Genomic DNA, 115,343 nt, shown 5'->3' on the forward strand with positions numbered 1-115,343 from the left:
GCTCATGCCCAACGCCAACAACACATTGACCTTGCCCAGCACTTTGAACTCGCTGGCGAGGTTGGCCTTGTCCATTGCGATGTGCTTTGGCAGCCAGGCCCATTGTGCGATGGCCGCAATCACACCGATCACCGAGACCGCCCAGAACGTCGAGCGCCAGCCGGCGTATTGACCGAGCGCGGTGCCCAACGGCACGCCGAGCACGTTGGCCAGCGTCAGGCCGGTGAACATCATGGCAATCGCCTGCGCCCGCTTGTTCGGGGCGACCAGGCCCGCCGCAACCACTGAACCGATACCGAAGAACGCACCGTGGCACAACGCAGTGACTACTCGCGCGGCCATCAACGTGGCGTAGTTCGGCGCCAGTGCGCACAGCACGTTGCCGAGGATGAACATCAGCGTCATGCCCAGCAGCGTGGCTTTTCGCGGCATGTTGGCGGTGCCGATCGCGAGGATCGGCGCGCCGAATACCACGCCCAGGGCGTAGCCAGTAATCAGCAAGCCTGCGTGAGGAATGCTCACGGCGAGGTCGCGGGCGACATCGGGGAGCAAACCCATGATGACGAATTCAGTGGTGCCGATGCCGAAGGCGGCAACAGCGAGGGCAAGCAAGGCGAGTGGCATGCGCAAGGTCTCTGTCGGTAGTCTTGACGCTCTGATCAGGCATACGCATGCCAATGACCGTTCTCGAGGAGAGCGGGCAGGGGCAGAAGTTATTGGAATTAGTCTGTGCGCAACTGAGTGCGGCGTGGTCGCTTGCAGTATAAACAGCTGCGAGCCTATGGCGAATCAATAATCCGGGCGCGTCTGGCAGGGAACAAAAACAAAATAAGGAGTGTGCCGTGCTTGCGACGGTTTTGGTGTTGGTGGCGGCGCTGTTGCACGCGGCGTGGAATACCCTGATCAAATTCAGTGCCGAACGGCTGCTGGTGGTGGCCTGCATGGACAGCGTGGCGCTGCTGTTTGTCGCTCTGATGCTGCCCTTTGTGGCATGGCCGCCGATTGAAATCTGGCCATGGATTCTGGCGTCGGCATTGTTCGAATTGCTGTATCGCTATCTGCTGATCCAGGCGTACCGGGTCGGCGATCTCGGGTTGGTCTATCCGCTGATGCGCGGGTTGTCGCCGCTGGTGGTGCTGGCACTGACGCTGATCTTCGCTGGCGAAGTACTGACCAACCAGCAGATTTTCGGGATTCTGTTGATCCCGTTCGGCATGCTTTGCCTGTTATGGCAGGGCGGCGGCGGTGCGCGGTTGCCTTGGTCGATGTTGCCGGTGGTGGCGCTGATCGGCCTGTGCATCGGCTGCTACACCTACATCGATGGCCAGGCGCTGCGGCGTTGGTCGCACCCTCTGGATTACCTGGTTTGGGTCACGCTGCTCAGTGCCTGGCCATTCCCGTTGCTTGCGCTGGTGCGCAAGCGCCCGGCGTTCAAGCTGTTCTGGCGTGAACAATGGCGGTTGGGGCTGGCGGTCGGGTTTTGTGTGTTGTTCAGCTACGCTTTGGTGCTATGGGCGATGCAGCTGGGGTCAATTGCCGAAGCGGCGGCACTGCGTGAGATCAGCGTGATACTGGTGGTGCTGTTCGGCATGCGTTACCTGAAAGAACCTTTCGGCCGGCCGCGGCTCTTAGCCTGTGGGCTGGTGCTGATCGGCATGTTGGTCATGAAGTTTTGACGGCCCCTGCATTTTTGAAACTTGAAAAGGACGGCATATGACGGTTGCTCTGTGGTGCATTTTGATCGCGATTTTCCTGCCTTATATCTGCACGGCTATCGCCAAGATCAGTGGCAGGTTCACTTTGAAAGACAACCATGACCCCCGGGACTTTCTCGAGTCGCTCAATGGTTTGGGGCGACGCGCGCATGCGGCGCAACTGAACGGCTTTGAGGTGACTCCCGCCTTTGCGGCAGCAGTGATCGTGGCGCATCTGGCCGGCAATGCCGAGCTGGTGACGATCAATGTGTTGTCGGTGTTGTTCATCACCAGCCGGTTGCTCTACATCATTTGCTACCTGGCGGACTGGGCGATCTTGCGGTCGCTGATGTGGTTTGTGGGGATGGGGTTGATCGCCAGTTTCTTTGTGGTGTCAGTCTGAAAGTATTGAGGTGATTTTGCTGGCCTCATCGCGGGCAAGCCCGCTCCCACAGTTGATCTCTGGTGTTGCATGGATCGATGTGGGAGCGGGCTTGCCCGCGATTGCTATTGACCAGTCACCGCAGAATTCAAAGGCTCGTTTTGACCGCATCGGCAACTTGAGGCACTTGCGGCAACGGCGCACCTTTTGGCCATAGCATCCAGATCTGCCCCTGCTGCTTCATGTCCCCGGCCAGTTGCCCGGCCGCCTCGCCAGTGCCCCAGAACAAATCCGCACGCACTTCGCCGGCAATCGCGCCGCCGGTGTCCTGAGCGGCTACCGGCCTTACCAGTGCGGTGCCATCCGGTTTAGTGGTCGACAACCACAACAGGCTGCCCAGCGGAATCACTTTGCGGTCCACGGCTGCGCTGTAGCCGGCAGTCAGTGGGACGTTCAGCGAGCCCCGTGGGCCTTCGTTGCTGTCCGGGTTGCGGGTGAAAAACACATAGCTCGGGTTACTGCCCAGCAATTGGGGAATGCGCGACGGGTTGGCCTTGGCCCAGGAGCTGATCGCGCCCATGGTCACGTCTTCTTTCTTCAGTTCGCCTTGGTCCACCAGCCAACGGCCGATGGGCCGATACGGATGGCCATTCTGGTCGGCATACGCAATGCGCAGTTGGCGCCCGTCGTCGAGCTGAATGCGGCCCGAACCCTGGATTTGCAGGAATTGCAGGTTCATTGGATCGGTCAACCAAGCCACGACCGGTGCCTTGACCCCTTTGGTTTCAATTGTTGCTGCATCGTCGTAAGGCTTGAGTACGCGACCTTCGAGTCGTCCGCGCAGGCGTTTGCCTTTGAGTTCCGGGTAGATGCTGTCCAGCGAGACGATGATCATGTCGTCAGGTACGCCGTACACTGGAATGTTCGCTGTCTCGGTCTGGGTCAGGCTGCCGGGGTAGACCGGTTCGTAATAGCCGGTGATCAAGCCGTTGGCGTTGTCATTGGCGGCGCGCAGACCGTAGACGTCGAGGTTTTGTTTGAGGAAAGCGCGGATGTCACTGGCGGTTTGCGGCACATTGGCGGACGCCGCGCAGGTCGAACCCCAGACCGGGTCGGCCTTGAGTCGTGTGCAGGCGCTGCGCCACGAGCCGAAGCCGGCGACGAGGTCGTTGTCGGTCACCGCTGGCAGTGCTTCCCAGGTGGCGCTGGAATAGGTGGCCAGCGCGTGGGTCTTGGGCGCGTTGTTGTCGCCGCCGGTGCAGCCCGCGAGCACGGCCACCATCGGAAGGGTCCAGGCCAGAGTGTGACGCCATGCCTTGAAACGGCTATTCATGGAGTATTTCCTTTGCCGGTTGCCTGAGTGCTCCATGCGCTCAAGCAACCCGTATTGATAATAGGGCTATTGGTCTTTGCCGGCGACGCGAGGATACTGGCGGCCGTTTCCCGTGATCTGAAGCCAACATGACTCTTAAAAGACTTTCTGTTGTATTGCTGGCCTGCCTGGCCTTGTCCGCTTGCGGCGGTGTCGACCCGAATTCGCCGCTGGGTCAACGCAAGGCGATCTTCAAGCAGATGCTCAAGACTGGCGAAGACCTGGGCGGCATGTTGCGTGGCCGCATTCCGTTTGACGGTCCGAAGTTCGCCGACGGCGCCGTGAAACTCGATACGTTGTCCCATGAGCCGTGGAAGCATTTCCCGCAGGTGCGTGAAGAAGATCACACCAGCGCCAAGGACAATGTGTGGCAACAGCAGGCACGTTTCCAGGAAATGGCCCGCACCCTTGAAAGCGCCACCGGTGAGTTGGTGGTCGTCAGCAAGGTTCAACCCTACAAGGCCAGTAACCTGGGCCCGGCCGTGCAAAAAGTCGAAGATGCCTGCAGCGCTTGTCATAAAGAGTTTCGGAATCATTGATGCTCGTTTGAAGCTCTGAGTTGATCGTTCCCATGCTCCGCGTGGGAATGCCTCAAGGGACGCTCCGCGTCCAGTGACGCGGAGCGTCACGGGCTGCATTCCCACGCAGGAGCGTGGGAACGATCAATTATCCTGAGACTTACTTATCCAGTTCATCGAGCGCGTCCTGCAATTCCTTGCGGGACTCGGCGAGTTTGTCTTTACGCTTGTTGATCTTGTCGGGATCGCCTTTCTTCATGGCTTTATCGAGGTCGGCCTGACGCTTGCTGACTTCATGCTTGGCGTCGAGCACCTTATTTTCCCGTTCCTTCTTCAGCGAGGCATCGGTGCAATGGGCGGTGACTTCGCTCAGGGCCGTTTCGAGGCCGGCCTGCTGATCGGCGTTTCCGTGGGATTTGGCCAGCTCGATCTGATTGATGATGCCCTGTTTCTTGGCCGCGCAACCGGTCAGCTCCGGGGCTTCTTCGGCGGCCATCAGTGGTGCAACCAACACGCTGCAAAGGGTCAACAAGGCGAGCGGTGAAAGAAATTTCATAAAAGCTCCATGTGCAAAGGCGATCGTGTCGATGTGGCGATGGGCGTTGGAGCCCATTGGCACCTTTGGGTTCCCGGGCTGGCGGGACGACTGTGTTCAGAATCCGTTAATACCGGCCATGTGTAATGTTTCACGCAGTGCCAGAACCTGCGGATCGCGAAAAAAGGCGCTCAATTGCGCCGCGCGTCCCGGGCCGATACCAGGTTCTGCCTGCCATTGTTCGGTATTTCGTTGCGCCAGTTCCTGCCATGAATTGCCAAGCCGTGCCTGACCGGTTGGCGGTAGCCCCAAGGCTTTGAGCCAGCGAGTAAAGGGTCGTTGGCGGGCGCTGCTGAAACTGTCTAAAAGTCGAGCGCTGCTGCGCACACCGAAGCCGTCAATGTTAGCAAGCTCTTGAGCGTCGAGGGTCAACCAATCCAGAAGGCCTTTCAGGTGGCCTGTTTCCAAAAGCTTCTCCCAGGTGCCGCGTCCGACGTGAGGCAATTCCAGCCCCTGCTTGCTGCCGAGCCAGGTCAGGCGCGCGAGGAATTGGCTCTCGCAGCCAGATGTGGGTTGCCAACAACTCAAATGATGAAAGTCTGACGCTGACGGAACATTCAGTTCAGTGCGCTCGGTACTGCGCAGTACAACGCCCTCGAGCCTTGGAATGGTCAGGCCTGCGAGGCTGATGGACACCTGATCGCCGGGGCGAATGTCCATGTCCACCCAGCGTTGCAGAGAACTGACGCTGACACGCTTGATCTGTCGGTCATCGAGCTTGACCGGCGTCAGATCCAGCACCGGCGTAATCCGCCCGGTTCGACCAATGTTGAAGTGGACCTTGCGCACTTCGGCCAGCGCCTGGGCGAATGGATACTTCCAGGCAACACTCCAGAAGGATGGCCGTGCCTGCCAGCGTTCGGCCGGTGGACGCTGGCTTTGACGCAACACGATGCCATCGCTGGCGAACGGCAGCGGCGCGCGATACCAGTGATCGCGCCAACGCTCGGCGTCAGCAAATGCCTTGATCGGCTGGCTGTAGGGCGCCGTACTCGGGAAGCCCAACTCATCCAGGGCCGCCACGCGTGCCGGCAACGTGGCCGGGCCCTGCGGCCAGTCCCAGACAAACAACCCGATCCCCTTGGCCTGTTCGTCGTTCAGACTTTTTCGCGCCATCAACCCGGCCACCGTGGAACGAGCGTTGAAGCTGCCGGCCTGGGCTTGCCTGTGTTCGGTCAGGCGCCAATAGAGTTCACCTTGGACCAGCACGTCCAGCGGTTGGGGCAACGTTTGAGGAATCTGCGCGATTTGTCGCGCCGAGGTGGTCCAGTCCTGTCCGTTTACCCCGTCGCCGCGACTGATCGCTTGATGCAGCACACCGTTGCGATAGATCAGCGTCACCGCCACGCCATCGACCTTGGGTTGGACCCAGATATCGTTTCGATCACGCAGCCAGTGTTCTACCGCCTGAGCATCACGCAACTTGTCCAGCCCGGTGTGGGCAACGGGGTGGGCGATCTTGCCGCCAGCGGTGCGCAACGGTTCCGGCGCCAGTCCCAGGTCAAAACAATCTCGCCATTCGTTCAGTTGCGCGCGGGACTGATCATAGATTTCGTCAGCGACCAATGCGCGCCCGCCCCGGTGATAGTGGTCGTCCCAGAGGTCGATCTGCTTTTGCAGCGCAATGATTTCGTCCAGGGCGCGGGCGGGTGGCCAGTCGGGGCAGGCGGCGTTTGAATTCAGGCAAAGCAAAGTCAGGAAGGAAGCGATAAACAGGCGCAGAAGCATCGTGAGCGTCCTTGCTCAAAGTGGAGTGCTTGAAGGCTAGGACGGAATTCGGGGGGGAGGCGCTTGATCGTTTTTCAGCGTGTGTCGGGTTGTGAAACAGAGGGCAATAAAAAGCCCCGCGCGGCGAACCGTGCAGGGCTTTGGGTACCGCCGGGAAAGTCTTACAGGCCGGCAGCCAGACGCAGGTCGTCGGCGCGGTCGGTTTTTTCCCAGGTGAACGTGGTGAACGTGTCTTCGCCCACAGTCTTGGTCGCCGGGGTGCGACCGAAGTGGCCGTACGCAGCGGTTTCCTGGTACATCGGGTGCAGCAGGTCGAGCATGGTGGTGATCGCGTATGGACGCAGGTCGAACACTTCGCGAACCAGTTTGACGATTTTGTCGTCGCTGATTTTGCCGGTGCCGAAGGTGTTCAACGAGATCGACGTAGGCTGGGCAACACCGATAGCGTAGGAAACCTGAATCTCGCAACGCTCGGCCAGGCCGGCAGCGACGATGTTCTTGGCCACGTAACGACCAGCGTAGGCAGCCGAACGGTCAACCTTCGATGGATCCTTGCCGGAGAACGCGCCGCCACCATGGCGAGCCATGCCGCCGTAGCTGTCGACGATAATCTTGCGACCGGTCAAACCGCAGTCGCCCACCGGGCCGCCGATGATGAACTGGCCGGTCGGGTTGATGTGGAACTGGGTGTCTTTGCTCAGCAGTTCGGCAGGCAACACGTGCTTGACGATCAGCTCCATCACGCCTTCGCGCAGGTCTTTGTACGACACGTCAGGGTTGTGCTGGGTCGACAGGACAACGGCGTCGATACCCACAACTTTGCCGCCTTCGTAACGGCAAGTCACTTGCGACTTGGCGTCCGGGCGCAGCCAAGGCAGCAGGCCGGATTTACGGGCTTCGGCCTGACGCTTGACCAGCTGGTGCGAGAAGGTGATCGGTGCTGGCATCAGCACGTCGGTTTCGTTGCTGGCGTAGCCGAACATCAGGCCCTGGTCGCCGGCGCCCTGATCTTCAGGCTTGGCACGGTCAACGCCCTGATTGATGTCAGGAGATTGCTTGCCGATGATGTTCATCACGCCGCAAGTGGCGCCGTCGAAGCCGACATCGGAGCTGTTGTAGCCGATGTCCAGAATGACGTTGCGCACGATTTCTTCCAGGTCGACCCAGGCCGACGTGGTGACTTCACCTGCGATGATCGCCACGCCGGTCTTGACCAGCGTTTCGCACGCCACACGGGCGAACTTGTCTTCAGCAATGATGGCGTCCAGCACCGCATCGGAAATCTGGTCGGCGATTTTATCCGGATGCCCTTCGGACACGGACTCGGAGGTGAAGAGGGAGTATTCGCTCATCTCGATTTTTTCCTGAATTTACCGATGGTGAGTGTCGCCAGCCGGTCGCTGAAAATGGCGGACCTGGATCTGGAAACCATTACGTAAGCCTACATAGAGGCTTTCCCCGGGAACGAGTCCCGCAGCGGTGGCCCAACGGGCCAAATCGTCCTGTTCAAACCCCAACCAGAGATCACCGCAGGCCTCCCTGGCCCAACTCTGGTTGTGGCTACATAACTCTGTCACGAGCAGGCTACCGCCCGGTTGCAGCAAGTCGGCCATGTGCTTGAGCGCATCGGCCGGCGCGGCGAAATGGTGCAGCACCATGTTCAGTACAACGCAATCGGCCTTGAGACTGACGCCATTCAATGCATCGGCCAGTTGCAGGCTGACGTTAGCCAACATTTCTCGTTCGCAGACCTGGCGCGCCAGTTCGAGCATCGCCGGGCTGTTGTCCAGCGCGGTGACCAGGCTGAAGCGGCGCGCCAGTTCCGGCAGGAATCCACCGTCGCCGGGGCCGACTTCGATGGCCGTGGCGCTTTCGCTGAAACTCAGCTTGTCGAGCAATGCCACCACGCTTTCGCGGTACTGCGGCAGGCCGGCGATCAAATCTTGCTGGGCGCGAAACTTCTCCGCCACCCGGGAGAAAAAGTCCTGACTGGCCGCGGCTCGTTGCCCGTGGACTTGAGCGATCCGCGCCTGCACATCGGCGGGCAGGGTCAGGTTGTCGACTTCTTCCAGCAGGGCTGTGTGCAGCTTGCCGCCCAGCAGATCGGTGTGGGGCAGGGCGCGACGGTAGAAAATCGCGTTGCCTTCACGGCGAGTCGCCACCAGGTTGGCCTGGGCCAGGACCTTGAGGTGGTGACTCATGCCGGACTGGCCGATGCCGAAGATCTGCGCCAGCTCCAGCACGCCGAACGAATCGTTGGCCAGCGCGCGCAATACATTAAGCCGCAGAGGATCACCGCCGGCCTTGCACAGGGCCGCCAGATCATCGCAATCGTCATGTTGAATGGAAGGCGCACGTAAATTCATAAGGCCAGCAGTCTAGTGACGGGCAGAAATCACCGCAAGAGCAATATCAAAAAGTTTTGATATTGCTCGATAGATGGCACTTCTCGGCGTTAGCTTCAGTCAACAAACGGACAGCGGAAAGGTTTCATCAGTCGAAACCGTCGTTATCCTTTGGAAAAACACCTCTGGATGACTATCTGTCATTGCCCCGAGGCGGGTGGGTGAGGGAAAATGCTCGCCTTTTTTCCGTTTCGTTTTATTCACTCTCGATACAGAACCCGCAGGAGAACAGCGATGCCCAGCCGTCGTGAGCGTGCCAACGCCATTCGTGCCCTCAGCATGGATGCCGTGCAAAAAGCCAACAGCGGCCATCCCGGTGCCCCGATGGGTATGGCGGATATCGCCGAAGTACTTTGGCGTGACTACCTGAAGCACAACCCGAGCAATCCATCGTTCGCCGACCGTGATCGCTTCGTGCTGTCCAACGGTCACGGCTCGATGTTGATCTACTCGCTGCTGCACCTGACCGGCTACGACCTGTCGATCGATGACCTGAAAAACTTCCGCCAGCTGCACAGCCGCACCCCGGGTCACCCGGAATTCGGCTACACCCCGGGCGTTGAGACCACCACCGGTCCACTGGGCCAAGGCCTGGCCAACGCCGTGGGTTTCGCCCTGGCTGAAAAAGTCCTGGCGGCGCAGTTCAACCGTCCTGGCCACAACGTTGTCGATCACCACACCTACGTGTTCCTGGGTGATGGCTGCATGATGGAAGGCATTTCCCACGAAGTCGGCTCCCTGGCTGGTACTTTGGGCCTGGGCAAACTGATCGCCTTCTACGATGACAACGGCATCTCCATCGACGGCGAAGTCGAAGGCTGGTTCACCGATGACACCCCTAAGCGCTTCGAAGCCTACAACTGGCAAGTGATCCGCAACGTCGACGGTCACGATCCGGAAGAGATCAAGATCGCGATCGAAACCGCGCGCAAAAGCGATCGGCCAACCCTGATCTGCTGCAAGACCACCATCGGTTTCGGTTCGCCGAACAAGCAAGGCAAAGAAGACTGCCACGGCGCCCCGTTGGGTGACGCGGAAATCGCTCTGACCCGTGCTGCACTGAAATGGAACTACGGCCCGTTCGAAATCCCGGCTGACATCTATGCCGAGTGGGACGCCAAGGAAGCCGGCCGCGCAGCCGAAGCCGAGTGGGATCAGCGTTTCGCTGCCTACTCCGCCGCTTTCCCTGAGCTGGCCAACGAACTGGTCCGTCGCCTGGGTGGCGATCTGCCGGAAGACTTCGCTGAAAAAGCTTCGGCTTACATTGCTGAAGTTGCGGCCAAGGGCGAAACCATCGCCAGCCGTAAAGCCAGCCAGAACGCACTCAATGCCTACGGCCCGCTGTTGCCTGAACTGCTGGGCGGCTCCGCTGACCTGGCCGGTTCCAACCTGACCCTGTGGAAAGGTTGCAAAGGTGTTTCGGCTGAAGACGCCAGCGGCAACTACATGTACTACGGCGTTCGCGAATTCGGCATGAGCGCGATCATGAACGGCGTGGCCTTGCATGGTGGTCTGGTGCCTTACGGCGCGACCTTCCTGATGTTCATGGAATACGCCCGCAACGCTGTGCGCATGGCCTCGCTGATGAAAAAGCGCGTGGTGTTCGTTTACACCCACGACTCCATCGGCCTGGGCGAAGACGGCCCGACTCACCAGCCGATCGAGCAACTGACCAGCCTGCGCAGCACGCCGAACCTCGACACCTGGCGTCCAGCCGATGCCGTTGAATCGGCCGTTTGCTGGAAAGCAGCCATCGAGCGCAAGGACGGCCCTTCGGCGCTGATCTTCTCGCGTCAGAACCTGCAGCATCAGGAACGCAGCGCGCTGCAGATCGCCGACATCGCCCGTGGCGGCTACGTGTTGAAGGACTGCGCAGGCGAGCCTGAGCTGATCCTGATCTCTACCGGTTCGGAAGTGGGCCTGGCGGTTCAGGCTTACGACAAGCTCACCGAGCAAGGCCGCAAGGTTCGCGTCGTTTCGATGCCGTGCACCAGCGTGTTCGATGCCCAGGATGCTGGCTACAAGCAAGCCGTTCTGCCGTTGCAAGTCAGCGCCCGTATCGCCATCGAAGCCGCTCACGCGGACTACTGGTACAAGTACGTGGGCCTGGAAGGCCGCGTGATCGGCATGACCACCTACGGCGAGTCGGCGCCAGCGCCAGCCTTGTTCGAAGAGTTCGGCTTCACCCTGGAAAACATCCTGGGTCAGGCTGAAGAGCTGCTGGAAGACTGATCCAGAAGTTGCGGCGTCTGAACCGCCGCCTTCGCGAGCAGGCTCGCTCCCACAGGGGATTTGTTGTGTGACACAAGCAGTGTTCACAACACAAGCCCAATGTGGGAGCGAGCCTGCTCGCGAAAGCAGTGGCTCAGGCAATGCTGCAATGACAGATTCACCACGGTAATCGAGAACCCCATGCCTCAACCGCGTCCTTATAAAGTTGCACTCAACGGCTACGGCCGGATCGGTCGTTGTGTCTTGCGTGCGTTGTTCGAGCGAGGAGCGAAGGCCGGGTTTGAAATTGTCGCGATCAACGATCTGGCTGACATGGCCAGCATCGAATACCTGACACGCTTCGACTCCACTCACGGGCGTTTTCCCGGTGAAGTGAGGGTTGAGGGCGATTGTCTGCATATTAATGGCGACTGCGTGAAGGTCCTGCGCAGTGCCACCCCCGAAGGTATCGATTGGGCGTCCCTGGGCGTCGATCTGGTGCTGGAGTGCTCCGGCGCCTACCACACGCGGGACGATGGCCAGCGGTTCCTCGATGCCGGTGCGCCACGCGTATTGTTTTCCCAGCCGATGGCCAGCGAAGCGGATGTCGATGCCACCATCGTCTTCGGCGTGAACCAGGATTGCCTGACCGGCGACGAGCTGCTGGTGTCCAACGCATCCTGCACCACCAACTGCGGCGTGCCGCTGTTGCGCCTGCTGGACCAGGCCATTGGTCTGGAATACGTGTCGATCACCACCATTCACTCGGCAATGAACGATCAGCCGGTCATCGACGCCTATCATCACGAAGACCTGCGCCGTACGCGTTCAGCGTTCCAGTCGGTGATTCCGGTGTCCACTGGTCTGGCACGAGGCATTGAACGCCTGCTGCCGGAACTTGCCGGGCGAATTCAGGCCAAAGCCGTGCGGGTGCCAACCGTTAATGTGTCTTGCCTCGACATCACGATGCAGACCGTGAGCGACACCGACGCCACCGAGGTCAACCGGATTTTGCGCGAGGCCGCCACCAGCGGCCCGCTCAAAGGCCTTCTGGCTTATACCGAGTTGCCCCATGCAAGCTGTGATTTCAACCATGACCCACATTCGGCGATCGTCGATGCCAGTCAGACCCGAGTTTCCGGCCCACGGCTGGTGAACATCCTGGCCTGGTTCGACAACGAATGGGGGTTTGCCAACCGAATGCTGGACGTAGCAGAACACTATCTGCAAACAGCCTCTCCACTCCCTGTTTCTCAGAAACTGTAACTCAGGAAATGCGACCCATGACCGTGTTGAAGATGTCCGACCTCGATCTGCAAGGTAAGCGCGTACTGATTCGCGAAGACCTCAACGTCCCAGTCAAGGACGGTGTTGTCACCAGCGATGCGCGAATCCTGGCCTCGCTGCCGACCATCAAGCTGGCCCTGGAAAAAGGCGCGGCCGTGATGGTCTGCTCGCACCTTGGCCGTCCGACCGAAGGCGAGTTCTCGGCCGAGAACAGCCTCAAGCCTGTTGCTGACTACCTGAGCAAGGCCCTGGGCCGCGAAGTGCCGCTGGTGGCTGACTACCTGGGCGGCGTCGACGTCAAGGCCGGCGACATCGTGCTGTTCGAAAACGTGCGCTTCAACAAGGGCGAGAAAAAGAACGCCGACGAACTGGCCCAGCAATACGCCGCCCTATGCGACGTGTTCGTGATGGACGCCTTCGGCACCGCTCACCGCGCCGAGGGTTCGACCCACGGCGTGGCCAAGTTCGCCAAAGTCGCCGCAGCAGGTCCGCTGCTGGCCGCTGAACTGGACGCCTTGGGCAAAGCCCTGGGTTCGCCAGCCCAGCCAATGGCAGCCATCGTTGCCGGTTCCAAGGTGTCGACCAAACTCGACGTGCTGAACAGCCTGAGCCAGATCTGCAACCAGCTGATCGTCGGCGGCGGCATTGCCAACACCTTCCTCGCAGCTGCCGGTCACCCGGTCGGCAAGTCTCTGTACGAACCGGACCTGCTGGACACCGCTCGCGAAATCGCCGCCAAAGTCAGCGTGCCATTGCCGGTGGACGTCGTGGTTGCCAAGGAATTCGCTGAAAGCGCGACCGCCACCGTCAAGCTGATCGCCGACGTGGCTGCCGACGACATGATCCTGGACATCGGCCCACAGACCGCGGCGAATTTCGCCGAGCTGCTGAAGTCGTCCAAGACCATCCTGTGGAACGGCCCGGTGGGCGTGTTCGAATTCGACCAGTTCGGTAACGGCACCAAAGTCCTGGCCGAGGCCATCGCACAAAGCTCGGCGTTCTCCATCGCTGGCGGCGGCGACACCCTGGCGGCCATCGATAAGTATGGCGTTGCTGACCAGATCTCCTACATTTCTACCGGTGGCGGCGCATTCCTCGAATTCGTCGAAGGCAAAGTGTTGCCAGCCGTTGAAGTCCTGGAAAGCCGGGCCAAGGCCTGAGGCCGCCCATTTGACCAGGCAAAGGAGTGTTCACATGGTCAAGACCTTAGCGCTGTTGATCGCTGCGGGTATGCTGGCGGCTTGCGGGAGTAACCCCAAAGCCACGCCGGAACCTGCGCCGCAATCGGTGGAGAAAGGCTGCTACCAGGCTGACTGGCAAGCGGAAACCAACCCGGTGATCAACAAACGCGCGGGGCCTGATGGCCTGGATAAATACGAGACACAGACACCTGCCAAGGAACATGGTTGCCCTTGACGGGTCTGACTCATTACTCAGGGCTGGCGGCGTGCGCCGTCAGTCGAGGAACATGGATGAAAGGTTTTATCGCCGTTACGGCGTTGGCATTGCTGGCAGGTTGTGCAAATTTCAACCTGTTCAAGCCTGCCGAATCGACGGACAACTGGACCACCTGGACCTGTGATAGCCAGGCCAAAGTGCTCTGGCGCTACACCGATGACAGCCGCAAGGAAGTCGACGTGCGACTGGGCGGGGGCGATCAGGTCTACCGCTTGAAGCAAGAGCCGGGCGCGTCCGGTTCGCTGTACAGCAACGACATGCTGGCGTTTCACCAAAAAGGTGAGGAAGGCCTGGTGTACTGGGTCGCCACCAATGATTTGATTGGCCGCGGTTGTAAAGCGCAGTAACTGACACACCATGGACCTAATGTGGGAGCGAGCTTGCTCGCGATAGCGGTCTGACAGTCACCGCACTGTTGGCAGCCAGGCCCTCATCGCGGGCAAGCTCGCTCCCACAGGGTTTTGTGCAGAGCTCAAGATTCAGGCAACACCGAATTCGCAGCCCGGGCCAACCCCCGATCTGCAATAACTTGAATAGCCGCCGCCGCTACGGCAGGCTGGCACGATTAACGACCCAAACCGGGAGAGACATACACAATGGCACTTATCAGCATGCGCCAGATGTTGGACCACGCAGCCGAGTTCGGCTACGGCGTTCCAGCCTTCAACGTCAACAACCTTGAACAGATGCGCGCCATCATGGAAGCCGCTGACAAGACTGACTCCCCGGTGATCGTCCAGGCTTCGGCCGGTGCTCGCAAATACGCCGGCGCTCCGTTCCTGCGTCACCTGATCCTGGCGGCAATCGAAGAATTCCCGCACATCCCGGTGTGCATGCACCAGGACCACGGCACCAGCCCTGACGTCTGCCAGCGCTCCATCCAACTGGGCTTCAGCTCGGTGATGATGGACGGTTCCCTGGGCGAAGACGGCAAGACCCCGACCGACTACGACTACAACATCCGCGTCACCCAACAAACCGTGGCCATGGCTCACGCCTGCGGCGTTTCGGTAGAAGGCGAGCTGGGCTGCCTGGGTTCGCTGGAAACCGGCATGGCCGGTGAAGAAGACGGCATCGGCGCCGAAGGCGTTCTGGATCACAGCCAAATGCTGACCGACCCGGAAGAAGCCGCTGACTTCGTCAAACGCACCCAGGTCGACGCACTGGCCATCGCCATCGGCACCAGCCACGGCGCGTACAAGTTCACCAAGCCGCCTACCGGCGACGTGCTGGCCATCGACCGCATCAAAGAAATCCACAAACGCATCCCGAACACCCACCTGGTGATGCACGGTTCCTCTTCGGTTCCGCAAGACTGGCTGGCAATCATCAACCAGTACGGCGGCGACATCAAAGAAACCTACGGCGTACCGGTTGAAGAAATCGTCGAAGGCATCAAGCACGGCGTGCGTAAGGTCAACATCGACACCGACCTGCGTCTGGCATCCACCGGTGCGATGCGTCGCCTGATGGCCACCAACCCGAGCGAGTTCGATCCGCGTAAGTTCTTTGGCGCGACCGTGACGGCGATGCGTGATGTTTGTATTGCTCGTTATGAAGCGTTTGGTACAGCAGGTAATGCCTCGAAGATCAAACCGATCTCGTTGGAAGGCATGTATCAGCGGTATTTGAAGGGTGAGTTGAACGCTAAGGTTAACTAAGTTTTTTAGCGTTTTAGTCGCATAAAAAACCCGCCGTGAGGCGGGTTTTTAATGGGCGTTTGTTACTAAACTTTATGGTATTCAAATCCATTTCCAATCACTTGGTGAACGGGGCGGTTGTGTTTTAGAATGGTGTTGTCAATTTCAGATATTAATAGTGTATTGAGATAGCTGTATAGTATTCAAGGACAGCTGCCAGTTCTCAAATCTCCATTGCAATTGACGATGGATTTTACAAAGCTAATTGGAAATTGCCTGTTTATCTCCGTGGTGTTGTTTATTTCTCTGGTATTCCAATTGTTTTCTTTCTCTGGATGTGTTCCGCCAGAAAGGCAGGAGACATGAATGACGCAGTCAAAGTCGCTGTGGTGATCGCTAGGAAGGGCGGTCTGTATTGGTTGCGTCAGCAAGGAACAGGATGCGCTCGCTGAACTGGAATTCCAATCATTGTCACACTGCCCTGCCAATGTGACGCTTGCACCGACTGTCGAAAAAAACGTACTAATTAGCAATATCATGATTTTTGTATGCGTACGCATGCTAGATACCTTCAGGAGTTAGAGGAGATCAGCTGAATTTGTTTGTGTGTCCGGCTCTGTTCTCTTGTGTTAGGTAGATCAGATTAGTTTGATGGGTTGATGGAGTCACCTGTAAGATTTGACAGTTTTTAATATCGTTTTGCTATAGTCGGATAAGATTAATCGACTGAAAGTAAGAGCGGATGTATTGGGTTGGCATCGTCTCTGAATTAGAAAAGGTGACAGATCTATTTAATCGCCATTTCAGGACTAAACACCCCCTCGTGGTTTTATTCGAATTGTTTCGCAGGCCTACCTCGCGCTCGATGGGATATTCGCAATCCAGTAATTTTTTCTATTTCATCTGTGAATCGAGGATTACCCGTCAATTGTCAGCGCTTACGGGGGGCGCCTCTGATTAACTGCGTTCGGAGGAAAAAATCGTTTGTTTCATTCAGCGGGCAAGGCGCTAGGTATGGTTATTTTGTTTATCTGGTTATCGCGAAAATGTATTAAAAACTGTCATGTTTTACAGGTGAGTTTTTGAGTTCTACAGCCTATTGTTTATCGCATGGCGGGAAGATATAGAGGATTTGTCGATAAATAGATTTGTTCCTCTTCTTTTTCTTTTTTTCAGTATCGCGTTGTAAGGGTGAGAGGGTTATATATCATGAGTGATGTGATATCTCAACGGATAGAAGAATCAACTATTGGAAAGTTTATATATGTCAAGGCTAACGTTTATGATGCAGATTTAGGTGGGTATGTGCCTCGAGAGTTTAATAGCATACTTAAGTCGGTAGATGCGTCAATGATTACAATCTCTACCGAGGAAAATCCCTATGTGCTGAATATTCTTCGTCGGAATATTTTGAGTCTAAAAGGGACCCGGTCTACGGTGTTTGGCGTGGAGTGTATTCACATCGAACTTCATAGTGGGGAGGTATTTGATGTGTTCGCTGATTCCTCGGACTCCATTGAGAATATAAAGTCGAAGATACAAGATAAAAAGGGATTTTCGCCTGATAAGATTAGATTGATTTATGAGGGCAAACAGCTTGAGGACGGGAGGACATTGTCGGATTACGGTGTTGGAGACCACTCAACCATACACCTTGAAATGAGGCCGGTATAGAAGCAGGTTTCTAGGGTGCTGGCATATTAGAGTCGGTATTGGTTCAAAAAGAAAAGGGGACAGATTCTGAGTGATCCCAAAAAGAAAAGAAAGAAAAGGGGACAGATTTATTTAATTGGATTTATTTAATTGTCCCCTCGCTTTGGTGCCTCTATTCGGTTTGCTTTGTAGGCCTGCCTCGCGCGCGACGTGATATTCGCGTTCCAGTGATACTTTCTATCTCGTCTGTGAATCGAGGGTTGCCCGTCAATTGTCCGCGCTGAAGGGCGCCTCTGATTAACTGCAACTCCGAGCAAGGAATCGTCTGTTCCATAAACGAGGTGTAGCGGGCAAGACGTTCGGTATGGGTTGCGCCGAGTTCGGTGAAGCAAAGATCCTCATCCAGCCAATGATTTTCAGCCGTTTCATTGAGGCGCAGGTGCAGACTCGACCAAGGGTAATCCTGTGCATGCTGAACCATTTGCGCTCGCACCGGGTTCAGTTCGATGTATCGACTACAAGCCAGCAAATAGGTGTCGGTTTGAACCACGCTGGATTTGTACCGACTTTCCCACAAGGTGCCGGAGCGTCCCTCCAGCTTGTTGCGATAGCGTGTCATTCGGCCTGCCAGGCCTTTCATCAATTGTCCGAGGCTCGCTGCGGAATTTCCTGGTGCGAGCAGTAGATGGACATGATTGGTCATCAAGCAGAATGCATAAATTTTAACGTTGTATAGCGCTTTGAGCTCTCGCAGGTCCTCGAGGTAGCGCTGGAAGTCCCCCGGCTCGGCGAACACAACCTGTTTATTGTGGCCTCGTTGCACGACATGATGCGGATAATTAGGTAACACAACACGTCCCATTCTGGGCATATAGCCTCCTACGTCCTTGTAGTGATGGTTGAAGCATAGCAGCAGACAATCGATTAAATAATAAATCTGTCCCCTTTGTTTTTTTACAATCGATTAAATAATAAATCTGTCCCCTTTGTTTTTTTTCTTTTTTTTTTTTTAGTCTTGACTCGAGGCCGGCTAATGGGTGTCCTCTTTGTTTGCCGTTGTTTTTGTTGTTCACTTATTATTTGGTTGGTTTGGCGCCTTGTTTTAGTTAATGATATAGCTAAAGCGTATAAAGAACTGTCAATTTTTACAGGTGTAAAAATCTTAATGTTGTTCTAACTTCTATTGCGCAACAGGTAGGGATGACGCTTTCCCTATTCTCAATACATTTATCGGAGGCTTCATCCGTGAGTGAATCAGAAATGTTGAGTGTTGATGAGAGTCAGAAAGTTTCTACATTAAATGCGATCAAGCGCGGAGAATCTATCTATGTAGAAATGAAAGATGGTAGCGTTTATAGTGGAAAATTCTTGAATCTGGATCTCGTCATTGAAAATAATGGAATTCAAGTCAGCTTAAAATACGGAAATATCAAGACGGCAACTTATCTTATCCCAAGTGAAGTGCGGCTCCCGGACGGTGAGATTAAAATCCCACCGGTTCATACTGACTGAACAAAGAAAAAAGAAAGAAAAAAGGGGGGCGGATTTATTAAATCGTCCTTAATAAAAACCCGCATTGCTGCGGGTTTTTATTGCCTGTGAATCGGCTATTGAGCTTTCGTTACGTCAAAGCCGCGCTGTTCAATCACTTGAAACACATCGCTTACATCCTGGATCAGAATCCGCGCGATATTGGAAACGGTGTTGATATCGTTCTCGGCGTAGTCCGGCAGGCTGGTGCAGGCCATCAGATTCAAGTATTTGAGGACGGCATTGAGGCGTTCGCTGACGCAGTTATGGAGTTCGCGTAGCGGGGCGTCGCTGTCGATGAGAAGGACGGGATAGTCGGTGGCCAGTTGGGACATTGGGGTGAAGCGGCGTGGCGGTTGCTGATTGCTCATAGAAAATCCTTAACTCAAGAAAAGAATTTGCCACCGTTTGCTGCGAAACAAATTGGGTGGCAACTGCGCGCGGGTTCGCAGACCGAGGAGTTAAGACCCGGCAGACCAGATGGTCTCCCACGCACAGCCGCCATAAAAAGAGCACAGGCAAAGTTGCCGCGCCGTATTTTGACGGTTGTGGATCTAACTCGCTAGGGCTGCGAAACCCTATCGCCAACAATGGTCAGCGACGGGCCAACTTTAGGCAGCGATTCGGGCAGCCGCAACCGGGCTGTAGGACCTGTATGCGGTCATTGTGGCGAGGGAGCTTGCTCCCGTTCGGAGGCGCAGGCGCCGTAAATCGGGGGCGTGGCGTGTCTGTGGGAATCAGGTGGCGGGGTTTGGGGCTGCTTCGCCGCTCAGCGGGAGCAAGCTCCCTCGCCACAGTCGGAGACGTCCTACGCGTTTTTCGGACGCTGTAGCAGCCGCTCGGCAGCTGCTACAGGGATTGCGAGCTGCGGGGATTACTTATTGTGATCAATATCCAGTTTGCTGAACGTCACTTTCGCGCCTTCGCTGGTGTACCCGGTGTGGTCTTGCACATAAACCCCAGCCTTGAAATACAGCGGCTTGTCGCGCCAGGTCTTGCTGATGTCGGTGTCCCACTGGTTACCCGCCGCGCTGATGCCCAGCGCACCGCCACGGCTCAAGTGAATGAGGTAGGAGAACTCCTGATCCAGCTTCACGCCGGTAGCAATGGTGATCACTCGGCCTTCGCCATCATCCGGGCGCATGCGCACTTTGGCGACGATGTTGCCGGTCGAAGTGCTGGTCTTGTACTGATACTCAAGCTTGATCAAAGGCTTCTGGCTTTCATAGGCATGGATCTGGCCGATGACGATCTTTCCGGAGCTTGGCACCTGGTTCACCGCCAGGGTGGCGTGCAGTAGGTTGTCGGCGTCCGAGTAGAGCCAGTTGTGCAGGGTGCCGTTGCTGTAGGTTTCGCGAAGTTCGGTACGGGGGTATTTGGCGTTTTCGGTCTTGGAGCCGGTGACCGGGGCCCAGAAAAACAGTGTGCCGGTATCGGAGTGGAAGTATTGATCCTTGAAGCCTTTCACCAGTTTCGGTGTGTCAACGGTGTACGGCGGGTTGCCGACAGGAACACTGAGGTTCCAGGTTGCGAGATCGATCATAGAAAGGCTTCCACAAATTTTACTGCACGCAGGTACCAGAAGCTCTAGCACAAGCATTGGGGGGGGGTCTTTATAATCGTAGAAGTTCAATTTGTTAACAGCGGACTGACGGGTGGCTGACGCCAAAATCCTGTCAAAAAGCCATCTTTCCCGGTTTCAGGGGCTTTTAGAGGTGACCGTTAGTCGGCAAATGAACCTGATGGTTAAATGATGGCGCACTGACAGCTTCTGCTTTTGCAGATCCCGGTCTAGAGTGAAGCCTCAGTATTTGTCCGGTTTTCACGAGAAACCGGCCTGACGCCCCGAACAAGAGAAGCAGCATGGAATGCGCGCACCCCACGCCAGCTGAAGGCAACTCGATCCTTTTAATCGTCGACGATTACCCTGAAAACCTGATCAGCATGCGGGCGTTACTTCAGCGCCAGGATTGGCAGGTCATCACCGCAGCTTCCGGTTTTGAAGCCCTGAGTCTTTTACTCGAACATGACATCGACCTGGTGCTGCTGGATGTGCAGATGCCGGGCATGGACGGTTTCGAAGTCGCGCGCCTGATGCGCGGCAGTCAACGAACCCGACTCACGCCGATTATTTTCCTCACCGCCAACGAACAGTCCCAGGACGCCGTGATCAAGGGCTATGCCAGTGGCGCGGTGGATTACCTGTTCAAACCGTTTGATCCGCAAATTCTCAAGCCCAAAGTCCAGGCATTGCTCGAGCACCAGCGCAACCGCCGTGCGTTGCAGCGCCTGAGCCGCGATCTGGAGGTCGCTCGGGCGTTTAACGCCTCGGTGCTGGACAACGCCGCCGAGGGCATCCTGGTGGTGGGGGAGGACGGTTTGATCCGCTTTGCCAATCCGGCGATGTCGCGGCTGCTCAACGCCACGGTGCAGGATCTGCAAGGCAAGGAATTCCTCGATTTCCTGCAGAAACCACATATCCCGGTGTGGGCCGATTCTGAGCTTTATATCGGTTACAAACGCGGCGAAACCCTGCGCCTGCACGATGCGATGTTGCGCACCGCGCCTGGCCAGCAGGTGCCGGTGGCGCTGTCTTGCGCGCCGTTGCCCCGCGAACAACAGGCGATGGTTGTCACGGTGCTGGACATGTCGGTGGTGCGCCATCTGCATCAGCAACTGGAATTCCAGGCGGTGACCGACCCATTGACCGGGCTGCTCAACCGTCGCGGGTTCTACCAGACCGTCGAAAATCTGCTGTTGCGCGGCGAACGGTCCGACAGCGCCTGGGTGCTGCTGTACCTGGACCTCGACGGCTTCAAGCGCGTCAACGACTCCCTCGGTCACGATGCCGGCGACCGGGTGTTGCGTTGGGTGTCCGAGCAATTGAAGGCGTGTCTGCGGCCCTTCGACATTCTGGCGCGCATGGGCGGCGATGAGTTCACGGCGCTGCTGGACCTGGAATTCCCGGAACAAGCGGCGAAGATTGCCGAGAAACTCATCGAGCGGGTGTCGATCTGTCAGCAGATCGATGGGCTGGATATCGCCTTGGGCGCCAGCATCGGCATCGCCACCTTCCCGGATTGCGGGGCCAATCTCGATGGCTTGCTGCGTGCATCGGACATCGCCATGTATGAGGCCAAGCGCGCTGGCCGCCAGCAGTACCGGTTCTACGATCATGAAATGAACGGGCGGGCGCGCTCGCGATTGATGCTTGAAGAGAGTGTGCGCACGGCCATCGAAAACCGTGATTTCAATCTGGTGTATCAACCGCAAGTGGCCATCGATGGCGGGCAAATTCGCGGGTTCGAAGCCTTGCTGCGCTGGCAGCATCCGAGCGTCGGCGACGTACCGCCGGGCCTGTTTTTGCCGTTGCTGGAAGAGGCGCGGCTGATCAGCCGTCTAGGCAGCTGGATTTATCAACGCGGCGCCGGACAGCGCAAGGCTTGGGAAAGCTTGTTTGCCGAGGATCTGGTGCTGGGCGTCAGTTTGAGCAGCACCCAGTTCGGTATGCCCAACCTGGTCACCGAATTGCGCCAGGTGATTGAACGTCATGGCTTGCAGCCGCGTTGTCTGGAAGTCGAGGTGACGGAAGAAGCGTTGATGCAAAACCCCGAGGAAACTCGCAAAACGTTGCGCCTGCTGCGCAATCTTGGGGTGCGGGTGGCACTGGATGACTTCGGCTCCGGGCCGTGCTCGTTGTCTCATCTGCGCGATCTGGAACTGGATACACTCAAGTTCGACCGACATTTGATTGCCCGTCTGCCGGAATCCGAACGGGACGCGGCGCTGGTGCGCAACGTGATCGACCTGTGCAAGCAGTACGGGATGCTGGTGATTGCCGAAGGGGTTGAAACCGTTGCGCAATATGAATGGCTTCAAGCCAATGGTTGCCAGTATGTGCAGGGTTTTCTGGTGGGGCGGCCGATGATGGCCGAGGATGCCGGCGACTTTGTGCAGCCGTTTGACTGGAGCGCGCTGCCCCGTTGAATTCGCTACACTGGCGATCTTTTCGTGATCGTGTGTTGCCGACCTCAATGACTGCGTTGAAATACCTCCAGGCCTATCCCGCTGCGTTGCAGGATCAGGTGCGCCAGCTGATCGCCGAAGGTCGGCTGGGCGATTACCTGAGCAAGCGCTACCCGGAACAACACGCCGTACAGAGCGACAAGGCGCTGTACACCTATGCGCTGGAGCTCAAGCAGGAATACCTGCGTAACGCGCCGGCCATCGACAAGGTGTTGTTCGACAACCGCCTCGACCTGACCCATCGCGCCCTCGGCCTGCACACCACGATTTCGAGAGTGCAGGGCGGCAAGCTCAAGGCCAAGAAGGAAATCCGGGTGGCCTCGTTGTTCAAGGAAGCGCCCTCTGAATTTCTGAAAATGATCGTGGTGCATGAGCTGGCGCACTTCAAAGAGTCGGATCACAACAAGGCGTTCTACAAACTCTGCGAACACATGTTGCCGGGGTATCACCAGGTGGAGTTTGATCTGCGGGTGTACCTGACGTGGCGGGATATGCAGTAAAAGATCAACAGATCGCAGCCTGGAGTGTTTGAATGGATGTCAGCAAGACCAAGAGCAGCTTCTACCGCCGTTTATACGTGGCGTATCTGATTGACAGCGGGCTGGCGAGCAGCGTCCCGGCATTGACCGAGGTGACCGGCATGCCCCGGCGCACGGCGCAGGACACCATTGCCGCATTGGCGGATCTGGACATCATTTGCGAATTTGAGCAGGAAGAGGGCGCACGCAATCATGCGGGGCGCTATCGGATTCGCGAGTGGGGGGCGATTGATCGCGGGTGGATCGAGCGTAATCTTCGGCAGATCAAAGCGGTGCTGGAATATCCCTGAGATGATCGTTCCCACGCTCTGCGTGGGAATGCCTCAATGGACGCTCTGCGTCCGCTCTTGGGACGCAGAGCGTCCCGGGCTGCATTCCCACGCAGAGCGTGGGAACGATCGTTACGGACGACGCATCCCGATATGCGGAATATCATCCTCAAGAAACTCTTCGCCCGACACCACAAATCCGTACCGCCCGTAATACCCCTGTAAATGCGCCTGGGCCGAGAGATAGATCGGCACGTCAGGCCAATGCTTTTCGGCTTGCTTCAACGCCTGTTCCATCAAAGCATGCCCAAGCCCGGTACCACGTGCTTGAGGTGCAATGATTACGCGGCCGATCACCACGTCGCCGCCCTGGGTTTGCGGATCGAGCAATCTCAGGTACCCCACCAGTTGATCCTCATCCCACGCCATCAAATGGCAGGTGTCACCTTCCAGATCTTGCCCGTCGACATCCTGATAAGCGCATCTCTGTTCGACGACGAACACCTGTGCACGCAACTGCAAAATGGCGTACAGCTGTTCCTTGCCCAGATCGCTGTGGTGTTTGCAGACCCAATCAATTGTCATCTTCACATTCCTTGAACAACGTCGTTCCGATACTAAGCGTCCTGTCGATGGATGTCTTCATGGCGGGTAAATCTGTGACAAAGGCCAAAATGCCATCATTCATTTAGCGCGGCGTTGTCTTCTTTGTGTAATCTGAGATTGAACGCTGTGCAGTGGCTTCAATGAGCTAACGTTGAGTACCTGGCTTGTCGGTACGTGGGTCTTGGAGTTTTGGCTGAAAAATACGCCGGGCAATCCGCCCGCTAAGGATTTTCAAGCATGCCGCGATTGCATCGAGCGTTTGCTTTGATCGGATTGCTGTTGCTGGCACAGAGTGCGGCAGCGGAAAAATTGCGCCTCGTCGCCGATGCCTGGCCACCCTTTACCGACGCCACGCTGGTCAATGGTGGCTTGGCCACGGACATCGTCAGCACCGCGCTGGCCCGGGCCGGTTATGCCAGTGATTTTGAGCAGGTGCCCTGGGCGCGAGCTCTGTTGGGCGTCGGTGAAGGACGTTACGACGTGTTAGTCAACACCTGGTACACCGAGGAACGCACCAAGCTGGGCCAGTTTTCGGGAGAGTACCTGCTCAACCGTGTGCGCTTTCTCAAGCGCAAGGATGCACCGATCGAGTTCAACAACCTGCAGCAACTGCACACCTATCCGATTGCGGTGGTGCGTGGTTATGCCTATTCGCCGGAGTTCGACGAAGACGTGTCGCTGCAGAAAGTCCCGGTGCATAACTTCGCGATGGCCGTGCGCATGGTGGCGGCGGACCGGGTCAAGTTGACCCTGGAAGACGAATACGTCGCCCGTTATTACCTGGCTCGGGAATCAGCCAAGGTGCGCAATGCCGTGGAGTTCCTGCCCAAGCCGTTGAGCGAGAACAGCTTGCACATACTGGTCAGCCTGAAGAATCCGCAGCATGAACAAATTGTCGCCAACTTCGACCGCGAGATTGCCGAGATGAAGGCGGATGGCAGTTATGAGCGGTTGATGAGGCAGCATGGGATGTGAAGTTTCTCTGAAATGTGTGGTGTGGCTGATGGCCCTTCACCACAAATCTCAGGTTTCGCTGGTGTCCTTGATCAGGTGCGCCGCCAGCGTGCGCAAGGGCCCCAGCTGGCGGCAGATCAACGCCAACTGCGTCTGCACCAGTCGCTGGCCTTCGTCGATTTCATCCGGCATCTGTTCCAGTTCATTGGCCAGCGCCTCTTCCGCATCACTCTGAATCGCTATCGGTAGTTTGTTTGTCAGGCCCTGGGCGATCTCGTCGATGCTGGCGGCCAGGCTCACGCCTGCACCGTCGATCAGGTGCTCGCGCACATCCGCCGGCAGTTGGGTTTCTCGGTGCGCACCCAAGCCCGACAAGTAACTGAGCAGCGTGTGCGACAGCACCAGGAAGCGAAACCCGACATCCGCTTCCTTACGAAAATGCCCCGGCTCCATCAACATGTTCGCCAGTGTCGTCGACAGCGCCGCGTCTGCGTTGTGCGCGTTTCGCCGGGCCAGGCGATACGCGAGATCGTCGCTCTTGCCGACAGCGTATTGCTGCATGATCTGGCGCAGGTAAATGCTGTTGCAGGTCAGGGTGTTGGCCAGCACTTTGTTCAGGCGTCGGCCCTGCCAGTCCGGCAGGAACAGGAACACCGCGAGCCCGGCGATCAGGCTGCCAAGCAAGGTGTCGAGCAGTCGCGGCAGGAACAGCCCGTAGCCGTCCCCGACCTGGTTGAAGCAGAACAGCACCATCAGGGTGATCGCGGCCGTGGCCAGGGTGTAGCGGGTAGTGCGGTTGATAAAGAACACCACCCCGGCGGCAATCGCGAAGCACGACTGAATCAAAGGGTTGGGGAACAGATCGAACAGTGCCCAGGCCAAGGTCAGGCCAATCGCCGTGCCAAAGATCCGCTGCCCGAGTTTGCGCCGGGTCGCGCCGTAGTTCGGCTGACAAACAAACAGCGTGGTGAGGATGATCCAGTAACCCTGCGACGGGTGAATCAAATGCACCATGCCGTAGCCGATGCTCAAGGCCAGGGGCAGACGCAGTGCATGGCGAAACAGCAGCGATGTCGGCGTCAGCTGCGTGCGCAAGCGAATCCACACATCCTTGAGGTTGCGCGGCGAACGGTCGAGCAGGCTACTGTCCGTGGCGTCGGCCAAGGCGTCGGGATTGCTGGCATCGCTGAGCAAGCGGTCGAGGGTGCCGAGGTTGGCGGCCAGCGCGCGCAATGAACGCAGCAGACCCCGCCAGGCCGGGTTGCTCTGGATGCGCAGGTGTTCGAGCGAGGCGTGCAGGTCGCTCAGGGCTTCGGCGAAGCTGGCGTCATAGACGAAAGGCTGGCGCATCTGGATCGATTCGGCCAAGGCGCGGCAGGCTTTGCCTTGCTGGCGCAGCAGGCGCTGACAGCGGAACAGCACGTCGCTGTGGAAGAATGCCTCGGCCAGCGCGTTGTAAGGATAGTGCGACGAACTGGCGCGCTCATGGATGTCTTGAGCGAGGAAGTACAGCTTGAGGTAGCGGCTGACCTTGGCCCCCGGCCGACCATTGCCGACCCGATGCAGGATGATTTCCTTGGCTGCGTTGAGCGCCGCCACCACCCGGCCGTTTTGCTGGGCCAGTTCCAGTCGACGCGCCTCCACGTCCAGTTGCCGGATCGGCTCGAACAGTGAAGCTTTGAGCTTCAGGTAATAGCCCAATTCGCGGAACAGTCGCGCCAGGCTTTGCTGCACCGGCTGATTGGAGAACAGCGCCTGCCACAGCACCGACAGCAAACCGTACCAGGCCGCACCGGCCACCAGCAGCACTGGCTCGTGCCAGAAGTCGGTGACCGCGCCGCCGCGTTGGTCCACGCCGATCATGGTGTAGACCGACAGAATCAACGTTGCCGAGGCAATTGCGCCATAGCGTTCGCCGAGGGCGCCGAGCATGGTCAGGCCGAAACTGGCCAGCGCCAGGGCGATGACGAAAACGATCGGGTAGGGGAACAGCAATTCGACGGAGAGGGCAGCAACGCTGAAGCACACCAGCGTCACGGCCAGCGCGTTGAGGCGGCCCTGCCAACTGTCGTCGGTTTCGGCCAGGGCGCTGGCGATGATCCCCAGGAACAATGGGATCAGCAGCCCCATTTCATCCTGATACCAACAGACAGCCATGGTGCCGGTCAGGGCGATGAACACCCGCACGCTGTAGCTGAATTTATCCAGCGCCCAGAGGCGGCGCAGAGACTGACTAAAAGGGGTCGATGACATGAAGTGCGAGGGCCTTCCGAGGCGATGACGCTAAATTGAGCCAGTAATGACGTCGACGCAATGGCGCCGATCACATCTGACAGCAAAATCTGTTCCTTTGAATACGAGGATCTGTTGCCAATCACCCATTTGGTGATTGGCAGAGAAACCTGTGGGCGCGAGCTTGCTCGCGATAGGATTGGCACATTCAACATTGATGCTGACTGCCAGACTGCTATCGCGAGCAGGCTCGCTCCCACACTGGACCTGCATCGATCACAACTTTGTGGTTCGCCAAAAAACCTGTGGGAGCGAGCTTGCTCGCGATAGGGCCGGCACATTCAACATTGATGTTGACTGCCAGACTGCTATCGCAGCGATGCGGCGACCCGACAAGCCAGCTCCCACAGTGACTGCATTTCACATTCAGATGCGTCAGACGAATTGCGCGGCGGCGTAACCCGAGGCCCAGGCCCATTGGAAGTTGAACCCGCCCAGATGCCCGGTGACGTCGAGCACTTCGCCGATGAAATACAGGCCGGGGCTTTTCAGCGATTCCATGGTCTTGGACGAGACTTCGCGGGTGTCCACGCCGCCCAGGGTCACTTCGGCCGTGCGATAACCCTCGGTGCCAGCCGGCACCACTTTCCAGCTCGCCAGTTTTTCGCCGATGTCAGCAATTTCCGCATGGGTGTATTGCTTCATCGGTTTGGAAACGAACCAGTTGTCCGCCAGCAGGTTGGCCATTTTCTTGGTGAAAATTTCACCGAGCAAGGTTTTCAACTCGCTGTTCGGGCGTTCGGCTTGCTGCTGTTGCAGCCAGCTCGGCACGTCGTGGTCTGGCATCAGGTTGATTTCGACCGTGTCGCCGGATTCCCAAAACGAGGAAATCTGCAAAATCGCCGGGCCGCTTAGGCCGCGGTGGGTGAACAGGATGTTCTCGCGAAAGCTCTGGTCGTTGCAGCTCACCAGGCAATCCACCGATGTGCCGGACAACTCAGTGCATAGCTCTTTGAGCTGATCGGTGATGGTGAACGGCACCAGGCCGGCGCGGGTCGGCAGCAGATCGTGACCGAACTGCTTGGCCACCTGATAACCGAAACCGGTCGCGCCCAACGTCGGGATCGACAGCCCGCCCGTGGCGATGACCAACGATTCGCAGGTGATCTGGCCTAGCGTGGTGTCCAGCAGATAACCGCTTTCGAGCTTCTCGATGGTCTGGATCGAAGTATCCAGGTGCAGGCTCACGCCGACCTGATCGCACTCATTGAGCAGCATCTCGAGGATGTCGCTGGATTTGTTATCGCAGAACAGCTGGCCGAGTTTTTTCTCGTGGTACGGCACGCCGTGTTTGGCGACCATGCCGATGAAATCCCACTGGGTGTAACGCGCCAGTGCGGATTTGCAGAAGTGTTCGTTCTGCGAGAGAAAATTGCCCGGTTCGGTATACATGTTGGTGAAATTGCAGCGGCCACCGCCCGACATCAGGATTTTCTTGCCGGCCTTGTTCGCATGGTCGAGCAACAGCACCTTGCGCCCACGCCCGGCGGCGGTCAGTGCGCACATCAACCCTGCGGCGCCAGCGCCAATGATCACGACTTCGGTAGAGCGCAAAACGGTGTCCTCACACAAGAGCTGATCTGGAATGCAATCAAATGTGGGAGCTGGCCTGCCGGCGATAGCATCGACTCGGTTTACCAGTCAGACCGAGTCGATGCTATCGCTGGCAGGCCAGCTCCCACAGGGGGCCGCGGCGTTCTTAGAGAATACGCACGCGCAGCGAACGGCCTTTGATCTTGCCGTCGTTCAGGCGCTGCAAGGCCTGCTTGGCGATCCCGCGTTCCACCGCCACATAGGCCTGGAAATCGAAAATAGCGATCTTGCCGACCTGGGCACCCGGAATGCCGGCATCGCCCGTCAATGCACCCAGAATGTCACCCGGACGCACTTTGTCTTTACGGCCCGCGCCAATCACCAGCGTGCTCATCACCGGCAGCAGCGGTGCGCCGCCCTGGGATTTGAGGTTGTCCAGCTGATCCCAGCTCAACGGCGACTTCTGCAGTTGTTCGATGGCTTGGGCGCGGTGCGCTTCGGACGGTGCGACCAGGCTGATCGCAATACCTTTCTCGCCAGCACGACCGGTACGGCCGACGCGGTGAATGTGGATTTCCGAATCACGCGCCAGTTCGACGTTGATCACCATGTCCAGCGCATCGATGTCCAGGCCTCGGGCGGCGACGTCAGTGGCTACCAGTACCGAGGTGCTGCGGTTGGCGAACATGGCCAATACCTGGTCACGGTCACGCTGTTCCAGATCGCCATGCAGGCCGACGGCAGAGATGCCTTTGGAGGTCAGGTGATCGACGGTTTCCTGAACCTGCTGCTTGGTGAAGCAGAACGCGACGCAGGAGGCCGGACGGTGATGCGCGAGGACTTTGACCACGGCGTCCATGCGCTCATCCGGGGAGATCTCGTAGAAGCGCTGCTCGATCTGCGTGTCGTCGTGGAACGCCTCGGCCTTCACTTGCTGCGGGTTGCGCATGAACTTCGACGCCAGTTGCTTGATGCCCACCGGGTAAGTGGCGGAGAACAGCAGAGTCTGGCGGCGCTCCGGGCACTGGGCGATGATTTCTTCGATGGAATCGTAGAAGCCCATGTCGAGCATGCGGTCGGCTTCGTCGAGGATCAGCGTGTTCAGGCCATGAAGTACCAGCGAACCCTTGCGCAGGTGCTGCTGGATCCGGCCAGGGGTGCCGACGATGATGTGCGCGCCGTGCTCAAGCGAACCAATCTGCGGGCCGAACGAAACGCCGCCACACAGGGTCAGGACCTTGATGTTGTCTTCGGAGCGGGCCAGGCGACGGATTTCCTTGGCGACCTGGTCAGCCAGCTCGCGCGTTGGGCAGATGACCAGCGCCTGGCAACCGAAGAAGCGCGGATTGATCGGGTTCAGCAGGCCGATACCGAAGGCGGCGGTCTTGCCGCTGCCGGTCTTGGCCTGGGCGATCAGATCCATCCCCTTGAGGATCACCGGCAAGCTTTGCGCCTGGATCGGCGTCATCTGGGTATAACCGAGCGAGTCGAGGTTAGCCAGCATGGCGGCGGACAGCGGCAAAGTATTAAAAGCGGTGGCGATGGTGGTCACGGGACTGGCCTGCAAAACAAAATGTCGCGCAGTGTATCAGTCCCGTGGCCATTGGCCCTAAGGTTCGATGTGTTCTTCCGGACGTTTGACGCGCCGTCCGTCTTCCTTTGACAGTTGCGAGAAGATCGTCGCGGCCAGCATGGCCATGATTCCGACGGTCACAAAGGTCAGCTGGAAGGCGCCCAGCACGGTGTCGACGCCATCGTTGCCGATTTCTGCGGTGAAGCCACCGAGCAACGCGCCGGCGCAGGCAACCCCCAGGCTCAGGGACAATTGCGCGACCACCGACAGCAGACTGTTACCGCTGCTGGCGCTGGCATCGTCGAGGTCGATCAGGGTCACGGTGTTCATCGCGGTGAACTGCAACGAGTTGATCGCGCCAAGAATGGCCAGCATCCCCAGCAATAACCAATACGGCGTCTGCTCGCTGACCAGGCCCATGCTCGCCAGCATCAGCCCCAGCGCCAAGGTGTTGCCGGTCAGCACGATGCGATAGCCCAAGCGTTCGATCAGCGGTCGCGCCACCGACTTGGCGAACATCGCCGCAGCGGCCAGCGGCAGCATGCTCATCCCCGCCTGGGACGGAGAGTAACCCAGCGCCACTTGCAGCAACAACGGCACGAGGAACGGCAGCGCGCCGCTGCCCAGGCGAGCGAACAGGTTGCCGAGAATGCCCACGGCAAAAGTCCGGGTCTTGAACAGCGACGGCGCGAACAGCGGATTCTCGGTGTGCCCGGCCCGCAGCCAATACGCCGCCAGACATGCCATGCCGCCGAACAGCAGCAACATCACGCGCAAGTGTGGCAGGTGCAGTTCGCCCAGGCCTTCCATGGCGATGGTGATCAGCACCATTGCCGCGCCAAACAGCAAAAAGCCCAGGCTGTCGAAACGCGTACGTTCACTGCCGCGCAGGTCAGGGATGAATTTCCAGACGGCGTAGCAACCGACGGCGCCCACCGGCAGGTTGATCAGGAAGATCCAGTGCCAGGTCAGGTATTCCACCATCCAACCGCCCATGGTCGGGCCGATCAACGGGCCGAGCAGTCCGGGAATAGTGATGAACCCCATGATCCGCACCAGCTCCGAGCGCGGGTAGGCGCGCAGGACGACCAATCGCCCGACCGGCAGCATCAGCGCACCGCCCAGGCCTTGGATGACGCGGGCGCCAATCAGCAGGCTCAGGCTGCTCGACAACGCGCAGAGCAATGAGCCGAGGCTGAACAGCAGGATGGCGCCGAAGAAGATTTTCTTGGTGCCGAAGCGGTCAGCGATCCAGCCGGAGGCGGGGATCAGCAACGCAACGGTAAGCATGTAGGCGATGATCACGCCTTGCATGCGCAACGGATCCTCGGCCAGATCGCGGGCCATGGCAGGCAGGGCGGTGTTGAGAATGGTCCCGTCGAGGGATTGCATGAAGAAAGCGATGGCGACGACCCACGGCACCCAGCGGGCGGTGACAGCGTCGAGAGGCGGGCGGTTCGGCATGGGACCTCTTGTGGTTGGAGATGATCGTTCCCACGCTCTGCGTGGGAATGCCTCAATGGACGCTCCGCGTCCGCTTCGGCAGGGACGCAGAGCGTCCCGGGCTGCATTCCCACGCGGAGCGTGGGAACGATCGGTATCAGAGGGTCAGGGTCAATCGGCTGACCAGCGCACCCGGCAACAACGCCGAAGCTGTGGCCCGCTGGCTGTAGGTACTCGCCGACAGCAACAACTCACGTTCCTCGGTCAACGCTTCCAGGTGCGAACCGAGCAAGCTGTAAGCGCTGTCATCAAAGCGCATCGTGCTCACCGGCGCCTGTATCTCGCCGTTCTCGACCCAGAAGGTCGCAAAGCGCGTCATGCCGGTCAGGCGCGCCGCGGGTTGATCCGAGTAGTTCAGGTACCAGAGATTGCTGATGTACAGCCCGGTGCCCAACTGCTTGAGAATCTCGGCGTCAGGCAATGTGCCGGCCGCCATGTTCAGTGCACTCGGCATTTCACCGCCACCGGCGCCATTGGCCGTCAGGCCGTACTCGGCTGCGCTGCGTGAATTGACCATCTGCGCGCCAGCCTTGCCTTCGACAATCAAGCCAAGATCGCTGCGCGGATAACCTTCGCCGGAAAACGCCGGGCTCAAAGAACCGCTGACCTTTTCATCGACCGACACCAGCGGGCTGAACGCACTGTCGCCCGCGTACAGTTTCTGTAGCGGACTGTGTTTGCTGGCAATCGACTGCGCCGAGAAACCGCCCCAGCCGAGCATGTCCATGATTTCCCCCAAGGCCGCTGGCGCCAGGTAGGCACGGTACTGACCGGGCGCGAGGGTGCGTTGCGGCCTGCCCAGAAACGCCAACTGCTCGCGTGCCTGGGCAAAGCGCCTGGCAAACCCTTCGCTGTTCCAGTCGTGCCCGGCGTAGCTGGCTTTCACCGCTTGGCCATTGTCATGGAACAGGCTGAAATCAAAGTTGAAGCTGTTGGCCTGATGCCAGCCGAACGCGCCCGCCGAACTGGCGAAGCCACGACTGATCGGCCCGGCGGCATAGAAACCTACCAGGTCCAGACCTTCGGCCGCCCGGGTGATTTCAGCGACTACTTGTTCAGTGTCCGGCAGCGCACGCTCCTGCACGTTCTTGCTCTGCCAGCCGTTGTGATTGAGCAACAGGTACGGATCCTGCGGCAGCAGCGGCAGTGTTTCACGCAACTGTTGCAGCCCATCGGCCAGACGCTGGCGGTCGACTTCAGCATCGCCAGCCAGTGTGATGTGCAGGTCGGCATGCCGGCCTTCGTTGATCAGTTTGAAAGCGACGCTCGCCTGCTGCACCTGCCCGGCCTGACGCACCTTGGCGTGGTTGAAACGCACGAAGGCGGAGGATTCGGCGGCGTAGCTGAGGGTGAATTGCTCCGGCTCGCGAATCGCATCGCGCAGCCAAGTGACCAAGGCCTTGAACGAGGCCTGATTGTTAGAAGTGCTCATCAGGCGTCTCCCCCAAACACATCAACGTTGCTGAACACGCAGGCCGGCGAGGCATGGCCGACGCGGATCACCTGGTTCGGTTCACCCTTGCCGCAGTTCGGCGTGCCCAGGACCTTGAACGTGCTGGCGTCGCCGACAGCGCTGAGACTCTTCCAGAATTGCGCGGAAATCGCCCGATAGTTCGGGTTCTTCACCACGCCTTTGAGCTCGCCGTTTTCGATTAACTGCGCCCATTCGCAACCGAACTGGAATTTATTGCGTGCATCGTCGATCGACCATGAGCGGTTGGTCGACATCATGATGCCGTGCTCGATGTTGCCGATCAGTTGCTCCAGCGGTTGATCGCCGGGCTCGATGTTCAGGTTGGCCATGCGGTCGATGGGCGGGCGATTCCACCCGCAGGCGCGGCTGTTGGCGACGCCATCCATGCCGGCACGGAATTGTGAAAGCGCGCCGCCCAATGGTCGCAGCAGCAAGCCTTCCTTGATCAGGAACTGTTTGCTCGCGGCTGTGCCGTCGTCGTCATGGCCGTAGCTGGCGAGCTGTTCAGGAATGTCCGGATCGAACGTCACGTTGAGCAGTTTCGAGCCGTATTGCAGATGACCGAAGTCTTCTGCCTTGACGAAACTGGTGCCGGCGTAATTGCGTTCATCACCGAGGATGCGGTCCAGTTCCAGCGGATGGCCGATGGATTCGTGGATCTGCAGCATCATCTGGTCGGGCATCAGTAGCAGGTCGCGCGGACCCTGCGGTGTGTTGGGCGCCAGCAGCAATTGCAACGCTTGGTCGGCGACTTTCGGGCCGGCACCGATCAGCCCGCAACGGCTGATCACGTCAGCGCTGCCTTGCTGGCCGAAGTTCTCGCGGCCCAGGCTGCGGGTCTGGCTGTCGCTGCCGTCGTAGGCGGTGACATCCAGGCCCGGGTAGACGAACCGTTGCGCCTGACGCAGTTCGGCGCCGGCGCTGTTGAGGTAGATCTGCTCGACGTGGGTGATGCCGATGCTCACCTGCCAGTTCACCAGTCGCTCGTCCTTGGGCACGGACGCGGATTCGGCGCCGAGCAGTTGGTAGCAATCGCTCAGGGACGGGAAGGGCTGGTCGAGGTTCGGCGAGAAATAGTCGGCGCGGTCGCTGGAAACGGCTTGTTCACGCAAGTCCAGCAAGGCGTGGGGCTTGAGGTGTCGCGCTTGTTGCTCGGCCTTCTCCAATGCAGCTTGCAGGCCTTGTTGCGACAGGTCGTTGGTCGCGGCGTAGGCTTCGACACCGTTGACGCGCACGGTCAGCATCGCGCCTTCGTCACGGCTCAGGCTCGGAGGTTCGGCGACATTCTTGCGCACCGACAGGTACTGGCCGGATTCGCGCACATAACGCAGCGAAAAGAATTCAGCGCCCGTGCGCAAGGCAGCGAAACGCTGCTTGAGCTGGGGGTGGAAATCGAACATTCGGGAACCTCCTTGGTATGGAGTGGCGTATAGCGGTGTTGCGAAGGGGGTGAAACGTTTGCGTGGCGCTAGATTAGGCCTGCGCGGGGGGTAGGATCAAGCTTGGATCGGTGTAGGAAAACATTACCGGGAGAGGTGTGGTGTTATGGAGGGCCCCTTCGCGAGCAAGCCCGCTCCCACATTTGACCGCGTCGTTATCTGGCGACTCGGTCAAATGTGGGAGCGGGCTTGCTCGCGAAGGCAGCGCCGCGGTGTAACTGTCTTACTGCGCTGTCGGGCTCACATCACGCAACGGCTTGCCACGCACTGGCGCATCGCCGGCCACGAAGTAAGCTGCCTTGCTACGCGGCAATGGCTTGCGACCACGGATCTTGTCGGCGATTTTCTCGGCGATCATGATCGTTGGCGCGTTCAGGTTGCCGGTGGTGATGATCGGCATGATCGAGGCATCAACCACGCGCAGGGCTTGCATGCCATGCACACGACCTTCGCCATCGACCACGGCCATCTCGTCGGTGCCCATCTTGCACGAGCAGGACGGGTGGAACGCGGTTTCAGCGTGTTCGCGGATGAACTTGTCGAGCTGCTCATCGGTTTGCACGTCGATGCCCGGGCTGATTTCGCGGCCACGGAATGCATCCAGTGCAGGTTGTTGCATGATTTCACGGGTCAGGCGGATACCGTCACGGAATTCCTGCCAGTCCTGCTCGGTGGCCATGTAGTTGAACAGGATGCTCGGGTACTCGCGCGGATCCTTGGACTTGGCCTGGATACGACCCCGGCTCGGCGAACGCATGGAACCCATGTGCGCCTGGAAACCGTGTTCTTTCACGCCGTTGCTGCCGTTGTAGTTAATCGCGACCGGCAGGAAGTGGTACTGAATGTTCGGCCAATCGAATTCCGGACGGGTGCGGATGAAACCCCCGGCTTCGAACTGGTTGCTGGCGCCGATTCCGGTGCCGTTGAACATCCACTCGGCACCGATGGCTGGCTGGTTGTACCAGAGCAGCGACGGGTACAGCGAGACCGGTTGGGTGCAGGCGTATTGCAGGTACAGCTCGAGGTGATCCTGCAGGTTTTCGCCGACGCCCGGCAGGTCGTGGACCACCGGGATATCGAGTTTTTTCAGCAGTTCGGCCGGGCCGACGCCAGAGCGTTGCAGGATCTGCGGCGACGCGATGGCGCCGGAGCACAGCAGCACTTCCTTGCGGGCGCGGACTTCAACACGCTCTTCAGCCGCACCGATCAGGTAACGCACGCCGACGGCACGCTTGCCTTCGAACAGGATCTTGTCGGTCAGGGCGTGGGTGACGATGGTCAGGGTCGAACGCTTTTTGGCGATGTCCAGGTAGCCGCGAGCGGTGCTGGCGCGACGACCGTTCGGCGTCACGGTGCGGTCCATCGGACCGAAACCTTCTTGCTGGTAACCGTTGAGGTCTTCGGTGCGCGGGTAACCGGCCTGCACGCCTGCTTCAACCATCGCGTGGAACAGCGGGTTGTTGCCGGCTTTGGGTGTGGTCACGCTGACCGGGCCGTCGCCGCCGTGGTAGTCGTTCGGGCCGATGTCACGGGTTTCAGCCTTGCGGAAGTACGGCAGGCAGTCGAGGTACGACCAGTCTTCCAGACCCGGCAGTTTCGACCAGTTGTCGTAGTCCATCGCGTTGCCGCGGATGTAGCACATGCCGTTGATCAGCGAAGAACCACCCAGGCCCTTGCCGCGACCGCATTCCATCCGGCGACCGTCCATGTGTGGCTCTGGATCGGTTTCGTAGGCCCAGTTATAGCGACGGCCTTGCAGCGGGAACGCCAGGGCGGCCGGCATTTGAGTACGGAAATCCATGCGGTAGTCCGGGCCGCCTGCTTCGAGCAGCAGGACGGTGACGCCTTCGTCTTCAGTCAGACGGGTCGCCAGGGTGTTACCGGCCGAGCCGGCACCGATGATGATGTAATCGAATTCTTGGGACATTGAATGCACCCTCTTTGAAGTTGGTCAGGTCTGGCCACGGCGAGTGCTTCGCACTCGATCGCCAGCAGGCTGGCTCCCACAGGGGGATGTGTACTCCTGTGGGAGCCAGCCTGCTGGCGATGACGGCCTCGCAGGCAAAGCAGATGCCTGCTTAGAAAACCGAGGCGTAATCGCCCAGTTCGACCTGTACCGATTTGATGCGTGTGAAGTTGTTCAGCGAGCTGATGCCGTTTTCACGGCCCACGCCCGATTGCTTGTAGCCACCGACCGGCATCTTGGCGTCGGATTCGCCCCAAGCGTTGATCCAGCAGATACCGGCTTCCAGTTGATGAATCACGCGGTGGGCGCGGTTCAGGTCCTTGGTGACGACACCGGCGGCCAGGCCGAAGTCGGTGTCGTTGGCACGACGGATCACTTCTTCTTCGGTTTCGTACGTCAGGATGCTCATCACCGGGCCAAAGATTTCTTCGCGAACGATGGTCATCTCGTCGGTGCAGTTGGTGAACACGGTCGGTGCCACGAATGCGCCCTTGGCGAATTCGCCTTCGGTCAGACGGTCGCCGCCGCACAGTACGCGAGCGCCTTCTTCCTTACCTTTGGCGATGTAACCCAGCACGCTTTCCATGTGGGCGAAGCTGACCAGAGGACCGAAGTTGGTGTTCTCGTCTTCCGGGTTGCCGACGCGGATGCGGGCAACGCGTTCAACGATCTTGGCTTCGAAGGCAGCTTTGAGGTGGCTTGGCACGAACACACGAGTGCCGTTGGTGCAGACCTGGCCCGAGCTGTAGAAGTTGGCCATCATCGCGGTGTCGGCGGCGCGGTCGAGGTCGGCGTCGTCGAAAATGATCAGCGGGGATTTGCCGCCCAGTTCCATGGTCACGTCTTTGAGCGACGAAGCCGAAGCGCTGGCCATGACCTTCTTGCCGGTGTCGGTGCCGCCGGTGAAGGAGATTTTTTCGATGCGTGGATGCTCGGTCAGCCAGGTGCCGACTTCACGGCCGCTGCCGGTCAAGACGTTGAACACGCCAGCCGGAAGGCCTGCCTCGGTGTAGATCTCGGCCAGTTTCAGTGTGGTCAGCGAGGTGACTTCGCTTGGCTTGAAGATCATCGCGTTACCGGCCGCCAGGGCAGGAGCGGATTTCCACAGGGCGATCTGGATCGGGTAGTTCCACGCACCGATACCGGCGACGACGCCCAGCGGCTCGCGACGGGTGTAGACGAACGAAGTGGTGCGCAGCGGAATCTGCTCGCCTTCGATGGCGGGCACCAGGCCTGCGTAATATTCCAGCACGTCGGCACCGGTGACGATGTCGACATACTTGGTTTCGGAGAACGATTTACCGGTGTCCAGGGTTTCCAGGGCGGCCAGTTCATCGTTGCGCTCGCGCAGGATGTCGACGGCACGGCGCAGGATGCGCGAACGCTCCATTGCGGTCATCGCAGCCCAGATTTTCTGGCCCTTTTCGGCGCTGACCACCGCACGCTCGACGTCTGCCTTGGTCGCACGCTGAACGATTGCGAGGACTTCACCGTTAGCCGGGTTGATGGCTTCGAAGGTGGCGTCGCTGCTGGCGTCACTGTAGCCGCCATCGATGTAGAGTTTTTGCAGTTCGAAACGGGCCATAAAGTCCTCGCAAGTGCATAAGTGGTTGGCGTTGACCACTGGGCGTGCCGTGTAGCCTGGGCATCGCTGATCAGTGGCGGTTCAGGTGGCTGAGCGTTTTATGTGTGCTCTAACTCACCTGCTTGGCCAATTGGATATCCATGTATTCGTAAGCGATCCGTTGCGCCTGCTCGGTGTCGAAAGCATCTCCCGACAGCGCGCCGCGCAACCACAAACCGTCAATGAGGGCTGCCAGGCCCCGGGCGGCGCTGCGCGCTTGATCAAGCGGCAACGTACGGCGGAACTGGCAGCACAGGTTGGAATACAGACGGTGATCGTTGATCCGCTGCAACCTGTGCAAAGACGGCTGGTGCATGCTGGTGGCCCAGAAGGCCAACCAGGTTTTCATTGCCGGGCCATTGACCTGGCTGGCGTCGAAGTTGCCTTCGATAATCACCTGCAGATGCGCCCGTGGGCTGTCATCTGCCAGCGCCTGACGGCGCGCGGTGACGTTCTCGCTGAGGACACTCATCAGATACCGCATCGTGGCGGCAATCAGGCCATTCTTGTCCTGAAAATAGTGACTGATGATGCCATTCGAGACACCGGCCAAACGGGCGATCAGCGCAATGCTGGCGTCCCCCATGCCGACCTGATCGACGGCCTGTAGCGTGGCTTCAATCAGTTGCTGACGACGGATGGGTTGCATACCGACCTTGGGCATCTTGCACATCTCCTTAGGCCTCCCGGTGGGCGAATAAGCCTGCCGGATTGAGGGCCAGTCTATTTTGTTTTGATTGAACGTTCAATCAACAAAGAATAAGATCTGCGACAATTCGTCGCTGCCTACAGGTTTTTCCTACACGTAGTTAGCGGAAAAACGACATCACAAAACGCTCGAAACCCACGCGCGCTGGCGCTCCCGGGCTTCGGGCTTTTTTCGGGGTGTCTTTATATCACCCGCCGGTCGGCTGCCAACTAACCGATTGGTCGGGTAACGCGTTGCCTTGTGTTCTTCTCTCGCACTGCCTGGAGCATCTGTGCCATGAGTTCTGCCTCTCTAATAAAGACCCCACCCGAGAAGGTGACGGTCAACGGTTGGGTGTTCTACACCTCTACCGCGCTGATCCTGTTGTTGACCGCCATTCTGATCATCGCCCCGCAAGAGGCCGGCAGATTGCTCGGTATTGCCCAGGCCTGGTTGTCCCGCAGCTTCGGCTGGTACTACATGGTGGTGATTGCCGCTTATTTGGTATTCGTCGTCGGCCTGGCGTTTTCGTCCTACGGCAAGCTCAAACTGGGCAGCAAGGACGATACTCCGGACTTCAGCTACGGCGCCTGGGCGGGGATGTTGTTCTCGTCGGGTATCGGCATCTCGCTGTTGTACTTCGGCGCTTCGGAGCCGCTGGACCATTACTTCAATCCGCCGGAAGGCGTTTCGGCCAGCAACATGGCCGCGCGTCAGGCCGTGCAGCTGACGTTCCTGCACTGGGGCCTGCATGGCTGGGCGATTTATGCCCTGGTCGGTTTGGCCGTGGCGTACTTCGCGTACCGTCACAACCAGCCGCTGGCGCTGCGTTCGGCGCTGTATCCGCTGGTGGGCGAGCGTTGGGTCAAAGGCGCGGCCGGTCATGCCGTGGACGGCTTCGGCATGTTCGTGACCCTGCTGGGGCTGGTGACGAACCTGGGGATTGGTTCGCTGCAAGTGTCCTCGGGCCTGGAAAACCTGTTCGGCATGGCACACAGCAACACCAACCTGCTGATCGTGATCATCGTGATGAGCACCGTGGCGACCATCGCCGCCGTGTCGGGCGTGGAAAACGGCATTCGCCGTCTGTCCAACCTGAACATCGTGCTGTTCAGCGGTTTGCTGATTTTCGTGCTGCTGTTCGGCCCGACCCTGCACCTGCTCAATGGCTTCGTGCAAAACATCGGTGACTACCTGAACGGTGTGGTGCTGAAAACCTTCGATCTCTATGTGTACGAAGGCGACAGTGAGAAGTCTGACCGCTGGTTGGGCCTGTGGACATTGTTCTACTGGGCCTGGTGGATTTCCTGGGCCCCATTCGTCGGCATGTTCATCGCGCGTATTTCCCGTGGTCGTACGGTGCGTGAACTGGTGGCCGGCGTGCTGCTGATCCCGCTGGGTTTCACCCTGGCGTGGCTGTCGATCTTTGGTAACTCGGCCTTGGACCTGGTGATGAACCATGGGGCGGTGGAGCTCGGGAAGACGGCGCTCGAACAGCCGTCCATGGCGATCTACCAACTGCTTGAACATTATCCTGCGTCGAAGATTGTGATCGGCGTGTCGATCTTTGTCGGTTTCGTGTTGTTCCTGACCCCGGCGGATTCCGGCGCGGTGATGATGGCCAACCTTTCCTGCAAGGGTGGCAACGTCGATGAAGATGCGCCGCACTGGCTGCGGATTTTCTGGTCGGCGGTCATTACCCTGGTGACCATCGGCCTGCTGTTCGCCGGTAACTTCGAAGCCATGCAAACCATGGTGGTGCTGGCCGGCCTGCCGTTCTCGGTAGTGCTGGTGTTCTTCATGTTCGGCTTGCACAAGGCGATGCGCCAGGACGTGCAGATCGAACAGGAGCAGGCGGAACTGGCTGCGCGCGGTCGTCGTGGTTTCAGTGAGCGTTTGACTCAATTGGATCTGCAGCCGAACCAGTCGATCGTTCAGCGTTTCATGGACAAACAAGTCAGCCCGGCGCTGGAAGATGCGGCGGTGCAATTGCGTGCCCAAGGGCTGAATGTGCAAACGCTGCTGGGCAAGTCCAAGCGTTGCATGGGCGTGCGGATCGAGATGGAAGAGGGCAACCCTTTTGTCTACGAAGTAAGCCTGGATGGCTATCTGGCAGCGGCGAGCGACACGGTGTCGGCGGAAAGTGCCGATGAACCGCGTGCGCGCTATTACCGCGCCGAGGTGTACCTGCACAACGGCAGCCAGGACTATGACCTGATGGGCTTCACTGCGGATCAGATCACCCGTGACGTGCTCGATCAGTTTGAAAGCCATCGCCAGCTCCTTGGCCGGGTTTATAGCTGAGTTTCGATAGGGCTCGGTGTTTCAGTCTGAAGCACCGCGTCGGCATCATCGCCAGCAGGCTGGCTCCCACATTGGAACGCATTCCCTTGTGGGAGCCAGCCTGCTGGCGATGGGGCCTTCAACGTCAACACGGCATCGCCCTATATCCCATAAACAAAAACGCCGCGATCCTCTCGCGGCGTTTTTGTGTCTGCTGCCTTACCCCAGGTTCTTGCCGAGCAGCGCGTGATACAGCTCGCTGTCGCCGAGAATCCCGACCACTTTGTTGTTGTCGTGCAGCACCAGTTTGTTGCCGGTCTGATAACGAATCTGCAGCGCATCGCGCATGCCGATGTTGGAGTCCACCAGCGTTGGGCGACGGCCCAGGCCTTCAACCGCTTGCCCTGGAATCCAGTTCTGCAGATCCAGGCTCGCACCGTTCTGACGGGCACCCTTGATGGTGTTGCCTTCTGCCAGGTCCAGCCACGAATCGCCGCCCGGATCGAGGCAGACGGAGCCGTTGATGCGTTTGCAGTTGTCCAGGGTGCGCATCAGGCTGCGACCGCACAGAACGTTCAGCGGGTTGGTGTGGGCCACGAAGGTCCGCACATAGTCGTCCGCCGGGTTCAAGACGATCTCTTCCGGCTTGCTGTACTGGATGATCCGGCCGTCTTTCATGATCGCGATACGGCTGCCGAGCTTCAGGGCCTCATCGAGGTCGTGACTCACGAACACGATGGTTTTGTGCAGCTTGCGTTGCAGTTCCAGCAGTTCGTCTTGCAGGCCTTGGCGGATCAGCGGGTCGAGTGCCGAGAACGGTTCGTCCATCAGCAGGATGTCGGCGTCCATCGCCAGGGCGCGGGCCAGGCCCACACGTTGTTGCATACCACCGGACAGCTCGTTGGGTTTCTTGTTGCGCCATTGGGTCAGGCCCACCAGCTCAAGCTTGTCGTCCACCAGTTTGCGCCGCTCTTTTTCAGGGCGACCCTGCATTTCCAGACCGAAGCTGATGTTCTCGCGAACGGTCAGCCAAGGCATCAGGGCGAACTTCTGAAACACCATCGCAATGCGCTTGGTGCGCATCATTTTCAGTTCTGCCGGGGTGCAGGAGGCAATGTCTATCTGCCTGCCTTCGTGCTCGACGAACAGCTTGCCACGGCTAACCGTGTTGAGGCCGTTGATGCAGCGCAGCAGACTGGACTTGCCGGAGCCGGACAGGCCCATCAGTACGCAGATTTCACCTTTTTCGACGTCCAGGCTGGCCTTTTCCACGCCAACGATCTGCCCGGTCTTTTTCAGGATCTCGTTACGGGTCATGCCTTGATCCAGCAGCTTGAGAGCCTCGCGTGGATCCTTGGAGAAGATAACGTCGACGTTATCGAAGCGAATAATGCTCATGCGTCACCCCCTACTTTAGCTTCGGGTTGTTTGCAGATACGGTCGAGCATGATCGCCAGCAGTACGATCGCCAGGCCTGCTTCGAAGCCCAGGGCGATATCAGCAGTGTTCAGTGCGTTGACCACGGGTTTGCCCAGGCCGTCGGCGCCCACCAGTGCCGCGATCACCACCATCGACAACGACAGCATGATGCACTGGGTGATACCGGCCGCGATGCTTGGCATGGCGTGGGGCAGTTCGATTCGCGAGAGCAGCTGACGTCGCGAGCAGCCAAAGGCCTTGCCCGCGTCCATCAGTTCTTCCGGAACATCGCGAATACCCAGGTAAGTCAGGCGGATAGGCGCGGCAATCGCGAACACTACCGTTGAAATCAGGCCCGGGACCACACCCAGACCGAAGAGGGTCAGGGTAGGAATGAGGTACACGAAGGTCGGCACGGTCTGCATGAGATCGAGCACCGGACGCATCAATGTGTAGAACATCGGTTTGTGCGCAGCGACGATGCCCAACGGCACGCCGATGACTACGCAGACCAGGGTCGCGAAGAGCACCTGGGCGAGGGTTTCCATGGTTTCCTGCCAGTACCCCAGATTGAGGATCAGCAAGAAGGAGGCGATGACGAAAACGGTCAGCCCCCACTTTCGTTGAATGAAGTGTGCCAGTAGCGCGATGAGGCCGATCAATGCCAGCGGGTTGAACCAGGTCAGCGCAAAAGTCACGCCGTGGATCATCGTTTCCAGTGACACGGCGATTGCGTCGAACGTGCTGGCGCCGTGTTGCGTCAACCATTCAACGAAGCCCGCGATGTACTGGCCTAAAGGGATTTTCTGATCAATCAGCATGGTAGTGAACGTCCGCATGCAAGGAAATAAACAGCCCGGGCGAGCGAACCCGCCCGGCGTAAGCGATTACTGCGCGAGCTTGGCTTTAACGGCCTCCAGGCCTGGTTTACCGTCAATGGTGGTCACGCCAGCGAGCCAGGTATCGAGGACCTGTGGGTTCTTTTTCAGCCAGGCCTTGGCGGCCGCGTCAGGCTTCATTTTGTCATCCAGGATGTTGCCCATCAGCGAGCTCTCCATGTCGACTGTGAATTCCAGATTTTTCAGCAACTTTCCAACGTTGCTGCATTCCTGGACGTACCCCTTGCGGGTGTTGGTCGCCACGGTGGCGGCACCGAAGTCCGGTCCGAAGAAATCGTCACCACCGGTGAGGTATTGGATCTTGAAGCGTTTGTTCATCGGGTGCGGCGCCCAGCCGAGGAACACCACGGCGGTGTCGCGTTTTTGGGCGCGGTCAACCTGAGACAACATGCCGGCTTCGCTGGACTCGACCACTTTGAAACCAGCGTCTTTAAGGCCGAAGGCGTTCTTGTCGATCATACTCTGGATCAGGCGGTTACCGTCGTTTCCAGGTTCGATGCCATAGATCTTGCCGTCGAGCTCTTTCTTGAATTTGGCGATGTCGGCGAAGTCATGCAGCCCTTTGTCGTACAGCGCTTGCGGCACGGCGAGGGTGTACTTGGCGCCGGTCAGGTTGGTGCGCACGACGTCGACGGTGCCGGCATCACGATAAGCCTTGATGTCGTTTTCCATGGTCGGCATCCAGTTACCGAGGAACACGTCCATGTTCTTGCCGTCGGCCAGGGACTTGTAGGTCACCGGCACGGAAATCATCGTGGTTTTGGTCTTGTAGCCGAGGGCGTCGAGCACGACGCTGGTGGTGGCGGTTGTTGCGGTGATGTCCGTCCAGCCGACATCAGAGAAGTTTACGGTACTGCACTGAGCGGGTTCTGCAGCTTGAGCCAGTAACGGCAGACTCAGCATGGCGGCCAACAACAACGACGGGGAACCTTTCATGGATGGACTCCTTGGTGTTTTTTTTGGCAGTGTTCCGACTGGACCACCGCACTTATAGGTTGCGGTTGGATGGCGTTTTGGAGACAGCTCTACCACGGCGCCTTGCAATCGAGTCGATACGATCATGTACCAGTGAAAATCTGACGCCTACAGGGGGCGTCGTAACCAGTACAGGGATGGTCGCATCCAGTGTCGGTGACGTCGTTTACAGCTTTTTTCAGCCATTTTTTCCCCTCTGATCCGCTAAAAAACGGCGAAAACATTGCGTCGCCGCCTCGCGGCGTTAGTGGGCATGAGTGCGTCGGTGTGAGACGTCGAACGACATGACAAAAGCCTGATGATGCGGCCATCTCGGCGGATTGCAGCTTGAGCGTAGCAGCTCCGCCACTGGGCGCCTTTGCGTCTGGAGTCGGCACATCCAGGAGTTCGGCAGTAATGGCTATCAGCGTTTTCGACCTGTTCAAAATCGGCATCGGCCCATCCAGTTCGCACACCGTGGGGCCTATGCGGGCCGCCGCGCTGTTCGTGCAAGGTTTGCGCGAACAGGGTCTTTTGGAGCAAGTACGGCGCGTCGAGGTTCAGCTTTACGGGTCGTTGTCGGCCACCGGCATCGGTCACGGCAGCGACAACGCGGTGATCATGGGCCTGATGGGCGAGTGGCCGGATGCGATCGATCCGTCGCAAATCGGCATTCGTATCGAAACCTTGCGCGAAACCCGCACCTTGTTGCTCGACGGTCGCTTGTCGGTCCCGTTCATCTGGGCCCGGGACATGCGCCTGATCGACGAAAACCTGCCATTCCATCCCAACGCGATGACTTTGATTGTCGAAGGCGATCACGGCGAGCTGCATCGCGACACCTACTATTCCATCGGTGGCGGTTTTGTCGTCGATGAAGCGCAGGCGTCCAGCGGCGTGGTCGATCTGGACAGCACGGTGTTGCCGTACGATTTCTCCAGCGCTGCCGAACTGCTCAGCCTGTGTAAGCAGCACAACCTGCGCGTGGCTGAACTGATGATGGCCAACGAAAAGGTCTGGCGCAGCGAAGAAGAAATCCGCAGCGGCCTGATGAAACTCTGGCGCGCCATGCAGGATTGCGTCGAGCAGGGCCTCAAGCACGAAGGCATCCTGCCCGGCGGATTGAATGTGCGTCGTCGTGCGGCCAAATTGCATCGCAGCCTTCAAGAGTTGGGTAAACCCAATGTCATCGGTTCGACCTTGAGTGCCATGGAGTGGGTCAACCTGTTCGCCCTGGCGGTCAACGAAGAAAACGCCGCTGGCGGGCGCATGGTGACAGCGCCGACCAACGGCGCGGCGGGGATCATTCCGGCGGTGCTGCATTACTTCATGAAGTTCAGCGAAGCAGTGACGGACGCCAACGTAGTCGACTACTTCCTCAGCGCCGCTGCGGTGGGGATTCTGTGCAAGAAAAACGCTTCGATCTCCGGTGCTGAAGTCGGTTGCCAGGGGGAAGTCGGTTCGGCGTGTGCGATGGCGGCGGCGGGGTTGGCAGAAATCCTCGGCGCCACGCCGGAGCAACTGTGCAACGCGGCGGAGATCGGCCTGGAACATAACCTCGGTCTGACCTGCGATCCGGTGGGCGGGCTGGTCCAGGTGCCGTGCATCGAGCGCAATGCGATTGCAGCCGTAAAAGCGATCAACGCGGCGCAGATGGCGTTGCGCGGTGATGGTCAGCACTTTATCTCGCTGGATCGGGTGATCCGGACCATGCGTGACACCGGTGCGGACATGCATGACAAATACAAAGAGACATCACGCGGCGGGTTGGCGGTCAGCGCGGTTGAGTGCTGACACCGAGTCGACCCCAATCGCGAGCAGGCTCGCTCCGACAGGGAATGCAATCAATTGTGTGGCGAGCCTGGTCGCGAGACGCCAGACCAGTCAAAACTGCGCACTAAGTGAACACCCAAATTAAAACGCGCCACGTTTTGGCGCGTCGCTTACAGATAAGTGACTGACCCACGGCCAGGGATCCAAGTTGGCCATTACCGCCTGTCGACTGTGCCTGCGGTGACACTCTCCTTCAGGTCGCTGTAGCCCTGTTCCCACAAGTGCTACCGATTTGCTCAAGCCCAACGGGGCAGAGCGCCTCCCGCCGATAATGGCACTTATAACCCCCACTCTGCGCACGGCTTATATAGACACGCCGCGACGTCGTTTTCAGGAGTTATTGAATGGCCATTCAATTTTAGGCATGGCAATTGCTCTGTCATTACAAAGCCCGTCTCCCACGCGAGAACGATGGCAATAACAAGAGCCTCCGCCTGAGGCCATCACCCGCTTTGTGTGAGGAGATACCGCGATGACGACGTTCAACTCGGGGGCCCAACCCCAGAACCGTGCGCCTCAATCCATCGGCTTTCTGCTGCTGGACAATTTCACGCTTATTTCTCTGGCCTCCGCAGTAGAACCTCTGCGCATGGCCAACCAATTGTCCGGTCGCGAGTTGTATCGCTGGTCGACGCTCACCGTCGATGGCGGTCAGGTCTGGGCCAGTGATGGTCTGCAGATCACCCCCGATTGCTCCATGCACAAAGCGCCACCCCTGGACACCATCATTGTTTGCGGCGGTATCGGCATCCAGCGCACTGTTACCCGTGAACACGTGTCATGGCTGCAAAGCCAGGCTCGCCAGTCGCGCCGTCTTGGTGCGGTCTGCACCGGCAGCTGGGCCCTGGCGTGCGCCGGCCTGCTGGACGGATTCGATTGCAGCGTGCACTGGGAATGCCTGGCTTCGATGCAGGAAGCCTTTCCTCGTGTGGCCATGAGCACCCGCTTGTTCACCCTCGACCGCAACCGTTTCACCAGTTCCGGTGGCACCGCGCCACTGGACATGATGCTGCACCTGATCAGCCGCGATCACGGTCGTGAACTGTCCGCCGCGATTTCGGAAATGTTCGTCTACGAGCGCATCCGCAACGAGCAGGATCACCAGCGCGTACCGCTCAAGCACATGCTGGGCACCAATCAGCCAAAACTGCAGGAAATCGTCGCGCTGATGGAGGCCAATCTGGAAGAGCCGATCGACCTCGATGAACTGGCGGTGTATGTCGCTGTTTCGCGTCGTCAGCTGGAGCGTCTGTTCCAGAAATACCTGCACTGCTCGCCATCGCGCTACTACCTGAAACTGCGCCTGATCCGGGCTCGGCAACTGCTCAAGCAAACGCCGATGTCGATCATCGAAGTGGCGTCGGTCTGTGGCTTCGTGTCCACGCCGCACTTCTCCAAGTGCTACCGCGAATACTTCGGCATTCCGCCACGTGACGAGCGCGTAGGTTCGAACACCACGCAACAGGTGGCGATGATGCCGCTGCCGCAAGCCTTGGTGCTGTCGCCGTTGTCCGGGCCGTTGTCGGCGTTGAGCCAGGCGCGCAATGAGTCGACGTTCGCCAGCGTCCGTCTCTAGTCCTTCGACCTGATCGTTCCCACGCTCTGCGTGGGAATGCCTCAATGGACGCTCTGCGTCCGCTTCGGCAGGGACGCGGAGCGTCCCGGGCTGCATTCCCACGCAGAGCGTGGGAACGATCAGTGTGAGAAAGTATTCAGGCGCTACGGCTCTGTTGATAGGCCGCCAAGGCTGGCAACAATTGCTTGTCGATCGCCTGGCGTACGGCCGGCAGGATGGTCGCGCTGCTGGTGTACATCTGCTTGACCATCGTACGCAGCGTCATCGCCCGTTCATCGTTCAAACCGCGCACTGCGCACTCGCAAGCCTGCTCGGCCGTGGCCCCGCTCGGCACTTGAAAACCCAATGACTTCAACTGGCCCAACAGGTCTTCCTGGTCTATCAAATCGGCGTGCATCATGACGCAATCCTTCTTTAGGGAACGGTGTCTTGGTTCGATTCTCATAGGGGTGCGAGGTGGCGGCAAGGACGATTTGTCGCAATGGCCGCAATACCTATGAACAGGTCGTTTTCGGCTAACTTGCCAGAGATGAGAGTGGGCACACTGGATTCAGCTGGCTACACGAAGGTTTGGTCACCCTCGCGCAACGGCTCCTCAACAGTACCCTCCTCAGCTCCGATCTTGTCACGGCTTGATCGGGGTTTTTTTTGCCTGTGAATCAGGAGTTTTGAGGTGTCTGGGCTGACGCCATCGTCGGAACGCCGCCCGGAGCAAGCCCGCTCCCACAAGATTGGCGCAGTGCCTGTGGGAGCGTGGCTTGCCCGCGATGAACGATGACGCGGTCTAGCGTTGCAACACCAATATCCGTGACAACAACTCATCACGATCGATGTAGCAACCCTGGAAATGCCGGGCCCCGGTGGCGGGGTCGAAGGCGTTGCGGGCGTGTAGCGTGCGACGGTTATCGAAGCACCACAATTCGCCGGGGTTGAGCCGCGTCATCACCCGGAAGCGCGCTTCGCGGGTCATGGCAATAAAGCGCCGATAAGCGCGGTAGAGCTTGGGCATGTCTTCCATCGACGCATCAAACGGCCCGCGCAAAAAGTTCGCCATGCGGATCTCCGAAACCTGTCCCAACGCATCCAGGGCGATGATCGGCGCCAGGCAGCGATAGTCGCTGTGGCGGTCCTTGTTGCGAAACTCCACGGGGATGTCGCACAAGGCTTTGAACGACTCGGGATCTTCCTCGCGCAAGGCGTGGGCAATGGCGAAACCGTCGACGAAAATGCTCTCGCCGCCCTCGGCATCATTGACCAGGCAATGCAGAAATTGCAGCCCCGGTTGCAACTCCCGGGTCGGCAAGTCGCTGTGCAGCGGCAGGTTGAAAGCGGTGTAGGCGTTGCTGTCGGCATCGGCCTTGGATTGCACGTTGAACAGCACGCCGAAATTGCTCTCGCGGATGAAGGAAATCCGCTGGGCAATCAGCTTCAACGAGCCGGGTTCGGTGGGCACGCCACGCACTTGAGTCAGGCCGATGTCGCGCACCGCCAACAGCCATTGCAGCAAGGCGTCGTTGTCGTTCATCAGCGCCTGGTAGTCGAATACCGGCAGCTTCAGGTTGCTGTTCCACAGCTGGCTTTTGGGCTTGGCGGCGCGACGTTCGGCGCGGGACTCGTCGTCATAGGCGTGGGCGCGTAACCAGCCAGGATCGAAGCGGCTGAGGTGGCCGTCTTGCCACTCGACGTTGAGGCAACCTTCGGCATCGACGTGTGCCTTTGACGGCGTCAGGTCTTGTGCGACATCGACGATTTCCAGCACCTGTTCGCGCGTCACGGTGTAGACGCACAACGGGCACGGGCAGTTGTCGCGCAACCATTGGTGATGGAAAGGGCTGAGACGACCGTCAGCCCATTGCACGTGAATGCGGTCCGCCAGGGTTTGCACGGCGGTCAACGCGCTGATCAACGGGTAAGTACGGAAGTCGGCAAAAGCGGCGGCGGTGTTCAATGGCGATCTCCTTGTTATTTTTTAGGCGGTAACGCGATCACTCGGCCAATGTAGTCGGGGGCGGGAAGGTCGGTTTGCTCGGCGACGATGGCTTGCAGCTTGCTCAGCGTGACTTCGCTGAACGGTGCTGAGCGCGGGCCGGCGAGGTCGACGTGGAGCAGCATTTGCTCGTTGCCGGCCAGTTCCTTTTTATCTCCCACCAGATGCAGGCTGTGATAGAGGTGCAGGCGTTTGCTGTCGTGGCCGATGATCTGGGTTCGCACTTCGACGTCGGCATCGAGCTTCACTTCGTGCAGGTAATTGAGGTGCAGCTCTAGGGTAAACAGCGAGTTGCCGCTGGCTTCGCGATTGTTGCTGTCCATGCCCAGCCGATCCATCAGGGCATCGGTGGCGTAGCTGAAAATCAGCAGGTAGAAGGCGTCGCGCAGGTGGCCGTTGTAGTCGACCCAGTCGGGGATGATTTTGGTTTGGTAGGTGGTCAAGGCGGGCATGATGAGTGATCCAAAATGTGTGGTGACTGGATGGCCCCCATCGCGAGCAAGCTCGCTCCCACATTGGTTCTGTGAACGACGCAGATCAACTGTGGGAGCGAGCTTGCTCGCGATGGGGTCGGTCCTGCTGGCTCATTATTCGCTGAAGGCCATCCCATGCTTCTCTTTGGTGGTCTTCACCGCTTCGAGCACTGCCAGCAAGCAATCATCACGATAGCGCTCCAGCGCCGAAATGCTGTGTTTGCCCAGCTGATCGCTTGTGCCGTCGACCACGTCATCAATCAGCTTGTCGGTCAGTTCCGGTGCCGGCAGATACGTCCACGGCAACTGCAATGCCGGACCGAATTGCGCCATGAAGTGCCGCATGCCCGCATCGCCGCCGGCCAGGGTGTAAGTCAGGAAGGTGCCCATGAACGACCAGCGCAGGCCTGCGCCAAAGCGGATCGCGTCGTCGATTTCACCGGTGGTCGCCACACCGTCGTTGACCAGGTGCAGCGCCTCGCGCCAGAGCGCTTCGAGCAAGCGGTCGGCGATAAAACCGGGCACTTCCTTGCGCACATGCAGCGGACGCATGCCTAAGGATTCATACACTTTCATCGCCGCTTGAACGGCTTCCTGCGCGGTGTTTTTGCCGCCGACCACTTCCACCAACGGCAGCAGGTACACCGGGTTGAAGGGGTGGCCAACCACGCAGCGTTCCGGGTGCGTCGAGCTCTCGTAAAACTCGCTCGGCAACAGGCCCGAAGTGCTCGAGCCGATCAGGGCATTGGGCTTGGCTGCCGCGCTGATTTTGCTGTGCAGTTCCAGTTTCAGGTCCAGACGCTCGGGGGCGCTTTCCTGAATGAAATCGGCATCGCGAACACACTCTTCGATGGTCGCGACAAAGCGCAGACGGTCCTGCGAGGCACCCGGTGCCAGGCCTTGTTTCTCCAGCGCGCCCCACGCATTGGCGACGCGTTTACGCAGTGCGGCTTCGGCACCGGGCGCCGGGTCCCAGGCCACTACGTCAAGGCCGTGGGCGAGGGCGCGGGATACCCAGCCGCTGCCGATGACACCGCTGCCCAGGGCGGCGAAGGTTTTGATTTCGGTGATGAAGGTCATGGCGATGTCCTGAATTTTGCTCAAAAAAACTGTGGGAGCGAGCCTGCTCGCGATGGCGGTTTTACTGCCGCAGATGATGCGTCGGATGTACCGACGTCATCGTCGGAACGCCGCCCGGAGCAGGCTCATTCCCACAGGGGGAAAGGGTGGGTTCAACCGCGCTTGGTCAGGCCCATTTTTGCCCGGCCTTCAGCCGGTGTCAGAACCCGGGCGCCGAGGCGGCTGAGGATTTCCGAGGCGCGTTCGACCAGTTGGCCGTTGGTCGCCAGTACGCCCTTGTCCAGCCAGATGTTGTCTTCCAGCCCGACTCGCACGTTGCCACCGAGCAGCACCGCTTGCGCCGCCATCGGCATCTGCATGCGACCGATGCCGAAGCCGGCCCACACCGCGTTGGCGGGCAAGTTGTCGACCATGGCTTTCATGGTGGTGGTGTCGGCCGGCGCGCCCCATGGGATGCCCAGGCAGAGCTGGAACAGCGGGTCGTCGAGCAGGCCTTCCTTGATCAACTGTTTGGCGAACCACAGGTGACCGGTGTCGAAAATTTCCAGCTCGGCTTTCACGCCCAGCTCTTGAATGCGTTTGGCGCCAGCACGCAACTGGGCAGGGGTGGACACGTAGATGGTGTCGCCGTCGCCGAAGTTCAGGGTGCCGCAGTCGAGGGTGCAGATTTCCGGCAGCAATTCTTCAACGTGAGCCAGACGGGTCAGCGGGCCGACCAGATCGGTGTTCGGGCCGAACTCCATCGGGTTCTCGCCAGCGCCAATTTCCAGGTCGCCGCCCATGCCGGCGGTGAGGTTGACGATGATGTCGACGTCCGCCTCGCGGATGCGCTCCATCACTTCACGGTACAGCGCCACGTCACGGCTGAATTTGCCGGTTTCGGGGTTGCGTACGTGGCAGTGGACCACCGTGGCGCCAGCCTTGGCCGCTTCAACGGCGGCTGCGGCGATTTGTTTCGGGGTGACCGGCACGTGTGGGCTCTTGCTGGTCGTGTCGCCAGCACCGGTGAGTGCGCAGGTGATGATGACGTCGTGGTTCATTTGATGGTTCCTTGCAGGCGTGGTGGTCCCGTTCGCAGCCCGGTCGGGCTGCGAATCGGTGGTTCGGTTCGGTTTATTTGCTGGTCAGTTGCAGGTTTTCAGCCGCCGGTTTGCCATCGAAGGTGGTCACACCTTCCAGCCAGCGTTGCTTGTCTTGCGGGTGATCCTTGAGCCATTGCTTGGCCGATTCGAAGGCATCCTTGTGATCCAGCAGCGGCTGCATCATCCGGCTCTCGTCTTCGGCGGTGTACGTCAGGTTGCTCAGCAACTTGCCGATGTTCGGGCATTGTTGCGCGTAGTTCGGCGAGGTAACGGTCCAGACGGTGGCCATGCCTTCGTTCGGGCCCAGGGCATCTTCGCTGCCGGTGAGGTAGGTCATCTTCACGTTGACGTTCATCGGGTGCGGCGCCCAGCCGAAGAACACAATGGCTTCGTTGCGTTTGGTGGCACGGGTGACCGCCGAAAGCATCCCGGCTTCACTGGATTCAACGAGTTGGAATTTGCCGAGGCCGAACTGGTTCTTGGCGATCATTTCTTTGATCTGGGTGTTGGCACCCGAACCTGGCTCGATGCCGTAGATCTTGCCGCCCAGTTCTTTTTCGAACTTGGCGATGTCGGCGAAGGTTTTCAGGCCCTTGTCGGCAAGGTAAGTCGGAACGGCGAGGGTGGCGCGGGCGTCTTTGAGGCTAGGCGCTTCAAGCACTTTGACCTGCTTGCCATCGACGAACGGGGAGATGGTCTGGGTCATCAGCGGATTCCAGTAACCCAGGAACAGGTCCAGGCGCTGGTCGCGGATCCCGGCGAAGATGATTTGCTGGGAAGCGCTGGTTTGTTTGGTGTTGTAGCCGAGGCCGTCGAGCAATACCTGGGTCATGGCGCTGGTGGCGATTACATCGGTCCAGTTCACGACGCCCATGCGCACGTTCTGGCATGAAGCAGGTTCGGCCGCCATGACACTGGCGCTCAGGAAAGCGGTACCGCTGAGTGCAAGAACACAGCTGCTGATCAGTCGTTTCATCTCAGGTTTCCTCGGCAGTTCGTTATTGTGGGTCCGGTCGTCTTTGTGCGCCGGTGATGCCAAGTTACGCAGCTTAAGGCCCGCTAAAGCGCACTGCGGCGACCAGCTCTTGCACTGCGGCGACCTGTGCTCTTGATTGCCTTCGACAAGTGGCGTATCAACGTCCACACGCTCCCCGCCCTCTCGTTACCTGCCAGTCGAGTGCGCTCCATGTCCCAGGATTTCTACTTCATGTTGATGCCGGGTTTCTCGGCCATCGGTTTTATCTCGGCGATTGAGCCGCTGCGGGTTGCCAATCGCTTTCGTGGCGAGCTGTACCGCTGGCATGTGCTCAGCGCGGACGGTGGGGCGGTACTGGCCAGCAACGGCATGTCGGTCAACGCCGATGCGGCGCTCGAGCCGCTGAAGAAAGGTGCGACGCTCCTGGTGGTCGCCGGTTTCGAACCCTTGAAGTTCGCCAGCCCGGCGCTGGAGCACTGGTTGCGTCGGCTGGACAACGAAGGCGTGACGCTCGGCGCCATCGACACCGGCAGTTTCATCCTCGCCGAAGCGGGCCTGCTTGATGGCCATCGCCTGACCCTGCACTGGGAAGCCATCGACGCCTTCAAGGAATCCTATCCACAGCTCAGCGTCACCCAGGAGCTGTTCGAGATCGACCGCCGGCGCATCACCTCGGCGGGCGGCACCGCGTCCATCGACCTGATGCTCGACCTCATCGCCCAAGCCCACGGCCCGCAACTGGCGATCCAGGTCAGCGAACAATTCGTACTCGGACGTATCCGCCCGCGCAAAGACCACCAGCGCATGGAAGTCGCCACGCGCTACGGCATCAGCAACAAGAAACTGGTGCATGTGATTGGCGAGATGGAGCAGCACAGCGAGCCGCCGCTGAGCACGTTGGAGCTGGCCGAATCGATCAAGGTGACGCGTCGGCAACTGGAGCGCCTGTTTCGGCTGCACTTGAACGACACGCCGAGCAATTTCTACTTGCGGTTGAGGCTGGAGAAAGCTCAGCAGTTGTTGCGCCAGACCGACATGAGCGTGCTGGAAGTGAGTATTGCGTGCGGGTTTGAATCGCCGTCGTATTTCACCCGCAGTTATCGGGCGAAGTTTGCGCGGTGTCCACGTGAGGATCGCCGACGCTTGGGCGACGGGCGGGAGTTGGTCTGAACACCAGTTTCCACAACACAAAAAAACCTGTGGGAGCGAGCCTGCTCGCGATGGCGGTCTGTCATACAAGTTGATGTCGACTGATCCACCGCTATCGCGAGCAGGCTCGCTCCCACAGTTTTGATCTGCTTTGTGCGTTACTTCTTCATTAAGGCCGAGCAAGCGGCTTTGTAAGCCTCATGCTGATACTTGTTCAGCGTCGCCGGCAGTTCGAAGTTGTGTTTTTTCGCCTGCGCATTGATCGTCTGCGGCGACAGCAGCGTCACCTCGCAACTCTCCAGCAACTGGAAAATGCCCTCGATCTTGAACGTGGTCGGCCCACCGGCGAACTCGCCTTTCTTGCTGCGCTTCTTGATCGCGATCCGATCAATGGAATTCTCACGCACAAAGGACGCTACCTGAGCGGCAAACACTTTCACGTTGGCGGCTTCGTCGTCATCGTCGAGAGCGATTTTCTTGGTAGCCAGAGCGACGTGGCTCAGTGCCTGACCGTCGAGGGAGGCTACGGCGATGATCGCTTCGCTGCCTTTGATTTCGATGCCGCAGATTTTCATTTCAATCCCTTTCACAAATGGTTGTGTGCAGCCTACAGCTCAAGTTGATTAGCCGTGATGCCAAACGCCGCGGCAATTTTCTCGCGGGTGGCCTTGCGAGGCTTCGCAACCGTCTCTTGCTGGGCGAAGGCCGGTTGGGAAATACCCATGCGTTTGGCAACTTCGTCCTGTGTAAGGTTCAGGTGTTCGCGCCAAGCCCTGACAGGTAACGCACCATCAACGATAAGGCTGACTACTTCGTGTGGGATCAAGTGATTCTCCATGTTTATGCTATTACTCCTGCCCAATCGACTCCAAAAACTCCGACCGCTCGTCACTCATCCGCGCCACGCAATCATTTTGCGCGATGGTGAACGCCTTGCTACCGCTGGTCGCCGGGAATGCTTCCACTGCGCAGTCTGCGTCTCGGGTCTTGAGCCATTGCTGTTGGGCGGTCTTGAGCTTGGCGGTGATGTCGGCCAGTTGCGCCGGGTTCTTGCTGTAGGCCGTTTGCATGCGCTCGTTCAGGCTTTTGTAGTTGTCTTTCAGCAGGTCTTCGGCGGTGGTTCTGCTGTAGGCCGAGCATTCCAGGGTCTGGACGTCGTTTTCGACCGCATCGCACGGGTTAGTGTCGGACTCTTCAGCCGCCTGTACGCCGGTCGCTATCAGTGCCAAAGCCAGGAAGATCGATTTCATTGCGCCGCCGCCCCTTTTTCCAATGCATATTCAGTGATGCGGCGAATTCTGGCCCATGCGCAGGCCCTTGAACAGGTGCGTGATCACGCCCCGCGACGACCCTTTGTCGCGGATTGACGCTTTCGGCAAACCCCCTGTCGTTTTTGCACCCGGCTGCCCCGTCCCTCAGGCATATGCTGGCCCCAAAGCGCCGGCACACGATTCGGCGCATGAATCGCTAATAGGGGACTGCCTGATGAGCCCAGCCGAATTACACGCCGACAGCATCGTTATCGACGGTCTGATTATTGCCAAGTGGAACCGCGAGCTGTTCGAAGACATGCGCAAGGGCGGTCTGACTGCGGCCAACTGCACCGTGTCGGTGTGGGAGGGCTTCCAGGCCACCGTCAACAATATCGCCGCCAGCCAGAAACTGATCCGCGAGAACAGCGACCTGGTGATTCCGGTGCGCACCACCGCCGATATCCGTAAGGCCAAGGAGCTGGGCAAGACCGGCATTCTGTTCGGCTTCCAGAATGCTCACGCGTTTGAAGACCAGATCGGCTACGTCGAGGTGTTCAAGCAGCTGGGCGTCGGTATCGTGCAGATGTGCTACAACACCCAGAACCTGGTCGGCACCGGCTGCTACGAGCGCGATGGAGGCCTGTCGGGCTTCGGTCGCGAGATCGTTGCCGAGATGAACCGCGTCGGCGTCATGTGCGACCTGTCCCACGTGGGTTCGAAAACTTCCGAAGAAGTCATCCTCGAATCCAAGAAGCCGGTGTGCTACTCCCACTGCCTGCCGTCGGGTCTGAAAATCCACCCACGCAACAAATCCGATGAAGAACTGAAGTTCATCGCCGACCACGGCGGTTTCGTCGGTGTGACCATGTTTGCGCCATTCCTGGCCAAAGGCATCGATTCGACCATCGACGACTACGCCGAAGCGATCGAATACACCATGAACATCGTCGGCGAAGACGCCATCGGCATCGGCACCGACTTCACCCAGGGCCATGGCCAGGACTTCTTCGAATACCTGACCCACGACAAGGGCTACGCCCGCCGCCTGACCAGTTTCGGCAAGATCATCAACCCGCTGGGCATTCGCACTGTCGGCGAGTTCCCGAACCTGACCGAAACCCTGCTCAAGCGCGGCCATTCCGAGCGCGTGGTGCGCAAGATCATGGGCGAGAACTGGGTCAACGTTTTGAAAGACGTTTGGGGCGAATAAGCCACCGCCCCCCCTCTGAATCCTTTCCCCCGGCCGTCCGCGCCGGGGGCAACACCAAAATTTTTCTGGAGTTAAGTTTCCATGGCCAAGATCGCCCCGCAATTGCCAATCGAAGTCGACAGCGAAACCGGTGTCTGGACCTCCGACGCCCTGCCAATGCTGTACGTACCGCGTCACTTCTTCGTCAACAACCACATGGGCATCGAGGAAGTGCTGGGCGCCGACGCCTACGCCGAAATCCTCTACAAGGCCGGCTACAAGTCCGCCTGGCACTGGTGTGAAAAAGAAGCTGAATGCCACGGCCTGGAAGGCGTCGCGGTGTTCGAACACTACATGAAGCGCCTGTCGCAACGCGGTTGGGGCCTGTTCAAGATCCAGGACATCGATCTCGACAAAGGCACCGCCAGCGTCAAGCTCGAACACTCGGCATTTGTCTATGTGTACGGCAAGGTCGGGCGCAAGGTCGACTACATGTTCACTGGCTGGTTTGCCGGTGCCATGGACCAGATCCTGCAAGCCCGCGGCAGCAAGATCCGCACCGTTGCCGAACAGGTTTACGGTGGTTCAGAAGAAGGCCACGACGACGGCCTGTTCACCGTCAAGCCGTTGTAAGTCGAGGAACCCGCCATGGCTTTCGAAGCAATGTTTCAGCCGATCCAGATCGGTAAACTGACCATCCGCAACCGCGTGCTCAGCACCGCGCACGCCGAGGTTTATGCCACCGACGGCGGCATGACCACCGACCGGTACGTCAAGTATTACGAAGAGAAAGCCAAGGGCGGGATCGGCCTGGCGATTTGCGGCGGTTCTTCCAGTGTGGCCATCGACAGCCCGCAAGGCTGGTGGAAGTCGGTCAACCTGGCTGACGACCGGATCATCCCGCACTTCCAGAACCTGGCCGATGCCATGCACAAGCATGGCGCCAAGATCATGATCCAGATTACCCACATGGGCCGACGCTCGCGTTGGGATGGCGAGCATTGGCCGACCCTGCTGTCGCCGTCGGGTATCCGTGAACCGGTGCACCGTGCGACCTGCAAAACCATCGAACCGGAAGAAATCTGGCGGGTGATCGGCAACTACGCCAGCGCTGCGGCGCGGGCCAAGGCCGGTGGCCTGGACGGCGTCGAACTGTCCGCTGTGCACCAGCACATGATCGACCAGTTCTGGAGCCCACGAGTCAACAAGCGTACCGACGAATGGGGCGGCAGCTTCGAGAACCGCATGCGTTTCGGCCTGGAAGTGCTCAAGGCTGTGCGGGCTGAAGTCGGCCCGGATTTCTGTGTCGGCATCCGTCTGTGCGGTGATGAATTCCACCCGGACGGCTTGTCCCACGAAGACATGAAGCAGATCGCCAAGTACTACGATGACACCGGCATGATCGACTTCATCGGCGTGGTGGGTTCGGGTTGCGACACCCACAACACCCTGGCCAACGTTATTCCGAACATGAGTTATCCACCGGAGCCATTCCTGCACTTGGCCGCCGGTATCAAAGAAGTGGTCAAGGCCCCGGTACTGCACGCGCAGAACATCAAGGACCCGAACCAGGCGACCCGTATTCTGGAAGGCGGTTACGTGGACATGGTCGGCATGACCCGCGCCCACATCGCCGACCCGCACCTGATCGCCAAGATCAAGATGGGTCAAGTCGACCAGATCAAACAATGTGTCGGCGCCAACTACTGCATCGACCGTCAATACCAAGGTCTGGACGTGTTGTGCATCCAGAACGCTGCGACCTCCCGTGAATACATGGGCGTGCCGCACATCATCGAGAAATCGACCGGTGTGAAGCGCAAAGTGGTGGTAGTCGGTGCCGGCCCTGCCGGGATGGAAGCGGCGCGTGTGTCGGCCGAACGTGGCCACGACGTGACCCTGTTCGAGAAGAAAGAATTCATCGGCGGGCAGATCACCACCGCCTCGAAAGCCCCGCAACGGGACCAGATCGCCGGTATCACTCGCTGGTTCCAGCTGGAACTGGCGCGTTTGAAAGTCGACCTGCGCCTGGGCGTGGCCGCCGATGCGGCGACCATTCTCGACCTGCGTCCAGATGTAGTGGTGCTCGCCGTCGGCGGCCATCCATTCCTTGAGCAGAACGAGCATTGGGGCGCGGCCGAAGGCCTGGTGGTCAGCAGCTGGGACATCCTCGATGGCAAGGTTGCACCGGGCAAGAATGTGCTGGTCTACGACACCATTTGCGAGTTCACCGGGATGTCGGCCGCCGACTTCCTCGCCGACAAGGGCAGCCAGGTCGAGATCGTCACTGACGACATCAAGCCGGGCGTAGCGATTGGCGGCACCTCGTTCCCGACTTACTACCGCAGCATGTACCCCAAAGAAGTGATCATGACCGGGGACATGATGCTGGAGAAGGTCTACCGCGAAGGCGACAAGCTGGTGGCGGTACTGGAAAACGAATACACCGGCGCCAAAGAGGAGCGGGTGGTGGACCAGGTCGTCGTTGAAAACGGCGTGCGCCCGGACGAAGAAATCTACTACGCGCTGAAGGAAGGCTCGCGCAACAAAGGCCAGATGGACATCGAGGCCCTGTTCGCGATCAAGCCACAACCTTCGCTGAGCCAGGCGGGCGACGGCTACTTGCTGTTCCGCATCGGCGACTGCGTGGCGCAGCGCAACACACACGCGGCGATCTATGACGCGCTGCGGTTGTGCAAGGATTTCTAAGCAACGAACTGATCGTTCCCACGCTCTGCGTGGGAATGCCTCAATGGACGCTCTGCGTCCGCTCTTGGGACGCAGAGCGTCCCGGGCTGCATTCCCACGCAGAGCGTGGGAACGATCATTGACCCTGCGGTCTTTGGGAGCTCCACCATGTTGAACACCCTTCTTCCAATCCTGTTGTTCGCTGCCCTGGGCCTTGCGGTTCTGGGCGCGTTGCGGCGGGTGGCTATGTGGCGCCGAGGCCGGGCTTCGAAAGTCGACCTGATCGGCGGCCTGTTCGCCATGCCCAAGCGCTACATGGTCGACTTGCACCACGTCGTCGCGCGGGACAAATACATCGCCAACACCCACGTGGCCACGGCCGGTGGTGCGGTGGCGTCTATCGTGCTGGCGATTCTGGTGCACGGTTTCGGCCTGCATAACCGCATCCTCGGTTATGCCCTGTTGCTGATGACGGCCGTGATGTTCGTCGGCGCGATCTTCGTCTACCTGCGTCGACGCAACCCGCCGGCTCGCCTGTCCAAAGGCCCGTGGATGCGCTTGCCGAAAAGCCTGCTGGCGTTCTCGGTAAGCTTCTTCCTGTTGACCTTGCCGGTTGCCGGCATCCTCCCGGAAAACTTCGGCGGCTGGGTAGTGGCTGCGATTCTCGGCGTGGGCGTGCTGTGGGGCGTCTCGGAACTGTTCTTCGGCATGACCTGGGGCGGGCCGATGAAGCACGCCTTCGCCGGCGCCCTTCACCTGGCTTGGCACCGTCGCGCCGAACGCTTTGGCGGTGGTCGCTCCACCGGTTTGAAACCGTTGGACCTCAACGATCCGAACGCGCCGCTGGGCGTGGAAAAACCCAAGGATTTCACCTGGAACCAACTGCTCGGCTTCGACGCCTGCGTACAGTGCGGTAAGTGCGAGGCCGCGTGCCCGGCGTTCGCCGCCGGCCAGCCGCTGAACCCGAAAAAACTGATTCAGGACATGGTCGTCGGCCTGGCCGGTGGCACCGACGCCAAGTTCGCTGGCAGTCCGTATCCTGGCAAAGCGATTGGCGAGCACGCCGGCAATCCGCATCAACCGATCGTCAACGGTCTGGTGGACGCTGAAACCTTGTGGTCCTGCACCACTTGCCGTGCCTGCGTCGAGGAATGCCCGATGATGATCGAGCACGTCGATGCCATCGTCGACATGCGCCGCCATCTGACCCTGGAAAAAGGCGCGACGCCAAACAAAGGCGCCGAAGTCCTGGAAAACCTGATCGCCACCGACAACCCAGGCGGTTTCGCTCCGGGCGGCCGGATGAACTGGGCGGCGGACCTGAACCTCAATCTGATGAGCGAGAAGAAATCCGTCGACGTGCTGTTCTGGGTCGGCGACGGTGCGTTCGACATGCGCAACCAGCGCACCCTGCGTGCCTTCGTCAAAGTGCTGAAAGCGGCCAAGGTCGACTTCGCGGTGCTCGGGCTTGAAGAGCGCGACAGCGGTGATGTGGCCCGACGTCTGGGCGACGAAGCGACCTTCCAGCTGTTGGCCAAACGCAACATCCAGACCCTGGCGAAATACAACTTCAATCGCATTGTCACCTGCGACCCACACAGCTTCCACGTGCTGAAAAACGAATACGGCGCCTTCGACGGCAACTACCTCGTGCAGCACCACAGCACCTACATGGCCGAAATCATCGGCGCTGGCGCCCTGAACCTTGGCCAGCACAAAGGCAGCAGCGTCACCTATCACGACCCGTGCTACCTCGGCCGCTACAACGGCGAATACGAGGCGCCGCGTGAAGTGCTGCGCGCCCTCGGGATTGAAGTCAAAGAGATGGAACGCTCCGGTTTCCGTTCGCGCTGCTGCGGCGGTGGCGGCGGTGCGCCGATCACCGACATCCCGGGCAAGCAACGGATCCCCGACATGCGCATGGAAGACATCCGCGAAACCGGCGCCGAACTGGTGGCTGTGGGTTGCCCGCAGTGCACCGCGATGCTTGAAGGCGTGGTCGAGCCGCGTCCGCTGATCAAAGACATTGCTGAACTGGTCGCCGATGCGCTGCTCGAAGACGCAGCACCGGGAAAGCCTTCGGCACCGGCCAAACGTGAACCTGCGGAGGTGCATTGATGAGCGACATTATCCGCCGCGATCCTCGCGCTGAATGGATCGCCCGCAACCGTCTGCACCCGCTGCACGCGGCCATGCAACCGGCGCAACACAGCTGGATGGGGCCTAACGGCGTCATCCGCAAGAATCTTCACGGGATCGGGTTTATCGGCCCCAATGGGATCAAACGGATCGACCGCAGTGGCGCTCAGCAGGGCGGGGCGACTAAACGCTCGGCCGCGGTTGAAGTGCAATTGCCGCTGCATCAAGTGGCTGCACCGGCGTTTTACATCAGTGTGGTGCCGGACATGGTCGGCGGCCGTCTCAGCAGCCACGACCGCGACTTGCTCGGTCTGGCGCATCAGCTGGCTGGCAAGGATGGTGCGGTGTTGGCCGTGGTCTTCGGTGAACACAAAGAAAGTGCCTTTGCCACGGCTGGCGTCGATCGCTTGCTGGTGCTGGATGGTGACGAATTCAGCGGTTATGCACCGGAACAACGGGTCCAGGGCCTGCGGGCTGTGGATAACCAGTTCACCCCGCGTCACTGGTTGCTGCCGGACAGTCGCAGCGGTGGCGGTGAACTGGGCCGACGCTTTGCTGCCGCACTGGGCGAACGCCCGGCTACGCGGGTCTGGCAGGTCAAAGATCAGGAATGTATCGGTCGCGCTGGTGCCGGTTTGCAGGACCTTGCGCGCCCGGTGGCACGCTTGATTCTGGCTGCCGTCGAATGCGCCGAGCCGGTCAGCGAAACCCGTCACGAAGCCTTGCCGGTGGAGTTATCCACAGCCGTGGCACGCAGCCTGTCGCGCATCGAAGATTTGGGCGCTGTGGCGGTCGATCCGGCAGCGATTCCGATGGCCGAAGCCGAATTCATCTTCTCCGGTGGCAACGGGGTCAAGGACTGGGGACTTTTCCACAGGACTGCCCAAGCGTTGGGCGCCACCGAAGGCGCCTCCCGAGTGGCGGTGGACGATGGCTTCATGGCACGCGACCGTCAGGTCGGCGCGTCCGGCACCTGGGTTACCGCACGGGTCTACGTGGCGGTGGGGATTTCCGGGGCGATCCAGCACCTGCAAGGCATTGGTGCCTGCGACAAGGTGGTGGCGATCAACCTCGATCCTGGCTGCGACATGATCAAACGGGCCGACTTGTCGGTGATCGGCGAGAGCGCCGAGATTCTTCAAGCCTTGATCGATGCGGTTGAGAATTACCGCAACGAAGCCAAGCGCGATGCGGCTTAAGGAAAGGAAAGGGTTATGAGCACGAAAATCATCAGCCTGGTGTCCATCGGCGCCCACCCGACCTCCGGCCGGCCGCGCCGCGCCGAGCAGGACGCCCGCGCCGTGGAACTGGGCCTGCAACTGGCTGGGGATAACCTGCAAGTGCTGCATGCCGGCGACGTTGCCGAGCCTGCGTTGCGTGCGTATCTGGGCATGGGCCTGGAGCAGTTGCATGTGCTTGAACAACCTGCTGGCGCTGATGCGTTGCCGGCACTGACCGCGTATTTACGCGACGCCGGGGCGCAGGTGGTGCTGACCGGCAGCCAGGCAGAAACCGGTGAAGGCTCGGGCATGCTGCCGTTCCTGCTGGCGGAAAGCCTCGGCTGGCCGCTGGTGGTGGGGTTGGCGCAAGTGGAGTCCATCGACGGCAGTTCAGCCTTGGTGCTGCAAGCCTTGCCCCGTGGTCAGCGCCGTCGCTTGAAAGTGCGCCTGCCGTTTCTGGCCACGGTGGATAACGCCGCACCGAAGCCTCGGCAGAGCGCCTATGGTCCGGCCCGGCGTGGTGTGTTGCAGGCTGACGAAGTGGAAATCATCGACGATGAACTGCTCGCGGTCGCGACCCTGCAACCGGCCAAGCCACGGCCAAAACGCTTGAAGGTGATCAAGGCCAAGAGCGGCGCCGACCGGATGAAGGCGGCCACGGCCAAGGCCAGTGGCGGCGGCGGGCAAGTGCTCAAAGGGTTGAGTGCCGAGGCGGGGGCCGAGGCGATTCTCAAGTTGCTGATCGAAGAAGGCGTGGTTCGCTAGCGGTCTTGTGGGGGCAGGTAAATGGCAGTTGAGTTTCGTTCGGCGCGGCGCAGTGATGCGCGCGAGATTGCGCGTTTGTTCCAGATTTCATCAGAGGGCGCTGCGGATTACATCTGGAGCCAGATAGCAGAGCCCGGCCAGGATCTCCTCGACGTCGGTGCTCTGCGTTACGCCCGTGACGACGTGGACTTTTCTTATCAGAACTGCCTGATTGCCGAGGCCGGTGGGCAGGTCATCGGCATGATGCACAGCTACGTGATACGTCACGATCCGCTGGCTGCACCTGTCACCGATCCGGTCCTGGCGCCTTACGCCAAACTGGAAATCCCCGACACCCTCTACATTTCCAGCCTGGCGCTGCACGAGGGGTGGCGCAATCAGGGCCTGGGCAAGCAGTTTCTGGCTTACGCCTACGACCGTGCCAATCAGTTGGGGCTCAATGGCTTGAGCCTGATCGACTACGCCGCAAACACCGGCGCCCGACGCTTTTACGAGCGGCATGGCTTTCGTGTCGTTGATACCTGCCAGATCACACCGCATCCGATGATTCGGGTCACGGGCGAGGCCTATCTGATGTATCGGCCGTAGTGAGCTACATTTCACTATGAGCTGCCCGGGTTCGCAGCAGCGTTAATTCATAAAACTCGTTTTCAAGAATGGGTTGACGATGGCAGCGGTCGGTCGGCGTCAGACGGGTCGGATCAGCGGCATCTACCTAACGTCGTCTCTGCTGCTGTTTGCGTTTTGTCTGTGCACTGCGCCCTGTTCGAAGGCGCAGGCCGGCAAGGCAACGGCAGATTTCTATACCTGGCTAGCGTCTGAGCAGGGACAAAAAGCCTCCCTGGCGCAAATGCAGCAGCAATGCGACAACGTGTCGGACGCTGGAAAAAACCTCGATTGCTCAGTGTCGGTTTTCGCCCGGATGTTCGAGGCGAAAGCGGCAAACCAGATTCCCGACTACTACCTGGCGATCAAGCGGCGTCACGCCCAAGCCATCGCTAAAGATCCCGAGCTCAACGCCCTGTTTTCCATGTTCGGCAGCGAGTCCATCGCGGCGCTGCGCTCGGTCGGCGATTTTTCGGTGACCAGGTCCAGGTCTCGTGAAGAGCTGGCGATTCATCCTTATGCCCGTGATGGTGATGTGACCGAGGAAGTGTTTCCCTACATTGATGTCAGCGCGGCCAATGGCGCCTCGTCACGCTTCATTGTGGACACGGGAGCGCCGCAAACCCGCGTCAATATCGACACCGCGAAGCGTATGGGGATCACCTTGTTGAGTGACTCCCATTATGGCTACAGCACCTTTTACGGAGAGCACGGCCTGTCTGCCAAACTCGGGATCTTTAAGTCCTTGAAGATCGGCGGGAGTGAATTCAGGAACGTCCTGGTGTTCGTCAGCGACCGGGATAACTTATTAGGGCTCGATTTGATCGGTAAGCTGGGGCGCCTGAAGGTCACCAAAAAGACTTTGGTGCTCAATGCCGAGCCGCCAGAGCGCTGTGACTCGCACATTACGTATGCGCGTATGGATATCAACCTGCGGCTAACCATCGCGGCACGCCTGGATCGTCAGGCCATATCGGCAATTATTGACACCGGCAACGTTGATTACCTGACGTCGGCCGCACCGGGCAACCAGCCCATCAGCGTCGTCAATAACCCGCTCTATCAAACCTACAGGGGCGAATTGAGCCTTTCAGGGCACACCCGGCTGATCACTTACAAATACTACCCGGACTTCACGATTCCGCCGTCAATGCTGCGAGGCAAGTACGTGCCTTCGATTTTGTTCGGGTGGCGCTCATTCGACGACTATGAATTGAATCTGGATCTCGACGCGGATCGGTCATGTTTCAACAGGATCTGATCGCGCTTACCCACAATCCCTGTTAGCGCTTCTGTGGATAACATGTTCGTCCCTTGCTGCACCCCATATAAAACGGGCCCTGTAAGCCTTCGTACAAAAAACAACCAGCCTAACTTACGGTTTTTACAGGTTTTTTCCTGAGGATAAGTTTGCTCGCGTAACCATAGTTGCCCCCAATCTCTGTTGGCGCTTCTGTGGATAAGATGTTCGCTAACCGCTGCAGGCCTTACAAACCGGGGTTGTCAGGGTTCTGATTAAAAAACGATCAAATCATCGGTTTGCATCTGTAAATCTCACGCAAACCCCGATTTATCGCGGGTTTCAGCGGTTTTCCACAGCGTCGGCTAAGTTGCCCCCAAAGTCTGTTGGCGCTTCTGTGGATAAGGTGTTTGCCATCCTCTACAGGTCACGTAATACGTGCCTTTCAAGGTTCAGGTCAAAAAACAACCAATCGCCGGTCTAAACCCGGGTTCTGGATAAGTCACGGATTTTCTTTGGTTTCTGTGGAGAAAGTTTGCGCTAAAACCACACTTGTCCCCAATTGCTGTGGGTGGAGGTGTGGATAACTTGTTTGCGGAAGGCTGGGAGCCACGTGCGGTATAGGCCTGAACGGAATAGATCATATTTCGTACAGTTCTAAAGATAAGAGGGGATGTTTCGTAATAGAGGGGTGCCTTTGAGGGCGCCATCGCGGGCAAGCCCTCTCCCACATGGGATTGGTGGTGTTCACATAGGTTGTGAACGACATCAAACCCTGTGGGAGCGGGCTTGCCCGCGATGCTTTTGCTGTTAGCCCTGTACTGGAACGCCTTTGAGATACGGCGCAGGCTCAGCACCGAGGTTGTTCAGCAGGCGCTCGCTGTACCAGTCCACAAAGTTCACCACGCCAAATTCATAGGTCTTGGAGTAAGGCCCTGGCTGGTAAGCGGTGGAGTTGATGCCGCGCTGGTTCTCTTCGGCCAGGCGACGGTCCTCGTTGTTGGTTTCATCCCAAACCTTACGCATGCGTTCTACATCGTAATCCACGCCTTCGACCGCTTCCTTGTGCACGATCCACTTGGTGGTGACCATAGTTTCCTGTGCACTGATCGGCCACACGGTAAAGACGATGATGTGGTCGCCCATGCAATGGTTCCACGAGTGCGGCAGGTGCAGGATGCGCATCGAGCCCAGGTCAGGGTTCTGGATCCGGCCCATCAGTTTGTTGCAGGCTTGCTTGCCGTCCAGGGTCATCGACACGGTGCCCTTTAGCAGCGGCATGCGCACGATGCGGTTACGCAGGCCGAAACTGGCGTGAGCGTATGGAATTTTCTCGGCTTCCCAGGCAGCGGCAGAGGCGGCCACGTGGTCTTTGAACGCCTGGTCGGCGCGTGGGTCGGTAACGTCGTCCCACTCCAGCAGGGTTTTCAGCAGTGCCGGGTGCGACGCGTTGCAGTGGTAGCACTCGCGGTTGTTTTCCAGCACCAGTTTCCAGTTGGCTTTTTCGAACAAGGTGGTCTGGATGGCCACCTTGGTGTTTTCCATGTCGTACGGTTCCATGTAATGGCTCAGCGTCGACAGGAAGTCATCAATGGCGGGTGGGTTCTCCGACAGGCTGATGAAGATGTAGCCACCGGCAGTCTTGACGTTGACCGGTTTGAGGCCGTACTGCTTCATGTCGAAGTCGTCGCCCATTTCGGTGCCGGCGAACAGCAGGCGACCGTCCAGTTCGTAGGTCCACTGGTGATAGTGGCAAACCAGTTTGGCGACCTTGCCTTTTTCAGTGGTGCACAGCCGCGAACCGCGATGGCGGCAGACGTTGTGGAATGCGTGCACCACGCCGTCGGCGCCACGAATCACGATGATCGGGTTCTTGCCGACTTCCAGGGTCAGGAAGTTGCCCTTGGTCGGGATCTCGCAGGTCATGCCGGCGATCAACCACTCTTTCTGGAAGATTTCCTGCATGTCGATATCAAACAGCCGCTCGTCAGAGTAGAACGGTTGCGGCAGGGAAAAAGTACGCTCGCGCTCTTGCAGCATCTGCGCGGTGGCCTTGCGTGCGGGTTCCAGTGGATCGCCCAGGCTCAGGGTAGTGGTGACGTCCATCATTTAATCCTCAAGGCCATTCTGTGTGGCCGGCGAAAGTGGCTAATCAGGTTTGCTACGCAAGGTGTAAAGGTTGTGTCTTGGTATGGGGCGAGTGTGGGGCCGGCGCTGGGTAGAACCTTATCCACGAGCGACATGGCCCACTCTGTTCCCGACGCGCAACCCCCGGTAGTTGGGGGCTGGTCGCGATAAGTATGTGAATGTCGCAGATAGGTAAATGGGTGATCCGCGCTATACGCAGAATCGCCAACATAAGGCCGACCATCGGCGGTGGAGAACAGCATGTCCAACAGCTTCCTGAATCCGGTAACTACCCAGACCTGGGCCAATGGTCGCCACATTGTCCGTTGCGTCAAAGTCATCCAGGAAACCTGGGATGTGCGCACCTTCTGCTTTATGGCCGACCAGCCGATCCTGTTCTTCTTCAAGCCGGGGCAGTTTGTCACCCTGGAGCTGGAAATCGAAGGCGTGCCAATCATGCGCTCCTACACCATTTCCAGTTCGCCGTCGGTGCCTTACAGCTTTTCGGTAACGATCAAGCGCGTGCCGGGCGGCAAGGTCTCGAACTGGCTGCACGACACCCTGCATGAAGGCCAGGAGCTGGCCGTGCACGGACCGGTCGGGCTGTTCAACGCCATGGATTTCCCGGCGCCGAAAGTGCTCTACCTCAGCGGCGGCGTCGGTATTACGCCGTGCATGTCCATGGCGCGCTGGTTCTATGACACCAACGGCAACGTCGACATGGTGTTTATCCACAGCGCCCGTTCGCCCAAAGACATCATTTATCACCGCGAGCTGGAACACATGGCGTCGCGGATCGATAACTTCAGCCTGCACCTGATCTGCGAGAAGCATGGTCTGGGCGAGCCGTGGGCCGGTTATCGCGGTTACCTGAACCATAAAATGCTGGAACTGATGGCGCCGGACTTCATGGAGCGCGAAGTGTTCTGCTGCGGCCCCACGCCGTACATGAACGCGGTCAAGCGCATGCTCGAAGCGGCTGGCTTCGACATGAAGCGTTATCACGAGGAATCTTTCGGCGCGACGCCACCGGAAGCCCGCGCCGATGCGGTGGAGCAAGCCGAACAAGCGGCGGATGCACCGGAAGTCGATGCGGCCGATCTGCATCAGGTGGAATTCACCGCATCCGGCAAGAGCATTCGCGTGGCACCGGGGGAAACGGTTCACGCCGCTGCCGCCAAGTTGGGCCTGTTGATTCCGAAGGCCTGCGGGATGGGGATCTGCGGGACGTGCAAGGTGATGAAGCTGGGCGGCGAGGTCGAGATGGAACACAACGGCGGGATTACCGAGGAAGACGAAGCCGAAGGGTTCATCCTGTCGTGCTGCAGCGTGCCGAAGGGCGACGTGCGTATCGAGTTTTAAGCAACACCCTCTATCCTCCTGTGGGAGCGGGCTTGCTCGCGAAGGCGTCATTTCAGTCGACAAATATGTTGAATGAATAACCGCTTTCGCGAGCAAGCCCGCTCCCACAGAGGTGGTGTTTTCAGTCGACAAACAGGTCTGGCATCAGCGTGTCCGTCGAGTCCGGCTCAAACCGATACCCCTCAAACTCCGTCACTCCATGTTCCCGCAAAATCTCTTCATCAATCAGCAACCGCCCGGTAATGCTGCGATTGCTGCTGTCCAGAATGACGTGCGCCGCATCCGCCATGATCGCCGGCGTTCGCGCATGCTTGAAGGATTCGCGTGAGCCGAGCTGAAACTCAATGGCGGCGGTCGCAATCATCGTCTGCGGCCACAGCGAGTTGACGCTGATGCCGTAGTTCTTGAATTCCTCGCTCATGCCCAGCGTCAGCATGCTCATGCCATATTTGGTCACGGTGTAGGGGCTGTACTGCGCGAACCATTTGCTGGCCAGGTTCAAGGGTGGGGAAAGACTGAGGATGTGCCCGCTGCTCTTCTTCAAATAGGGCAGGGCGGCCTGGCTGCACAGCAACACGGCGCGCGTATTGATCTGGTGCATCAGGTCGAAACGCTTGAGTTCGATGTGTTGAACTCCGGTCAGCTTGATCGCGCCAGCGTTGTTGACCAGTGCATCAATTGCGCCGAAGTGCTCATTGGCCTGGGCCAGGGCCTCACGTACCGCGACTTCATCGCGTACATCCACTTGCAGGGCCAGCGCCTTGCCTCCGGCGGCTTCGACTTCCTTGGCCACACTGAAAATCGTGCCCTGCAATTTGGGGTGCGGTTCGGCGCTCTTGGCGGCAATCACAATGTTGGCCCCGTCCCGCGCGGCCCGCAGCGCAATCTCGCGACCAATCCCACGACTGGCGCCAGTAATGAACAGGGTTTTGCCTTGTAAGGACATGCGTGCGCTCCTGATTATTGTTATCTGAGCGGATCAAAACAGCTCGCAGTCAAATGTAGACCAACTCGCCGCAACTGATCGTTCCCACGCTCCGCGTGGGAATGCAGCCCGTGACGCTCTGCGTCACAACGGTGTCCCGCTCTGCGCAGGTGTTGAGGCAGGAACGCGGAGTGTCCCGAGAGGCATTCCCACGCAGAGCGTGGGAACGATCAGGTGTGGAGTCAGTGGGACATCACTTCACGGATATCTCGCGCCAATTCGCGCACGCGTTCTTCTTCGGTGTCCCAGGAGCACATGAAGCGTGCGCCGCCGTTGCCGATGAAGGTGTAGAAGCGCCAGCCCTTGGCGGTCAGTGCGGCGATGGCCGGTTCCGAGAGTTGCAGGAACACGCCGTTGGCTTGCACCGGGAACATCAGTTCCACGCCGGGAATGTCGCTCACCAGCTCAGCGAGCAGCTGCGCGCAGTGGTTGGCGTGGCGGGCGTATTTGAGCCAGGCGTCGTTTTCCAGAATCCCGACCCACGGCGCCGAGAGGAAGCGCATTTTCGAGGCCAGTTGCCCGGCCTGTTTGCAGCGGTAGTCGAAGTCTTCGGCCAGTTTGTGGTTGAAAAACAGAATCGCCTCACCCACTGCCATGCCGTTTTTCGTGCCGCCGAAGCACAACACGTCGACACCGGCCTTCCAGGTCAGGTCCGCTGGCGAGCAGCCAAGGAAGGCGCAGGCGTTGGAGAAGCGCGCGCCGTCCATGTGCAGGTTCAGGCCCAGTTCTTTGCAGGTGGCGCTGATGGCGCGGATTTCTTCCGGGGTGTAGACGCTGCCGACTTCAGTGGCTTGGGTCAGCGTCACGACGCGCGGTTTCGGGTAGTGGATGTCTTGGCGCTTGAGGGCGACCTCGCGGATCGATTCCGGGGTCAGCTTGCCGTTTTCAGTGCGAGCGATCAGCAGCTTGGAACCGTTGGAGAAGAATTCCGGCGCGCCGCATTCGTCAGTTTCGACGTGGGCGGTTTCCGAGCAGATCACGCTGTGGTAACTCTGGCACAGCGACGACAGGGCCAGGGAGTTGGCGGCGGTGCCGTTGAAGGCGAAGAACACTTCGCAGTCGGTTTCGAACAGTTTGCGGAAATCATCGGACGCGCGAGCGGTCCATTCATCGTCGCCGTAAGCGCGCTGGTGGCCGTGGTTGGCCTGTTCCATGGCCGCCCAGGCTTCAGGGCAGATACCGGAATAGTTGTCGCTGGCGAATTGTTGGCTCTTATCGGTCATGGCCCTGCTTTCCGTGATCGAGACGCTTATGGTGAAGCGTGTCGTGGTCAATGATGGTGTGCACTTTACCGAAGATCATCCGGCGAGCACACGGGATGCGTCTGACAGAACAATACAAAGACGACGGGCAATTATGCACATGACGCAAAGGGATGGGGCACTGGATCTGCTCAAGTGGCTGGCGCTGTTATCCATGGTGCTCGATCACCTGCGATATGTCGGTTATTCCGTCGATATTCTGTATGTGCCGGGCAGATTGGCGTTCCCTTGGTTTTGCCTGGCGATGGCAGCCAATCTGTCCCGAGCCCGAAGCCAGGCAGTCGGTGGCCAGTGGCGTTATCTGGGTTGGTTGTTGCTGTTCAGTGCCGTCAGCGAAATTCCCTACCGGATGTTCATACCTGATCCCGACACGTTAAACGTGATGCCTACGTTGGCGCTGGGGTTGTTGGTGGCGCGCGGCTGGCAGGACCGAACCCTGCAAGCGCGTCTGTTTGCGGCAGGCGCGTTACTGCTTTCGGCGCTGTTTTCTGAGCACCTGATGTTTGGTCTGTTCGGCGTGTTGTTGCCGTTGGCGATGTTATGGGTGATCAAGCGGCCCTGGTATTTCAGCCTGTTGCCGGGGCTGGTGTGTCTGGCGGCTAATCAGTGGGAGGTGCTGTATCAAGCTGCCCGGTTCGGCAACACGGCCGCCGGTCTCGGGATCGCCGCTTGTCTGATTGCGCCATTGTTGGGATTGGTCTTGTTGCGACATGCCAAACATCTCAAACCACCACCGATGCGTCGTTGGGCGTACGCGCTCTATCCGCTGCATTTTCTACTGCTGTTACTCGTCCGGCATATCGCCGCCTAACCCCTGTGGGAGATTCTATGTTGCCTGACCCACCGCTATCGCGAGCAGGCTCGCTCCCACAGGGATCTCCGTCGGTTTGAAGAGTGTGTCCGGTCAGCCATTTCAGCCCATGTCGTAAACGCACCTTTGCGTGGCGTCCGTAGGCATTTGGCCTGTCTGCGCCGGTCATACCATCGCTATCAAAGGGCACTGTCGAAACACCAGTGCCTCACCGAGACGAATGGCGCATAGATGCCGCTGGGAGAGACGCGATGTTCAGCAAGCAAGACCAGATCCAGGGTTACGACGATGCACTGCTGGCGGCGATGAATGCCGAGGAGCAACGCCAGGAAGATCACATCGAGCTGATCGCGTCAGAGAACTACACCAGCAAGCGCGTGATGGAAGCGCAAGGCAGCGGCCTGACCAACAAATACGCCGAAGGTTATCCGGGCAAGCGCTACTACGGTGGCTGCGAGCACGTCGACAAGGTTGAAGCCCTGGCCATCGAACGCGCCAAGCAACTGTTCGGTGCCGACTACGCCAACGTGCAGCCGCACTCCGGCTCTTCGGCCAACAGCGCGGTGTATCTGGCTCTGATCCAGCCAGGCGATACCATTCTCGGCATGAGCCTGGCCCACGGTGGTCACCTGACCCACGGCGCCAAAGTGTCGTCCTCGGGCAAGCTTTACAACGCCGTGCAGTACGGCATCGACACCAAGACCGGCTTGATCGATTACGACGAAGTCGAGCGCCTGGCGGTTGAATGCAAACCGAAGATGATCGTTGCCGGCTTCTCGGCTTACTCCAAGACCCTCGACTTCCCACGTTTCCGTCAGATCGCCGATAAGGTCGGTGCGCTGCTGTTCGTCGACATGGCTCACGTCGCCGGTCTGGTTGCTGCTGGCCTGTACCCGAACCCGCTGCCGTACGCCGACGTGGTCACCACCACTACCCACAAGACCCTGCGCGGTCCACGTGGCGGCCTGATCCTGTGCAAGGCCAACGAAGAAATCGAGAAAAAGCTCAACGCCGCTGTATTCCCGGGTGCCCAGGGTGGCCCGCTGATGCACGTCATCGCTGGTAAAGCGGTGTGCTTCAAGGAAGCGCTGGAGCCGAGTTTCAAGGCTTACCAGCAGCAAGTCATCGACAACGCCCAGGCAATGGCCGGCGTGTTTATGAAACGCGGCTACGATGTAGTGTCCGGCGGTACCGATAACCACCTGTTCCTGGTCAGCCTGATTCGTCAGGGCCTCACCGGCAAAGAGGCGGATGCAGCACTCGGTCGCGCCCACATTACTGTGAACAAGAACGCTGTCCCGAACGATCCACAGTCACCGTTCGTGACCTCCGGCCTGCGTATCGGCACCCCGGCTGTGACCACTCGCGGCTTCAAGGTGACCCAGTGCGTTGAATTGGCTGGCTGGATCTGCGACATCCTCGACAACCTCGGCGACGCCGACGTGGAAGCGAATGTCGCGCAGCAAGTGTCGGCCCTGTGCGCGGACTTCCCGGTTTATCGCTGAGCGCGGTTTTGGAGTAAATGACTATGCAACGCTACTCGGGCTTCGGCCTCTTCAAACACTCCCTCAGCCATCACGAAAACTGGCAGAAGATGTGGCGCACGCCGACCCCTAAAAAGGTCTATGACGTGGTCATCGTCGGCGGTGGCGGGCATGGTCTGGCGACCGCCTACTACCTGGCCAAGGAACACGGCATCACCAACGTGGCCGTGGTCGAAAAAGGCTGGCTGGGCGGCGGTAACACCGCGCGCAACACCACCATCGTTCGCTCCAACTACCTGTGGGACGAGTCGGCGCACCTGTACGAACACGCGATGAAACTGTGGGAAGGCCTGTCCCAGGACCTGAACTACAACGTGATGTTCTCTCAGCGTGGCGTTTACAACCTGTGCCACACCCTGCAGGACATTCGTGATTCCGAGCGTCGGGTCAGCGCCAACCGCCTCAACGGCGTTGACGGTGAGCTGCTCAATGCCAAGCAAGTGGCCGATGAGATTCCGTACCTCGACTGCTCCAAGAACACCCGCTACCCGGTGATGGGCGCAACCGTCCAGCGTCGCGGCGGCGTGGCCCGTCACGATGCCGTGGCGTGGGGCTTTGCCCGTGCCGCCGATGCCTTGGGCGTGGACCTGATCCAGCAGACCGAAGTGATCGGTTTCCGTAAGGAAAACGGCGTGTGCATCGGCGTTGAAACCAACAAGGGCTTCATCGGCGCCAAGCGCGTCGGTGTGGTCACCGCCGGTAACTCCGGGCACATGGCCAAACTTGCCGGTTTCCGTCTGCCGATCGAATCCCACCCGTTGCAAGCGCTGGTGTCCGAGCCGATCAAGCCGATTATCGACAGCGTGATCATGTCCAACGCCGTACACGGTTACATCAGCCAGTCCGACAAGGGCGACCTGGTGATCGGCGCCGGTATCGACGGCTACAACGGCTACGGCCAGCGTGGTTCGTACCCGGTGATCGAGCACACCATCCAGGCCATCGTCGAGATGTTCCCGGTATTGTCCCGCGTACGCATGAACCGTCAGTGGGGCGGCATCGTCGACACCACGCCGGATGCGTGCCCGATCATTTCGAAAACCCCGGTTCCGAACATGTTCTTCAACTGCGGTTGGGGCACCGGTGGCTTCAAGGCAACACCTGGCTCGGGCAACGTATTTGCCGCGAGTCTGGCCAAGGGTGAAATGCACCCATTGGCTGCACCTTTCTCCATCGACCGTTTCCACAACGGTGCGTTGATCGATGAACACGGCGCTGCTGCGGTTGCCCACTAACAGGAGAAATCCCCATGTTGCATATCTTCTGTCCTCACTGCGGCGAGCTGCGCTCTGAAGAGGAATTCCACGCATCCGGCCAGGCGCACATCCCGCGTCCACTGGATCCGAACAGCTGCACCGACGAGGAGTGGGGCGACTACATGTTCTTCCGCGACAACCCTCGCGGTCTGCACCACGAATTGTGGGATCACGTTGCCGGCTGCCGTCAGTACTTCAACGCCACCCGTGACACCGTGACCTACGAGATTCTGGAAACTTACAAAATCGGCGCCAAGCCACAGTTCACCGACAAGACCGATAGCCCGAAAGCGGCCGCCACGGCTCTGGGAGAGAAGGTATGAGCCAGATCAATCGCCTGTCCAATGGCGGACGGATCGACCGTAACAAAGTGCTGAGCTTCACCTTCAACGGCCAGGTCTACAAAGGCTTTGAAGGCGATTCGCTGGCCGCTGCACTGCTGGCCAACGGCGTCGACATTATCGGTCGCAGCTTCAAGTACTCCCGTCCACGCGGCATTTTTGCTGCGGGCGCCGAAGAGCCGAACGCCGTGCTGCAGATCGGCGCGACCGAAGCCACGCAGATCCCTAACGTACGCGCCACGCAACAAGCGCTGTATCAAGGCCTGGTCGCCACCAGCACCAACGGTTGGCCGAGCGTGAACAACGACATGATGGGGATTCTCGGCAAGGTCGGCGGCAAGCTGATGCCACCGGGCTTCTACTACAAAACCTTCATGTATCCGCAATCGTTCTGGATGACCTACGAGAAGTACATTCGTAAGGCAGCAGGTCTTGGCCGTTCGCCGACCGAAAACGATCCGGACACCTACGACTACATGAACCAGCACTGCGACGTGCTGATCGTCGGCGCTGGCCCTGCGGGTCTGGCGGCTGCACTGGCGGCTGCGCGTAGTGGTGCCCGTGTGATCCTGGCCGATGAGCAGGAAGAGTTCGGCGGCAGCTTGCTCGATTCCCGCGAAAGTCTCGACGGCAAGCCGGCGACCGAGTGGGTCGCCAGCGTCATCGCCGAGCTGAAGAACACCCCGGACGTGCTGCTGTTGCCGCGCGCCACGGTCAACGGTTACCACGACCACAACTTCCTGACCATTCACGAACGCCTGACCGATCACCTCGGCGACCGCGCTCCGATTGGCCAGGTGCGTCAGCGCATCCACCGTGTTCGCGCCAAACGCGTGGTGCTGGCGACCGGCACTCACGAGCGTCCACTGGTCTACGGCAACAACGACGTGCCGGGCAACATGCTCGCCGGCGCTGTGTCGACCTACGTGCGTCGTTACGGTGTGGCTCCAGGCAAGAAACTGGTGCTGTCGACCAACAACGACCACGCCTACCGCGTGGCCCTGGATTGGCTCGACGCCAGCCTGCAAGTCGTGGCCATCGCCGATGCGCGCAGCAACCCGCGCGGTGCGCTGGTTGAAGAAGCGCGCGCCAAAGGCATCCGCATCCTGACCGGCAGCGCTGTGATCGAGGCCCGTGGCAGCAAGCACGTGACCGCCGCTCGCGTGGCCGCTATCGATGTCAAAGGACACAAAGTCACCAGCCCTGGCGAATGGCTTGAGTGCGACCTGGTGGCCAGCTCCGGCGGCTACAGCCCGGTCGTTCACCTGGCTTCGCACTTGGGTGGCAAGCCGATCTGGCGTGAAGACATCCTCGGTTTCGTACCGGGCGAAGCACCACAGAAACGCGTGTGCGTTGGTGGCATCAACGGCGTCTATGGTCTGGGCGATTCCCTGGCCGATGGTTTTGAAGGCGGCGCTCGCGCAGCCAGCGAAGCCGGTTTCAGTGTGGTCGAAGGCACTTTGCCAAAAGCCCTGAGCCGTCTGGAAGAGCCGACCCTGGCGCTGTTCCAGGTGCCGCACGAAAAGAACACCGCACGTGCGCCGAAGCAATTCGTCGACCTGCAAAACGACGTCACCGCCGCCGCCATCGAACTGGCGACCCGCGAAGGCTTCGAGTCGGTCGAGCACGTCAAACGCTATACCGCACTGGGCTTCGGCACTGACCAGGGCAAACTCGGCAACGTCAACGGCCTGGCCATCGCCGCCCGTTCGTTGAACGTGACCATCCCGCAGATGGGCACCACCATGTTCCGTCCGAACTACACACCGGTAACTTTCGGGGCTGTGGCCGGCCGTCACTGTGGGCACATTTTCGAACCTGTCCGTCACACCGCGCTGCATCACTGGCACGTGAAGAACGGCGCCGAGTTTGAAGATGTCGGCCAGTGGAAACGTCCGTGGTACTTCCCGAAAAGCGGTGAAGACATGCATGCCGCGGTGAAACGCGAATGCAAAGCCGTGCGCGACAGCGTTGGCCTGCTGGACGCTTCGACCCTGGGCAAGATCGACATCCAGGGCCCGGACACCCGCGAGTTCCTGAACCGCGTCTACACCAACGCCTGGACCAAACTCGACGTGGGCAAGGCGCGTTACGGCCTGATGTGTAAAGAAGACGGCATGGTGTTCGACGACGGCGTAACTGCCTGTCTGGCCGACAACCATTTCGTGATGACCACCACCACCGGCGGCGCTGCACGCGTGCTGCAATGGCTGGAAATCTACCACCAGACCGAATGGCCGGACCTGAAGGTGTACTTCACTTCCGTGACGGATCACTGGGCAACCATGACCCTGTCCGGGCCGAACAGCCGCAAGCTGCTCAGCGAAGTCACCGACGCCGATTTGAGCAACGAAGCCTTCCCGTTCATGACCTGGAAAGAAGCCCTGGTCGGCGGTGTGCCGGCGCGGATTTTCCGGATTTCGTTTACCGGTGAGCTGTCGTTCGAAGTCAACGTACAGGCCGACTACGCCATGGGCGTGCTCGAGAAAATCGCCGAGGCTGGCAAGAAGTACAACCTGACCCCGTATGGCACTGAAACCATGCACATCCTGCGGGCCGAGAAGGGTTTCATCATCGTAGGTCAGGACACTGACAGCTCGATGACCCCGGACGACCTGAACATGGGCTGGTGTGTGGGTCGCACCAAACCGTTCTCGTGGATCGGCCAGCGCGGCATGAACCGTGAAGACTGTGTGCGTGATCAGCGCAAACAATTGGTGGGGCTGAAGCCGATCGATCCGAACGTATGGCTGCCGGAAGGTGCGCAACTGGTGTTCAACACCAAGCAAACCATCCCGATGACCATGGTCGGTCACGTAACTTCCAGCTATCTGCACAACTCCCTGGGCTATTCGTTTGCCATGGGCGTGGTCAAAGGCGGCTTGAAGCGTATGGGTGAACGGGTGTTCGCACCGCTGGCCGACGGCAGCGTGATCGAGGCGGAAATCGTTTCTTCGGTGTTCTTCGATCCAAAAGGCGATCGCCAGAACGTGTAAGTCGATCGTTCCCACGCTCTGCGTGGGAATGCATCCCGGGACGCTCCGCGTCCCAAGAGCGGACGCAGAGCGTCCATGGCGGCATTCCCACGCAGAGCGTGGGAACGATCAACTGAATTCAGGAACAGGTGCTTTATGACCGCAGCCAATGTTTACCAACAACGCCCAACCACCGGGGCCAAGGCCGAGTCGTCGCTGCATCACGCAGGCTTGCAAAACCTGGTGGGCAAGGGTCGCAAGAACGCCGGCGTGATCGTGCGTGAGAAAAAACTCCTCGGCCACCTGACCATTCGTGGCGATGGCCACGATGCGGCTTTCGCTGCAGGTGTGCACAAAGCACTCGGCATCGAATTACCGGGCGCGCTGACCGTTATCGTCAAAGGCGAAACCAGCCTGCAATGGATGGGGCCGGATGAATGGTTGCTGATCGTGCCGACCGGTGAAGAGTTCGCCACCGAGCAAAAACTGCGCGAAGCGCTGGGCGACCTGCACATCGCAATCACCAACGTCAGCGGCGGCCAGCAGATCCTCGAACTGAGCGGCCCGAACGTGCGCCAGGTGCTGATGAAATCCACCAGCTACGACGTACATCCCAACAGCTTCCCGGTGGGCAAGGCTGTGGGCACCGTGTTTGCCAAGTCGCAACTGGTGATTCGCCACACCGCCGAAGACACCTGGGAACTGCTGATTCGTCGCAGCTTCTCGGACTACTGGTGGTTGTGGTTGCAGGACGCTGCCGCCGAATACGGGCTTAGCGTTCAGGCGTAATGATCGTTCCCACGTCGAGGCGTCGAACCGTCTGCGTGGGAATGCATCCCCGGACGCTCCGCGTCCAGCTCTAAGGCGGTGACGCAGAGCGTCACTGGCGGCATTCCCACGCAGAGCGTGGGAACGATCAGAGGAGAAACACGACTATGAGCCGCGCCCCAGACACATGGATTCTGACTGCCGACTGCCCAAGCGTTCTCGGCACCGTGGACGCGGTGACGCGCTTTCTGTTCGAGCAGGGCTGCTACGTCACCGAGCACCACTCCTTTGACGACCGGCTCTCGGGCCGTTTTTTCATTCGTGTGGAGTTCCGCCAGCCCGACGGCTTTGATGAACAGATATTTCGTGTCGGGTTGGAAGAGCGTGGCAAAGCCTTCGGCATGGTCTTCGAGCTGACGGCGCCGAACTACCGGCCAAAAGTGGTGATCATGGTCTCCAAGGCCGATCACTGCCTCAACGACTTGCTCTACCGTCAGCGCATCGGCCAGTTGTCGATGGACGTGGCCGCCGTGGTCTCCAACCACCCCGACCTCAAGCCGCTGGCCGACTGGCACCAGATTCCGTATTACCACTTCCCCCTGGACCCGAACGACAAGCCGTCGCAAGAGCGCCAGGTGTGGCAGGTCATCGAAGAGTCCGGCGCGGAACTGGTGATCCTTGCCCGCTACATGCAGGTGCTGTCGCCCGAGCTGTGCCGCAAACTCGATGGCAAGGCGATCAACATTCACCACTCCCTGCTGCCCGGTTTCAAAGGCGCCAAGCCTTATCACCAGGCCTACAACAAGGGCGTGAAACTGGTTGGCGCCACGGCGCACTACATCAATAACGACCTGGACGAAGGCCCGATCATCGCCCAGGGCGTAGAGGCCGTGGACCACAGTCATTACCCGGAAGATCTGATCGCCAAGGGGCGAGATATCGAAGGGCTGACCCTGGCGCGGGCTGTTGGGTATCACATTGAACGACGGGTGTTTTTGAACGCCAATCGCACGGTCGTTCTTTAAATCGCCATCGCGAGCCTGCTCGCGATGGCTGCATAACAGACAACACAAGACGCACAAGCAGTAACCCGAGCAATCAACGCGCCGCCGCTTCATGGCGACGCGAGCGCTACATAAAAACAACATCGAGGTGAAAGCATGTCTGGCAATCGTGGAGTGGTGTATCTCGGCAACGGCAAGGTCGAAATACAGAAAATCGACTATCCAAAAATGCAGGACCCGCGCGGCAGGAAGATCAACCATGCTGTCATCCTGCGTGTGGTTTCCACCAACATCTGTGGTTCCGACCAGCACATGGTGCGCGGTCGTACCACCGCTCAGACCGGTCTGGTGCTGGGTCACGAGATCACCGGTGAAGTGATCGAGAAGGGCAGCGACGTCGAGAACCTGCAGATCGGCGACCTGGTTTCCGTACCGTTCAACGTGGCTTGCGGGCGCTGCCGTTCCTGCAAGGAAATGCATACCGGTGTTTGCCTCAGCGTTAACCCGGCGCGTCCGGGCGGTGCCTACGGTTATGTCGACATGGGCGACTGGACCGGCGGCCAGGCGGAGTACGCGATGGTGCCGTACGCCGACTTCAACCTGCTGAAACTGCCTGATCGCGATCGCGCGATGGAAAAAATCCGCGACCTGACCTGCCTCTCCGACATCCTGCCGACCGGTTACCACGGCGCAGTGACCGCCGGCGTTGGCCCAGGCAGCACCGTATACATTGCCGGTGCCGGTCCAGTCGGTCTCGCAGCAGCCGCTTCCGCCCGCCTGCTGGGCGCGGCAGTAGTGATCATCGGTGACGTCAACACTGTTCGCCTGGCACACGCCAAGGCGCAGGGTTTTGAAATCGCCGACCTGTCCCTGGACACCCCGCTGCACGAACAGATCGCTGCACTGCTGGGCGAGCCAGAAGTGGATTGCGCCGTCGACGCCGTAGGCTTCGAAGCGCGTGGCCACGGGCATGACGGCGTGAAACACGAGGCTCCGGCCACCGTGCTCAACTCGCTGATGGGCGTCGTGCGGGTTGCCGGCAAAATCGGTATTCCTGGCCTGTACGTGACCGAAGATCCAGGTGCAGTGGATGCCGCTGCGAAAATGGGCAGCCTGAGCATCCGCTTCGGTCTGGGCTGGGCAAAATCCCACAGCTTCCACACCGGCCAGACGCCTGTGATGAAGTACAACCGTCAGCTGATGCAGGCGATCATGTGGGACCGTATCAAGATTGCCGACATCGTTGGCGTGGAAGTCATCAGCCTGGATGACGCGCCACGTGGTTACGGTGAGTTCGATGCGGGCGTGCCGAAGAAGTTTGTGATCGATCCGCACAAACTGTTCAGCGCGGCGTAAGGCTTCACGCAATACAAAACGGCGACCCTAGGGTCGCCGTTTTTTTGTTCGATGATGATCGTTCCCACGCTCTGCGTGGTAACGCCTCCTGTGACGCTCTGCGTCACGATTTGGGACGCAGAGCGTCCCGGGCTGCATTCCCACGCAGAGCGTGGGAACGATCATTAGAGGACCACCAACGCTCCTTGATATAGAACGGGCCCCGTCGGTTGCCCCGTCGGCGAACCACCTTTGGGCTCAAGACTCACCGCCAATGCAATCGGCTTGGCGATCAACGTTTTCTGCGCATCGCTGAGCTCTACGCGACCTTTGCCATCAGCCGGAATCACGCCGAGGGAAACGGGTTTTCCATCCGCCGGAATCGCCCACAACTCCAGGCTACGGCTCGGATCAACCGCTGCCAATGTCAACGGCTCGACCTTCAGATAATCCGCATGTGATTCCACTTTCAGTGCAGGCTGCGCATCGGCTGTGAGCAACGTGGCGCTGTAACGGGCGCTGTCACGGTTGTAGATCACGCCCAGGGTGACCGCAATCACCAGCGAACACACCGCCGCCGTCATCCGCAACCAGTTCCAGAACGGACGCTTCTCTGGCACATGAAGCACCTGCGGTTCGATTCGTGCGGTGATGCCTTTCCACACGCGATCTGGCACCGGCTGCTCGGGTAACGCATCGGTCAGACTGGCGAGGCTTTCCTGCCATTGCGCCAGTTCCACGCGCAAGGCCGCGTCCTCCAGCAATAACTGCTCGAAACGCCGACGGGCGGCAGCCGGCATCAGGCCGATGGCGTAGTCGGCGGCGAGGGCGCGGCGCAGGGTTGGGGTTTGATAGTTCATGATTCAAGGCACCTGCGCAGTCGCTCCATACCGCGGCGGATCCAGGATTTCACCGAGCCCAGCGGCGCGGCCAGGTGTTCGGCCAGTTCAGCGCACGACAAGCCCTGGAAGTAAGCGACTGTGATCGATTGGCGCTGCATGCCTTCGAGGCTTTCCAGGCAGCGCTTCAAAGCACCGGCTTCGCGTGCGCTGGCTAATTGGTCGTGGGCCGAGGGGCTTTCATCCACCAGCGCTTGTTCTTCGAGATCGCTCAATGGCCGGTCACGGTGTTTGCGTAACTGGTCGATGGCTTGATTGCGGGTGATGTTAATCATCCAGGTCAACGGCGCGGACAGGTGCGCCTCATAGCGCGAGGCATTGTTCCAGATGCGCACGAAGCTTTCCTGCAGCACTTCTTCGGCCAAGTCCGCACGCCCCATGAAACGCAGGGCAACACCGTGCAAGCGTGGGCCGACGCTACGGTACAGCGTCTCGAACGCGCGGCGGTCACCCAGTGAGCACTGGGCCAGGAGTTGCCTGAGTTGATCGGTGTCGGCGGTGGAAATAGTGGTTCTCCGGACAATCGGCGCGGGCTGCGCGTGGTTCTTGTTGCAGGCAGAGGTTAGTTGACGGCGCGCAGTTGTTCCATTCACGGCAGACACCTCGGGAAACCGCCGACCCTGATGTTCAGGGCCGGCGGTACGGCTCAGCTTTTTGGCATCAGCACTTTGTCGATGACCTGAATCACGCCGTTGGATTGATACACGTCATAGGTGGTGATATCGGCGACGTCACCTTTTTCATCCTTGATGGTGATGTTATGCGGACCGTTCATCATCGCCCACAGTTTGCCGCCGGCGACGGTGGTCAGCTCGGCTTTGCCGCCACCGGCCTTGATCTTCTCGGCGAGGGTCATCATGTCGAGTTTTCCGGCGACGACGTGATAGGTGAGAACGTGAGTCAGGGTCGCTTTGTTGGCGGGCTTGAGCAGGGTGTCGACGGTGCCGGCTGGCAGCGCTGCGAACGCCGAGTTGACCGGAGCAAATACGGTGAACGGGCCTTTGCCCTTGAGGGTATCGACCAGGCCTGCGGCTTTGACGGCGGCCACCAGCGTGGTGTGGTCGGCGGAGTTGACGGCATTATCGATGATGTCCTTGCCCGGCATCATGCTCTGGCCACCGACCATGACTGAGTCGTGGCTCATGTCTGCGGCTTGCACAGTGTTCAGTGCGAGTGCCCCGCCAAGGGCGAAGGTCAGCAGGCTGGCAATCAGGGGCGTTTTGATCGAAGTGCGTTTCATGGTGATGATCCTTTGTGGGGAGAATCGGCCAGGAGTGTCTGTCCGTGCTTGATATACGTGGGCACGGCCATACTGGATGCAGCGACTGGACATTCTTTTTTGACGGTTCGTCAGAGGCTCGCCAGGGCTGGGAACAATCCCCCGGGATGCCAGTCAAACAGGCAGTTTTTCGCCGCCCGCTTGCCGGGCGGTTTTCTTGGCACAAGAGGATGTCTGGATGAAGATTTCACGCGGTTTCGCATTGGTTTCGCTGATGACTCTGGCCGCCAGCCCGGTCTTTGCTCAGTTCAACCTTAGTGATGCGGCCAGTGCCATTTCCGGTATGAAGGGTGATAACACCGCAGCCTCAGCCGCGCAGACTCCACAAACGGCTGACCTGCTGAATGCACTCAGCGAATTGAATGTCACGCCAGAACAAGCCATTGGGGGCGCCGGGGCGATGCTGGGGCTGGCAAAAAACCAATTGAGCTCCACCGATTACTCGGAACTGGCCAAAAGCGTTCCGGGGATCGACATATTGTCCGGCGGCGGTGAGCTGGGTGCGCTGGCAGGCTTGCTCGGGTCTTCCGGCAACACGGCCGGTCTGGGCAATGCCTTGGGCGCCGTGAAGAACACCACCGATTTGAGTAGCGCGTTCAGCGCATTGGGGATGGACGCTGGCATGATCGGCCAGTTTGCCCCGGTGCTGTTGCAATACTTCGGTCAGCAGGGCGTTGGCGGTTCGCTGCTGAACAGTCTGGGCGGGATCTGGGGCGCCGGCTCCGGCATCTGATCTAACGGTTCTCGGCGCGCAAGGCGTCGATGCGCCGATCCTTTTCGATCCAGAGGTGGTTGACCCAGTTCTGGATCGTCTGGCGAAACACCGGGTCGTTCTCATAGTCGCCCTGCCACAGTGCCGGGTCGAGTTCGCGGGTCTTGATATCGATGATGACCCGCGGCACGTTGCCACTGATCAAGTCCCAGAACCCTGGAATCTTCTGCTGCGGATACACCACCGTCACATCAAGAATGGCGTCCAGCTGTTCGCCCATCGCTGCCAGCACAAACGCCACGCCGCCGGCCTTGGGCTTGAGCAAATGCGTGAACGGTGATTGCTGCTGGGTGCTTTTTGCTGCGGTGTAGCGGGTGCCTTCCAGATAATTGACCACCGTCACTGGCTGGCGCTTGTACAGCTCGCAGGCTTGTTTGGTGATCTCCAGGTCCTTGCCGGCCAGTTCCGGGTTTTTCGCCAGAAACGCCTTGCTGTAGCGCTTCATGAACGGATAGTCCAGCGCCCACCACGCCAGCCCCAGGAACGGCACCCAGATCAGTTCTTTCTTGAGGAAGAACTTGAAGAACGGCGTGCGCCGGTTGAGTGTCTGGATCAGCGCCGGGATATCGACCCAGGATTGATGGTTACTGATCACCAAATACGACGTATCACGGCGCAGCTCATCGCCACCCTTGATGTCCCATTGGGTGGGGATGCACAGGCGGAAAATCAGCTTGTCGATTTCGGCCCAAGTCTCGGCGATCCACATCACCGCCCATGAGGCATAGTCGCGAAAGCGCCCGGGCAGGACCAGTTTGAGCAGTGCGAACACCATCAACGGTCCGAACAGGACCAAGGTGTTGAGCAACAGCAGCAAGGTAACGAAACAGCCGGTGAGCAGGCGGCGCATAAGAGACTCTTGAAAGCGTTTGGGCGCGCCATCATAAGCAGCTTCGGGCCTCAGGCCAAATCGGCGGTGACGAATGTTTCACCTTCAAACCTTTAATCTCCCTGTGCAAATCATTCCAACGTAGCGCGTGGGAACGATCTATCCAATCAAGGTCTAAAATCCCGCTGCCCACTCCTTATGGATGCCCATTACGTGAAATCCCTCCTAGCATTGCTTTCCCTCGTGGCCCTGCCGGTCCTGGCCGCTGAGCCGACCCTGTATGGGCGCTACGAATACATTGCGCTGCCGGAAATCGGTGGCCAGGTCTTCAAGGCCAAAATGGACACCGGCGCCCTGACAGCCTCGCTGTCGGCCAAGGACATCGAAACCTTCACTCGCGACGGCGAAGAGTGGGTGCGTTTTCGCCTCGCCACCAAGGACGCGAGCAATAAGGTTTACGAACACAAGGTCGCGCGGATCAGCAAGATCAAGACCCGCTCCGAAGAAGAAGATGATGACGCGAACGTGAGCGCACCGACCAAGCGTCCAGTGGTCGATCTGGAGCTGTGCCTGGGCAACGTCAAGCGCACCGTCGAGGTCAACCTCACCGACCGCAGCAGCTTCAACTATCCACTGTTGATCGGTGCCAAGGCGTTGCGTGAATTCGGCGCGGCGGTGAATCCGGCACGACGTTTCACGGCCGACAAACCCAACTGCTGAGGCGCCACTGGAGCATCGGCACCAGGCCCCGCGAGCAACTGTCAGATGCGCGGGGTGTGGCCGCCGATGCGTGTGGGAGCGGGCTTGCCCGCGATGAAGCCGGGACAGCCGGCGAAGCTCTAAACCTTCGGCATCGTCGCCAACATCGAAGGCCGCTGACTCACCTCAAAATACCAGGCCGCCAACTGCGGATTCGCTTCGCGCCACGCCAAGTCTGGGTGGCGCAAGTCGAGGTAACCCAACGCACACGCCACGCTGATCGCCGCCACATCGAAATGGCTGGTCAGTTCGGCAATCGCGTCTTTCTCCAGCAATGCCAGGGCACGCCGGATCTTGTCGCGCTGGCCATCGAGCCACGCATCCCAGTGTTTCTCCGGCGGGCGCAGGGCGACTTCGTAACGAACCATCACCGAAGCGTCCATGATCCCGTCGGCCAGGGAGGCGAGGGTCAGACGCCGCCAGCGGGCCGATCCGTCGCGAGGAATCAGCGGATTGCCGACGTGTTGATGATCGAGGTAATCGAGGATGACTCGGCTGTCATGGATGACGTTGCCGTCGGCCAGACGCAAGGCCGGAATCTTGCCCAGCGGGTTGTCTTCATTCAGGGCCGGGTCCGGGCTCACCGGTGTCAGCACGCAGTCCTGCAATGCCACGCGGTCGGTCTGACCGGTTTCGTGCAGCAGCACCATGACTTTGCGAACGAAGGGCGATAAAGAATTGTGGAACAGGGTCATGCTGGGGGCGGACATGGCAGCATCTCGGTGTGGGGCAGTGCCGGGCAGCATAGCGCGTTAAAGCGATAGCTCAAGATGAGCAGCGAACGCAAATCCCCCTGTGGGAGCGAGCTTGCTCGCGATGAGGTCGTTACATTCAGCACTCATGTTGAATGTCAGGTCGCCATCGCGAGCAAGCTCGATCCCATAGGTTTTGCGATTTAGCTGACCGGTTGCAGCGTCTGCGATCCCGCCTGCGGACCCGAAGCAGCCTGCTGTGGTTTCAGTTCGCGGGCGACGGTCCAGACGATGAACGCGGCCACGATGTCGAAAATCGCCAGCACCACGAACAGCGGGCTGTAACCGATCTTGGTCACCATCACGCCGAACACCATGGTGAAGGCGGCAGCGCCCAGGTAGCCGAACATCCCGCCCATGCCGGTGGCCGTGGCCACTTCATTCTTGCCGAACGAGTCGGAGGTGATCGCATACAGCGCACCGGACAATGTCTGGTGAGCGAAGCCGCCGACGCACAGCAGCGCGATCGCGGTGTAGGGGCTGGCCACCAGGCCGATGCAGGCCGGGCCGATCATGCAGGAGGCACCGAACAGCAGGACCATTTTGCGCGAGGTGAACAACGATACTTTGCAGTGCTTGTGGAACAACGGGCTCAGGTAACCGCCCAGGACGCAGCCAAGGTCGGCGGCCAGAAACGGCAGCCAGGCGAACATCGCGATCTCTTTGATGTTCATGTGCCGTTCGGTCATCAGGTACAGCGGGATCCAGGCGTTGAACGTCTGCCAGGCGGGCTCGGAGAGCATCCGCGCACTGGCGATGGCGTAGAAGTTGCGGCTGCCGATGATCTTCTTCCAGCTGCCCTTTTTCGTGGTCGGGTCTTTGAAGTGATCTTCCTGGCCACTGAGGATGTAATCGCGTTCTTCATCACTCAGGCGTTTTTGATCGCGTGGATGTTTGTAGAGGATCAGCCAGAGAAAGCTCCAGACAATGCCCAGCCCCCCGACGATCAGGAATGCCAGCTCCCAGCCACTGTGCAGAATCGCCCAAACCACCAGCGGCGGCGCCAGCAGTGCGCCGATCGAAGAGCCGATGTTGAACCAGCCAATTGCAACCGAACGCTCCTTGGCCGGAAACCATTCGGTCGAGGCTTTGACCGCTGCCGGCAAACCGGCCGCTTCCGTCAGGCCCAGCAGGCCCCGAACAAACGCCAGCCCTTGCCAGCCTGACGCCATTGCCGCTGCCGCACAGGCAATCGACCAGGCGAAGGCGAAGATTGCAAAGCCCATTTTGGTGCCGATGGCATCGATGATGTAGCCCGCCACCGGTTGCATTAGCGCGTAGCAAACCTGCCATGCAACCACGATGTGCGAGTACTGCTCGGTGGAGATGTTCATTTCGCTCATCAGGGTCGGAGCGGCCACTGAGAGGGTATTGCGAGCCAGGTAGTTGACCATCAGGCCGGCTGTCACCAGGCCGACCATCCACCAGCGGATGCCTTTGACTTTCATTGCTTCACCATGATTATTTTTGGATTTTGGTGTTAAACAAGGTTTGTTGTAGGTTGTCGTACAACATGCGTCTTTATAGAAGTGCAAGGGCGAAACTGTCAATAAATATGTCAAAGAATTTGCGGGCTAAGGCGACAGGCGGGGGAATGATGTCGTCGTATGACCGAAGGGTTTATTCCGATTGTGGGAGCGAGCCTGCTCGCGATGGGATCGCCGCGGACTGATTGAAAGACTCGTCGGCCTCATCGCGAGCAAGCTCGCTCCCACAAGGATCAGCGGCGTTGCAGCAGACCGCGCAGGGCGAGGACAGCGGGGACGCCCAGGCCAAGCCAGCTCAAGGCGTCCCACACGCCGTCACCCAGCAGCGCGGCGAATAACCCCGCGGCGCTGAGCAGGGCGATGACGGTAGGCGTGGCAAACACCTTCCAGAAGTTCGACTGCCTTGGCCTCATGCCTGAGCTCCCGCTTGTTCAAGCACCGGTTTCGCCGCTTTGCGCCGCACCACCCACAGATAAACCCCGCTGCCGAGGACAACGATGGTCAGCCCGTCCAGGGTCGCCCAGAGGATTTTCATCGGCATACCGCCGTAGTCACCGAAGTGCAGCGGTTGCGACATGCCCATGGCGTCCATGTACCACGGTCGTTCGGCCACCGCTGTGACTTGCAGGGTGCTGGCGTCGATCAGCACCGGGGTCAGCAGGTGCGATGTCAGGTGGGTGCTGCCTTTCATGAACACCGCGTAATGGTGCTCGCTGGAAAATCGGGTGCCGGGGAAGGCGATGAAGTCAGGTGTCATGCCCGGTGCGACTTCCTTGGCGATGTCGAGCAAACGGGTCGCGGGCGCCAATTGCGTCAGCGGCGGTGCGTCCCGGTACGGTGCGACCATCGCGCTCAGGCTGTCGTTGCGCCAAGCGGCGATCAGCAGATCGGCGCAGGCACTGATGACCCCGGTCACACCCACGACCAACGCCCACGTCAGGGTGACCACGCCGATCAGGTTATGCAGGTCGAGCCAGCGCAGGCGAGTCGACTTGTCCTGGCGCACAGTGGCGAATTTCAAGCGGCGCATGAACGGCAGGTACAGCACCGTTCCGGAAATAATCGCGGCGACAAACATCAGCCCCATGAACGCGAGCAGCAACTTGCCCGGCAGTCCGGCAAACATGTCCACGTGCAGGCGCAGCATCACCATCATGAAACCGCCATTGGCCGACGGCATTTCCAGCGCTTCACCGGTACGGGCGTCGAGCATGAAGGTGTGCGACGAGTTCGGCTCGGTACCGGCAGTGGCCGCCATGATGGTGATTGCAGCGTTGGGCTCGTCTTCGTCAAAGCCGAAATATTGCATGACGTCGCCAGGGCGATGTTTTTCAGCCGCCTGCACCAACTGCTGCAGATTCAGCTGCGGTGTGTCTGCCGGCATCTGCTTCAATTGCGCAGCATCGCCCAGCAGGTGATCGATCTCATGGTGAAAGATCAGCGGCAGGCCGGTCAGCGCCAGCATCAGCAGAAATACCGTGCAGATCAGGCTGGTCCAGGTGTGGACGCAGGACCAGCGGCGAATCGTTTTGCTTTTCATCTCATGGCCTTCAGAAATACCAAAGCCGTCCCATGGGGGACGGCTCGGTCTTGGGCGTGACAAATCAGGTCATTACCACTTGTAGGTCGCACTGGCGACGACACTGCGCTGGTCGCCGTAGTAGCAGTAGAAACTGTCACAGGTGGAGATGTAGTCCTTGTCCAACAGGTTGGTCGCGTTGAGGGCCAGCGATGCGCCTTTCAGGCTGTTGTCCAGACGACCGAGGTCGTAATGCACCGCGGCGTCGAACACGGTGTAGGCGTCGGCCTTGCCCAGGAAGGTGTTGGCCTGGTCGCCATAGGTGTTGCCGGTATAGCGGGCGCCGGCACCGAGGCCGAAGCCGTCGAGCACGCCGTTGTGCCAGGTGTAATCGGCCCACAGCGACGCTTGCTGGTTAGGTATCAGTTGCAGGCGATTGCCTTTGAAATCGCCGTTTTGCACTTCGGACTTGGCCAGGGTGTAGGCGGCGATGATTTTCAGGTTGTCGGTCACATCGGACACCGCTTCCAGCTCCAGGCCCTTGACCTTCACTTCGCCGGTCTGGCTGGTGATCGGCGTGGCGCCGACGGTGGTGGTGACGGAAACGTTTTTCTGGGTCAGGTCATACACCGCCGCGCTGAGCAGGGTTTTGCTGCCCGGTGGCTGGTATTTCACGCCCAGCTCCCACTGCTTGCCCTCGGTTGGCTTGAAAGATTCGGTGGACGAGGCCAGGGCGCCGGTGGTTGGCTGGAAGGATTCGGCATAGGACAGGTACGGCACAAAGCCCGAGTCAAACACATAGCTGATCGCCGCGTTGCCGCTGAAGGCCTTGTCGCGCTCGGTGTTGGTGGCGTCGCCCTTGTTGAAGAATGTTGTGCCGGTGTGCACCCAGTCCTCACGGCCGCCGAGGGTCAGGCGCCAGTTATCGAGGGCCATCTGGTCCTGCACGTACACGCCCGTCTGGTGGGTTTTTTGGTCGTAGTCGTAGAACGCGGAGGAACGCGGTGGACGAACGATTGGCTGGCCATAAATTGGGTTGTTGACGTTGGTGATCAGCCCGTCACCGAAAATCGAGGTGTAGTTGGTGTTGCTGCGTTGGTGGTCGAGACCGAGCAGCAGGGTGTGGCGCACATCGCCGGTGACAAAGTCAGCCTGGAAATTGTTATCCACGGCGAACTGGCTGATGTCTTCGTCGACGGTGGTGCTGGTGCGCCCGACGTTTCCTTGATTATCCACCTGCGTAAACGGGTAAGAGCCGACGGTGAGTGCCTGGAACGACAGGTCCGATTTGGTGTAACGCAGGTTCTGCCTGAATTGCCAGACATCGTTCAGGCGATGCTCGAACGCATAACCCAGCGCGTAGTAGGTGCGGTCGTAGAATTCCCAATCCGGATCGCCCAGGTTCTTGTGATGAGACACTTTGCCAAACGGCATGTCGATCTTGGTGCCCTGCACCGGCAGGAACTGGCTGGTGATGCCGGTATCGTCGCGGGTGAATTGCGTGAGCAGGGTGAACGAGGTGTCGTCGTCGATGTTCCAGGTCAGGCTCGGCGCAATGTTGTAGCGCTTGTTGTCGACGTGGTCGATCTGCGTGCCACTGTCGCGCACCACACCGCTCAGGCTGTAGAGAAACTGGCCTGCGTCGTCGATCTTGCCGGTGCTGGCGAAGTTGATCTGGCGCTGGTTGTCGCTGCCGTATTGCAGCTCGATCTCATGGCTGTCTTGCGCGGTGGGACGGCGGCTGACCATGTCCAGCAAGCCGCCCGGCGGGGTCTGGCCGTACACCGATGAAGCCGGGCCGCGCAGCAGGGCGAGGCGCTCGAGGTTCCAGGTTTCCTGTTTCGGGTTGGCATACACGCCTTTGGGCAGTGGCAAGCCGTCCAGGAACTGAGTCGGTTCGAAACCACGCACGCGCAACCAGTCGGCGCGGGTGTCACTGCCGTAGCTGCTGGCGACGATGCCGGGCATGTAGCGCACGGCGTCATCGAGGTTCTGCACGTTGCGATCGTCCATCTGCTGACGGGTGGCAATCGAAATCGAGCGTGGTGCTTCGACCAGCGCGGTGTCGGTCTTGGTGCCAGCGGCGGTGCGGGTCGCCAGGTAGCCGTCCACCGGACCCCAGGCACTTTCGGTGTTTTCGATGCCGATGACGGCGGTTTCCGGCAGGGCCAGCACGCCCTCGGGAATGGCGACCAAACTGTAGGTGCCAGCGCTGCTTTGTTCCAGTTGCAGACCGCTGCCACGCAAGGCTTCACGCAGCGCGCCGGCGGCGTCGAACTGACCCTTCACCGGTGCCGAGGACTTGCCCGCCGCCAGCGATGGATTCAACGACAGCGCCAGGCCGGCCTGGCTGGCGATCTGATTCAGGGTGTTGGCCAATGGCGCCGCCGGCAGGTCGTAGGCGCGAACGCTGGACGCCTGTTCTGCGGCGATCAGCGGGCTGCTGGCCAGAGGGGCGCAAAGGGCAATGGCGACTGCCAGCAAGCTGGGACGCAACAGGGTGTCGAGCGAACGGGACATACAGCGGCTCATGAATGGAAATATTTCTCAATTGCCTAGGTGCCGCACGAGATTCCAAAAGTGATAGGGCTGGATGAAAATAATTTCTATTCATCAATTGCGGTGTGAGGCTGATGATCGTTCCCACGCTCTGCGTGGGAATGCCTCAATGGACGCTCTGCGTCCGCTTCGGCATGTGACGCGGAGCGTCACGGGCTGCATTCCCACGCAGAGCGTGGGAACGATCATCATCAGGCGCAACAGCTCTCAGGGCCGGGTGTCAGCCTTCGCCACCGTCACCCACCACGGCGTGTGCTGTTCGATCTGCACCGGCAAGGTCGGCAGCAGTGCATTCAGGGCCTTGTCCGTATCGTGCAGTGGGAAGCTGCCGGTGATTCGCAGGTCGGCGATCTCCGGGGCCAGCCCCAGATGCCCGCGACGGTAGCGAGCGAGTTCACGCACCAGGTCTTCCAGCCGCGCGTTGTCCACCACCAGCATGCCGCGAGTCCAGGCATCGGCACCGAGGTTGAGCGCGGTGATCGGCCCCAGGCCATTGCCGCGCATCAACACTTGCTGGCCCTCACGCAGAATCTGCTCTTCGGAACTTGATTGCGGATGCGCGGCCACCGCTGACTGCAGCACGCTCAATCGCGTGCCGTCATCTTCGCGCCGGACGAGGAAGCGAGTGCCGAGTGCGCGCAGGCTGCCTTCGCGGGTCTCGACGATAAATGGCCGGGCATCGCCATGACCGGTCTCGACGAGAATTTCCCCTTCCTGAAGGACGATCAGCCGCTGCTTTTCATCGAAGCGCACGTCGATGGCGCTGTGGGTGTTGAGGTTGATCAGCGTGCCGTCAGTCAGGCGCAGGGTGCGTTGCTCGCCGGTGGCGGTGCGTTGGTCGGCCAGCCAATAGTCGATGGGCAGAAAACGATCACCGGCGAATAGCGCCAATCCGATCACTGCAACAAGGCTGGCCACGCCGCTGCCCAGTTTGCGAACCCGGCGGCGAATGCTTTCGCGCGACTGCAACAGTGCCGTGCGGGCCGGGCCGCTGGCGACGCTGAAACGCTGGTCGAGCATGCCCAGTTGGTGCCACGCACGAGCATGTTCTTCGTGGGCAGCGTGCCATTTGGCGAACTCTTCGCGCTCCACCGGGTTGCCGGAATCGAGGGACAATTGCCAGGCAATCGCCGCGTCCAGCACATGGGCGGACACCGGTTTGGAACTGACCGGATTCATACCGGTTCACCGTACAACGCGATGTAGCACTGACGAATGCCTTGGGCCAGGTACTGACGAACCCGAGGCACCGACACGCCCAGGCGTTCGGCGATGTCGGCATGGCCAAGGCCGTCGAGACGGTTAAAGAGAAACGCTGCCCGCGCCTTGCTCGACAGTTTGCCGAGCAGGCGGTCGATGTTTTTCAGGTCTTCGAGAATCAGCAGCTGTTCTTCCACCGACGGTTGCTCGCTTTCGGGGATCAGCATCAATTCGGTGAGGTAGGCCTGTTCCAGCGCAGCGCGGCGGAAGTAGTCGAACAGCAAGCCTTTGGCGATCGCCACCAGAAACGCCCGCGGTTCGCGAGGTTCCTTCAGCTCATCACGGCCCAGCAACCGCACGAAGGTGTCCTGGCTCAGGTCTTCGGCCCGTTGCGGACAGGCCACGTTGCGTCGTAGCCAGGCCAAGAGCCAACCGCGATGGTCGCGATATAACGCACCAACGAGCTCACTCTGAGGGCTTTGGACTGACGACACGCGGCATCACCGATTGGGAAGTATTAACTAACGAGAATTATTCGCGATTGTGGCAGAGGCGGGGGAGGTAAGCAATTGGCCACTGGTCAGGTGGACCGCGTTATCGGTCATCGCGGCGGTGCGGCGATCCGACAAGCCACGCGTTGTGTCGACCGCAAAATTGGCGAACGACACAATCTCCCTGTGGGCGCGGGCTTGCCGCGAAGGGGCTGGAACAGGCACAGACAATCTAAAAGGAAGGCGCGCGCTGCCGACGTTTCCACTGATTCACCCGCTGCTGCAAATTCAGCGGACTGTGAATCTGCTGCTGCCGCGCCCGGCTGAACAAAATCAACGCCAGCTCGGCAGTGGCCAGCGCATCGGCGCTGGCGTTGTGGCGTTCGAAGACTTCCAGCTTGAACCAGTCGATCCAGTCATCCAGCCCGGCGTCGCGAATGTGCGCCTGAGGGCACAGCAGCGGTGCGATGTCCGCCACATCCAGAAACGGATGTTGCAACTTGTAGCCCAGATGGTCTTTGAGCGCGCGCCCGAGCATGTGCTGATCGAACGGCGCATGAAACGCCAGGACGGGACTGTCACCGACGAACTCCATGAAATCGAGCAGCGCCTGCGCCGGATCGCTGCCAGCGGCAATCGCGCTGGGCCCCAGGCCATGAATCAACACGCTGGGGGCCAGTTTCAGGTCGGCGCATTGCAGCGTGCGTTCGAACTGCTGGCTGAAATCAATCGCCCCGTCCTCAATCACCACTGCACCGATGGACAGCACGCGATCCTTGTTCAGGTTCAACCCGGTGGTTTCCAGATCCAGCACCACCCAGCGTTGCTCGCGCAGGCTGCACTCACCGAGCTCCCGGGCCGAAGGCAACCGTTGCAGGCGTTGCTGAAGTTCTCCGGGAAGGCTTGGACCCGCCGGACGCAGCCATGAAAACAGGCTCATAGCTGATACCGCAGGGCCAGGCTGCTTTGCAGGCGTTGAGCCTGACGCAGGGATTCACGCAGGATCCGTCGGTCCAGATGATTGAGGCTGTCCGGGTCGACACGGTTGGAGTAGGGCAAGTTCTCCCGGGTTTGCAACTGATGCTGTTGCATACGGGTTTGCTGGATGAAGTGGTAAGCCTCTTCATAGGCCGCGCCGTCCAGTCGTTCGATGACTTCCTTGGCGACCAATTGGCGAAAACGCTCCAGGGTATTGTTCGCCTCGATGCCGTGGGCCAATGCCAGCAATCGGGCGGCATCAACGAAGGGCGTCAGCCCTTGGACTTTCAAGTCCAGCGTGGCTTTCTCGCCATTCTTGCGCGCCAGCACAAACTCGCGGAAACGTCCTACCGGCGGCCGGTTGCGCAACGCATTCTCGGCCATCATCCGCTGAAACAATCGATTGTCGCTGACCTGGTCGAGAATCCCTTTGCGCAATTGCTCGCAACCTTGCTCATCGCCCCAGATCACGCGCAGGTCGAAATAAATGCTCGACCCCAGCAGGTTCTCCGGTGTCGCTTCGCGGATAAAGGCTGCAAAACGCCGTGCCCATTCAGCACGCGACAAACACAACTCGGGGTTGCCGGCCATGATGTTGCCTTTGCACAACGTGAAGCCACACAGCGCCAGGCTTTGGTTGATCTGCTGGGCGATGGGCAGCAATTTGCCACGAATCTCCGCCGCGTGAGCCGCGTCCCGGGCTTCGAACAGGATGCCGTTGTCCTGGTCGGTGTGTAACGTCTGTTCGCGACGGCCTTCACTGCCAAAGCACAGCCAACTGAACGGCACACCCGGGTCGCCTTTTTCCGCGAGGGTCAGTTCGATCACCCGGCAAACGGTATGGTCGTTGAGCAGGGTAATGATGTGAGTGATCTGGGTCGACGAGGCGCCGTGCGCCAGCATGCGCTCGACCAATTGACCGATCTCGCCGCGCAGCGCCACCAGGTTTTCCACTTTCTGGGCACTGCGAATGGTCCGCGCCAGGTGCACCAGATCCACCCGTTGCAGGGAAAACAGATCCCGCTCGGACACCACGCCGCAGAGGCGATGGTCTTTCACCAGACAGACGTGGGCGATGTGCCGTTCGGTCATGGCGATCGCCGCATCGAAGGCACTGTGGTCCGGCGTCAGGAAAAACGGCGCGCGGGTCATGTGGTGCTCGATGGCCTCGTTGAAGTCATTGATACCGTCGGCCACTACATGACGCAGGTCGCGCAGGGTGAAAATGCCCAACGGCGCTTTATGCTCGTCGACGATCACGATGCTGCCGACCTGTTGCTCGTGCATCAGGGTCACGGCTTCACGCAACGGCGTGGCGCAACCACAGGTTACCGGGTGACGCATGGCCAATTCGCCCAGGCGTGTGTTCAGCGAGTATTGAGTGCCGAGGGTTTCCACGGCTTTTTGTTGAACCTGCTGGTTGATCTGATCGAGCAGGCTGCTGACGCCGCGTAAGGCAAAGTCGCGAAACGTGTGGGAAAGCGCGAACAGTTTGATGAACGCCAGCTTGTTCAGCTGCAGGCAAAAGGTGTCTTCGGCGGCCAGGTGTTCGGTGCGGGTCGCACGCTCACCCAGCAGCGCGGCGAGGGGGAAGCACTCGCCGGTGGTGATTTCAAACGTGGTCTCGGTGCCACCCTTGGCCGTGTGCGGGCGTTCACCCACGACCCGGCCTTGCTTGACGATGTAGAAATGCTCAACCGGCCCATCGGCGGGTTTGATGATGCTTTCGCCCGGGGCATAAAAACGTAGCTGACATTGTTCAACCAGGTACGCCAGGTGAGCGTGTTCCATCTGATTGAAGGGCGGGAAGCGCTGGAGAAATTGCAAAGTGCCCTGGATGTTCTGCAACACCGCGGTTTTCCCTGCCTGTGTGAAGGCGTCCGCTTTACTCATAACCTATTACCGCAGTCTTTTTTTGAATTGTTGTGGTGGGGTGACTCCGTCATGGTCGGCCCCTGCGCGCAGAGTGCCCATTGGACGTAAGTCTAGGTAGGCAGTACGGGTGTCGGAAGTTAGGAAATGTCTGACGCAAATACGGGAAAAACCCCCTACATTGGCTATAGGAAAAGTTTCCGACGAAGTGCACATTGAAGGTCTGCTTAGCGATGTCTGACGAAAGTGCTAGGGGATTGAATCGAAATCGTAGAGAAAGCCATGTCCGACCACGATATTTTGAGTGACGCCGAGCGCGAGGCGCTGAGTGCCGTCATGCTGGAACCCGATTTGCCGCCACAGCGAGTGCTGATCGTCGATGACGATAAGGACGCGCGGGAGTTGCTTTCGGAGATTCTCGCGCTGGATGGCATCCGTTGCATGACGGCAGCAAGTGGCGAAGCAGCCCTCAAGATGTTGAGCGAGAAACCAGCGATTGGCCTGGTCATCACTGACTTGCGCATGGGGCATATCGATGGCCTGGACCTGATCCGCCAGGTTCGTGAGTCGGTTCGGGCGGCCATGCCGTTCATCATTGTTTCCGGTGACGCTGACGTCAAAGACGCAATCGCCGCGATGCATTTAAGCGTGGTCGACTTCCTGCTCAAACCTGTCGATACCGGCAAGCTGTTGGCGCTGGTCAAGCATGAGTTGGGATTAGGAATGGAAGTGCAGGACCCGATTTGAAATAAAAAGGCCCTGATCTTGCGATCAGGGCCTTTTTTTGTCCGGCGTCAGCGTTCAGTTACAGGCCATTGGCAGCCTTGAACTCGCGGCGACGACGGTGCAGAACCGGCTCGGTGTAGCCGTTCGGTTGTTTGGTGCCCTCAACCACCAGTTCGACCGCTGCCTGGAAGGCAATGTTGCTGTCGAAGTTCGGTGCCAGCGGACGGTACAGCGCGTCATTGGCGTTCTGACGGTCAACCACCGGCGCCATGCGCTTGAGGCTTTCCATCACTTGCGCTTCGGTGACGATGCCGTGACGCAGCCAGTTGGCGATGTGCTGGCTGGAAATACGCAGCGTCGCACGGTCTTCCATCAGGCCGACGTCGTTGATGTCTGGCACTTTCGAGCAACCCACGCCCTGATCGATCCAGCGCACCACGTAACCGAGAATGCCCTGGGCGTTGTTGTCCAGTTCGTTCTTGATCTGCTCTGGCGTCCAGTTCGGGTTGACGGCCAGCGGGATGGTCAGGATGTCGTCCACCGAAGCGCGCGCACGTTTGGCCAGTTCGGCCTGACGCGCGAACACGTCGACCTTGTGGTAATGCAGCGCGTGCAGCGCGGCGGCGGTTGGCGATGGAACCCAGGCGGTGTTGGCGCCGGCCAGCGGGTGAGCGATTTTCTGTTCGAGCATCGCGGCCATCAGGTCGGGCATTGCCCACATGCCTTTACCGATCTGGGCGCGACCTTGCAGGCCGGTGCTCAAGCCGATATCGACGTTCCAGTTCTCGTAGGCACCGATCCACTTCTCGGCCTTCATGTCAGCCTTGCGCACCATCGGGCCGGCTTCCATTGAGGTGTGGATTTCATCGCCCGTACGGTCGAGGAAACCGGTGTTGATGAATACCACGCGCTCGCTCGCGGCCTTGATGCATGCCTTGAGGTTGACCGTGGTGCGGCGCTCCTCGTCCATGATCCCGACTTTCAGCGTGTTGCGTGGCAGACCGAGGACTTCTTCGATGCGACCGAACAGCTCGTTGGTGAACGCCGCTTCTTCCGGACCGTGCATCTTCGGTTTCACGATATAGACCGAGCCGGTACGGCTGTTCTTGCGCGAGCTGTTGCCATTGAGGCTGTGAATCGCCGCCAGGCTGGTCACCAGACCGTCGAGAATGCCTTCCGGCACTTCGTTGCCATCTTTATCGAGAATCGCGTCGATGGTCATCAGGTGACCGACGTTGCGCACGAACAGCAGCGAACGACCGTGCAGGCTCAGTTCCTTGCCGTCGACACCGGTGTAGGTGCGGTCGGCGTTCATGGTGCGGGTAAAGGTCTGGCCGCCCTTGGAGACTTCTTCCGACAGATCGCCTTTCATCAGGCCGAGCCAGTTGCGGTAGATCACCACTTTGTCATCGGCATCGACAGCGGCAACGGAGTCTTCGCAGTCCATGATGGTGGTCAGCGCCGCTTCCATCAGGATGTCTTTGACGCCGGCAGCATCGGTCTGGCCGACCGGGGTGCTGGCATCGATCTGGATTTCGAAGTGCAGGCCGTTGTTTTTCAGCAGGATCGCGGTCGGTGCCGAGGCATCGCCGTGGAAACCGATCAGTTGGGCATCGTTGCGCAGGCCGCTGTTGCTGCCGCCTTTAAGGGCGACGACCAGTTTGCCGTCAACGATCTTGTAGCCGGTGGAGTCGACATGGGAGCCGGCCGCCAAGGGCGCCGCTTCGTCGAGGAAGGCGCGGGCGAAGGCGATAACCTTGTCACCACGGACCTTGTTGTAGCCTTTGCCTTTTTCCGCGCCGTCGGCTTCGCTGATGGCGTCGGTGCCGTAGAGCGCGTCATACAGCGAACCCCAGCGGGCGTTCGAGGCATTGAGCGCGAAACGGGCGTTCATGACCGGCACCACGAGTTGCGGACCGGCCATGCGGGCGATTTCGTCGTCGACGTTTTGCGTCGTGACCTGGAAATCGGCCGCTTCTGGCAGCAGATAACCGATGTCTTGCAGGAAGGCTTTATAGGCCACGGCATCGTGCGCCTGACCGGCACGGGATTGGTGCCAGCCATCGATACGAGCCTGGATATCATCGCGTTTGGCGAGTAGGGCTTTGTTCTTCGGGGCCAGGTCATGAATGACCTTGTCGGCACCGGCCCAGAACTTATCGGCGGTGAGGCCGGTACCGGGAATGGCTTCGTTGTTCACGAAGTCGAACAGGACTTTGGCGACCTGCAGGCCACCGACTTGAACGTGTTCAGTCATTGCTTGCCTCACTCTGCTCAGCTATTTCGCTTTTCAGCTCTTCAAATTAACAATGAAGCCTCGGGCTATTTAAACCACAAACCCCTTCCACCAGTACATGCCATTTCGGGCGGCTGGGATGGACCCGATCAACGGCTTTGAGGCCTTGCTGATAGGGCTTTCAGGGATGCGACTGTGCCTGTGGCAGACATCGATCCAACGTTATGTAGTGCGCGCTGCGGCATACTACATGATGAATTGCGGTTGTGAAAATTAGACTAAATACGTCGTTCTGCGACCCCATGACGCATTGCAGTCACGACGGGACACGGGATGTTCTCAAAAAACTATTGGATTGTTCCAGTTAAATATAAAAACTTGTACACGATTTGTTTTCGGCAGGTTTATCTGTGGCGCTCCAATCGCGAGCAGGCTCGCTCCCACAGAATCGCGCAGGCCTTTGTGGGGGCGAGCCTGCTCGCGAAGATGTCCGAGGACTCAGCGCAGGATCAACCCTTGCCTATACTTGGTCATCTATAACAAAAGTCATGACTAGAGGGCTGCTCCATGGATCACCTCGTACTCACTGTTTTCGCTCCGGACAAGCCTGGGCAGGTCGAGCGCATTGCCCAATGCATTGCCGAGCACGGCGGCAACTGGCTGGAGAGCCGCATGTCGCGCATGGCCGGCCAGTTCGCCGGGATTCTTCGCGTGGGCGTGCCGGCCGAGGCCTACGATGAATTGGTCGATGCCCTGAAGGCGCTGTCAGCCCAAGGCATTCGCGTAATGATTGCCGAAAGCAGCATCGAGCAATCCTGCACCTGGAAACCGATTGCCATGGAACTGGTGGGCAATGATCGTCCGGGGATTGTCCGCGACATTACGCGTCTATTGAGCGAGCAGGGGGTGAACCTGGAGCGTCTGGTGACTGAAGTCCGCCCGGCGCCGATGAGCAGCGAGCCGCTGTTCCACGCCGAAGCGATTCTCGCCGTGCCGCTGACCTTGTCTCTGGACGTGTTGCAGTCGCGTCTGGAAACTCTGGCCGACGATCTGATGGTGGAGTTGGTACTGCGTAGCGAAACTTGAGCAGGTTATCCAAGTTATACGTGCACCTGCCTGTGGATAACCTGTAGAGACAGCCCGCCAGGCCAAACGGGCCGGGGCTCTTCAGGAATTGATCAAAAAACCAGCAGTTTCAATAAGTTGCACACAAACGCCGGGGATCACGTTGTGGATAACCTTGGGAAAGAACGATGCAGGCCACGGAGGACGTGGCCTGTAGAGGTTTGTACGTTTTCTGATCAGCTGCGGCGGCGCAGGCTGATCACGGCATCGACGCTGTAAACCGCCAGGCCGGTCCAGATAAAGATGAACGCCAGCAAGGTGCTCGGCGACATTTTTTCGCCAAACAGCAAGACGGCCTGCAGCAGCACCAATGTCGGCGCCACATACTGGAGAAATCCCAGCGTGGTGTAGGGCAAATGCCGTGCGGCGGCGTTGAAACATACCAGCGGCACCAGCGTCACGGGGCCTGCCGCCACCAGCCACCAAGCTTGGGAGGTAGTCCAGAACTCAGGCTGCGCGCTGGTAGCCGTCTGATTGAACAGCAACCAGGCGATGGCAATCGGCACCAGCATCCAGGTTTCCACCACCAGCCCCGGCAATGCCTTGACCGGTGCTTGCTTGCGGATCAATCCGTAGAAACCAAAGGTCAGCGCCAACACCAGTGACACCCACGGCAGAGTGCCGACCTGCCACACCTGTTGCGCCACGCCAATGGCGGCGAGTGCTACCGCCAGCCACTGCATGCGCCGCAGCCGTTCGCCGAGAATCAACATCCCCAGCAGCACATTCACCAGCGGGTTGATGTAGTAACCAAGGCTGGCTTCGAGCATCCGTCCGTTGTTCACCGACCAGACGTAAGTCAGCCAGTTGGCGGCGATCAGTGTCCCGCTCAGGGCCAGGATCGCCAGGCGTTTCGGGTTCTCGCGCAGCTCGCGCCACCAGCCCGGGTGTTTCCAGACCATCAGCAACAAGGTGCCGAACAGCGCGGACCAGAGCACGCGGTGGATGATGATTTCTACGGCCGGCACCGAGGCGATGGCTTTGAAGTAGAGCGGGAAAAGTCCCCAGATGATGTAGGCACTCAGGCCCAGGATGTACCCGCGACGCGGGTTGGCAGCTTGCATGCAGAATCCTTGCTTAGGCAGCTAACAAAGGGGGGATTGTAAGGAGATTTGTCGGCGAATGTCCTGCCTGAACAGGTTGGACAATTGTGAACTTGGAAACTGTGGGAGCGAGCTTGCTCGCGATGGCGGTGTATCAGACAAAAATAAGTTACTGACAGATCGCCATCGCGAGCAAGCTCGCTCCCACAGGGTTTTCGGTGTGTCAAAAAAGCTTCAGCGGTTCTTCATTCAGGGCAGCAAGTTGCTCGCGCAACGCCAACACCTGATCGCCCCAATACCGTTCACTGCCGAACCACGGGAAACTGTGCGGGAACGCCGGGTCATCCCAGCGGCGGGCAAGCCAGGCGCTGTAATGCATCAGGCGTAAGGCCCGCAGCGGCTCGATCAGCGCCAATTCGCGCGGGTCGAAGTCATGAAACTCGTTGTAGCCGTCCATCAATTCCGACAACTGACCGAGACATTCCTGACGATCGCCCGCCAGCATCATCCAGATGTCCTGTACCGCCGGGCCCATGCGGCAGTCGTCGAGGTCGACGATGTGGAACATCTCGTCACGGCACATCATGTTGCCGGGGTGGCAGTCGCCGTGCATGCGGATGTTCTGGTGCGGCGTGGCCTTGTAGACCTCTTCGACTCGCTTGAGCAGGTCGCGGGCCACGGACTCGTAGGCCGGTAGCAGGCTTTTTGGGATGAAATTGCCTTCGAGCAAGGTGGTCAGGGAATCATGACCGAAGTTTTTTACGCCCAGCGCTTCACGATGCTCGAAGGGTTTGGTCGCACCGACCGCGTGCAGTCGTCCCAGCAATTGACCCAGGCGATACAGCTGATCGAGGTTGCCCGGCTCCGGCGCACGGCCGCCACGGCGAGGGAACAGGGTGAAGCGGAAACCGGCGTGTTCGTGAAGGCTGGCGCCGTTGTGAATCATCGGCGCGACCACCGGGACATCGCACTCGGCGAGTTCGAAGGTGAACTGGTGCTCTTCCAGAATCGCTTCGTTGGTCCAGCGCTGCGGACGGTAAAATTTGGCGATCAGCGGCTCGGAGTCTTCGATGCCGACTTGATAGACGCGGTTCTCATAGCTGTTGAGCGCCAAAATGCGCGCGTCGCTAAGAAAGCCGATGCTTTCGACGGCATCGAGCACGAGGTCTGGGGTGAGGGTTGCAAACGGGTGGGCCATGCTGACTCCTGCGCGCAGCAGGCTGCCGCGTCCGGCCAAGCATGGTAGCGCAGACGGGGCTTCTTTAGGGGGTGGGTTGAGATGTGCGGTGTTTGGACTGCCGCCATCGCGGGCAAGCCCGCTCCCACACGGGCCTGTGTTGTGCGCACGATTTGTGACGCAAAGCAGATCCCGGTGGGAGCGGGCTTGCCCGCGATGAGGTCCGATCAGGCGCCGACGACCCCGCCATCTTCACGCGTAATGGCCATCACCGACGACCGCGGCTTGCCGTCAGGCAAATGCTCTGGGAATGTCGATCCGCCGTTTTCCCCCGGATGCTGGATCCCGACGAACAGCGTTTTTTGATCCGGCGAAAAACTGATCCCGGTGACCTCGCAGCCAATCGGCCCGACCATGAAACGGCGTATTTCCCCGGTCACCGGGTCGGCACACAGCATCTGGTTGTTGCCCATGCCGGCAAAGTCACCGGCATTGCTCGAGTCGCCATCGGTGAGAATCCACAAACGTCCGGCCTTATCGAAGCCCAGTCCGTCCGGGCTGTTGAACATGTTCTGCGGTGTGATATTCGACGAACCGCCCTTGGGCGTGCCCACGTGGACGCCGGGGTTGCCGGCGACCACGAACAGGTCCCAGGCAAAGCGCTTCGAGCCGTGATCGTCCTTGTCAGTGCGCCAGCGCAGAATCTGCCCGTAAACGTTTTTCTCACGGGGGTTCGGTCCGCCCACCGGTTGGCCGTCCTCGCCGCGTTTGGCGTTGTTGGTCAGCGTGCAATAGACCTGGCCATCCTTGGGACTGACGACGATCCATTCAGGGCGGTCCATGCGTGTGGCTTTCACCACGCTGGCAGCGAGGCGCGCGTGAATCAGTACTTGGGCCTGATCGGCAAAACCACTGCTGGCGTCGATGCCGTTTTTGCCGTGGCTCAGTTCGATCCACTCACCTTGGCCTTTCGGGTGGTCGGCGTTGCCGTCGCCTGCGTCGAAGCGCGCCACGTACAAGGTGCCGTGGTCCAGCAAGTCGCGGTTGGCCTTGGGGTTTTTGTGGTTGATCTTGTCGCGGCTGACGAATTTGTAGATGAACTCGCCACGTTCGTCATCGCCCATGTACACCACGGCGCGGCCGTCATGGGTTTCGGCCAGGGCCGCGTTTTCATGTTTGAAGCGACCCAGGGCGGTACGTTTGATCGGCGTGGATTGTGGATCGAACGGGTCGATTTCCACGACCCAGCCGTGACGGTTGAGCTCGTTGGGGTTTTTCGCCAGGTCGAAGCGATCGTCGTGTGGGTGCCAGTTGATCTCTTTGCTGGCGGCCACGGCGCCGTAGCGCTTTTGCGCGGCGTCGAATTTTTGCTCGGCATTGCTGCTGCCGAAGCAGTCGGTGAAGTTCTCTTCGCAAGTCAGGTAAGTGCCCCATGGCGTCTTGCCGTTGGCGCAGTTCTGGAACGTGCCGAGGACATTCTTGCCGTGAGGGTCGGCGCTGGTTTTAAGCAGCTCGTGGCCGGCGGCAGGGCCGCTGAGGCTGATCGGCGCGTTGCCGTGAATGCGCCGGTTGTAACGCGAGCCCTGGACGAATTGCCATTGACCGTTCTTGCGCTGCACTTCGATCACCGACACGCCTTCGCAGGCCAGCGCCTTGCGCACTTCTTCGGCCGATTGCGGCATGCCGCCGTGCGGGTAGAGGTAGCGGTAGTTGGTGTATTCGTTGTTGATCGCCATCAGCGCCCGGTTTTTATCATCGGGAAACTCGAACAGGCTCATGCCGTCGTTGTTGTCGCCGAACTGGACTTCCTGCTGCTCGGCGGTGCCGTTGCCGCTGGGGTCGAACGCCGGACCGTCTTTGTGCAGCGGCTGGCCCCAACTGATCAGCACCGAAGACTTGTAACCCGGTGGCAGGCTGATGGCGTCGCTGGTGGCAGAGGGGATGCTGTCAAAGCCCAACAGTTTGCTGGTGCCGGCGCTGACGCTCGCGGCCAGTACGCTGCGGCTCAGCAGGTTGCCACCCAAAAACATGGCCGCACCGCAGAGGGCACCGGCACTGATGAAGCCGCGACGGCTGAGGCCGACCATTCTTTCGAGGTCGGTGGACTGGTCTTCTTCTAATAGGCTCACATCAGGCTCCCTGCTGGTTTTTGCAGCCACCTTAAAGAGCCTCAATGAAGCTTTTGTTTCAGAGCGGTGTCCCGAGCAACACGTTGGAGGGCGCGAACTGCACCAGCACCGGCTTGTCAGGGGCCAGCCCAAGTGTCCTCAGGTGCAGCGATGCCGCCAGCGCGCAGAGTGTCTGGCCATTGGGCAGGCCGATACGCACTTCGCTGGGGCCGTCCTGGGCATCGAGAATGGCTTCGACGGTGCCGTGCAGAATATTGTTGCCAGGTGTTGCCTGTTGATCCACAGCCAGCAACTCCAGCCATCCCGCCTTGATCAACGCCACGACTTCAGTGCCGATTTCCAGTTCCAGACGCACCGTGCTGTCGTGCGTGATCTGTGCATCGAGGGTCAAGCCTTCGGCCAGTTCAAGACGGATTCGATCGTTGTGCCCCTGGCTTTCAATCGCCAGGACCTTGCCATGCAACTGATTGCGCGCGCTGGTCCTGAGCATCAGCCGACCGAGGAGGTCCAGATCGCTGGCCTCTTCGGCGGCTTCCAGCACCTGGGCCTGCAAGGCCTGGAGCTTTTGATACAGGCGCAATACGCGCTCACCTTCGCTGGAAAGTCTGGCGCCACCGCCGCCCTTGCCGCCGACGCTGCGCTCCACCAGCGGTTTTTGCGCGAGGTTGTTCAGCTCGTCAATGGCATCCCACGCAGCCTTGTAACTCAGCCCCGCGCTTTTCGCCGCACGAGTGATCGAACCCTGTTCGGCAATGTGTTGCAGCAACGCGATGCGCTGGGGACGGCGGACAATGTGCTGGGACAACAACGTAGGCAGGGACATGGCGAGGTGCTTTGACTGATGACGTTGTGAAGACGTTGGCGGCTTGGCGCGAGGGAGTCAAGTCAGGCCGCATTCCTTGTGGGAGCGAGTTAAAGGGTGTCACCGGGTTTAGGTGTGCGCGCCAGGCAATAGACATCAACCCGTGCAGCGCCGGCGTCCATCAGCAATCGGGCCAGGGCCTGCGCCGTGGCACCGGTGGTCAGCACGTCATCGACCAATGCCAGATGCCGCCCCTTGATTGGCGCGTCCGGCACCAAGGCAAAAGCATTGCGCAGGTTCTTTTTGCGAGCATCGGCAGTCAGGTCCTGTTGCGCACTGGTGTCCTGAACTCTCAGCAGCAGCCGTTCGTCACACGGCAGGTCAAGGCGGGTGCCAAGCCAGCGTGCGAGCATCGCCGCTTGATTGAAGCCACGCTGGCGCAAGCGCCTGGAGGCCAGCGGCACAGGGACCAGCGCATCTGGCCGGTTCAGGTCCTCATCGAAGCGATGTTGCAGGAACTGGGCAAGAAGTTCGGCCAGCAGGTGGCCAAATGGCCACTTGGCTGAGTGTTTGAAACGGGTAATCAAGGTGTCCACCGGAAAGCTGTAAGTCCACGGCACGGCGACTTGCTCGAAGGCGGGCGGTTGATTCAGGCACTGGCCACAGGTCAGGCCGGCGGAGGGTAACGGCAGCGCGCAGGTTTGGCACTGATCACCCAGCCAGGGCAACTCGGTTTCACAGGCTATGCAGATGGGTGTGTCCTCATCGGCCTCTTCCGAGCAAAGCAAACAGAATTGTTTATTTTTTAACCAGATGTAAACCGGTCCTTCGTATCGTGGTTGACAGCGCATCGCTCTTCCTTAAATATGCCGAACATCCGTGTCGCGTCTGTGGGTATTCCATCCCTCAGCCGCTTGCCAAGCATAAAACAAAGGAAGCACCCATGAGCGCCAGCACCACTGCAACCCTGCGTCATGACTGGTCTTTGGCCGAAGTCAAAGCACTCTTCGTCCAGCCATTCAACGACCTGTTGTTCCAGGCGCAGACGGTGCACCGCGCGCACTTCGACGCCAACCGCGTCCAGGTGTCGACGCTGCTGTCGATCAAAACCGGCGCATGCCCGGAAGATTGCAAATATTGCCCTCAGTCCGGTCACTACAACACCGGTCTTGAAAAAGAAAAACTGATGGAAGTGCAGAAGGTCCTCGAAGAGGCCGCTCGCGCCAAGGCCATCGGTTCGACCCGTTTCTGCATGGGCGCGGCGTGGAAACACCCGTCGGCCAAAGACATGCCGTACGTGCTGGAAATGGTCAAGGGCGTGAAGGCCATGGGCCTGGAAACCTGCATGACCCTCGGTCGCCTGGATCAGGACCAGACCGAAGCGCTGGCCCAGGCCGGCCTCGATTACTACAACCACAACCTCGACACCTCGCCTGAGTTCTACGGCAGTATCATCACCACCCGCACCTACAGCGAGCGCCTGCAAACCCTGGCCTACGTGCGTGAATCGGGGATGAAAATCTGCTCCGGCGGCATCCTTGGCATGGGCGAGTCGCTTGATGACCGCGCCAACCTGCTGATCCAGCTGGCCAACCTGCCAGAGCATCCAGAGTCGGTGCCGATCAACATGCTGGTGAAAGTCGCCGGTACGCCGCTGGAAAACGCCGACGATATCGACCCGTTCGACTTCATCCGCATGCTCGCTGTCGCACGTATCCTGATGCCGCAATCCCACGTGCGCCTGTCCGCCGGCCGCGAAGCGATGAACGAGCAGATGCAGGCCCTGGCTTTCTTTGCTGGCGCCAACTCGATTTTCTACGGCGACAAACTGCTGACCACCGCCAACCCGCAGGCCGACAAGGACATGCAACTGTTCGGTCGCCTGGGCATCCTGCCGGAAGCACGCGAAGAGCATGCCGACGAGGTGCATCAGGCTGCGATCGAGCAGGCACTGGTTGAGCAGAAGAGCAGCGAGCAGTTCTATAACGCGGCTGTTTGAAGCCTTCCCGACCTTTCTGAACAAATGCAAAACCCTGTGGGAGCGGGCTTGCCCGCGATGACGGCGTCACTATCACCATAAATATCGGCTGATAGATCGCTATCGCGGGCAAGCCCGCTCTCACATTGAGTTTGTGATCTGACCGCCGAGGCCTGCATGTCTTTCGATCTCGCCGCACGCCTTGCTGCCCGTCGTGCCGAAAATCTCTATCGCCAGCGCCCGCTGCTCGAAAGCCCTCAAGGCCCGGAAGTGGTGGTCGACGGCCAGCCGTTGCTGGCGTTCTGCAACAACGATTACCTGGGCCTGGCCAATCACCCGCAAGTGATTGAGGCTTGGCGCGCAGGTGCGTCTCGTTGGGGGGTCGGCGGCGGAGCTTCGCACCTGGTCATCGGTCACAGCAGCCCGCATCACGCGCTGGAAGAAGCCTTGGCCGATCTGACCGGTCGACCGCGTGCGTTGCTGTTCACCACCGGTTACATGGCCAATCTCGGTGCGGTCACGGCGCTGGTCGGACAGGGCGATACGGTGCTGGAAGACCGTCTCAATCATGCGTCTTTGCTCGATGCCGGTTTGTTGTCGGGTGCGCGTTTCAATCGCTATTTGCACAACGATGCGGCGAGCCTGGCCAAACGACTTGAGAAAGCGACCGGCAATACGCTGGTGGTCACCGACGGCGTGTTCAGCATGGACGGCGATATCGCCGACCTGCCGGCGCTGGCCCGGGAAGCCAAGGCCAAGGGTGCTTGGCTGATGGTCGATGATGCTCACGGGTTTGGCCCGCTGGGCGCCAATGGCGGCGGGATCGTCGAGCATTTCGGCCTGAGCCAGGAAGACGTGCCGGTGCTGGTCGGGACCCTCGGCAAGGCTTTCGGCACGGCAGGGGCGTTTGTTGCTGGCAGCGAAGAGTTGATCGAAAGCCTGATCCAGTTTGCCCGTCCCTACATCTACACCACCAGCCAACCCCCGGCGCTGGCTTGCGCGACGCTCAAGAGTCTCGAGTTGCTGCGCACTGAGCACTGGCGACGCGAGCATCTGAAAACGCTGATCCGCCAGTTCCGTCATGGCGCCGAGCAGATCGGCCTGGAGCTCATGGACAGCTTCACGCCGATCCAGCCGATCATGATCGGCGACGCCGGGCGTGCGGTTCGGTTGTCGCAGATGCTGCGCGAGCGCGGGCTGATGGTGACGGCGATCCGGCCGCCCACCGTGCCTGCCGGCAGCGCCCGTCTTCGTGTGACCCTGACCGCCGCCCACAGCGAGGTGCAGGTGCAGCTATTGTTGAATGGACTGGCCGATTGTTTCCAACAACTTGGACCGGAGCCAAGCCATGCGTGATCGACTGATTCTGCTCCCCGGCTGGGGCCTCGGAATATCGCCGCTGGAGCCATTGGCAGCAGCGCTGCAAGGGCTGGACGAACACCTGCGGGTCGAGATCGAGCCGTTGCCGGAACTGGAATCAAGTGATCTTGAAGAGTGGCTCGATGAGCTCGATTCAACGGTGCCGCAGGATACGTGGCTCGGCGGCTGGTCGCTTGGCGGCATGCTCGCGTCCGAGTTGGCGGCGCGGCGTGGTGATCGTTGCTGCGGTTTGCTGACGCTGGCGAGCAATCCTTCTTTTGTCGCCCATGAACAATGGCCGAGCGCGATGGCCGGTGAGACCTTCGATGCGTTTCTGGCCGGTTGCAAGGCTGATCCGCGCCTGACGTTGAAACGCTTTTCACTGCTTTGCGCTCAGGGTTCGCAAGACCCTCGCGGACTGTCGCGATTGTTGCTCGGTGGTGCGCCGAATACGTCCGCATCGATTCTCATGAGCGGTCTGGAGCTGCTTGCACAACTGGATACGCGCCAGGCGTTGCAGGCGTTCCGCGGCCCACAACTGCATTTGTTTGCCGGCCTCGACGGGCTGGTCCCGGCTGAAGCAGCGGGGGACTTGCTGGCGTTGCTGCCGGATGTCGAAATCGGCCTGATCGAACAGGCCAGCCATGCGTTTCTTCTGGAAGACCCCCACGGCGTGGCCGGGGCGATCCAGGCCTTTTTGCACGAGTCCGGTGATGACTGATTTATCTTTTCCCCATCTGCCCGGCGGCTTGCCCGACAAGCGCCAGGTAGCGGCCTCCTTTTCCCGTGCGGCGGCGAGCTACGACAGCGTCGCTCAATTGCAGCGCGATGTCGGCAACCAATTGTTGAGCCTTTTGCCGGGTGAGTTTGTTCCGCGTGTCTGGCTGGATCTGGGCTGTGGCACCGGGTATTTCAGTCGGTCCCTGGGCGAGCGATTCCCCTCGGGTAACGGATTGGCGATGGACATTGCCGAAGGCATGCTCAACCACGCCCGACCATTGGGTGGCGCCAGCCATTTCATCGCCGGCGATGCGGAGCGTTTGCCACTGCGGGATTCGACCTGCGACTTGATCTTTTCCAGCCTCGCGGTGCAGTGGTGTGCGGACTTCGAATCGGTGCTCAGCGAGGCGTTCCGGGCACTCAAGCCGGGCGGGATTTTCGCATTTGCTAGTCTTTGTGTAGGGACGTTGTTCGAGTTGCGTGACAGCTGGCGTGTGGTGGATGGCATGGTGCATGTCAATCGCTTCCGCGAGTTGGACGTTTATCAACAGCTGTGTGCGGCCAGTGGCTTGGGCATTACAAGTCTGCAGGCCCTTCCTCACGTGTTGTATTACCCGGACGTGCGCAGCTTGACCCATGAGCTCAAGGCGTTGGGTGCGCACAACCTGAACCCCGGTCGACCGGGTGGTTTGACCGGTCGGGCGCGTATCCTCGGCTTGATCGAGGCTTATGAGCAGTTTCGTGAGGCCAAAGGACTGCCGGCGACTTATCAGGTGGTCTACGCCGTGTTGGAGAAACCCGTATGAGCGCAGCCTATTTCATCACCGGCACCGACACTGATGTCGGCAAGACCACCGTTGCTGCAGGCTTGCTACATGCTGCGCGGTCGGCGGGCATGAGTACGGCGGCGGGCAAGCCGGTCGCCTCGGGCTGCGACGTGACGCCCAAGGGATTGCGCAACGCTGATGCGCTGGCGCTGCTGGCCGAGTGCTCGTTGCCTTTGACTTATGCACAGGTCAATCCGGTGGCATTCGAGCCAGCGATTGCTCCGCATCTGGCGGCGCGGGAAGCCGGGGTGGCGCTGACGGTGCAATCACTGTTGACGCCCATGCTCGAGATTCTCGACATGCAGGCCGATTTCACCTTGATCGAAGGCGCTGGCGGCTGGCGCGTGCCGTTGGCTGATCAGGACAATCTGTCCGATCTTGCGAAGGCGCTGGGCCTGCCGGTGATTCTGGTGGTCGGCGTGCGATTGGGTTGTATCAATCATGCGTTGCTGACAGCCGAAGCGATTGCCCAGGACGGTTTGCAGCTGGCAGGTTGGGTGGCGAATATCATTGATCCAAAGACCTCGCGGCTGGAGGAGAACCTTGCGACCCTCGCCGAGCGTATTCCCGCGCCTTGTCTTGGGCGCGTGCCGAAACTCAAATCGGTGACGGCCGAAGCGGTGGCAGAACATCTTCAGCTGGATTTGCTGGACTGACGTCGGTTCTCTCTATGACAAGGCACTGTGCCATTAGTGTTTTTGTCGGGTCTTTTATCAGTGGGTCTGTTTCAATGGCCACTGTTGCTCCTTTGCAGGACGAGGTCCTTTATGGAAATCTCAGGAAACAGCGCTTTTTATGCCGGTCTGAGCACTATTCAGGCAGGGCAGAACCGTGTCGATCAGGCCTCGGGCCAGATCGCCGGCAATACCGTCGAGCGTTCGGTGACGAGCCAGTCTTCCGAGGCTCAGGTCGATCGTCTGCGTTCGGTAGACCGCAGTCAGCAATCGGACCTGGCCAGCAACATGGTCGAGATGGCCCAGGGCAAGTTCCAGGTCGAAGCCGGTGCCAAGGTCGCCAAGGCTTCCGATGAAATGCTGGGAACGTTGATCGATACCTTCGCTTGATCCCTCGCTGAATCCGTCTTTCAAAACGCCGCGACTGTTCGCGGCGTTTTTGTGCGTAAGTCCTTCTCTCTCAACTAATCTTTCCTACACGACGTGTTGCTCGGTCAACGGCGATGCGCGTCCGCGCGCCGAGCATTTGTATGGCGTGATGACGAACGGCAAAAGATCGGCGCTTGACAAGATTTGGGCGTAAACGTATGTTTCAAACAACTGTTTGACCGTCACAACAAATCAACACGGTCGTTCATTCCCGGTTACATCAGCAGAGGTTTATCGCTATGCCTGACTACAAGGCCCCCTTGCGTGATATTCGCTTCGTTCGTGACGAACTGCTCGGCTACGAAGCGCACTATCAGAGCCTTCCGGCTTGTGCGGACGCAACTCCAGACATGGTTAGCGCCATTCTCGAAGAAGGCGCCAAGTTTTGTGAGCAGGTGCTGGCTCCGCTGAACCGCGTGGGTGACACCGAAGGCTGCACCTGGAGCGAGTCCGGCGTTAAAACTCCGACGGGCTTCAAAGAAGCCTACAAGCAATTTGTTGAAGGCGGCTGGCCAAGCCTGGCTCACGACGTAGAGCACGGCGGCCAAGGCCTGCCGGAATCTCTGGGTCTGGCCGTGAGCGAAATGGTTGGCGAAGCCAACTGGTCGTGGGGCATGTACCCAGGCCTGTCGCATGGCGCGATGAACACCATTTCCGAGCACGGCACGCCTGAGCAGCAAGAGGCTTACCTGACCAAGCTGGTGTCCGGCGAATGGACCGGCACCATGTGCCTGACCGAACCGCACTGCGGCACCGACCTGGGCATGCTGCGCACCAAGGCTGAACCTCAGGCCGACGGTTCCTACAAAGTCACCGGCACCAAGATCTTCATCTCGGCCGGTGAACACGACATGGCCGACAACATCGTCCACATCGTACTGGCACGCCTGCCGGATGCACCGGCTGGCACCAAGGGCATTTCGCTGTTCATCGTTCCCAAGTTCATGCCAAACGCAGACGGTTCGATCGGCGCTCGCAACGCTGTGAGCTGCGGTTCCCTGGAACACAAGATGGGCATCCACGGTAACGCCACCTGCGTGATGAACTTTGACGCGGCCACCGGTTTCCTGATCGGCCCAGCGAACAAAGGCCTGAACTGCATGTTCACCTTCATGAACACCGCACGTCTGGGCACCGCGCTGCAAGGTCTGGCTCACGCTGAGATCGGCTTCCAGGGTGGCCTGAAATACGCTCGCGATCGTCTGCAAATGCGTTCCCTGACTGGCCCGAAAGCGCCGGACAAAGCCGCTGACCCAATCATCGTGCACCCTGATGTACGTCGCATGCTGTTGACCATGAAGGCGTTCGCCGAAGGCAACCGCGCGATGGTTTACTTCACTGCCAAACAAGTCGACATCGTCAAATACGGCGTGGACGAAGAAGAGAAGAAGAAAGCCGACGCACTGCTGGCCTTCATGACGCCAATCGCCAAAGCCTTCATGACTGAAGTCGGCTTCGAATCCGCGAACCACGGCGTACAAATCTACGGCGGTCATGGTTTCATCGCCGAGTGGGGCATGGAGCAGAACGTTCGCGACAGCCGCATTTCGATGCTGTACGAAGGCACCACCGGTATCCAGGCACTCGACTTGCTGGGCCGTAAAGTGCTGATGACCCAAGGCGAGGCTCTGAAAGGCTTCACCAAGATCGTCCACAAGTTCTGCCAGACCAACGAAGGCAACGAAGCCGTCAAAGAGTTCGTCGAGCCATTGGCTGCACTGAACAAAGAATGGGGCGAGCTGACCATGAAGGTCGGTATGGCTGCCATGAAAGACCGCGAAGAAGTTGGCGCGGCATCGGTGGACTACCTGATGTACTCCGGTTACGCCTGCCTTGCCTACTTCTGGGCTGACATGGCGCGCCTGGCTGCAGAGAAACTGGCTGCTGGCACTTCCGAAGAGGCGTTCTACACCGCCAAGCTGCAGACTGCGCGCTTCTACTTCCAGCGCATCCTGCCGCGTACCCGCACTCACGTTGCAACCATGCTGTCGGGCGCCAATAACCTGATGGACATGAAAGAAGAAGACTTCGCGCTGGGCTACTAAGCCTTAACGCGGTCCTTAAAAAACCGCCGCTTCCTCCGGGAGCGGCGGTTTTTTTTGCGTTGAGGTCAGGCCTTGATCACCATGGCGTCGGATCCAGCGGGCCGACGCCAGTCGGGGTGCTCACGCCTTCGCCATTACGTATGAACGGCAGATGCCAGAAGTCGTTAGGCACTACAGGATCGCCAGGCTTGACGCCTTCCGGAAAGATGAACTCAAACACCGGTGCCACATACTGTCCGGCAATCAGTCCATTGGCGACGGTCAGCCTGCCCGCATTCTGGAGGCAACTGTCCACGGCAGTCTGGGATAAGCTCTGCTGCGGAACGCAAAGTGACCGCGCAACGACGCGCAAGGTACGTGTCGGCTGGCTAAGAAGCCCAGCGGGCGCTTTGGTCGCACGCAATCTGGCGCGTTGTGGCTGAGCACCCGTGTTCTGTGTGGTAATCCCACCCGAGGCTCCCAGGCAAGTGGTCGCAAGGCCCAGCGCAGGGTTGCATTCACCCGTCATCTCATAGGGTGTAACCCAGCGATTGGTTTGCACACCTGTCGATGGATTGACATCTATCAGATAGATGTCGACCGGGGTCTTGATGTCGGTGGTCGAGGCTTCAAGGAAAATCCGGTCCTGCGTCTCTTGGGCCACACCGCTGATGGCTGTTGCTGCCGGGTCTGCCGTGCCGACGCCAAATTCCCCGATAGACAGGTAGCTGGGCTGCGAACCAGGCTGAGTGTAGATCCCGACATTCGCCTCGATCGTGTGTGCGGAGATGAAGTCCGGGGCTCCCGATGTTGACGACTTGAACAGCGTACCGGACCAACTGATGAAGTCGCCGACTTCAAAGGGGGCCTGTTGTGTCGGGTCGGGGTCCGTCGCCGTGCGTGTAGCATCGCTGAATCTCTTCATGACGTACTGGCTGCAAAAGACCTGCCCCACCGCTGGCCCTGAGAGTTCCCCGCTGGCCGGAGGTGTGACACCGGCCTGGCTGAAGTTGCGGCAGTTGTTGGTCGTGGTCGGGGTGACCACTTTTGGGCGGTTTTTCTGTGGGCAGAGTGCATCGTCTCCGGAAATCGTGCGGGGCACGCACATCGGGTAGCCGGTGGCGGCATGGATGGTCGGGTTGGCATCATCGACGGAGA

General features: G+C 59.6%; 100 protein-coding genes and 1 pseudogene (2 of these 101 running past the window's edge). 47 read left to right on the forward strand and 54 right to left on the reverse strand.

Translation table 11 applies throughout. The annotated features are described in order from the left end of the window. Positions 1–624, reverse strand: partial view of an MFS transporter gene (locus tag ACM6I0_RS18010; RefSeq protein WP_222588807.1) — the 5' portion only. The gene continues 546 nt to the left of window position 1, outside the view; only the first 624 of its 1,170 coding nucleotides appear in the window; the start codon lies at positions 622–624; its stop codon lies beyond the left edge, outside the window. 218 nt (positions 625–842) lie between these two features. Here ACM6I0_RS18010 and ACM6I0_RS18015 point away from each other — a divergent pair, with 218 nt between their 5' ends. Both ACM6I0_RS18015 and ACM6I0_RS18020 read left to right on the forward strand, forming a co-directional pair. Beyond that, positions 843–1,676, forward strand: coding sequence for an EamA family transporter (locus ACM6I0_RS18015; protein ID WP_414922931.1), 834 nt, complete (start codon positions 843–845; stop codon positions 1,674–1,676). 37 nt (positions 1,677–1,713) lie between these two features. Continuing rightward, entirely contained in the window at positions 1,714–2,097 is a 384-nt protein-coding gene (locus ACM6I0_RS18020; RefSeq protein ID WP_414922932.1) for an MAPEG family protein, read from the forward strand. Positions 2,098–2,224: 127 nt separating this feature from the next. Here the strand turns inward: ACM6I0_RS18020 and ACM6I0_RS18025 are convergent, their stop codons facing one another. After that, complete coding sequence (locus tag ACM6I0_RS18025; RefSeq protein ID WP_414922933.1) at positions 2,225–3,409, reverse strand: murein transglycosylase A; 1,185 nt, start codon at positions 3,407–3,409, stop codon at positions 2,225–2,227. Between the two features lie 128 nt (positions 3,410–3,537). Between ACM6I0_RS18025 and ACM6I0_RS18030 the strand changes: the two genes are divergently transcribed. Then, a complete protein-coding gene (locus ACM6I0_RS18030; protein ID WP_285432762.1) occupies positions 3,538–3,987 on the forward strand; it encodes a c-type cytochrome in 450 nt (149 codons plus the stop codon). Positions 3,988–4,126: 139 nt separating this feature from the next. On the opposite strand, the gene ACM6I0_RS18035 is transcribed toward ACM6I0_RS18030, so the two are convergent. The 4 genes from ACM6I0_RS18035 to ACM6I0_RS18050 all read right to left on the reverse strand — a co-directional run bounded on the left by ACM6I0_RS18035 (position 4,127) and on the right by ACM6I0_RS18050 (position 8,655). Continuing rightward, positions 4,127–4,522, reverse strand: coding sequence for a DUF1090 domain-containing protein (locus tag ACM6I0_RS18035; RefSeq protein WP_285432761.1), 396 nt, complete (start codon positions 4,520–4,522; stop codon positions 4,127–4,129). A gap of 96 nt (positions 4,523–4,618) precedes the next feature. Further along, positions 4,619–6,289 (reverse strand): NAD-dependent DNA ligase LigB, encoded by a 1,671-nt coding sequence (ligB, locus tag ACM6I0_RS18040; RefSeq protein ID WP_414922934.1) that lies wholly within the window; start codon positions 6,287–6,289, stop codon positions 4,619–4,621. 161 nt (positions 6,290–6,450) lie between these two features. Next, positions 6,451–7,641: a methionine adenosyltransferase gene (gene metK / locus ACM6I0_RS18045; RefSeq protein WP_222588801.1), complete on the reverse strand. Its 1,191-nt coding sequence runs from the start codon at positions 7,639–7,641 to the stop codon at positions 6,451–6,453. A gap of 18 nt (positions 7,642–7,659) precedes the next feature. Continuing rightward, complete coding sequence (locus tag ACM6I0_RS18050; protein ID WP_285432758.1) at positions 7,660–8,655, reverse strand: ArsR/SmtB family transcription factor; 996 nt, start codon at positions 8,653–8,655, stop codon at positions 7,660–7,662. A 273-nt stretch (positions 8,656–8,928) separates the two neighbouring features. Between ACM6I0_RS18050 and tkt the strand changes: the two genes are divergently transcribed. The 7 genes from tkt (at position 8,929) to ACM6I0_RS18085 (ending at position 16,964) form a co-directional block, all read left to right on the forward strand. After that, positions 8,929–10,926, forward strand: coding sequence for a transketolase (tkt, locus tag ACM6I0_RS18055; protein WP_285432756.1), 1,998 nt, complete (start codon positions 8,929–8,931; stop codon positions 10,924–10,926). A gap of 180 nt (positions 10,927–11,106) precedes the next feature. Beyond that, on the forward strand, positions 11,107–12,171 hold the full coding sequence (gene epd / locus ACM6I0_RS18060) for an erythrose-4-phosphate dehydrogenase (protein WP_285432755.1): 1,065 nt from the start codon (positions 11,107–11,109) through the stop codon (positions 12,169–12,171). 17 nt (positions 12,172–12,188) lie between these two features. Next, positions 12,189–13,352, forward strand: coding sequence for a phosphoglycerate kinase (locus ACM6I0_RS18065; RefSeq protein ID WP_208671083.1), 1,164 nt, complete (start codon positions 12,189–12,191; stop codon positions 13,350–13,352). 34 nt (positions 13,353–13,386) lie between these two features. Next, complete coding sequence (locus tag ACM6I0_RS18070; RefSeq protein ID WP_414922935.1) at positions 13,387–13,608, forward strand: hypothetical protein; 222 nt, start codon at positions 13,387–13,389, stop codon at positions 13,606–13,608. Positions 13,609–13,664: 56 nt separating this feature from the next. After that, the gene (locus ACM6I0_RS18075; protein ID WP_285432753.1) at positions 13,665–13,997 is read left to right on the forward strand and encodes an MliC family protein; all 333 of its coding nucleotides are present in this window, start codon (positions 13,665–13,667) and stop codon (positions 13,995–13,997) included. Positions 13,998–14,246: 249 nt separating this feature from the next. Next, complete coding sequence (gene fba / locus ACM6I0_RS18080; RefSeq protein WP_008151974.1) at positions 14,247–15,311, forward strand: class II fructose-bisphosphate aldolase; 1,065 nt, start codon at positions 14,247–14,249, stop codon at positions 15,309–15,311. 1,188 nt (positions 15,312–16,499) lie between these two features. Beyond that, positions 16,500–16,964: a ubiquitin-like protein gene (locus ACM6I0_RS18085; protein ID WP_414922936.1), complete on the forward strand. Its 465-nt coding sequence runs from the start codon at positions 16,500–16,502 to the stop codon at positions 16,962–16,964. 151 nt (positions 16,965–17,115) lie between these two features. Here the strand turns inward: ACM6I0_RS18085 and ACM6I0_RS18090 are convergent, their stop codons facing one another. Further along, complete coding sequence (locus ACM6I0_RS18090; RefSeq protein ID WP_285432750.1) at positions 17,116–17,814, reverse strand: transposase; 699 nt, start codon at positions 17,812–17,814, stop codon at positions 17,116–17,118. 374 nt (positions 17,815–18,188) lie between these two features. Between ACM6I0_RS18090 and ACM6I0_RS18095 the strand changes: the two genes are divergently transcribed. Then, entirely contained in the window at positions 18,189–18,455 is a 267-nt protein-coding gene (locus ACM6I0_RS18095) for a hypothetical protein (protein ID WP_285432748.1), read from the forward strand. A 95-nt stretch (positions 18,456–18,550) separates the two neighbouring features. Here the strand turns inward: ACM6I0_RS18095 and ACM6I0_RS18100 are convergent, their stop codons facing one another. Both ACM6I0_RS18100 and ACM6I0_RS18105 read right to left on the reverse strand, forming a co-directional pair. Next, the gene (locus ACM6I0_RS18100; protein ID WP_285432747.1) at positions 18,551–18,844 is read right to left on the reverse strand and encodes a fructose-bisphosphate aldolase; all 294 of its coding nucleotides are present in this window, start codon (positions 18,842–18,844) and stop codon (positions 18,551–18,553) included. 503 nt (positions 18,845–19,347) lie between these two features. Then, positions 19,348–20,016 carry a polysaccharide lyase family 7 protein gene (locus ACM6I0_RS18105; protein ID WP_285432746.1) on the reverse strand — a complete coding sequence of 223 codons (669 nt, stop codon included), beginning with the start codon at positions 20,014–20,016 and terminating at the stop codon, positions 19,348–19,350. 320 nt (positions 20,017–20,336) lie between these two features. On the opposite strand from ACM6I0_RS18105, the gene ACM6I0_RS18110 reads away from it, so the two are divergent. The 3 genes from ACM6I0_RS18110 to ACM6I0_RS18120 are packed head-to-tail and all read left to right on the forward strand — an operon-like array spanning position 20,337 to position 23,328. Next, on the forward strand, positions 20,337–22,460 hold the full coding sequence (locus tag ACM6I0_RS18110) for a putative bifunctional diguanylate cyclase/phosphodiesterase (protein ID WP_414922937.1): 2,124 nt from the start codon (positions 20,337–20,339) through the stop codon (positions 22,458–22,460). A 47-nt stretch (positions 22,461–22,507) separates the two neighbouring features. Then, a complete protein-coding gene (locus ACM6I0_RS18115; RefSeq protein ID WP_285432743.1) occupies positions 22,508–22,999 on the forward strand; it encodes a M48 family metallopeptidase in 492 nt (163 codons plus the stop codon). Positions 23,000–23,031: 32 nt separating this feature from the next. After that, positions 23,032–23,328 carry a winged helix-turn-helix domain-containing protein gene (locus tag ACM6I0_RS18120; protein ID WP_090178776.1) on the forward strand — a complete coding sequence of 99 codons (297 nt, stop codon included), beginning with the start codon at positions 23,032–23,034 and terminating at the stop codon, positions 23,326–23,328. Between the two features lie 111 nt (positions 23,329–23,439). Here ACM6I0_RS18120 and ACM6I0_RS18125 read toward each other — a convergent pair whose 3' ends face one another. Continuing rightward, entirely contained in the window at positions 23,440–23,892 is a 453-nt protein-coding gene (locus ACM6I0_RS18125) for a GNAT family N-acetyltransferase (protein WP_414922938.1), read from the reverse strand. Positions 23,893–24,150: 258 nt separating this feature from the next. Here ACM6I0_RS18125 and ACM6I0_RS18130 point away from each other — a divergent pair, with 258 nt between their 5' ends. Then, positions 24,151–24,888, forward strand: a complete 738-nt coding sequence (locus ACM6I0_RS18130; protein ID WP_285432740.1) for a substrate-binding periplasmic protein — start codon at positions 24,151–24,153, stop codon at positions 24,886–24,888. A 48-nt stretch (positions 24,889–24,936) separates the two neighbouring features. Here ACM6I0_RS18130 and yccS read toward each other — a convergent pair whose 3' ends face one another. From yccS to betI, 9 genes are all read right to left on the reverse strand, one after another. Next, positions 24,937–27,120 carry a YccS family putative transporter gene (gene yccS, locus ACM6I0_RS18135; RefSeq protein WP_285432738.1) on the reverse strand — a complete coding sequence of 728 codons (2,184 nt, stop codon included), beginning with the start codon at positions 27,118–27,120 and terminating at the stop codon, positions 24,937–24,939. 414 nt (positions 27,121–27,534) lie between these two features. Then, complete coding sequence (locus tag ACM6I0_RS18140; protein ID WP_259153677.1) at positions 27,535–28,713, reverse strand: NAD(P)/FAD-dependent oxidoreductase; 1,179 nt, start codon at positions 28,711–28,713, stop codon at positions 27,535–27,537. Between the two features lie 145 nt (positions 28,714–28,858). Continuing rightward, the gene (dbpA, locus tag ACM6I0_RS18145; RefSeq protein WP_231997110.1) at positions 28,859–30,196 is read right to left on the reverse strand and encodes an ATP-dependent RNA helicase DbpA; all 1,338 of its coding nucleotides are present in this window, start codon (positions 30,194–30,196) and stop codon (positions 28,859–28,861) included. 105 nt (positions 30,197–30,301) lie between these two features. After that, positions 30,302–31,786, reverse strand: a complete 1,485-nt coding sequence (gene mdtD, locus ACM6I0_RS18150; RefSeq protein WP_414922998.1) for a multidrug transporter subunit MdtD — start codon at positions 31,784–31,786, stop codon at positions 30,302–30,304. Between the two features lie 79 nt (positions 31,787–31,865). Beyond that, the gene (locus tag ACM6I0_RS18155) at positions 31,866–33,200 is read right to left on the reverse strand and encodes a TldD/PmbA family protein (RefSeq protein WP_414922939.1); all 1,335 of its coding nucleotides are present in this window, start codon (positions 33,198–33,200) and stop codon (positions 31,866–31,868) included. Next, entirely contained in the window at positions 33,200–34,642 is a 1,443-nt protein-coding gene (locus ACM6I0_RS18160; protein WP_285432735.1) for a TldD/PmbA family protein, read from the reverse strand. The genes ACM6I0_RS18155 and ACM6I0_RS18160 overlap by 1 nt, the downstream gene beginning before the upstream one ends. A 262-nt stretch (positions 34,643–34,904) precedes the next feature. Continuing rightward, a complete protein-coding gene (betA, locus tag ACM6I0_RS18165; RefSeq protein ID WP_414922940.1) occupies positions 34,905–36,608 on the reverse strand; it encodes a choline dehydrogenase in 1,704 nt (567 codons plus the stop codon). A gap of 151 nt (positions 36,609–36,759) precedes the next feature. Further along, the gene (gene betB, locus ACM6I0_RS18170; RefSeq protein WP_414922941.1) at positions 36,760–38,232 is read right to left on the reverse strand and encodes a betaine-aldehyde dehydrogenase; all 1,473 of its coding nucleotides are present in this window, start codon (positions 38,230–38,232) and stop codon (positions 36,760–36,762) included. 109 nt (positions 38,233–38,341) lie between these two features. Beyond that, complete coding sequence (gene betI, locus ACM6I0_RS18175) at positions 38,342–38,935, reverse strand: transcriptional regulator BetI (protein WP_285432731.1); 594 nt, start codon at positions 38,933–38,935, stop codon at positions 38,342–38,344. Between the two features lie 378 nt (positions 38,936–39,313). Here betI and ACM6I0_RS18180 point away from each other — a divergent pair, with 378 nt between their 5' ends. Next, the gene (locus tag ACM6I0_RS18180; protein ID WP_285433000.1) at positions 39,314–41,263 is read left to right on the forward strand and encodes a BCCT family transporter; all 1,950 of its coding nucleotides are present in this window, start codon (positions 39,314–39,316) and stop codon (positions 41,261–41,263) included. Positions 41,264–41,461: 198 nt separating this feature from the next. Here ACM6I0_RS18180 and choV read toward each other — a convergent pair whose 3' ends face one another. The 3 genes from choV to ACM6I0_RS18195 form a co-directional block, all read right to left on the reverse strand. After that, the gene (choV, locus tag ACM6I0_RS18185) at positions 41,462–42,640 is read right to left on the reverse strand and encodes a choline ABC transporter ATP-binding protein (protein ID WP_259153659.1); all 1,179 of its coding nucleotides are present in this window, start codon (positions 42,638–42,640) and stop codon (positions 41,462–41,464) included. Further along, a complete protein-coding gene (gene choW / locus ACM6I0_RS18190; RefSeq protein WP_033060358.1) occupies positions 42,637–43,482 on the reverse strand; it encodes a choline ABC transporter permease subunit in 846 nt (281 codons plus the stop codon). Before choW ends, choV begins: the two co-directional genes overlap by 4 nt. Positions 43,483–43,548: 66 nt before the next feature. Next, entirely contained in the window at positions 43,549–44,496 is a 948-nt protein-coding gene (locus ACM6I0_RS18195) for a choline ABC transporter substrate-binding protein (RefSeq protein WP_414922942.1), read from the reverse strand. Between the two features lie 435 nt (positions 44,497–44,931). On the opposite strand from ACM6I0_RS18195, the gene ACM6I0_RS18200 reads away from it, so the two are divergent. Together ACM6I0_RS18200 and ACM6I0_RS18205 are read left to right on the forward strand one after the other, a co-directional pair. Further along, a complete protein-coding gene (locus ACM6I0_RS18200) occupies positions 44,932–46,308 on the forward strand; it encodes an L-serine ammonia-lyase (protein WP_285432729.1) in 1,377 nt (458 codons plus the stop codon). A gap of 511 nt (positions 46,309–46,819) precedes the next feature. Beyond that, positions 46,820–47,923 (forward strand): GlxA family transcriptional regulator, encoded by a 1,104-nt coding sequence (locus ACM6I0_RS18205; protein ID WP_090178827.1) that lies wholly within the window; start codon positions 46,820–46,822, stop codon positions 47,921–47,923. Between the two features lie 136 nt (positions 47,924–48,059). Here ACM6I0_RS18205 and ACM6I0_RS18210 read toward each other — a convergent pair whose 3' ends face one another. From ACM6I0_RS18210 to ACM6I0_RS18235, 6 genes are all read right to left on the reverse strand, one after another. Continuing rightward, positions 48,060–48,323 carry a hypothetical protein gene (locus ACM6I0_RS18210; protein WP_090178830.1) on the reverse strand — a complete coding sequence of 88 codons (264 nt, stop codon included), beginning with the start codon at positions 48,321–48,323 and terminating at the stop codon, positions 48,060–48,062. Between the two features lie 384 nt (positions 48,324–48,707). Next, a complete protein-coding gene (locus tag ACM6I0_RS18215; RefSeq protein ID WP_285432727.1) occupies positions 48,708–49,871 on the reverse strand; it encodes a gamma-butyrobetaine dioxygenase in 1,164 nt (387 codons plus the stop codon). Between the two features lie 14 nt (positions 49,872–49,885). Next, a complete protein-coding gene (locus ACM6I0_RS18220) occupies positions 49,886–50,362 on the reverse strand; it encodes a thioesterase family protein (protein WP_414922943.1) in 477 nt (158 codons plus the stop codon). Between the two features lie 135 nt (positions 50,363–50,497). Next, positions 50,498–51,463 (reverse strand): L-carnitine dehydrogenase, encoded by a 966-nt coding sequence (locus ACM6I0_RS18225; protein ID WP_414922944.1) that lies wholly within the window; start codon positions 51,461–51,463, stop codon positions 50,498–50,500. Between the two features lie 152 nt (positions 51,464–51,615). Then, the gene (locus ACM6I0_RS18230; RefSeq protein WP_017341199.1) at positions 51,616–52,503 is read right to left on the reverse strand and encodes a 3-keto-5-aminohexanoate cleavage protein; all 888 of its coding nucleotides are present in this window, start codon (positions 52,501–52,503) and stop codon (positions 51,616–51,618) included. A 73-nt stretch (positions 52,504–52,576) separates the two neighbouring features. Further along, positions 52,577–53,521: a choline ABC transporter substrate-binding protein gene (locus ACM6I0_RS18235; protein WP_090178843.1), complete on the reverse strand. Its 945-nt coding sequence runs from the start codon at positions 53,519–53,521 to the stop codon at positions 52,577–52,579. 210 nt (positions 53,522–53,731) lie between these two features. Here ACM6I0_RS18235 and ACM6I0_RS18240 point away from each other — a divergent pair, with 210 nt between their 5' ends. Then, entirely contained in the window at positions 53,732–54,691 is a 960-nt protein-coding gene (locus ACM6I0_RS18240; RefSeq protein ID WP_414922945.1) for a GlxA family transcriptional regulator, read from the forward strand. Positions 54,692–54,828: 137 nt separating this feature from the next. On the opposite strand, the gene ACM6I0_RS18245 is transcribed toward ACM6I0_RS18240, so the two are convergent. The 3 genes and pseudogenes from ACM6I0_RS18245 to ACM6I0_RS18255 all read right to left on the reverse strand — a co-directional run bounded on the left by ACM6I0_RS18245 (position 54,829) and on the right by ACM6I0_RS18255 (position 55,920). Then, complete coding sequence (locus tag ACM6I0_RS18245) at positions 54,829–55,245, reverse strand: DUF3010 family protein (protein WP_222588772.1); 417 nt, start codon at positions 55,243–55,245, stop codon at positions 54,829–54,831. 32 nt (positions 55,246–55,277) lie between these two features. Beyond that, positions 55,278–55,508, reverse strand: a pseudogene (locus tag ACM6I0_RS18250) (helix-turn-helix domain-containing protein); the annotation flags it as partial. A 10-nt stretch (positions 55,509–55,518) separates the two neighbouring features. Further along, positions 55,519–55,920: a lysozyme inhibitor LprI family protein gene (locus ACM6I0_RS18255; RefSeq protein ID WP_414922946.1), complete on the reverse strand. Its 402-nt coding sequence runs from the start codon at positions 55,918–55,920 to the stop codon at positions 55,519–55,521. Between the two features lie 235 nt (positions 55,921–56,155). Here ACM6I0_RS18255 and ACM6I0_RS18260 point away from each other — a divergent pair, with 235 nt between their 5' ends. From ACM6I0_RS18260 to ACM6I0_RS18295, 8 genes are all read left to right on the forward strand, one after another. Continuing rightward, positions 56,156–57,133 carry a dipeptidase gene (locus ACM6I0_RS18260; RefSeq protein ID WP_414922947.1) on the forward strand — a complete coding sequence of 326 codons (978 nt, stop codon included), beginning with the start codon at positions 56,156–56,158 and terminating at the stop codon, positions 57,131–57,133. Positions 57,134–57,214: 81 nt separating this feature from the next. Further along, a complete protein-coding gene (locus ACM6I0_RS18265) occupies positions 57,215–57,745 on the forward strand; it encodes a DUF5943 domain-containing protein (RefSeq protein ID WP_008033249.1) in 531 nt (176 codons plus the stop codon). Positions 57,746–57,760: 15 nt separating this feature from the next. Then, positions 57,761–59,821, forward strand: a complete 2,061-nt coding sequence (dgcA, locus tag ACM6I0_RS18270) for a dimethylglycine demethylation protein DgcA (RefSeq protein ID WP_285432719.1) — start codon at positions 57,761–57,763, stop codon at positions 59,819–59,821. Positions 59,822–59,968: 147 nt separating this feature from the next. Then, positions 59,969–61,918, forward strand: a complete 1,950-nt coding sequence (gene dgcB, locus ACM6I0_RS18275; protein WP_285432718.1) for a dimethylglycine demethylation protein DgcB — start codon at positions 59,969–59,971, stop codon at positions 61,916–61,918. Beyond that, complete coding sequence (locus ACM6I0_RS18280; protein ID WP_414922948.1) at positions 61,918–63,138, forward strand: electron transfer flavoprotein subunit alpha/FixB family protein; 1,221 nt, start codon at positions 61,918–61,920, stop codon at positions 63,136–63,138. The genes dgcB and ACM6I0_RS18280 overlap by 1 nt, the downstream gene beginning before the upstream one ends. Before the next feature lie 15 nt (positions 63,139–63,153). Further along, complete coding sequence (locus ACM6I0_RS18285; RefSeq protein WP_414922949.1) at positions 63,154–63,924, forward strand: electron transfer flavoprotein subunit beta; 771 nt, start codon at positions 63,154–63,156, stop codon at positions 63,922–63,924. Positions 63,925–63,945: 21 nt separating this feature from the next. After that, on the forward strand, positions 63,946–64,512 hold the full coding sequence (locus ACM6I0_RS18290; protein WP_414922950.1) for a GNAT family N-acetyltransferase: 567 nt from the start codon (positions 63,946–63,948) through the stop codon (positions 64,510–64,512). Between the two features lie 79 nt (positions 64,513–64,591). Beyond that, on the forward strand, positions 64,592–65,791 hold the full coding sequence (locus ACM6I0_RS18295) for a retropepsin-like aspartic protease (RefSeq protein WP_414922951.1): 1,200 nt from the start codon (positions 64,592–64,594) through the stop codon (positions 65,789–65,791). 789 nt (positions 65,792–66,580) lie between these two features. Here the strand turns inward: ACM6I0_RS18295 and gbcA are convergent. Then, positions 66,581–67,876, reverse strand: coding sequence for a glycine-betaine demethylase subunit GbcA (gene gbcA / locus ACM6I0_RS18300; RefSeq protein ID WP_414922952.1), 1,296 nt, complete (start codon positions 67,874–67,876; stop codon positions 66,581–66,583). A gap of 282 nt (positions 67,877–68,158) precedes the next feature. Between gbcA and gbcB the strand changes: the two genes are divergently transcribed. Beyond that, positions 68,159–69,259, forward strand: coding sequence for a glycine-betaine demethylase subunit GbcB (gbcB, locus tag ACM6I0_RS18305; RefSeq protein WP_414922953.1), 1,101 nt, complete (start codon positions 68,159–68,161; stop codon positions 69,257–69,259). A gap of 121 nt (positions 69,260–69,380) precedes the next feature. Here gbcB and ACM6I0_RS18310 read toward each other — a convergent pair whose 3' ends face one another. Together ACM6I0_RS18310 and ACM6I0_RS18315 are read right to left on the reverse strand one after the other, a co-directional pair. After that, positions 69,381–70,205, reverse strand: a complete 825-nt coding sequence (locus ACM6I0_RS18310; protein WP_414922954.1) for an SDR family oxidoreductase — start codon at positions 70,203–70,205, stop codon at positions 69,381–69,383. Positions 70,206–70,426: 221 nt separating this feature from the next. Beyond that, on the reverse strand, positions 70,427–71,467 hold the full coding sequence (locus ACM6I0_RS18315) for a low specificity L-threonine aldolase (protein ID WP_285432705.1): 1,041 nt from the start codon (positions 71,465–71,467) through the stop codon (positions 70,427–70,429). 133 nt (positions 71,468–71,600) lie between these two features. On the opposite strand from ACM6I0_RS18315, the gene ACM6I0_RS18320 reads away from it, so the two are divergent. The 8 genes from ACM6I0_RS18320 (at position 71,601) to fdhA (ending at position 81,561) form a co-directional block, all read left to right on the forward strand. Beyond that, positions 71,601–72,317: a TraX family protein gene (locus ACM6I0_RS18320; protein WP_414922955.1), complete on the forward strand. Its 717-nt coding sequence runs from the start codon at positions 71,601–71,603 to the stop codon at positions 72,315–72,317. 251 nt (positions 72,318–72,568) lie between these two features. Next, positions 72,569–73,822, forward strand: a complete 1,254-nt coding sequence (glyA, locus tag ACM6I0_RS18325) for a serine hydroxymethyltransferase (protein ID WP_285432702.1) — start codon at positions 72,569–72,571, stop codon at positions 73,820–73,822. A 23-nt stretch (positions 73,823–73,845) separates the two neighbouring features. Continuing rightward, positions 73,846–75,096, forward strand: a complete 1,251-nt coding sequence (locus ACM6I0_RS18330; protein WP_201148971.1) for a sarcosine oxidase subunit beta — start codon at positions 73,846–73,848, stop codon at positions 75,094–75,096. A gap of 14 nt (positions 75,097–75,110) precedes the next feature. Further along, positions 75,111–75,440 (forward strand): sarcosine oxidase subunit delta, encoded by a 330-nt coding sequence (locus ACM6I0_RS18335; protein ID WP_033053963.1) that lies wholly within the window; start codon positions 75,111–75,113, stop codon positions 75,438–75,440. Further along, positions 75,437–78,454, forward strand: a complete 3,018-nt coding sequence (locus ACM6I0_RS18340) for a sarcosine oxidase subunit alpha (RefSeq protein ID WP_285432699.1) — start codon at positions 75,437–75,439, stop codon at positions 78,452–78,454. The genes ACM6I0_RS18335 and ACM6I0_RS18340 overlap by 4 nt, the downstream gene beginning before the upstream one ends. A gap of 135 nt (positions 78,455–78,589) precedes the next feature. Next, entirely contained in the window at positions 78,590–79,222 is a 633-nt protein-coding gene (locus ACM6I0_RS18345) for a sarcosine oxidase subunit gamma (RefSeq protein ID WP_414922956.1), read from the forward strand. Positions 79,223–79,368: 146 nt separating this feature from the next. Beyond that, positions 79,369–80,226 (forward strand): formyltetrahydrofolate deformylase, encoded by an 858-nt coding sequence (purU, locus tag ACM6I0_RS18350; RefSeq protein ID WP_285432695.1) that lies wholly within the window; start codon positions 79,369–79,371, stop codon positions 80,224–80,226. Positions 80,227–80,361: 135 nt separating this feature from the next. Next, a complete protein-coding gene (gene fdhA / locus ACM6I0_RS18355) occupies positions 80,362–81,561 on the forward strand; it encodes a formaldehyde dehydrogenase, glutathione-independent (protein WP_123719614.1) in 1,200 nt (399 codons plus the stop codon). A 164-nt stretch (positions 81,562–81,725) separates the two neighbouring features. Here fdhA and ACM6I0_RS18360 read toward each other — a convergent pair whose 3' ends face one another. Genes ACM6I0_RS18360 through ACM6I0_RS18370 form a run of 3 tightly spaced genes read right to left on the reverse strand, consistent with a single transcriptional unit; the run spans position 81,726 to position 83,679 of the window. Continuing rightward, positions 81,726–82,400 carry an anti-sigma factor domain-containing protein gene (locus tag ACM6I0_RS18360; RefSeq protein WP_414922957.1) on the reverse strand — a complete coding sequence of 225 codons (675 nt, stop codon included), beginning with the start codon at positions 82,398–82,400 and terminating at the stop codon, positions 81,726–81,728. After that, complete coding sequence (locus tag ACM6I0_RS18365; protein WP_414922958.1) at positions 82,397–83,032, reverse strand: sigma-70 family RNA polymerase sigma factor; 636 nt, start codon at positions 83,030–83,032, stop codon at positions 82,397–82,399. The genes ACM6I0_RS18360 and ACM6I0_RS18365 overlap by 4 nt, the downstream gene beginning before the upstream one ends. A gap of 53 nt (positions 83,033–83,085) precedes the next feature. After that, positions 83,086–83,679, reverse strand: a complete 594-nt coding sequence (locus ACM6I0_RS18370; protein ID WP_285432690.1) for a fasciclin domain-containing protein — start codon at positions 83,677–83,679, stop codon at positions 83,086–83,088. A 217-nt stretch (positions 83,680–83,896) separates the two neighbouring features. Here ACM6I0_RS18370 and ACM6I0_RS18375 point away from each other — a divergent pair, with 217 nt between their 5' ends. Then, positions 83,897–84,451: a DUF2780 domain-containing protein gene (locus ACM6I0_RS18375; protein ID WP_414922959.1), complete on the forward strand. Its 555-nt coding sequence runs from the start codon at positions 83,897–83,899 to the stop codon at positions 84,449–84,451. 1 nt (position 84,452) lies between these two features. Here the strand turns inward: ACM6I0_RS18375 and ACM6I0_RS18380 are convergent, their stop codons facing one another. Continuing rightward, positions 84,453–85,340, reverse strand: coding sequence for an acyltransferase (locus ACM6I0_RS18380; protein ID WP_414922960.1), 888 nt, complete (start codon positions 85,338–85,340; stop codon positions 84,453–84,455). A 192-nt stretch (positions 85,341–85,532) separates the two neighbouring features. Here ACM6I0_RS18380 and ACM6I0_RS18385 point away from each other — a divergent pair, with 192 nt between their 5' ends. Continuing rightward, the gene (locus ACM6I0_RS18385) at positions 85,533–86,039 is read left to right on the forward strand and encodes an ATP-dependent zinc protease (RefSeq protein WP_285432684.1); all 507 of its coding nucleotides are present in this window, start codon (positions 85,533–85,535) and stop codon (positions 86,037–86,039) included. A gap of 119 nt (positions 86,040–86,158) precedes the next feature. Here the strand turns inward: ACM6I0_RS18385 and ACM6I0_RS18390 are convergent, their stop codons facing one another. From ACM6I0_RS18390 to ACM6I0_RS18430, 9 genes are all read right to left on the reverse strand, one after another. Further along, entirely contained in the window at positions 86,159–86,788 is a 630-nt protein-coding gene (locus ACM6I0_RS18390; RefSeq protein ID WP_414922961.1) for a glutathione S-transferase, read from the reverse strand. Between the two features lie 185 nt (positions 86,789–86,973). After that, the gene (locus ACM6I0_RS18395) at positions 86,974–88,278 is read right to left on the reverse strand and encodes an MFS transporter (protein ID WP_285432681.1); all 1,305 of its coding nucleotides are present in this window, start codon (positions 88,276–88,278) and stop codon (positions 86,974–86,976) included. A 272-nt stretch (positions 88,279–88,550) separates the two neighbouring features. Continuing rightward, entirely contained in the window at positions 88,551–88,730 is a 180-nt protein-coding gene (locus ACM6I0_RS18400; RefSeq protein ID WP_010467072.1) for a hypothetical protein, read from the reverse strand. Further along, positions 88,727–89,857, reverse strand: a complete 1,131-nt coding sequence (locus tag ACM6I0_RS18405) for a PepSY-associated TM helix domain-containing protein (RefSeq protein ID WP_414922962.1) — start codon at positions 89,855–89,857, stop codon at positions 88,727–88,729. The genes ACM6I0_RS18400 and ACM6I0_RS18405 overlap by 4 nt, the downstream gene beginning before the upstream one ends. A gap of 72 nt (positions 89,858–89,929) precedes the next feature. Then, a complete protein-coding gene (locus ACM6I0_RS18410; RefSeq protein WP_414922963.1) occupies positions 89,930–92,356 on the reverse strand; it encodes a TonB-dependent siderophore receptor in 2,427 nt (808 codons plus the stop codon). A gap of 246 nt (positions 92,357–92,602) precedes the next feature. After that, positions 92,603–93,574 (reverse strand): FecR domain-containing protein, encoded by a 972-nt coding sequence (locus ACM6I0_RS18415; RefSeq protein ID WP_414922964.1) that lies wholly within the window; start codon positions 93,572–93,574, stop codon positions 92,603–92,605. Next, positions 93,571–94,089 (reverse strand): RNA polymerase sigma factor, encoded by a 519-nt coding sequence (locus ACM6I0_RS18420; protein ID WP_414922965.1) that lies wholly within the window; start codon positions 94,087–94,089, stop codon positions 93,571–93,573. The genes ACM6I0_RS18415 and ACM6I0_RS18420 overlap by 4 nt, the downstream gene beginning before the upstream one ends. 229 nt (positions 94,090–94,318) lie before the next feature. Continuing rightward, positions 94,319–95,026 carry a PolC-type DNA polymerase III gene (locus tag ACM6I0_RS18425; protein WP_285432675.1) on the reverse strand — a complete coding sequence of 236 codons (708 nt, stop codon included), beginning with the start codon at positions 95,024–95,026 and terminating at the stop codon, positions 94,319–94,321. After that, entirely contained in the window at positions 95,023–96,957 is a 1,935-nt protein-coding gene (locus tag ACM6I0_RS18430; RefSeq protein WP_414922966.1) for a putative nucleotidyltransferase substrate binding domain-containing protein, read from the reverse strand. The genes ACM6I0_RS18425 and ACM6I0_RS18430 overlap by 4 nt, the downstream gene beginning before the upstream one ends. Before the next feature lie 261 nt (positions 96,958–97,218). On the opposite strand from ACM6I0_RS18430, the gene ACM6I0_RS18435 reads away from it, so the two are divergent. Beyond that, positions 97,219–97,683 (forward strand): response regulator, encoded by a 465-nt coding sequence (locus ACM6I0_RS18435; RefSeq protein WP_285432673.1) that lies wholly within the window; start codon positions 97,219–97,221, stop codon positions 97,681–97,683. 58 nt (positions 97,684–97,741) lie between these two features. Here the strand turns inward: ACM6I0_RS18435 and ACM6I0_RS18440 are convergent, their stop codons facing one another. Next, on the reverse strand, positions 97,742–99,919 hold the full coding sequence (locus ACM6I0_RS18440) for a malate synthase G (RefSeq protein ID WP_285432672.1): 2,178 nt from the start codon (positions 99,917–99,919) through the stop codon (positions 97,742–97,744). Positions 99,920–100,465: 546 nt separating this feature from the next. On the opposite strand from ACM6I0_RS18440, the gene ACM6I0_RS18445 reads away from it, so the two are divergent. Then, entirely contained in the window at positions 100,466–100,984 is a 519-nt protein-coding gene (locus tag ACM6I0_RS18445) for a glycine cleavage system protein R (RefSeq protein ID WP_285432671.1), read from the forward strand. Between the two features lie 215 nt (positions 100,985–101,199). On the opposite strand, the gene rarD is transcribed toward ACM6I0_RS18445, so the two are convergent. The 5 genes from rarD to ACM6I0_RS18470 form a co-directional block, all read right to left on the reverse strand. Further along, positions 101,200–102,087 carry an EamA family transporter RarD gene (rarD, locus tag ACM6I0_RS18450; RefSeq protein WP_285432670.1) on the reverse strand — a complete coding sequence of 296 codons (888 nt, stop codon included), beginning with the start codon at positions 102,085–102,087 and terminating at the stop codon, positions 101,200–101,202. A gap of 202 nt (positions 102,088–102,289) precedes the next feature. Continuing rightward, positions 102,290–103,264, reverse strand: a complete 975-nt coding sequence (locus tag ACM6I0_RS18455; RefSeq protein WP_222588735.1) for a serine/threonine protein kinase — start codon at positions 103,262–103,264, stop codon at positions 102,290–102,292. A gap of 206 nt (positions 103,265–103,470) precedes the next feature. After that, positions 103,471–105,372, reverse strand: a complete 1,902-nt coding sequence (locus tag ACM6I0_RS18460; protein ID WP_414922967.1) for a PhoX family protein — start codon at positions 105,370–105,372, stop codon at positions 103,471–103,473. 58 nt (positions 105,373–105,430) lie between these two features. Beyond that, positions 105,431–106,195, reverse strand: coding sequence for a TOBE domain-containing protein (locus tag ACM6I0_RS18465; protein WP_414922968.1), 765 nt, complete (start codon positions 106,193–106,195; stop codon positions 105,431–105,433). An 89-nt stretch (positions 106,196–106,284) separates the two neighbouring features. Further along, positions 106,285–107,025: a ComF family protein gene (locus ACM6I0_RS18470; RefSeq protein WP_414922969.1), complete on the reverse strand. Its 741-nt coding sequence runs from the start codon at positions 107,023–107,025 to the stop codon at positions 106,285–106,287. A gap of 92 nt (positions 107,026–107,117) precedes the next feature. Between ACM6I0_RS18470 and bioB the strand changes: the two genes are divergently transcribed. The 7 genes from bioB (at position 107,118) to ACM6I0_RS18505 (ending at position 114,206) form a co-directional block, all read left to right on the forward strand. Next, positions 107,118–108,173: a biotin synthase BioB gene (gene bioB / locus ACM6I0_RS18475; protein ID WP_285432666.1), complete on the forward strand. Its 1,056-nt coding sequence runs from the start codon at positions 107,118–107,120 to the stop codon at positions 108,171–108,173. Positions 108,174–108,329: 156 nt separating this feature from the next. Further along, positions 108,330–109,508 (forward strand): 8-amino-7-oxononanoate synthase, encoded by a 1,179-nt coding sequence (gene bioF / locus ACM6I0_RS18480; RefSeq protein ID WP_414922970.1) that lies wholly within the window; start codon positions 108,330–108,332, stop codon positions 109,506–109,508. After that, positions 109,501–110,232, forward strand: a complete 732-nt coding sequence (locus ACM6I0_RS18485) for an alpha/beta fold hydrolase (protein ID WP_285432664.1) — start codon at positions 109,501–109,503, stop codon at positions 110,230–110,232. The genes bioF and ACM6I0_RS18485 overlap by 8 nt, the downstream gene beginning before the upstream one ends. Then, a complete protein-coding gene (gene bioC, locus ACM6I0_RS18490; protein ID WP_414922971.1) occupies positions 110,225–111,037 on the forward strand; it encodes a malonyl-ACP O-methyltransferase BioC in 813 nt (270 codons plus the stop codon). The genes ACM6I0_RS18485 and bioC overlap by 8 nt, the downstream gene beginning before the upstream one ends. After that, positions 111,034–111,714, forward strand: coding sequence for a dethiobiotin synthase (gene bioD, locus ACM6I0_RS18495; protein ID WP_222588728.1), 681 nt, complete (start codon positions 111,034–111,036; stop codon positions 111,712–111,714). Before bioC ends, bioD begins: the two co-directional genes overlap by 4 nt. Before the next feature lie 111 nt (positions 111,715–111,825). Then, on the forward strand, positions 111,826–112,122 hold the full coding sequence (locus tag ACM6I0_RS18500) for a pyrroloquinoline quinone biosynthesis protein PqqE (protein WP_285432660.1): 297 nt from the start codon (positions 111,826–111,828) through the stop codon (positions 112,120–112,122). A 278-nt stretch (positions 112,123–112,400) separates the two neighbouring features. Then, complete coding sequence (locus ACM6I0_RS18505) at positions 112,401–114,206, forward strand: phenylacyl-CoA dehydrogenase (RefSeq protein ID WP_414922972.1); 1,806 nt, start codon at positions 112,401–112,403, stop codon at positions 114,204–114,206. 76 nt (positions 114,207–114,282) lie between these two features. On the opposite strand, the gene ACM6I0_RS18510 is transcribed toward ACM6I0_RS18505, so the two are convergent. Further along, positions 114,283–115,343, reverse strand: partial view of a hypothetical protein gene (locus ACM6I0_RS18510; RefSeq protein ID WP_414922973.1) — the 3' portion only. It continues 715 nt past the right edge of the window; the window shows 1,061 of its 1,776 coding nt (coding positions 716–1,776); its start codon lies beyond the right edge, outside the window — the gene reads right to left on this strand; it ends in the stop codon at positions 114,283–114,285.

It is taken from the genome of Pseudomonas sp. IT-P294 (assembly GCF_949767865.1).
GTDB lineage: Bacteria > Pseudomonadota > Gammaproteobacteria > Pseudomonadales > Pseudomonadaceae > Aquipseudomonas.

Excerpts from the sequence above, each read along its gene's own strand:
- ACM6I0_RS18505 (WP_414922972.1), top strand. The coding sequence starts at position 112,401 with ATGCCTGACTACAAGGCCCCCTTGCGTGATATTCGCTTCGTTCGTGAC.
- ACM6I0_RS18105 (WP_285432746.1), bottom strand. The coding sequence starts at position 20,016 with ATGATCGATCTCGCAACCTGGAACCTCAGTGTTCCTGTCGGCAACCCG.
- ACM6I0_RS18435 (WP_285432673.1), top strand. The coding sequence starts at position 97,219 with ATGTCCGACCACGATATTTTGAGTGACGCCGAGCGCGAGGCGCTGAGT.
- ACM6I0_RS18380 (WP_414922960.1), bottom strand. The coding sequence starts at position 85,340 with ATGCGCCGCCTGCTCACCGGCTGTTTCGTTACCTTGCTGCTGTTGCTC.
- betB (WP_414922941.1), bottom strand. The coding sequence starts at position 38,232 with ATGGCCCGTTTCGAACTGCAAAAACTCTACATCGATGGCGGCTACAGT.
- ACM6I0_RS18240 (WP_414922945.1), top strand. The coding sequence starts at position 53,732 with ATGTCCCAGGATTTCTACTTCATGTTGATGCCGGGTTTCTCGGCCATC.
- ACM6I0_RS18405 (WP_414922962.1), bottom strand. The coding sequence starts at position 89,857 with ATGAAAAGCAAAACGATTCGCCGCTGGTCCTGCGTCCACACCTGGACC.
- ACM6I0_RS18500 (WP_285432660.1), top strand. The coding sequence starts at position 111,826 with ATGGAAATCTCAGGAAACAGCGCTTTTTATGCCGGTCTGAGCACTATT.
- ACM6I0_RS18085 (WP_414922936.1), top strand. The coding sequence starts at position 16,500 with ATGAGTGATGTGATATCTCAACGGATAGAAGAATCAACTATTGGAAAG.
- ACM6I0_RS18090 (WP_285432750.1), bottom strand. The coding sequence starts at position 17,814 with ATGCCCAGAATGGGACGTGTTGTGTTACCTAATTATCCGCATCATGTC.
- ACM6I0_RS18020 (WP_414922932.1), top strand. The coding sequence starts at position 1,714 with ATGACGGTTGCTCTGTGGTGCATTTTGATCGCGATTTTCCTGCCTTAT.
- ACM6I0_RS18315 (WP_285432705.1), bottom strand. The coding sequence starts at position 71,467 with ATGACCGATAAGAGCCAACAATTCGCCAGCGACAACTATTCCGGTATC.
- ACM6I0_RS18130 (WP_285432740.1), top strand. The coding sequence starts at position 24,151 with ATGCCGCGATTGCATCGAGCGTTTGCTTTGATCGGATTGCTGTTGCTG.
- ligB (WP_414922934.1), bottom strand. The coding sequence starts at position 6,289 with ATGCTTCTGCGCCTGTTTATCGCTTCCTTCCTGACTTTGCTTTGCCTG.
- bioF (WP_414922970.1), top strand. The coding sequence starts at position 108,330 with ATGTCTTTCGATCTCGCCGCACGCCTTGCTGCCCGTCGTGCCGAAAAT.
- dgcB (WP_285432718.1), top strand. The coding sequence starts at position 59,969 with ATGTTGAACACCCTTCTTCCAATCCTGTTGTTCGCTGCCCTGGGCCTT.
- epd (WP_285432755.1), top strand. The coding sequence starts at position 11,107 with ATGCCTCAACCGCGTCCTTATAAAGTTGCACTCAACGGCTACGGCCGG.
- ACM6I0_RS18390 (WP_414922961.1), bottom strand. The coding sequence starts at position 86,788 with ATGTCCGCCCCCAGCATGACCCTGTTCCACAATTCTTTATCGCCCTTC.
- choW (WP_033060358.1), bottom strand. The coding sequence starts at position 43,482 with ATGCTGATTGATCAGAAAATCCCTTTAGGCCAGTACATCGCGGGCTTC.
- ACM6I0_RS18030 (WP_285432762.1), top strand. The coding sequence starts at position 3,538 with ATGACTCTTAAAAGACTTTCTGTTGTATTGCTGGCCTGCCTGGCCTTG.
- ACM6I0_RS18200 (WP_285432729.1), top strand. The coding sequence starts at position 44,932 with ATGGCTATCAGCGTTTTCGACCTGTTCAAAATCGGCATCGGCCCATCC.
- ACM6I0_RS18205 (WP_090178827.1), top strand. The coding sequence starts at position 46,820 with ATGACGACGTTCAACTCGGGGGCCCAACCCCAGAACCGTGCGCCTCAA.
- gbcB (WP_414922953.1), top strand. The coding sequence starts at position 68,159 with ATGTCCAACAGCTTCCTGAATCCGGTAACTACCCAGACCTGGGCCAAT.
- ACM6I0_RS18425 (WP_285432675.1), bottom strand. The coding sequence starts at position 95,026 with ATGAGCCTGTTTTCATGGCTGCGTCCGGCGGGTCCAAGCCTTCCCGGA.
- ACM6I0_RS18340 (WP_285432699.1), top strand. The coding sequence starts at position 75,437 with ATGAGCCAGATCAATCGCCTGTCCAATGGCGGACGGATCGACCGTAAC.
- betI (WP_285432731.1), bottom strand. The coding sequence starts at position 38,935 with ATGCCCAAGGTCGGTATGCAACCCATCCGTCGTCAGCAACTGATTGAA.
- betA (WP_414922940.1), bottom strand. The coding sequence starts at position 36,608 with ATGTCCCAAGAATTCGATTACATCATCATCGGTGCCGGCTCGGCCGGT.
- ACM6I0_RS18260 (WP_414922947.1), top strand. The coding sequence starts at position 56,156 with ATGAGCCCAGCCGAATTACACGCCGACAGCATCGTTATCGACGGTCTG.
- ACM6I0_RS18160 (WP_285432735.1), bottom strand. The coding sequence starts at position 34,642 with ATGTTCGATTTCCACCCCCAGCTCAAGCAGCGTTTCGCTGCCTTGCGC.
- ACM6I0_RS18430 (WP_414922966.1), bottom strand. The coding sequence starts at position 96,957 with ATGAGTAAAGCGGACGCCTTCACACAGGCAGGGAAAACCGCGGTGTTG.
- ACM6I0_RS18410 (WP_414922963.1), bottom strand. The coding sequence starts at position 92,356 with ATGTCCCGTTCGCTCGACACCCTGTTGCGTCCCAGCTTGCTGGCAGTC.
- ACM6I0_RS18400 (WP_010467072.1), bottom strand. The coding sequence starts at position 88,730 with ATGAGGCCAAGGCAGTCGAACTTCTGGAAGGTGTTTGCCACGCCTACC.
- fba (WP_008151974.1), top strand. The coding sequence starts at position 14,247 with ATGGCACTTATCAGCATGCGCCAGATGTTGGACCACGCAGCCGAGTTC.
- dbpA (WP_231997110.1), bottom strand. The coding sequence starts at position 30,196 with ATGCTGGCTAACCTCGACTCGCTCGGTTATACCCAGATGACGCCGATC.
- ACM6I0_RS18440 (WP_285432672.1), bottom strand. The coding sequence starts at position 99,919 with ATGACTGAACACGTTCAAGTCGGTGGCCTGCAGGTCGCCAAAGTCCTG.
- purU (WP_285432695.1), top strand. The coding sequence starts at position 79,369 with ATGAGCCGCGCCCCAGACACATGGATTCTGACTGCCGACTGCCCAAGC.
- glyA (WP_285432702.1), top strand. The coding sequence starts at position 72,569 with ATGTTCAGCAAGCAAGACCAGATCCAGGGTTACGACGATGCACTGCTG.
- ACM6I0_RS18285 (WP_414922949.1), top strand. The coding sequence starts at position 63,154 with ATGAGCACGAAAATCATCAGCCTGGTGTCCATCGGCGCCCACCCGACC.
- ACM6I0_RS18330 (WP_201148971.1), top strand. The coding sequence starts at position 73,846 with ATGCAACGCTACTCGGGCTTCGGCCTCTTCAAACACTCCCTCAGCCAT.
- fdhA (WP_123719614.1), top strand. The coding sequence starts at position 80,362 with ATGTCTGGCAATCGTGGAGTGGTGTATCTCGGCAACGGCAAGGTCGAA.
- ACM6I0_RS18050 (WP_285432758.1), bottom strand. The coding sequence starts at position 8,655 with ATGAATTTACGTGCGCCTTCCATTCAACATGACGATTGCGATGATCTG.
- ACM6I0_RS18370 (WP_285432690.1), bottom strand. The coding sequence starts at position 83,679 with ATGAAACGCACTTCGATCAAAACGCCCCTGATTGCCAGCCTGCTGACC.
- ACM6I0_RS18290 (WP_414922950.1), top strand. The coding sequence starts at position 63,946 with ATGGCAGTTGAGTTTCGTTCGGCGCGGCGCAGTGATGCGCGCGAGATT.
- ACM6I0_RS18125 (WP_414922938.1), bottom strand. The coding sequence starts at position 23,892 with ATGACAATTGATTGGGTCTGCAAACACCACAGCGATCTGGGCAAGGAA.
- ACM6I0_RS18445 (WP_285432671.1), top strand. The coding sequence starts at position 100,466 with ATGGATCACCTCGTACTCACTGTTTTCGCTCCGGACAAGCCTGGGCAG.
- ACM6I0_RS18335 (WP_033053963.1), top strand. The coding sequence starts at position 75,111 with ATGTTGCATATCTTCTGTCCTCACTGCGGCGAGCTGCGCTCTGAAGAG.
- ACM6I0_RS18415 (WP_414922964.1), bottom strand. The coding sequence starts at position 93,574 with ATGAATCCGGTCAGTTCCAAACCGGTGTCCGCCCATGTGCTGGACGCG.
- ACM6I0_RS18320 (WP_414922955.1), top strand. The coding sequence starts at position 71,601 with ATGCACATGACGCAAAGGGATGGGGCACTGGATCTGCTCAAGTGGCTG.
- ACM6I0_RS18375 (WP_414922959.1), top strand. The coding sequence starts at position 83,897 with ATGAAGATTTCACGCGGTTTCGCATTGGTTTCGCTGATGACTCTGGCC.
- yccS (WP_285432738.1), bottom strand. The coding sequence starts at position 27,120 with ATGTCATCGACCCCTTTTAGTCAGTCTCTGCGCCGCCTCTGGGCGCTG.
- ACM6I0_RS18120 (WP_090178776.1), top strand. The coding sequence starts at position 23,032 with ATGGATGTCAGCAAGACCAAGAGCAGCTTCTACCGCCGTTTATACGTG.
- ACM6I0_RS18115 (WP_285432743.1), top strand. The coding sequence starts at position 22,508 with ATGACTGCGTTGAAATACCTCCAGGCCTATCCCGCTGCGTTGCAGGAT.
- choV (WP_259153659.1), bottom strand. The coding sequence starts at position 42,640 with ATGAGCATTATTCGCTTCGATAACGTCGACGTTATCTTCTCCAAGGAT.
- ACM6I0_RS18360 (WP_414922957.1), bottom strand. The coding sequence starts at position 82,400 with ATGAACTATCAAACCCCAACCCTGCGCCGCGCCCTCGCCGCCGACTAC.
- ACM6I0_RS18155 (WP_414922939.1), bottom strand. The coding sequence starts at position 33,200 with ATGAGCACTTCTAACAATCAGGCCTCGTTCAAGGCCTTGGTCACTTGG.
- ACM6I0_RS18235 (WP_090178843.1), bottom strand. The coding sequence starts at position 53,521 with ATGAAACGACTGATCAGCAGCTGTGTTCTTGCACTCAGCGGTACCGCT.
- ACM6I0_RS18065 (WP_208671083.1), top strand. The coding sequence starts at position 12,189 with ATGACCGTGTTGAAGATGTCCGACCTCGATCTGCAAGGTAAGCGCGTA.
- ACM6I0_RS18225 (WP_414922944.1), bottom strand. The coding sequence starts at position 51,463 with ATGACCTTCATCACCGAAATCAAAACCTTCGCCGCCCTGGGCAGCGGT.
- tkt (WP_285432756.1), top strand. The coding sequence starts at position 8,929 with ATGCCCAGCCGTCGTGAGCGTGCCAACGCCATTCGTGCCCTCAGCATG.
- ACM6I0_RS18025 (WP_414922933.1), bottom strand. The coding sequence starts at position 3,409 with ATGAATAGCCGTTTCAAGGCATGGCGTCACACTCTGGCCTGGACCCTT.
- ACM6I0_RS18070 (WP_414922935.1), top strand. The coding sequence starts at position 13,387 with ATGGTCAAGACCTTAGCGCTGTTGATCGCTGCGGGTATGCTGGCGGCT.
- ACM6I0_RS18210 (WP_090178830.1), bottom strand. The coding sequence starts at position 48,323 with ATGATGCACGCCGATTTGATAGACCAGGAAGACCTGTTGGGCCAGTTG.
- ACM6I0_RS18035 (WP_285432761.1), bottom strand. The coding sequence starts at position 4,522 with ATGAAATTTCTTTCACCGCTCGCCTTGTTGACCCTTTGCAGCGTGTTG.
- ACM6I0_RS18110 (WP_414922937.1), top strand. The coding sequence starts at position 20,337 with ATGGAATGCGCGCACCCCACGCCAGCTGAAGGCAACTCGATCCTTTTA.
- ACM6I0_RS18455 (WP_222588735.1), bottom strand. The coding sequence starts at position 103,264 with ATGGCCCACCCGTTTGCAACCCTCACCCCAGACCTCGTGCTCGATGCC.
- rarD (WP_285432670.1), bottom strand. The coding sequence starts at position 102,087 with ATGCAAGCTGCCAACCCGCGTCGCGGGTACATCCTGGGCCTGAGTGCC.
- ACM6I0_RS18220 (WP_414922943.1), bottom strand. The coding sequence starts at position 50,362 with ATGCCCGCCTTGACCACCTACCAAACCAAAATCATCCCCGACTGGGTC.
- ACM6I0_RS18255 (WP_414922946.1), bottom strand. The coding sequence starts at position 55,920 with ATGAAATCGATCTTCCTGGCTTTGGCACTGATAGCGACCGGCGTACAG.
- ACM6I0_RS18485 (WP_285432664.1), top strand. The coding sequence starts at position 109,501 with ATGCGTGATCGACTGATTCTGCTCCCCGGCTGGGGCCTCGGAATATCG.
- ACM6I0_RS18280 (WP_414922948.1), top strand. The coding sequence starts at position 61,918 with ATGAGCGACATTATCCGCCGCGATCCTCGCGCTGAATGGATCGCCCGC.
- ACM6I0_RS18245 (WP_222588772.1), bottom strand. The coding sequence starts at position 55,245 with ATGAAAATCTGCGGCATCGAAATCAAAGGCAGCGAAGCGATCATCGCC.
- ACM6I0_RS18075 (WP_285432753.1), top strand. The coding sequence starts at position 13,665 with ATGAAAGGTTTTATCGCCGTTACGGCGTTGGCATTGCTGGCAGGTTGT.
- ACM6I0_RS18100 (WP_285432747.1), bottom strand. The coding sequence starts at position 18,844 with ATGAGCAATCAGCAACCGCCACGCCGCTTCACCCCAATGTCCCAACTG.
- ACM6I0_RS18395 (WP_285432681.1), bottom strand. The coding sequence starts at position 88,278 with ATGAAAGTCAAAGGCATCCGCTGGTGGATGGTCGGCCTGGTGACAGCC.
- ACM6I0_RS18345 (WP_414922956.1), top strand. The coding sequence starts at position 78,590 with ATGACCGCAGCCAATGTTTACCAACAACGCCCAACCACCGGGGCCAAG.
- ACM6I0_RS18230 (WP_017341199.1), bottom strand. The coding sequence starts at position 52,503 with ATGAACCACGACGTCATCATCACCTGCGCACTCACCGGTGCTGGCGAC.
- bioB (WP_285432666.1), top strand. The coding sequence starts at position 107,118 with ATGAGCGCCAGCACCACTGCAACCCTGCGTCATGACTGGTCTTTGGCC.
- metK (WP_222588801.1), bottom strand. The coding sequence starts at position 7,641 with ATGAGCGAATACTCCCTCTTCACCTCCGAGTCCGTGTCCGAAGGGCAT.
- bioD (WP_222588728.1), top strand. The coding sequence starts at position 111,034 with ATGAGCGCAGCCTATTTCATCACCGGCACCGACACTGATGTCGGCAAG.
- bioC (WP_414922971.1), top strand. The coding sequence starts at position 110,225 with ATGACTGATTTATCTTTTCCCCATCTGCCCGGCGGCTTGCCCGACAAG.
- ACM6I0_RS18195 (WP_414922942.1), bottom strand. The coding sequence starts at position 44,496 with ATGAAAGGTTCCCCGTCGTTGTTGTTGGCCGCCATGCTGAGTCTGCCG.
- ACM6I0_RS18265 (WP_008033249.1), top strand. The coding sequence starts at position 57,215 with ATGGCCAAGATCGCCCCGCAATTGCCAATCGAAGTCGACAGCGAAACC.
- gbcA (WP_414922952.1), bottom strand. The coding sequence starts at position 67,876 with ATGGACGTCACCACTACCCTGAGCCTGGGCGATCCACTGGAACCCGCA.
- ACM6I0_RS18470 (WP_414922969.1), bottom strand. The coding sequence starts at position 107,025 with ATGCGCTGTCAACCACGATACGAAGGACCGGTTTACATCTGGTTAAAA.
- ACM6I0_RS18310 (WP_414922954.1), bottom strand. The coding sequence starts at position 70,205 with ATGTCCTTACAAGGCAAAACCCTGTTCATTACTGGCGCCAGTCGTGGG.
- dgcA (WP_285432719.1), top strand. The coding sequence starts at position 57,761 with ATGGCTTTCGAAGCAATGTTTCAGCCGATCCAGATCGGTAAACTGACC.
- ACM6I0_RS18465 (WP_414922968.1), bottom strand. The coding sequence starts at position 106,195 with ATGTCCCTGCCTACGTTGTTGTCCCAGCACATTGTCCGCCGTCCCCAG.
- ACM6I0_RS18295 (WP_414922951.1), top strand. The coding sequence starts at position 64,592 with ATGGCAGCGGTCGGTCGGCGTCAGACGGGTCGGATCAGCGGCATCTAC.